Source organism: Sporosarcina ureae DSM 2281, from assembly GCF_000425545.1.
Classification (GTDB): Bacteria; Bacillota; Bacilli; order Bacillales_A; family Planococcaceae; genus Sporosarcina; species Sporosarcina ureae.
In genome coordinates, this window is record NZ_AUDQ01000001.1 from 346,029 (window position 1) to 461,371 (window position 115,343).

The 115,343-nt window shown below is 42.1% G+C and carries 99 protein-coding genes, 1 pseudogene and 3 riboswitches (2 of these 103 cut by a window edge); of the genes and pseudogenes, 32 read left to right on the forward strand and 68 right to left on the reverse strand.

Annotated elements, in window-relative coordinates; genetic code table 11:
• The 7 genes from leuC to ilvD form a co-directional block, all read right to left on the reverse strand.
• Positions 1-44, reverse strand: partial view of a 3-isopropylmalate dehydratase large subunit gene (gene leuC / locus H605_RS0101685; RefSeq protein ID WP_029052600.1) — the 5' end (the start) only. 1,369 nt of this gene lie to the left of the window's left edge; the window shows 44 of its 1,413 coding nt (coding positions 1-44); the start codon lies at positions 42-44; the stop codon falls past the left edge of the window.
• A gap of 140 nt (positions 45-184) precedes the next feature.
• A complete protein-coding gene (gene leuB, locus H605_RS0101690; RefSeq protein ID WP_029052601.1) occupies positions 185-1,285 on the reverse strand; it encodes a 3-isopropylmalate dehydrogenase in 1,101 nt (366 codons plus the stop codon).
• Between the two features lie 68 nt (positions 1,286-1,353).
• Complete coding sequence (locus H605_RS0101695; RefSeq protein ID WP_029052602.1) at positions 1,354-2,895, reverse strand: 2-isopropylmalate synthase; 1,542 nt, start codon at positions 2,893-2,895, stop codon at positions 1,354-1,356.
• The gene (gene ilvC, locus H605_RS0101700; protein ID WP_029052603.1) at positions 2,882-3,916 is read right to left on the reverse strand and encodes a ketol-acid reductoisomerase; all 1,035 of its coding nucleotides are present in this window, start codon (positions 3,914-3,916) and stop codon (positions 2,882-2,884) included. The genes H605_RS0101695 and ilvC overlap by 14 nt, the downstream gene beginning before the upstream one ends.
• Positions 3,917-3,943: 27 nt before the next feature.
• On the reverse strand, positions 3,944-4,462 hold the full coding sequence (gene ilvN, locus H605_RS0101705) for an acetolactate synthase small subunit (protein ID WP_029052604.1): 519 nt from the start codon (positions 4,460-4,462) through the stop codon (positions 3,944-3,946).
• Positions 4,459-6,204 carry a biosynthetic-type acetolactate synthase large subunit gene (ilvB, locus tag H605_RS0101710; protein WP_029052605.1) on the reverse strand — a complete coding sequence of 582 codons (1,746 nt, stop codon included), beginning with the start codon at positions 6,202-6,204 and terminating at the stop codon, positions 4,459-4,461. Before ilvB ends, ilvN begins: the two co-directional genes overlap by 4 nt.
• A gap of 356 nt (positions 6,205-6,560) precedes the next feature.
• Entirely contained in the window at positions 6,561-8,228 is a 1,668-nt protein-coding gene (gene ilvD, locus H605_RS0101715; RefSeq protein WP_029052606.1) for a dihydroxy-acid dehydratase, read from the reverse strand.
• 766 nt (positions 8,229-8,994) lie between these two features.
• On the opposite strand from ilvD, the gene sda reads away from it, so the two are divergent.
• Positions 8,995-9,132, forward strand: a complete 138-nt coding sequence (gene sda / locus H605_RS18555; RefSeq protein WP_029052607.1) for a sporulation histidine kinase inhibitor Sda — start codon at positions 8,995-8,997, stop codon at positions 9,130-9,132.
• Between the two features lie 96 nt (positions 9,133-9,228).
• Here the strand turns inward: sda and H605_RS0101725 are convergent, their stop codons facing one another.
• The 4 genes from H605_RS0101725 to H605_RS0101740 all read right to left on the reverse strand — a co-directional run bounded on the left by H605_RS0101725 (position 9,229) and on the right by H605_RS0101740 (position 11,344).
• Positions 9,229-9,543, reverse strand: coding sequence for a DMT family transporter (locus H605_RS0101725; protein WP_029052608.1), 315 nt, complete (start codon positions 9,541-9,543; stop codon positions 9,229-9,231).
• Positions 9,506-9,892 (reverse strand): DMT family transporter, encoded by a 387-nt coding sequence (locus tag H605_RS0101730; RefSeq protein WP_029052609.1) that lies wholly within the window; start codon positions 9,890-9,892, stop codon positions 9,506-9,508. Before H605_RS0101730 ends, H605_RS0101725 begins: the two co-directional genes overlap by 38 nt.
• An 84-nt stretch (positions 9,893-9,976) precedes the next feature.
• A complete protein-coding gene (locus H605_RS0101735; RefSeq protein ID WP_029052610.1) occupies positions 9,977-10,561 on the reverse strand; it encodes a TetR/AcrR family transcriptional regulator in 585 nt (194 codons plus the stop codon).
• Between the two features lie 369 nt (positions 10,562-10,930).
• On the reverse strand, positions 10,931-11,344 hold the full coding sequence (locus H605_RS0101740; protein WP_029052611.1) for a cation transporter dimerization domain-containing protein: 414 nt from the start codon (positions 11,342-11,344) through the stop codon (positions 10,931-10,933).
• Positions 11,345-11,620: 276 nt separating this feature from the next.
• On the opposite strand from H605_RS0101740, the gene H605_RS18300 reads away from it, so the two are divergent.
• On the forward strand, positions 11,621-12,250 hold the full coding sequence (locus H605_RS18300) for a YflT domain-containing protein (protein WP_051210427.1): 630 nt from the start codon (positions 11,621-11,623) through the stop codon (positions 12,248-12,250).
• A gap of 182 nt (positions 12,251-12,432) precedes the next feature.
• The gene (locus H605_RS0101750) at positions 12,433-13,116 is read left to right on the forward strand and encodes a C40 family peptidase (protein ID WP_037561364.1); all 684 of its coding nucleotides are present in this window, start codon (positions 12,433-12,435) and stop codon (positions 13,114-13,116) included.
• A 40-nt stretch (positions 13,117-13,156) separates the two neighbouring features.
• Here the strand turns inward: H605_RS0101750 and H605_RS0101755 are convergent, their stop codons facing one another.
• Together H605_RS0101755 and H605_RS0101760 are read right to left on the reverse strand one after the other, a co-directional pair.
• Positions 13,157-14,716, reverse strand: a complete 1,560-nt coding sequence (locus H605_RS0101755) for an FMN-binding glutamate synthase family protein (protein ID WP_081657808.1) — start codon at positions 14,714-14,716, stop codon at positions 13,157-13,159.
• A gap of 145 nt (positions 14,717-14,861) precedes the next feature.
• Positions 14,862-17,375, reverse strand: coding sequence for an S-layer homology domain-containing protein (locus H605_RS0101760; RefSeq protein ID WP_029052614.1), 2,514 nt, complete (start codon positions 17,373-17,375; stop codon positions 14,862-14,864).
• Between the two features lie 366 nt (positions 17,376-17,741).
• Between H605_RS0101760 and H605_RS0101765 the strand changes: the two genes are divergently transcribed.
• The 3 genes from H605_RS0101765 (at position 17,742) to H605_RS18305 (ending at position 20,269) form a co-directional block, all read left to right on the forward strand.
• Positions 17,742-18,218 (forward strand): VanZ family protein, encoded by a 477-nt coding sequence (locus H605_RS0101765; protein WP_029052615.1) that lies wholly within the window; start codon positions 17,742-17,744, stop codon positions 18,216-18,218.
• Between the two features lie 92 nt (positions 18,219-18,310).
• Entirely contained in the window at positions 18,311-18,610 is a 300-nt protein-coding gene (locus H605_RS0101770; RefSeq protein WP_029052616.1) for a hypothetical protein, read from the forward strand.
• A gap of 246 nt (positions 18,611-18,856) precedes the next feature.
• A complete protein-coding gene (locus tag H605_RS18305) occupies positions 18,857-20,269 on the forward strand; it encodes a GGDEF domain-containing protein (RefSeq protein ID WP_051210428.1) in 1,413 nt (470 codons plus the stop codon).
• A 130-nt stretch (positions 20,270-20,399) separates the two neighbouring features.
• On the opposite strand, the gene H605_RS0101780 is transcribed toward H605_RS18305, so the two are convergent.
• On the reverse strand, positions 20,400-20,981 hold the full coding sequence (locus H605_RS0101780; RefSeq protein ID WP_029052617.1) for a 3D domain-containing protein: 582 nt from the start codon (positions 20,979-20,981) through the stop codon (positions 20,400-20,402).
• Positions 20,982-21,253: 272 nt separating this feature from the next.
• On the opposite strand from H605_RS0101780, the gene H605_RS17205 reads away from it, so the two are divergent.
• Together H605_RS17205 and mgtE are read left to right on the forward strand one after the other, a co-directional pair.
• On the forward strand, positions 21,254-21,859 hold the full coding sequence (locus H605_RS17205) for a general stress protein (protein ID WP_081657809.1): 606 nt from the start codon (positions 21,254-21,256) through the stop codon (positions 21,857-21,859).
• Positions 21,860-21,993: 134 nt separating this feature from the next.
• On the forward strand, positions 21,994-23,352 hold the full coding sequence (mgtE, locus tag H605_RS0101790) for a magnesium transporter (protein ID WP_029052618.1): 1,359 nt from the start codon (positions 21,994-21,996) through the stop codon (positions 23,350-23,352).
• 168 nt (positions 23,353-23,520) lie between these two features.
• Here mgtE and H605_RS19180 read toward each other — a convergent pair whose 3' ends face one another.
• From H605_RS19180 to H605_RS0101800, 3 genes are read right to left on the reverse strand one after another with little or no spacing between them, the layout of a single operon-like run.
• Positions 23,521-23,664: a hypothetical protein gene (locus tag H605_RS19180; RefSeq protein ID WP_156875528.1), complete on the reverse strand. Its 144-nt coding sequence runs from the start codon at positions 23,662-23,664 to the stop codon at positions 23,521-23,523.
• Positions 23,665-23,691: 27 nt separating this feature from the next.
• Positions 23,692-25,110 carry an amidase gene (locus tag H605_RS0101795; RefSeq protein WP_029052619.1) on the reverse strand — a complete coding sequence of 473 codons (1,419 nt, stop codon included), beginning with the start codon at positions 25,108-25,110 and terminating at the stop codon, positions 23,692-23,694.
• Positions 25,103-25,291, reverse strand: a complete 189-nt coding sequence (locus H605_RS0101800) for a hypothetical protein (protein WP_232321206.1) — start codon at positions 25,289-25,291, stop codon at positions 25,103-25,105. The genes H605_RS0101795 and H605_RS0101800 overlap by 8 nt, the downstream gene beginning before the upstream one ends.
• Before the next feature lie 379 nt (positions 25,292-25,670).
• Here H605_RS0101800 and H605_RS0101805 point away from each other — a divergent pair, with 379 nt between their 5' ends.
• Positions 25,671-26,036 carry a DUF2188 domain-containing protein gene (locus H605_RS0101805; protein WP_029052621.1) on the forward strand — a complete coding sequence of 122 codons (366 nt, stop codon included), beginning with the start codon at positions 25,671-25,673 and terminating at the stop codon, positions 26,034-26,036.
• A gap of 33 nt (positions 26,037-26,069) precedes the next feature.
• Here H605_RS0101805 and H605_RS0101810 read toward each other — a convergent pair whose 3' ends face one another.
• Complete coding sequence (locus tag H605_RS0101810; RefSeq protein WP_029052622.1) at positions 26,070-26,624, reverse strand: DUF488 domain-containing protein; 555 nt, start codon at positions 26,622-26,624, stop codon at positions 26,070-26,072.
• A gap of 125 nt (positions 26,625-26,749) precedes the next feature.
• Here H605_RS0101810 and H605_RS0101815 point away from each other — a divergent pair, with 125 nt between their 5' ends.
• The 5 genes from H605_RS0101815 (at position 26,750) to H605_RS0101830 (ending at position 31,847) form a co-directional block, all read left to right on the forward strand.
• Positions 26,750-27,649 carry a diacylglycerol/lipid kinase family protein gene (locus H605_RS0101815; RefSeq protein WP_029052623.1) on the forward strand — a complete coding sequence of 300 codons (900 nt, stop codon included), beginning with the start codon at positions 26,750-26,752 and terminating at the stop codon, positions 27,647-27,649.
• 327 nt (positions 27,650-27,976) lie between these two features.
• Positions 27,977-29,617, forward strand: a complete 1,641-nt coding sequence (locus H605_RS0101820) for an ATP-binding protein (RefSeq protein ID WP_051210429.1) — start codon at positions 27,977-27,979, stop codon at positions 29,615-29,617.
• A 16-nt stretch (positions 29,618-29,633) separates the two neighbouring features.
• Positions 29,634-29,876: a response regulator gene (locus H605_RS19345; protein WP_232321203.1), complete on the forward strand. Its 243-nt coding sequence runs from the start codon at positions 29,634-29,636 to the stop codon at positions 29,874-29,876.
• Positions 29,852-30,334: a response regulator gene (locus tag H605_RS17210; protein ID WP_232321292.1), complete on the forward strand. Its 483-nt coding sequence runs from the start codon at positions 29,852-29,854 to the stop codon at positions 30,332-30,334. The genes H605_RS19345 and H605_RS17210 overlap by 25 nt, the downstream gene beginning before the upstream one ends.
• Positions 30,335-30,521: 187 nt before the next feature.
• Positions 30,522-31,847 (forward strand): CitMHS family transporter, encoded by a 1,326-nt coding sequence (locus tag H605_RS0101830; protein WP_029052625.1) that lies wholly within the window; start codon positions 30,522-30,524, stop codon positions 31,845-31,847.
• Between the two features lie 80 nt (positions 31,848-31,927).
• Here the strand turns inward: H605_RS0101830 and H605_RS0101835 are convergent, their stop codons facing one another.
• The 5 genes from H605_RS0101835 to H605_RS0101850 form a co-directional block, all read right to left on the reverse strand.
• A complete protein-coding gene (locus H605_RS0101835; RefSeq protein ID WP_232321202.1) occupies positions 31,928-33,127 on the reverse strand; it encodes an NAD(P)/FAD-dependent oxidoreductase in 1,200 nt (399 codons plus the stop codon).
• Positions 33,128-33,230: 103 nt separating this feature from the next.
• Positions 33,231-33,956, reverse strand: a complete 726-nt coding sequence (locus H605_RS19685; RefSeq protein WP_418346805.1) for an MMPL family transporter — start codon at positions 33,954-33,956, stop codon at positions 33,231-33,233.
• Positions 33,937-35,877: an MMPL family transporter gene (locus H605_RS17215; protein ID WP_418346804.1), complete on the reverse strand. Its 1,941-nt coding sequence runs from the start codon at positions 35,875-35,877 to the stop codon at positions 33,937-33,939. Before H605_RS17215 ends, H605_RS19685 begins: the two co-directional genes overlap by 20 nt.
• Positions 35,878-35,880: 3 nt before the next feature.
• Positions 35,881-36,327: a MarR family winged helix-turn-helix transcriptional regulator gene (locus tag H605_RS0101845; protein ID WP_029052627.1), complete on the reverse strand. Its 447-nt coding sequence runs from the start codon at positions 36,325-36,327 to the stop codon at positions 35,881-35,883.
• 113 nt (positions 36,328-36,440) lie between these two features.
• Positions 36,441-37,463, reverse strand: a complete 1,023-nt coding sequence (locus tag H605_RS0101850) for a YeiH family protein (protein ID WP_029052628.1) — start codon at positions 37,461-37,463, stop codon at positions 36,441-36,443.
• A gap of 126 nt (positions 37,464-37,589) precedes the next feature.
• On the opposite strand from H605_RS0101850, the gene H605_RS0101855 reads away from it, so the two are divergent.
• Complete coding sequence (locus H605_RS0101855) at positions 37,590-38,504, forward strand: LysR family transcriptional regulator (RefSeq protein ID WP_029052629.1); 915 nt, start codon at positions 37,590-37,592, stop codon at positions 38,502-38,504.
• A gap of 177 nt (positions 38,505-38,681) precedes the next feature.
• Here H605_RS0101855 and H605_RS18815 read toward each other — a convergent pair whose 3' ends face one another.
• The 15 genes from H605_RS18815 to rbsK (H605_RS0101930) form a co-directional block, all read right to left on the reverse strand.
• A complete protein-coding gene (locus H605_RS18815; protein ID WP_211225422.1) occupies positions 38,682-38,873 on the reverse strand; it encodes a hypothetical protein in 192 nt (63 codons plus the stop codon).
• A 684-nt stretch (positions 38,874-39,557) separates the two neighbouring features.
• Positions 39,558-41,375, reverse strand: coding sequence for a cation:proton antiporter (locus tag H605_RS0101865; protein WP_029052631.1), 1,818 nt, complete (start codon positions 41,373-41,375; stop codon positions 39,558-39,560).
• A gap of 231 nt (positions 41,376-41,606) precedes the next feature.
• Complete coding sequence (locus tag H605_RS0101870; RefSeq protein ID WP_029052632.1) at positions 41,607-43,709, reverse strand: methyl-accepting chemotaxis protein; 2,103 nt, start codon at positions 43,707-43,709, stop codon at positions 41,607-41,609.
• Between the two features lie 129 nt (positions 43,710-43,838).
• Positions 43,839-45,452, reverse strand: a complete 1,614-nt coding sequence (locus tag H605_RS17225; protein ID WP_081657811.1) for a BCCT family transporter — start codon at positions 45,450-45,452, stop codon at positions 43,839-43,841.
• Positions 45,453-45,527: 75 nt separating this feature from the next.
• Positions 45,528-45,971 carry a RidA family protein gene (locus tag H605_RS0101880; protein ID WP_029052633.1) on the reverse strand — a complete coding sequence of 148 codons (444 nt, stop codon included), beginning with the start codon at positions 45,969-45,971 and terminating at the stop codon, positions 45,528-45,530.
• 16 nt (positions 45,972-45,987) lie between these two features.
• Positions 45,988-46,722, reverse strand: a complete 735-nt coding sequence (locus tag H605_RS0101885; protein ID WP_232321201.1) for an IclR family transcriptional regulator — start codon at positions 46,720-46,722, stop codon at positions 45,988-45,990.
• A 78-nt stretch (positions 46,723-46,800) separates the two neighbouring features.
• On the reverse strand, positions 46,801-48,225 hold the full coding sequence (locus H605_RS0101890; RefSeq protein ID WP_248681192.1) for an aldehyde dehydrogenase family protein: 1,425 nt from the start codon (positions 48,223-48,225) through the stop codon (positions 46,801-46,803).
• 30 nt (positions 48,226-48,255) lie between these two features.
• Positions 48,256-49,056 carry a DUF3726 domain-containing protein gene (locus H605_RS0101895; protein WP_029052636.1) on the reverse strand — a complete coding sequence of 267 codons (801 nt, stop codon included), beginning with the start codon at positions 49,054-49,056 and terminating at the stop codon, positions 48,256-48,258.
• Positions 49,038-50,048 (reverse strand): membrane dipeptidase, encoded by a 1,011-nt coding sequence (locus tag H605_RS0101900; protein ID WP_232321199.1) that lies wholly within the window; start codon positions 50,046-50,048, stop codon positions 49,038-49,040. Before H605_RS0101900 ends, H605_RS0101895 begins: the two co-directional genes overlap by 19 nt.
• 8 nt (positions 50,049-50,056) lie before the next feature.
• A complete protein-coding gene (locus H605_RS0101905; protein ID WP_029052638.1) occupies positions 50,057-51,775 on the reverse strand; it encodes a hypothetical protein in 1,719 nt (572 codons plus the stop codon).
• A 165-nt stretch (positions 51,776-51,940) separates the two neighbouring features.
• Positions 51,941-53,062 (reverse strand): virulence factor, encoded by a 1,122-nt coding sequence (locus H605_RS0101910; RefSeq protein ID WP_029052639.1) that lies wholly within the window; start codon positions 53,060-53,062, stop codon positions 51,941-51,943.
• Positions 53,063-53,082: 20 nt separating this feature from the next.
• A complete protein-coding gene (locus H605_RS0101915) occupies positions 53,083-54,963 on the reverse strand; it encodes an ABC-F family ATP-binding cassette domain-containing protein (protein WP_029052640.1) in 1,881 nt (626 codons plus the stop codon).
• A 787-nt stretch (positions 54,964-55,750) separates the two neighbouring features.
• Complete coding sequence (locus H605_RS0101920; RefSeq protein ID WP_029052641.1) at positions 55,751-57,373, reverse strand: M20/M25/M40 family metallo-hydrolase; 1,623 nt, start codon at positions 57,371-57,373, stop codon at positions 55,751-55,753.
• A gap of 98 nt (positions 57,374-57,471) precedes the next feature.
• Positions 57,472-57,996, reverse strand: a complete 525-nt coding sequence (locus H605_RS17230) for a DinB family protein (RefSeq protein WP_051210430.1) — start codon at positions 57,994-57,996, stop codon at positions 57,472-57,474.
• 152 nt (positions 57,997-58,148) lie between these two features.
• The gene (gene rbsK, locus H605_RS0101930; RefSeq protein WP_029052642.1) at positions 58,149-59,039 is read right to left on the reverse strand and encodes a ribokinase; all 891 of its coding nucleotides are present in this window, start codon (positions 59,037-59,039) and stop codon (positions 58,149-58,151) included.
• A 177-nt stretch (positions 59,040-59,216) separates the two neighbouring features.
• On the opposite strand from rbsK (H605_RS0101930), the gene H605_RS0101935 reads away from it, so the two are divergent.
• Positions 59,217-60,569, forward strand: a complete 1,353-nt coding sequence (locus H605_RS0101935) for a YjiH family protein (RefSeq protein ID WP_029052643.1) — start codon at positions 59,217-59,219, stop codon at positions 60,567-60,569.
• Between the two features lie 124 nt (positions 60,570-60,693).
• Entirely contained in the window at positions 60,694-61,398 is a 705-nt protein-coding gene (locus H605_RS19185) for a hypothetical protein (RefSeq protein WP_155979452.1), read from the forward strand.
• A gap of 287 nt (positions 61,399-61,685) precedes the next feature.
• Here H605_RS19185 and H605_RS0101940 read toward each other — a convergent pair whose 3' ends face one another.
• Genes H605_RS0101940 through H605_RS0101960 form a run of 5 tightly spaced genes read right to left on the reverse strand, consistent with a single transcriptional unit; the run spans position 61,686 to position 65,221 of the window.
• Positions 61,686-62,024: an antibiotic biosynthesis monooxygenase gene (locus tag H605_RS0101940; RefSeq protein WP_248681193.1), complete on the reverse strand. Its 339-nt coding sequence runs from the start codon at positions 62,022-62,024 to the stop codon at positions 61,686-61,688.
• Positions 62,024-62,443: an ankyrin repeat domain-containing protein gene (locus H605_RS0101945; RefSeq protein WP_037561371.1), complete on the reverse strand. Its 420-nt coding sequence runs from the start codon at positions 62,441-62,443 to the stop codon at positions 62,024-62,026. The genes H605_RS0101940 and H605_RS0101945 overlap by 1 nt, the downstream gene beginning before the upstream one ends.
• Positions 62,433-63,224: an ABC transporter ATP-binding protein gene (locus tag H605_RS0101950; protein ID WP_029052646.1), complete on the reverse strand. Its 792-nt coding sequence runs from the start codon at positions 63,222-63,224 to the stop codon at positions 62,433-62,435. Before H605_RS0101950 ends, H605_RS0101945 begins: the two co-directional genes overlap by 11 nt.
• Positions 63,211-64,242, reverse strand: a complete 1,032-nt coding sequence (locus H605_RS0101955) for a FecCD family ABC transporter permease (protein ID WP_029052647.1) — start codon at positions 64,240-64,242, stop codon at positions 63,211-63,213. Before H605_RS0101955 ends, H605_RS0101950 begins: the two co-directional genes overlap by 14 nt.
• A 4-nt stretch (positions 64,243-64,246) precedes the next feature.
• Positions 64,247-65,221: an ABC transporter substrate-binding protein gene (locus H605_RS0101960; RefSeq protein ID WP_029052648.1), complete on the reverse strand. Its 975-nt coding sequence runs from the start codon at positions 65,219-65,221 to the stop codon at positions 64,247-64,249.
• A gap of 394 nt (positions 65,222-65,615) precedes the next feature.
• On the opposite strand from H605_RS0101960, the gene H605_RS0101970 reads away from it, so the two are divergent.
• A complete protein-coding gene (locus H605_RS0101970) occupies positions 65,616-66,803 on the forward strand; it encodes a cation:proton antiporter (protein ID WP_029052649.1) in 1,188 nt (395 codons plus the stop codon).
• Here H605_RS0101970 and H605_RS0101975 read toward each other — a convergent pair whose 3' ends face one another.
• The 3 genes and pseudogenes from H605_RS0101975 to H605_RS0101985 form a co-directional block, all read right to left on the reverse strand.
• The gene (locus tag H605_RS0101975; RefSeq protein ID WP_029052650.1) at positions 66,804-67,571 is read right to left on the reverse strand and encodes an ABC transporter permease; all 768 of its coding nucleotides are present in this window, start codon (positions 67,569-67,571) and stop codon (positions 66,804-66,806) included. It abuts the gene before it with no gap.
• Positions 67,568-68,249: pseudogene (locus tag H605_RS17235) on the reverse strand (ATP-binding cassette domain-containing protein). The gene H605_RS0101975 and the pseudogene H605_RS17235 overlap by 4 nt, the downstream one beginning before the upstream one ends.
• A gap of 24 nt (positions 68,250-68,273) precedes the next feature.
• On the reverse strand, positions 68,274-68,978 hold the full coding sequence (locus H605_RS0101985) for a CBS domain-containing protein (protein ID WP_029052651.1): 705 nt from the start codon (positions 68,976-68,978) through the stop codon (positions 68,274-68,276).
• Positions 68,979-69,348: 370 nt separating this feature from the next.
• Between H605_RS0101985 and H605_RS0101990 the strand changes: the two genes are divergently transcribed.
• Positions 69,349-69,633: a hypothetical protein gene (locus tag H605_RS0101990; RefSeq protein ID WP_029052652.1), complete on the forward strand. Its 285-nt coding sequence runs from the start codon at positions 69,349-69,351 to the stop codon at positions 69,631-69,633.
• A 326-nt stretch (positions 69,634-69,959) separates the two neighbouring features.
• Here H605_RS0101990 and H605_RS0101995 read toward each other — a convergent pair whose 3' ends face one another.
• Positions 69,960-70,895, reverse strand: coding sequence for a carbohydrate kinase family protein (locus H605_RS0101995; RefSeq protein WP_029052653.1), 936 nt, complete (start codon positions 70,893-70,895; stop codon positions 69,960-69,962).
• A gap of 177 nt (positions 70,896-71,072) precedes the next feature.
• Here H605_RS0101995 and H605_RS0102000 point away from each other — a divergent pair, with 177 nt between their 5' ends.
• Positions 71,073-71,996, forward strand: a complete 924-nt coding sequence (locus tag H605_RS0102000) for an NAD(P)/FAD-dependent oxidoreductase (RefSeq protein ID WP_051210431.1) — start codon at positions 71,073-71,075, stop codon at positions 71,994-71,996.
• A gap of 45 nt (positions 71,997-72,041) precedes the next feature.
• Here H605_RS0102000 and H605_RS17240 read toward each other — a convergent pair whose 3' ends face one another.
• From H605_RS17240 to H605_RS0102040, 7 genes are all read right to left on the reverse strand, one after another.
• Positions 72,042-73,709: an N-acetylglucosaminidase gene (locus tag H605_RS17240; RefSeq protein WP_198040317.1), complete on the reverse strand. Its 1,668-nt coding sequence runs from the start codon at positions 73,707-73,709 to the stop codon at positions 72,042-72,044.
• 776 nt (positions 73,710-74,485) lie between these two features.
• Positions 74,486-75,421, reverse strand: coding sequence for a ribose ABC transporter substrate-binding protein RbsB (gene rbsB / locus H605_RS0102015; protein WP_029052656.1), 936 nt, complete (start codon positions 75,419-75,421; stop codon positions 74,486-74,488).
• Between the two features lie 15 nt (positions 75,422-75,436).
• A complete protein-coding gene (gene rbsC / locus H605_RS0102020) occupies positions 75,437-76,378 on the reverse strand; it encodes a ribose ABC transporter permease (protein ID WP_029052657.1) in 942 nt (313 codons plus the stop codon).
• On the reverse strand, positions 76,365-77,861 hold the full coding sequence (locus tag H605_RS0102025) for a sugar ABC transporter ATP-binding protein (protein WP_029052658.1): 1,497 nt from the start codon (positions 77,859-77,861) through the stop codon (positions 76,365-76,367). Before H605_RS0102025 ends, rbsC begins: the two co-directional genes overlap by 14 nt.
• A gap of 16 nt (positions 77,862-77,877) precedes the next feature.
• Positions 77,878-78,267, reverse strand: coding sequence for a D-ribose pyranase (rbsD, locus tag H605_RS0102030; RefSeq protein ID WP_029052659.1), 390 nt, complete (start codon positions 78,265-78,267; stop codon positions 77,878-77,880).
• A complete protein-coding gene (rbsK, locus tag H605_RS0102035; protein WP_029052660.1) occupies positions 78,264-79,142 on the reverse strand; it encodes a ribokinase in 879 nt (292 codons plus the stop codon). The genes rbsD and rbsK (H605_RS0102035) overlap by 4 nt, the downstream gene beginning before the upstream one ends.
• On the reverse strand, positions 79,142-80,119 hold the full coding sequence (locus H605_RS0102040; protein ID WP_029052661.1) for a LacI family DNA-binding transcriptional regulator: 978 nt from the start codon (positions 80,117-80,119) through the stop codon (positions 79,142-79,144). Before H605_RS0102040 ends, rbsK (H605_RS0102035) begins: the two co-directional genes overlap by 1 nt.
• A gap of 690 nt (positions 80,120-80,809) precedes the next feature.
• Here H605_RS0102040 and H605_RS0102045 point away from each other — a divergent pair.
• Together H605_RS0102045 and H605_RS0102050 are read left to right on the forward strand one after the other, a co-directional pair.
• Positions 80,810-81,130 (forward strand): GRAM domain-containing protein, encoded by a 321-nt coding sequence (locus tag H605_RS0102045; protein WP_029052662.1) that lies wholly within the window; start codon positions 80,810-80,812, stop codon positions 81,128-81,130.
• A 140-nt stretch (positions 81,131-81,270) separates the two neighbouring features.
• Complete coding sequence (locus tag H605_RS0102050; protein WP_232321197.1) at positions 81,271-83,520, forward strand: DEAD/DEAH box helicase; 2,250 nt, start codon at positions 81,271-81,273, stop codon at positions 83,518-83,520.
• 107 nt (positions 83,521-83,627) lie between these two features.
• On the opposite strand, the gene H605_RS0102055 is transcribed toward H605_RS0102050, so the two are convergent.
• From H605_RS0102055 to H605_RS18310, 3 genes are all read right to left on the reverse strand, one after another.
• On the reverse strand, positions 83,628-86,609 hold the full coding sequence (locus H605_RS0102055; protein ID WP_029052664.1) for a YhgE/Pip domain-containing protein: 2,982 nt from the start codon (positions 86,607-86,609) through the stop codon (positions 83,628-83,630).
• 39 nt (positions 86,610-86,648) lie between these two features.
• Entirely contained in the window at positions 86,649-87,218 is a 570-nt protein-coding gene (locus H605_RS0102060) for a TetR/AcrR family transcriptional regulator (RefSeq protein ID WP_029052665.1), read from the reverse strand.
• Between the two features lie 145 nt (positions 87,219-87,363).
• Positions 87,364-90,789: a DUF4430 domain-containing protein gene (locus H605_RS18310; RefSeq protein WP_029052666.1), complete on the reverse strand. Its 3,426-nt coding sequence runs from the start codon at positions 90,787-90,789 to the stop codon at positions 87,364-87,366.
• Between the two features lie 122 nt (positions 90,790-90,911).
• Positions 90,912-91,099: riboswitch (cobalamin riboswitch) on the reverse strand.
• Between the two features lie 141 nt (positions 91,100-91,240).
• A riboswitch (TPP riboswitch) is annotated at positions 91,241-91,338 on the forward strand.
• A gap of 85 nt (positions 91,339-91,423) precedes the next feature.
• Here H605_RS18310 and H605_RS0102075 point away from each other — a divergent pair.
• From H605_RS0102075 to H605_RS17250, 3 genes are read left to right on the forward strand one after another with little or no spacing between them, the layout of a single operon-like run.
• Positions 91,424-92,194 carry an ABC transporter ATP-binding protein gene (locus H605_RS0102075; RefSeq protein WP_029052667.1) on the forward strand — a complete coding sequence of 257 codons (771 nt, stop codon included), beginning with the start codon at positions 91,424-91,426 and terminating at the stop codon, positions 92,192-92,194.
• Positions 92,191-92,943 carry an ABC transporter permease gene (locus H605_RS0102080; RefSeq protein WP_029052668.1) on the forward strand — a complete coding sequence of 251 codons (753 nt, stop codon included), beginning with the start codon at positions 92,191-92,193 and terminating at the stop codon, positions 92,941-92,943. The genes H605_RS0102075 and H605_RS0102080 overlap by 4 nt, the downstream gene beginning before the upstream one ends.
• Complete coding sequence (locus H605_RS17250) at positions 92,940-93,980, forward strand: ABC transporter substrate-binding protein (RefSeq protein ID WP_037561374.1); 1,041 nt, start codon at positions 92,940-92,942, stop codon at positions 93,978-93,980. The genes H605_RS0102080 and H605_RS17250 overlap by 4 nt, the downstream gene beginning before the upstream one ends.
• A 65-nt stretch (positions 93,981-94,045) precedes the next feature.
• Here H605_RS17250 and H605_RS18315 read toward each other — a convergent pair whose 3' ends face one another.
• A complete protein-coding gene (locus H605_RS18315) occupies positions 94,046-95,560 on the reverse strand; it encodes a S8 family peptidase (protein WP_051210433.1) in 1,515 nt (504 codons plus the stop codon).
• Positions 95,561-95,846: 286 nt separating this feature from the next.
• On the opposite strand from H605_RS18315, the gene H605_RS0102095 reads away from it, so the two are divergent.
• Entirely contained in the window at positions 95,847-96,920 is a 1,074-nt protein-coding gene (locus H605_RS0102095) for a YARHG domain-containing protein (RefSeq protein WP_029052669.1), read from the forward strand.
• 116 nt (positions 96,921-97,036) lie between these two features.
• Here H605_RS0102095 and H605_RS0102100 read toward each other — a convergent pair whose 3' ends face one another.
• The gene (locus tag H605_RS0102100) at positions 97,037-98,257 is read right to left on the reverse strand and encodes a tetratricopeptide repeat protein (protein ID WP_029052670.1); all 1,221 of its coding nucleotides are present in this window, start codon (positions 98,255-98,257) and stop codon (positions 97,037-97,039) included.
• An 85-nt stretch (positions 98,258-98,342) separates the two neighbouring features.
• Positions 98,343-98,933, reverse strand: coding sequence for a nucleotide exchange factor GrpE (grpE, locus tag H605_RS0102105; RefSeq protein ID WP_029052671.1), 591 nt, complete (start codon positions 98,931-98,933; stop codon positions 98,343-98,345).
• Between the two features lie 296 nt (positions 98,934-99,229).
• Positions 99,230-99,407: riboswitch (Lysine riboswitch) on the forward strand.
• 115 nt (positions 99,408-99,522) lie between these two features.
• Between grpE and dapA the strand changes: the two genes are divergently transcribed.
• Entirely contained in the window at positions 99,523-100,416 is an 894-nt protein-coding gene (gene dapA, locus H605_RS0102110; protein ID WP_029052672.1) for a 4-hydroxy-tetrahydrodipicolinate synthase, read from the forward strand.
• A 113-nt stretch (positions 100,417-100,529) separates the two neighbouring features.
• On the opposite strand, the gene H605_RS0102115 is transcribed toward dapA, so the two are convergent.
• The 5 genes from H605_RS0102115 to H605_RS0102135 form a co-directional block, all read right to left on the reverse strand.
• Positions 100,530-102,179 (reverse strand): long-chain-fatty-acid--CoA ligase, encoded by a 1,650-nt coding sequence (locus H605_RS0102115; RefSeq protein ID WP_029052673.1) that lies wholly within the window; start codon positions 102,177-102,179, stop codon positions 100,530-100,532.
• Positions 102,180-102,191: 12 nt separating this feature from the next.
• Positions 102,192-102,932 (reverse strand): 2-phosphosulfolactate phosphatase, encoded by a 741-nt coding sequence (locus tag H605_RS17260; protein WP_211225423.1) that lies wholly within the window; start codon positions 102,930-102,932, stop codon positions 102,192-102,194.
• A gap of 23 nt (positions 102,933-102,955) precedes the next feature.
• A complete protein-coding gene (locus H605_RS0102125) occupies positions 102,956-104,014 on the reverse strand; it encodes a phosphotransferase family protein (protein WP_029052674.1) in 1,059 nt (352 codons plus the stop codon).
• 58 nt (positions 104,015-104,072) lie between these two features.
• A complete protein-coding gene (locus tag H605_RS0102130; protein ID WP_369823702.1) occupies positions 104,073-104,645 on the reverse strand; it encodes a TetR/AcrR family transcriptional regulator in 573 nt (190 codons plus the stop codon).
• Positions 104,646-104,748: 103 nt separating this feature from the next.
• Complete coding sequence (locus H605_RS0102135) at positions 104,749-105,957, reverse strand: acyl-CoA dehydrogenase (RefSeq protein WP_029052676.1); 1,209 nt, start codon at positions 105,955-105,957, stop codon at positions 104,749-104,751.
• Between the two features lie 395 nt (positions 105,958-106,352).
• Between H605_RS0102135 and H605_RS17265 the strand changes: the two genes are divergently transcribed.
• Positions 106,353-106,958 carry a transposase gene (locus H605_RS17265; RefSeq protein ID WP_051210435.1) on the forward strand — a complete coding sequence of 202 codons (606 nt, stop codon included), beginning with the start codon at positions 106,353-106,355 and terminating at the stop codon, positions 106,956-106,958.
• 174 nt (positions 106,959-107,132) lie between these two features.
• On the opposite strand, the gene H605_RS0102145 is transcribed toward H605_RS17265, so the two are convergent.
• The 3 genes from H605_RS0102145 to H605_RS0102155 form a co-directional block, all read right to left on the reverse strand.
• Positions 107,133-108,416, reverse strand: a complete 1,284-nt coding sequence (locus tag H605_RS0102145; RefSeq protein WP_029052677.1) for a GntP family permease — start codon at positions 108,414-108,416, stop codon at positions 107,133-107,135.
• Positions 108,417-108,525: 109 nt separating this feature from the next.
• On the reverse strand, positions 108,526-110,040 hold the full coding sequence (locus H605_RS0102150) for a CoA-acylating methylmalonate-semialdehyde dehydrogenase (RefSeq protein WP_029052678.1): 1,515 nt from the start codon (positions 110,038-110,040) through the stop codon (positions 108,526-108,528).
• 33 nt (positions 110,041-110,073) lie between these two features.
• Positions 110,074-110,982, reverse strand: coding sequence for an NAD(P)-dependent oxidoreductase (locus H605_RS0102155; protein WP_029052679.1), 909 nt, complete (start codon positions 110,980-110,982; stop codon positions 110,074-110,076).
• A 237-nt stretch (positions 110,983-111,219) separates the two neighbouring features.
• Between H605_RS0102155 and H605_RS0102160 the strand changes: the two genes are divergently transcribed.
• The 4 genes from H605_RS0102160 to H605_RS0102175 form a co-directional block, all read left to right on the forward strand.
• A complete protein-coding gene (locus H605_RS0102160; protein ID WP_029052680.1) occupies positions 111,220-111,834 on the forward strand; it encodes a TetR/AcrR family transcriptional regulator in 615 nt (204 codons plus the stop codon).
• A gap of 257 nt (positions 111,835-112,091) precedes the next feature.
• Complete coding sequence (locus tag H605_RS0102165; protein ID WP_051210436.1) at positions 112,092-113,807, forward strand: sigma-54-dependent Fis family transcriptional regulator; 1,716 nt, start codon at positions 112,092-112,094, stop codon at positions 113,805-113,807.
• 127 nt (positions 113,808-113,934) lie between these two features.
• A complete protein-coding gene (locus H605_RS0102170; protein ID WP_029052682.1) occupies positions 113,935-115,110 on the forward strand; it encodes an iron-containing alcohol dehydrogenase in 1,176 nt (391 codons plus the stop codon).
• 33 nt (positions 115,111-115,143) lie between these two features.
• A protein-coding gene (locus tag H605_RS0102175) for a CoA-acylating methylmalonate-semialdehyde dehydrogenase (protein ID WP_029052683.1) crosses the window boundary here: on the forward strand, positions 115,144-115,343 show its beginning. 1,261 nt of this gene lie beyond the right edge of the window; the window shows 200 of its 1,461 coding nt (coding positions 1-200); its start codon is at positions 115,144-115,146; the stop codon falls past the right edge of the window.

The following is a 115,343-nucleotide window of genomic DNA, read 5'->3' on the forward strand; positions in this document are numbered from 1 at the left end:
ACAATATGCTCATCCCATATTTTCTCAATAATTGTTTTAGCCATAATTGTTTCCCCTTCCCAGCCCTTGCCTTTACGTTCGGCATATGATTCAGTTCATCTATTTCGGTCTAACTATACAGAAAGGGCGCACCAGTTTCGGTATGCCCTCATGTGCATGTCGAGACGTAGACAGCGGTATTTTTTTAAATGTACGAGTACATAATACTATTGGAAACGAACTGAAGATCCAATTCATCTACAATCTTATCTGTCCATTCTTTAGTCGTTAATGAACGTTGCTCTTTACCAGCTAAATCTGCTGTAAAGTGACCTTCTTCAAATACTGTATTGACTGCTTTTTCAATCGCTGTTGCTTCAGTTTCTAATCCAAATGAATACTTTAGCATCATTGCGACAGATAGAATAGTCGCCGCTGGATTTGCTACTCCTTGCCCTGCTACATCCGGCGCTGAACCGTGGACTGGCTCATATAGACCTAAACCATCTGAACGAACACTCGCTGATGGTAGTAATCCAAGTGATCCTGTAATGACCGAAGCTTCATCACTCAAAATATCTCCAAACATGTTCTCTGTAACGATTACATCAAAATATGCAGGATTTGTAATTAACTTCATAGCTGCGGAGTCCACTAGCTGATGCTCTACTTCTACATCTGGATACTGCGCTTTTTTCTCTTCTACAATCTTTCTCCACAGCTTACTGGATTCGAGCACATTCGCTTTGTCCACAGAAGTTACTTTGCCTTTACGTAGGCGAGCCAACTCGAAACCTTTGTCGACAATACGTTCGATTTCCTCACGTGTATATACAAGCGTGTCAACAGCCGATTGATCTGTGTGACGGCTCGGTTTACCGAAGTAAAGACCTCCAGTTAATTCCCGAACAATCATCATATCGACTTCTTTGACGATTTCTTCTTTTAAAGGAGAAGCTTGGATCAAAGAAGGTACAGCTGCAACAGGACGAAGGTTTGCAAATAGATCAAAGTGTTTACGTATCGCAAGCAACCCTTTTTCCGGTCGTAATTCAGATGGATTCTGATCCCATTTAGGACCCCCCACTGCTCCTAGAAGAATGGCATCGCTTGACTCACATAACTCAATTGTCTCTTTAGGAAGTGGGTTATTTTTTTCATCAATCGCCGCTCCACCGATTAGTCCATATTCTGTATGGAATGTATGGTTAAAACGTCTGCCGATCACTTCCAATACTCTGACTGCCTCTGCTACTACCTCGGGTCCTATGCCGTCACCGGGTAATACTGCTACTTTCTTTTCCATAGAACTTCTCCTCCTTGATCAATCTCGTATCACTCGATCGAATACTCTATCCCTTTGATATATGTTGCTTATTTCATTAACTCTTCTTTCCGCAATTGTTCGCGAACTAGTTGACGGTTGATCGCATTCAAATAAGCTTTTGCAGACGCTTCTAGTACGTCTTGCGCTACGTCTCGGCCTGTAAGCTCGAGTCCGTTATGTCTTAAGTTGACTACTGCCTCTCCCAGTGCATCGCGGCCCTTACCGATCGATGTTACACGATAATCCAGAATGAGTACTTCACCTTTAATGGCCAATTCCAGTGCGTTAAAGATGGATTCAACAGATCCTGCACCAGTCGTTGCCACAGTAACTGTTTCTCCGCTAGGCACTGTCGCTGTCACGGTAGCTGTCGGAATATTATTCGTTCCGTATTGTACTTGAACATTATGCAATTCGTAAATTGGTGTATCCGTATCGGCCAATTGTTGTCCTGTGAAAAGAACAAACAAATCGTCTTCCGTAATTTCCTTTTTACGATCTGCTAATTTTTTGAAGTCATCAAACGCTTCATTCAATTGTTGATCAGTCAGTTCAAACCCCATTGTCATTGCCCGATCTTTAAACGCAGCACGTCCGGAGTGTTTACCTAACGCTAGCGGAATATCCGTTTCACCAATTAATTCAGGTGTTATAATTTCGTAAGTTTCACGGTTTTTCAGCATGCCATCCTGGTGAATACCCGATTCATGGGCGAATGCATTCTTTCCGACAACTGCTTTGTTTGGCTGGATGACTACCCCTGTCAAACGACTAACAAGCTGACTTGCTTTTTTGATTTCTTTCAAGTTGATTCCAGTTTCCATGTTATAGAAGTCTTTACGGATGTGCATCGCGACAGCAATTTCTTCTAATGCTGCATTGCCTGCGCGCTCGCCAATCCCGTTAATCGTACATTCAACTTGATCTGCACCATTCTCAACTGCCGCAATGGAGTTGGCAACGGCCATTCCAAGATCATCATGACAATGAGCTGAAAGCTTAACTTTCTCTACTCCTCTTACGTTCTCTTTCAAATACTTGAATAGAGCGCCGTATTCTGCCGGTGTTGCATAGCCCACAGTATCTGGAACATTAATCGTTGTAGCCCCTGCCTCGATTACCTTATTAATAATACGTACCAGGTATTCCTTATCAGAACGGAAAGCATCTTCTGCTGACCACTGAACAAGCGGGAAATATTGTTTAGCGTATTTGACTGCATCCACTGCAATATCCACTACTTCGTCTGGAGATTTCTTTAACTTATACTCCATATGAATCGGTGATGTTGCTAAAAACACATGGATATGTGGCTGTTCTCCGCCACGTAAAGCTTCCCATGATATATCAATGTCATTCTTCATTGCTCTAGCAAGACCTGTAACAGTAGAATTTTTCACTGTGTTGGCAATGCGTTGAACGGCTTCAAAATCACCTGGGGAGGAAGCAGGAAATCCTGCTTCAATAACTGCTACCCCAAGTTTTTCTAGCTGACGAGCAATTTCTAATTTTTCTACTGTATTTAGATTAATACCTGCAGATTGCTCACCATCGCGAAGAGTTGTATCGAAGAGATCAATTTTTCTCACTCGCAACCACTTCTTCCTCTTTTGATTTAGCTCCTTCGTTGATGAATGGCATCATAGAACGAAGCTTCTGTCCTACCTCTTCGATTTGATGCTTAGCTTCTGCTTCTTCGATTGCATTAAAATTAGGACGTCCGTTTTCATTCTCTTCGATCCATTCTTTTGCAAACTTACCTGATTGGATGTCAGTAAGAATATCTTTCATACGTGCTTTTGTATCTGCATCGACTACGCGTGGTCCGGAAACGAAGTCGCCCCACTCTGCAGTGTCAGAGATTGAATAACGCATTCCAGCCATTCCGCCTTCATACATCAAGTCAACGATTAGTTTTGTTTCATGCAATGTTTCGAAATAAGCTAGCTCAGGCTGGTATCCAGCTTCTACTAGTGTTTCGAATCCAGCTTTAACTAGTGAAGTCAATCCACCACAAAGTACTGCTTGCTCTCCGAATAGATCCGTAACTGTCTCTTCTTCGAAAGTTGTTTCCAAAACGCCGCCACGAGCAGATCCGATACCTTTTGCATACGCAAGAGCTACGTCTTTTGCTTGGCCAGATACGTCTTGATACACCGCGAATAGTGCAGGAACACCGCCGCCAGCTTCGAATGTTCTACGTACAAGGTGTCCTGGTCCTTTTGGAGCTACTAGGAATACATCTACGTCAGCAGGTGGTTTAATTTCACCGAAGTGTACGTTGAAACCGTGAGCGAATACTAAAGATTTACCTTTAGCAAGAGCAGGTTCGATTTCTGCATCATAGATTGCTTTTTGGTTTTCATCCGGAAGTAGGATCATGATCAAATCTGCTTTTTCAGAAGCTTCTTTTACCGAAAGTGTTTCAAGACCGTCTGCTTTTGCTTGATCAAATGATTTACCTGCACGAACTCCTACAACTACGTTAAAGCCTGAATCTTTCAAGTTACGCGCGTGTGCGTGGCCTTGTGAACCGTATCCGATTACTGCGATTGTTTTACCTGCTAATAGTCCTTCATTGATATCCTGGTTATAATACATTTTTGTCATTTTTATTTCCCCCTAAGTGTGTGTGTATTACTGCTTTAAAATTGATAACTGTGGTGCTTGAACTTTTTGCATATCACGGGCAAAGCCGGTTGCGCCAGTTCGTGTTAATTCTTTGATGCCATATGGTTTCAGCAAATCGATAAACGCTTCGATTTTATCTGGGTCACCCGTTACTTGGTAAGTTACTACATTCTTCCCGGAATCAACTATAATTGGACGGAAAGGTTCCACAATACTATTCATTTCAGAGCGAATCTGTGGTGGTGAGATGACCTTTACTAGCGCTAACTCACGTAACACGATTGCTTTGTCTGTTATATCTTTCACTGTAATAACATCAATCTGCTTTTGCAGCTGTTTTACAAGTTGTTCAATTTTGTTTTCATCTTCAACGTGAACTTGGAATGTCATCTTGGATCTATTCGGCTGTTCCGTAGCACCAACGGTAATACTTTCAATATTGAATTGACGCTTCATCAGCAGTCCCGTTACACGGTTTAATACCCCGCTCTGATTAATTACTGTTACTGTAATAATTCGTTTCACTGAGGACTCACTCCAATCATGTCTTGTAATCCTTTACCTGGAGCAACCATCGGATAGACGTTTTCACGTTGTTTCACTCGGCAATCGATCAAGACCGGCTCGTCAGATAATAGCGCTTCTGTAAATACTTTTTCAGCTTCTTCTAATTTGTGGATACGATATCCTTTTAGGTCGTATGCTTCCGCCAATTTAATAAAGTCTGGCTGTACAGGAACTAGCGACTGTGAATAGCGTTCTTCATAGAATGTCTCTTGCCACTGACGTACCATACCTAGTGCTCCGTTATTTAAAATGATGACTTTCACGGGAATACGCATTTCTTGAAGAAGTGATAGCTCTTGTGCTGTCATTTGGAAACCTGCGTCTCCAACAACTGCAATTACACGCGCTTTCGGTCTTGCAAGCTGTGCACCGATTGCTGCTGGGAAGCCAAAGCCCATTGTTCCTAATCCGCCTGATGTTACCCAGTTGTCCGGATTATTGAAACGATAATATTGAGCCGTCCACATTTGGTGCTGGCCAACATCTGTCGTAACAATTGCATCGCCATTTGTAATCCGATGAATGATTTCGAGAGCTTGTTGAGGTAATAAAGCTTCCTCGTCCTTTTGATACCAAAGTGGATATTGGTCTGCTAAACCATTCAAATAGCCCACCCATTCTGTTGTATCCGGTGATTTGAAATCCGCTTTTAGCAATGCTGTTAACGCTTCTTTCGCATCAGATACAATCGGAATTTCAGTAACCACGTTTTTACCAATCTCTGCTGGATCAATATCAATATGGATAACACGTGCATTCGGCAAGAATGCATCCAAGTTACCTGTTAGACGGTCATCAAAACGGGCACCGACATTGAGAAGTAAATCACATTCGCTTAGTGCATAGTTGGCAGTTGCCGTACCGTGCATTCCAGCCATTCCGTAGAATAGTTCATGTTCTCCATGGATTGTACCCAAGCCAAGTAATGTATTGACGATTGGAATACGATGCGTTTCGACAAGCTCCTTCAGCTCGGTCGTTCCACCTGCATGAAGTACACCTGCACCGGCAAGGATCATAGGCTTTTTCGCTTCAGAGATCGCTTTTGAAGCTTTTTGAATTTGCAGATAATTTGGTGTAGTAGTTGGCTGATAACCAGGCAAATTCACTTCTTTACTTTCTTTTTCGACAGGAATAAAGAGATCTGTTGCGATATTTTTTGGTACGTCGACAACGACTGGTCCTGGTCTTCCGGTAGAAGCAATATGGAAAGCTTCACGCATAATACGTGGGATGTCCGCTACACTTTGCACTTGATAGTTATGTTTTGTAATAGGTTGAGTAATCCCTATAATATCCGCTTCCTGGAAAGCATCCGATCCAATCACTGTAGTCGCTACTTGGCCTGTAATAACTACTAATGGAAGCGAGTCCATCATGGCATCTGTAATTCCCGTTACTAAGTTCGTTGCGCCAGGACCTGATGTGGCAATGACTACCCCTGTCTTTCCGGACACTCTCGCATATCCTTCTGCTGCGTGGATTGCCCCTTGCTCGTGACGTGCTAATACGTGTGGTATTGGGTCGTTATATAGCGCATCATAGATTGGGAGAACTGCTCCTCCGGGATATCCAAAGATCATTTCTACATTCTGTTCTTTAAGAGATTGAATCAAGATTGCAGAACCATCTGCAAGTTTATTTATGGATTGTTCCTTTGGCATAGATGCAGTCTGTTTTTCTTGTACTTCAGCACTCATACTGAACTCCTCCTTACATTTTCAACTATATATATATTGACCAATGACGTTTTCCCCTAAAAAAAAACCTTTTCATCCCACGCAAAGAATACTACTCTCTTTACATAGGGATGAAAAAGCTTTCATGGTACCACCCTAGTTCGTGACGTTTGTCACCTTATGAGAAAGCAAGCCGAAGCTGTACTTTCTCATTGCTAACGAGCCCGAATTTCGAGCCCGGGACTGCCTAATCGGTATACCTTTTAGCAATCCACTCCGAGGGGATGTCGCAAATAGCTGTATTACCGGCTCGCAGCACCACCGGCTCTCTGTGAATACACTCTCTATCTACTTTAACCTCATCAACGTTTTGTATATTAAATTTTCATGACTCCGCCAGTACTCGCTGAAGTGACTAGTTGAGAATATCTAGCAAGATACCCTTTTTTAATTTTAGGTTCAAATGGTTTCAGTGCATGGCGACGTTCTGCAAGAACTTCATCAGATACCATCAGTTCGATCGTACGATTCGTTAGATCTATTTCGATAATATCTCCATCCTCTACAAGTGCAATCGGTCCACCGGATGCTGCTTCTGGTGAGATATGTCCAATGGATATACCTCGTGACGCCCCAGAGAAACGACCATCGGTAATTAAAGCAACTTCTTTACCTAGCCCTTTCCCCATAATTGCGGATGTCGGCGCTAACATTTCTGGCATTCCTGGTCCACCTTTAGGTCCTTCATATCGAATGACGACGACGTGGCCTGCTTTTACCGTGTCATTATCAATATTTTCTTGGGCCTCTTCTTGTGATTCAAAGACAATCGCTTCTCCTCTAAACTCTTTGATAGAAGGATCAACTGCGCCCACTTTAATGACAGATCCTTCAGGTGCGATATTACCAAATAGAATGGACAAGCCACCTACAGGACTATATGGATTATCTTTCGTTCGTATGACATCTGTATTTGTAATTTCATGACCTGCGACATCTTCTGCAATCGATTTGCCTGTGATTGTCATTCGATCATTGTGCATCGCACCATCGATTTTACACAATTCATTGATAATTGCGCTCACACCGCCGGATTTTTCAATGTCATCCATTGAATAATCAGACGCTGGCATGATTTTAGCTAAGTATGGTACTCGTTTTGCTACCTCGTTAACATCTTCAATATTGTAATCAATTTCTGCTTCGTGGGCGATCGCTAATGTGTGAAGTACTGTATTAGTCGATCCTCCCATTGCCATATCAAGTGCAAATGCATCATCAATTGTTTCTTTCGTAATGATGTCACGCGGTTTAATATCTTTTTCGATACAATTCATTAGATGTTTCGCTGCATCTTTAATGAGTCTATGACGATCATCGGATGTAGCAAGAATTGTCGCATTTCCTGGAAGAGCCATACCGAGCATTTCCATTAATGAGTTCATGGAGTTCGCTGTGAACATTCCCGAACAAGATCCGCATGAAGGACAAGCATTCTGTTCGATGTCGAGTAATGTTTCAGCTGACATCTTACCACTCTTGTAAGCTCCTACACCTTCAAACACGGATGTTAATGAAAGAACATCTCCTGTTGCGGAAACACCTGCTTCCATCGGCCCGCCAGAAACGAAGACGGAAGGGACGTTTGTTCGAACAGCTGCCATCAGCATACCTGGTGTGATTTTGTCACAGTTAGGTATATAGAAAACACCATCAAACCAGTGCGCATTAATGACTGTTTCAGCTGAATCTGCAATCAACTCACGACTTGGCAATGAATAACGCATACCGATATGCCCCATTGCAATTCCGTCATCAACACCGATTGTGTTAAATTCAAACGGTACGCCGCCCGCTTCCCAAATCGCTTCTTTCACTACTTCCGCGAATTTGTTTAAGTGCATATGTCCCGGAATGATATCTATATAAGAGTTACACACTCCGATAAATGGTTTGTTCATATCTTTCGTTTTAACACCAGCTGCATATAGTAAGCTACGATGTGGTGCACGATCGATTCCTTTTTTAATCATGTCACTTCTCATTTGCAATCTCTCCTAAACTAATTGAACGAATCAATTGCTAATTACATCAATTGCATTCAGTTGAATATTCTGAACAGCTAGTGAATTGTTCACCGCTATGAACTAGATTGCTGTAATCATATCTTGAATACGAATAAAGGTCAACCGTATTTTTAAAGTTTTTCGTTAATTGTGACTAATTTAAAACGTCTGAATACGCTTACACACGCGACATACAGCGATATATTGCATATCGAAATATTTGAAATTTATTTTGCATTTGAGCTTGTTTCTTTCATTAAATAAAAGGAAATCCAGACAATATCCTTATTATGCAAATAGAAGGTAGAGTTTGTACATTTATTCAACATTCTGTCTAGCCTCTTTTGCTTTGTATGCATCAATCAGATTTTTCGCTTTGTTTCATTGTAACTCTCTCATCTACTTACGAATCAATAAGTGTAGACTTCAACTAATGCTCTACCTCTTCTATTCAAGAAACCATATTTTTTCGTTAAGTATGTAGAATGCTAGTAAGTTTATGACAAGTTTCGCTCGACAGTATTCGACATTTATATTTTGTTCATAACTCTATACACATTATCCACCGCATATATTGGCAGTTTCTGTATACCATTCACATATTACCCACAACTTACCCACCAACATTGTGGATAATTCGAACGCTTGTTCTTTTTAGATTCCTTTGGTAAAGTAAGAGATAACATCTAGAGAGAAGCATGCAGACTGATTACAATCTATTCATCCTAAAGGAGGCGGTTCTACTGTGCCACATTTATCGGATCAATTGTTGATCTATTCCTATCAACAAGCTCAAAAATACCATCTAAATCTGGAATTCATCCAACTGTTGGAACGCGAGATACGTAAACGTGCCTTGGAATCGATAAAACTCAGTAGCTGATCTTTCGGATACAATAAAACGGACATGCCTTTTTATCATAGGCATGTCCGTTTTCCATTCTATAAGTACATCTCCTTCTATTTAAGGAGATATATTTTATGATAACGCTTTGAGTCCAACTACGCCGATAACGATCAGAATAAGACTCACTACTCTACCTGTACTCTTCGATTCACCAAAGAACACCATATTGATGAGTACGGCACCCGCTGTACCTATACCAATCCACACGGCATAAGCTGTACTAACTTGCAGGAACTTAAAGGAGTTATACAGAAAGAAGAACGCAATACCGAACCCTCCGTAATATAGCAAGCCGTTACCCAATGTCTTGTTCTCACTAAACTTTTTCAACCCGATTACACCCGCAAACTCACTTAGAGCTGCCAATAATACTAGAATCCAACCCATCGTCTTTCACTCCCTCCAGCGCTTTCTTTTCATCCTGCCCATCCGCTATCTTTAATCCTGCTACACCAACCACTAGGAGGAAGATGAAAAAGATCTTCCCTATACTAATATGCTCTCCAAAGAACATGACATCCATTAACGATGTACCCACTGTTCCGATTCCAGCAAATATTGCATAGACCGTTCCTGTCGGTAGCCCCTCGCAGGCTTTTGTAAGGAAATGAAAATCCACAAAGATAAACCCTACGATAAATATCCAGTGCCACCAGTGAGTCGCTGTGTTAAAACCAAAAATCCACACTAATTCAAAAAAACTAGTTAATGCGACATATAACCATGCTTTATTCATACCATTCACTCCAATTTTATTTCTTACTATATTTATATGACTGACTATCATTCATTTTATCATAAAAGCTAACATATTGCTATGTTAACCTTTCGCTGTTTGAAATTGCAGTGCATGAGATATAAAATCCAGGACTTCTTCTTTCTGTCTATCCGCTTCACTTTCATCATGTTGAGCGTAAAGGAATACTTGCTCAGCCGCTGATTCAATAAGACCAATAATGATCTTTGCTGTCCGTTCAGGTTTGATCGATTGGCGAACCGCGCCTGCTATTTTGGCAGCTTCAAGCTTTTGGCTAATCCATTCATAAAATGGTGCGTATACGGATTCCCACTCGCGAATATGTTCCGTTGAAGCTATTCCTGAATAGATGACGGCTAAAATTTCATAATACTCTTTGTTCACTTTAAATATTGCATCTACCATTTGTTCGAACTGTTTTGGATACGTTGCTTCATCATCAACCGTTAGTTTGACGATTTCAATCGTTTTCATGACCATCACTTCCGCAATTGCAGGCATAAGGGATAATTTTGACGGAAAGTATAAATAAAATGTTCCTTGCGCAATCCCTGCACGCTTGACGATATCGGAGATCTTCGTCTTCTCAATCCCTTGCTCTTGAAATACTTCTATAGCTGAATGTATAATCGCTGTCTTTTTCCCCAATGTATTCCCCACTCTCTATAGATTCTAATTAGTATATCGTACTATTCTTTTCTTACAGGCAATGACAATGATTACTTCCGGATTTACTTAATACTCTTTAAATCTACCATCATTTGATGCAAAGTACACATCAAAACTATAAGATGATTCGTCTTTATGTCAGTAAACGCGTTATTTGCTGTAGCTGACGGGCTATATACTGTAAATAGTAAAACAATACTTATATACGCCATCTAGAAAATTCGTTATTCTTAATTGTATTCAATACGTTCAATCTATTTGTTCGAGGAGTAGGAATAGCTGAAAAATAATCTATGAGTTGTAACGATAAAAATACCGTCCTTTGACAGGACGGTATTTTTACGTTCATTATTTGACTTCTTTTGTTTCTTGTACGAATGTTTCTCCACTTTTACGTGCTTGGATATCAATGCTATGTTCTGGGTACTCTTTTTCAAGACGTTCGTAGTATTTTTTACTAATTTTTTCAGCATCTTCTTTTTTCATGTCTTCGGTCACTTCAAAGTCCAGCAAGACGAAACCACCTGCATCTTCAGTAATGATTAAACTTACTTCCGATACCCCTTCTTCTTTCTCAAACTCTTCTTTTAACTCATCATTAGAAGCCGTTGTATCAGATTTATCTACAGGTTCTTTAACAACATTTTCAGTAGGTTCGGTTTGTTCCTTGTCCACTTCTTTTTCGTTGTCAGTATCCGCGTTACATGCTCCTAATAGTAGAAGTGATAGACTAAGCGGAGCTAATATCTGTCTTTTTTTCATGATAAACCGATCCTTTCTTTTTGTTCATTATATTGTGTATCCTATCATATTTGTAAAACCTTGGCAAAGAATTTTGTGCTATGCAATGTACTGTCAAACAGTTATGTGGCGAAAAGACTAGACTTGAACATGACTTTCTTGACTCTTCTCTTCCGTCTTTTAATTTACAATACAACAGTATTCTTCACTCCATTCTTTTACCAACGTTCGCAAGGTTTTTGTAGGACGTGAAATGGGTATGTTATATAAATCAACTATAAAAAGGGAGGCGATACAATGGATGAACTCATAAGCAAGACATTTATTGGCGTATATTACAAGGATGCTGATCTTCTAAGTAAGATAGAGGAATTAAAAGAAACGGGTTATATCGATGATAATATTTATGTAATCGCTAAAAATGAAAACGATGTATCCATGCTACGCAGTCGAACAGGCGTAGATGTGTACTCCGCATATGATACGTGGACAGATCGCTTTATAGGCTTCTTAACTGGCGAAAATCAGATCAAACAAATGATGTATGGCATCGGAATGGACACGATTCAAGTAGACCGCTATTACGAAGAAGTTCAACACGGTGGTATGATGCTATATGTAGATGAAGGGTTGGCTTACAGCGTGTATTCGAAAGATGGGCCTTTCTCTACAGACGGATTATCGCCTAGTGCATCTAAACCTGTCGTTGATCACAATAGAACTACAGATCCATTTATTGAGGATACAGTATCTGAACTGTCTTATGGAGGATATGAGCCTTTGCAAAACCCTCCACAACCAGAAGTTCTACAAGCAACCAATCGGGCCGATACAATTCAGACAAATGATCTTACTTCTAAAGAAGAGGATGCCGTAGTATCCGAACAAATTGAGGATGAAGATCCTTCTACTTTCCCTAAAAAATAATCATATTCTTTTTGAGCCTTTCATTTCTACGGAAGGCTCTTTACTTTGTTACAACTTGTTTACAAAACACGATTCTTGTAACCTCTTCTTAATGTGAACGTAATGTTTCACTCTTAAGCTGTCGTGTAAGATATTACTTGCAGCTAGAAAGTGATATCTATTATTTCGGAGGAGAGTCATTCATGAAAAAGTTTTTATGTTCAATTTTGATGGCATCAGCCATGTTCGTTGGGTTCACTGGCGGGACAGCCGATGCAGCAAGTAAAGCTACAGCTAAAAGTGGTACATACATAACAGTACATAATGCAAACGTTCGAGCAAATGCTGGAACACAACATAGAAGAGTCTTTACATTAAAAAAAGGTACACGCGTTCAACTGACACATCAAAAATATGCAGGTAAACAATTGTGGTATAAAGTAAAAATCAATGGTAAAAAAGGATATGTTTCAAGTTCTCTATTAAAGAGATCTACAGGCAAGGCAGTAGCAGCAGCTTCTCATACTAAAGGTGGAGGATCTGGTGTTGTGAAAACAGCAATGAACTTGCGCGGAATCCCATACCGTTTTGGCGGCACTACAACTAGAGGATTCGATTGCAGTGGATTCATCCAGTATTCATACAAGAAGAATGGTAAGTCTGTAGCTAGAACAACAACCGGGCAATTCAAACAATCATCAAAAATTAAATCACCAAGACCTGGAGATCTAGTATTCTTCCATAACACGTACCGCAAAGGAATTTCGCATGTAGGTATCTATGTTGGAAACAATAAATTTGTTCATGCTGGTGGCAAGAAGTCGGAAGTCGTCAGCCTGAATAATCCGTACTGGAAATCTAAATTCAACAGTTTCAGAAGAATATAATCAGTAAAACGACCCGATGAACGTTCATCAGGTCGTTTTTTTATTCAACGGAATGGACTTTCCCTTGCTCATCTTTATAGATTACATGATGCCTTTCAAACTTTGTTGGAGAATCTAAGCCCGCAGCCGCAGCCACACGGAATAATCCTTCTCTCATTGTCAATATATAATTTGTTACACGGAATTTCTTCTCTTCTACAACAAGTGCTCGCTGTAAGCTTTGATCTGTCGTGGCGACACCAGCTGGGCATGTATTCGTATGGCATCGCTCTGCCATGATACAGCCTACTGAAATCATGAAACCACGTGCAACTTGTGTCAAATCTGCACCTAAAGCCAATGCAATGGCTGCTTTATCAGGTGTGATAATTTTACCTGATGCAATAATTTTTACTTGATCACGCACTTCAAATTTACGCAATGCATCGTCTAGTAGAATAAGAGAAGAACGTAGTGGTAAGCCCACACTATCCGCTAAGTCTTGATAGGTAGCGCCCGATCCACCTTCCGCTCCATCGAGTGAGATAAAATCAGGACCCATGCCTGTTTCAGCCATATACGATGCCAGTTCTTCAGCATCTTGCTTTCCACCAATGACTATTTTGATGCCAACAGGAATTCCGCCAGCATGCCGAATATCTTCAATGAATGAAAACAGTGTCGGATAATCATGGAACTGTTTAAAACGGTTCGGACTATTAATAGAAGTATAAGGTTTTACATTTCGTATAGCCGCAATCTCTTCCGTGACCTTCTCCCCTTCTACGTGTCCTCCACGCATTTTTGCTCCTTGGGCTAACTTGATCTCAAACGCCTTAACCTGTGGTATATTTGCTTTCTCTTTTACTTTTTCAATATCGAACTGTCCATCTTCTGTTCGGAACCCGAATAACCCCGATCCAATCTGCGCAATAATGTCTGCGCCCCCTACCAAGTGATGGTCTGATACGCCACCCTCACCTGTGTTCATCCAGGCACCTTGCGCCATACCAATACCTTTAGATAGTGCAGTAATTGCATGGTCTCCGAGTGCACCATAACTCATACCGGACTGCCCCAATAAGCTACGCACGACAAATGGATGCTCACAATTTGGTCCTAATACAATCGCATCTTCCTCGGGTAACAACCAAGGCAATGTTGTCACTTCTTCACGATGTTCTTTGCGCGAGAATAAATTGTCAGTTTCTACTTCATAGCGCATAGTTTTCAATAGATTATCATTATCTACACGCATTTCCTCGTTTTGTTTCGTGAACATGGCATTACGAATATAGTGACCAGGTTCCTGGTAGTCTCGTTTAGACCCAAAACCAATGATACTGTTTAAGTACTTCCCGGGCATCACCATATGTAAGTATTCTTCGCGGCTGAATGGCTTGCCGCTATTATCATCATTGAATAAATACTGTCTAACCTCTGGACCCGCCTTTTCAAATATATAGCGAACTCTACCTAAGATTGGGTAGTTACGTAAAATTGCGTGCTGTTTCTGACTTCGATCAAAAAAGTATAGAAAAATCCCTATACTGATTGCAATGGCTAATATAATCAGCACAACCAATGAAGTTGTAAAATTGATGCCTTCTAACCAATTCATAGCCCCACTCCTTTCTGTTTGTCTGTACTTTACCTGTACCCCTGATAAGCGGCTGACTAAACGTAAAAAAGTCCTATTCCTTGAAAGTAATCAAGGAATAGGACTGGAGTGTTGCTATTTTGCTATTGTGTATGTCAAGCTTTGTTTATTTTGGAACGTTTACTTCGATTTGCTTAGTAGCAATCGCGCTAGATTGTCCAGCTTTTTTCACGCTTACTACAACAGTGCCTTGAGCACCTTTATTAGCTTTACCAGAAAGCTTACCGCCTTCTACTTTCAAATCAGTAACAGCCGCAGAATCTCCGGAATAGCTCGTTGCAATCGTACCTAAAGTAATTTCATTTCCTTCGTTTACCATATAAATAGTACCGTCATTTTTAATTAGAGGAGTAGCTTCTGATGAAGTCAATTTAATTCCATCTCCAGTTACTACCTGCATATTGAAATCTCCTGAAGTGATGACAGGTGTAGTCTCTTTAAACTCTACTGAAGATATTGACGGAGTTGAATTCACTACAGTAATCGTAGCAGTTGCTCTTGTAATATCTCCTTGTTTAATCAAGATATTCGTAGTTCCTGCTTCTTTAGCTTCAACAGTCAGTTCCCCTGTTTTAGCATCTTTTGTAACTGTTGCAACACTTGGATTAGACGAAGTTACTTCGTATCCAGCACCAATTTTGTCGTCGCCTACATAAAACCCTTGGCTATTGTACTGTTTCCAAGCTAATGTTACAGAGCCGTCTTTTGAACCATTAATAGCATCAATTGTCAAATCGTCTGAAGCAGATACTGTTTCTAGCTTTTTAGTAGCTACTGTTTTATCATCCGATACAGCAACCGCTATATTACCTAGAACTGTATCACCAGATTTAACTTGGACAGTTGTTGTTCCAGCTTTAATCCCATTTACATTTACAGTAGCCTTACCTTCTGTAACTTTTAAAGGTTTTGTAGATACAGTAGCAATCTCAGCGTCTTTTGACTCGACAGTTACATCGCCAGCATACAAGTCACCATATTGGTCTTTAACTACTACATTAGTGCCTTGAGTTGCACCTGTAATTAATTTAGTCTCTGTTGACGATAATGTAGCACTGCTTGCAACACGCTTACCAGCACCTACTGTAAGCTTTATGTCCTTCGTAACATCGCCAACTTTTGCGACAATCGTAACTTCTCCAGTACTGATTGGCGTTACTTTGCCAGCAGAAGTGACTGTTGCTACGCTTGGATTAGAGGAAGTGAACGTTGCAGTCGAATCAGTTTTTGTTGCTCCGCTAAGAGTAATAGTTTCTTCGACTTTTACATCTACTGCACCGTCTTCAAGTGAAATTTTTCCACTTTCTACCGTTACTCCACCTTGCTTAACTGAAACTTTACTAATCTCAGAAACTGTATTATCGAAGTCTACCACTTTAACATCTACTAACTCTGACTCAACAGTTTTTCCATCTTTATCCGTAACAATTACTTTGTAAGAGAATTTTGTATCCGCGTCAAGTGACTTCAACGTACCAGTCGCCTGCTCAGAGAACACATCAGTATTAGTAGACTGGAACGCCACCTTATAACCAGCATCCGTCAATTTCTTCATATCAGCAGGTTTGCCATCAACGTTAAACGCCAACTTCTGACCAGCTTGACCAGCATTCACTTGAGTAGTAGTAGCTGTAACTTTCTCTACTGTCAACTCGTACGTGAACTTGTAAGAAGTCACTACATCTTCTTCGCCTTCAGCTTCTGCTTTAGTCGTCAAGTGAAGAGTCATTTCTTTACCCGACGTTAGTTCGTTTTTTAGTTCGATTGTCGCTTTTGTACCGTCTTCGTTCGCTTTGAATGAAGCCAGTTCATTTCCTTCAATCTTTAATTGCTCCGCTTTCAACAGGTGCAAATTCTTACCTGTTAGCTCAAGTTGCTTTTCATCAGTTGCTGTAACTGAAGTGATTTCAGATACTTCTGGAGCTTCAGGTTCTTTTCCAGGTACTTCAACTTGAATTGTTTTGTAAAGGAATGAAGCGAATTGTGCGCGTGTTGTAGTTTCTTTTGGTCTGAAGTTTGGTGCAGCTGGGTTTGTAATGTCGAAGTAGTCTAATACATCGATGGCAGTACGTGCTTCAGCTTTCGCCTTATTCAAATCTACTACGTCTCTATCAAATTCTTGTTCTTGCACATATGTTAATAAGCTCGTTTTATTCACTGAATCGAACGCACGAACCAATACAACCGCCATGTTTTCACGGGTAATAGATCCAGCCGCGCCTAATGATCCATCTTCATATCCTCTAAATACATCGTTATCCTTTACGATTGCTGCTGATTGCAACAATTCGTCATTAGACTTAGATGTTAAATCAGTGAAGCGTGGATTTGTTTTATAGTCAGTCGGAATTGTATACCCTTTTGATACAAGCCATTTTCCCATTAACTTCACTACGTCGGAACGAGTTAAAGTTTTATTAGGCTTGAATGAACCATCCGGATAACCACTGATTACACCTGTTGCTGCTAGTGCATCAATTGCTTCCTTGTGTGAGTTAGTTTCCACAACGTCATTGAAGTCTGCTGCACTGACAACTGGTGCCACCGCTGATGCTACTAATGCCGCTGATGCTACGCCTGTTAGATACTTACTGTACTTCTTTTTTGATTGTGATTTCATTAAATAATTTCCTCCTCTAGTTTGTTTGCGTGATTGCTGGTTGGTTGCAGAGCAGCATAAAAACCACTCTTTTACTCTTTTACTCTTATACCCTCTTTCACATTAAATAATCCTTAAGACTATTAAATGAATAAAGTATAGGAAAGGAAAGAATGATTACTAGGCGCTCAACTAAAATAATAACATACATTTCCTTTGTTGGTAATGGAAAATGAAGGATGCATTTCATATATTGTGGAACTACCAGCACTACGAGAGTGTACACCTTGCATATTACATTCAGATTACAACCTTGTAACTGCGCAATAACAAATTAAAATATAGCTCGCCTACATCATATGTTACTTTTCATGATACAATCCCATTATGAAAAAATTACTGGCTCTTCTCTTACTAATCAGCATTTTAGTCGGACTGTCGATCTCATCCAGTCAGACATACGAACAGCAATCGCTTGTTTCCACACTACAACAATGGCTACCAGGCGAACCTGGCAAAACTGCTTTATCCACGTGGGAATTCTCCTATTGGGATAGAACTATCTCTATTGAAGAACGGGGATATTATCATTTTGTAGAATTCTTGATTCGAAAAGCTGCACATTTCTTTACATTTGGATTTTTAGCTTTAGTCATTTATTGGCTCTTGCCTAAAGGAAAGGCTCGTTTATTGTTAGCCGCTCTATTCACCTTCGCTTTAGCATGTGCTGATGAATTACATCAGTACTTTACAGGAGGCCGCACCTCGACGATGCAAGATGTTTATTTAGATACAGCAGGTGCTGTAACTTTTCTTTTACTGCTAGCGTTAGTTCGTTTAGCCAGTCACTTACGTAAAAATTAGTTCCATAGTATCGTTTAGGTCTATAGTATTCCTAACGTTTTTACGAGCATAGTACTCTGTGTTATGATAATGACGAAATGGGAGGTCGTCTAATGAATAACTCGAGTGATCAGCTAATCCTTTCACTAAGCTATATTTCCATCCACCGAGTCGTGGATCGCATAGAACAAACGCACCAAAAGTCTTACCACACAATGTGCTTATTCCAAGATCGCATTACAACGTCGGAGCGCAGTTTCCCTCTGAAGCATGTTTTTGATGTATCCTATCGCCCTTTCTCTGGTCACACAGGATTATTTTATCTTCATACAAATGAAGGTGTTTTTACATTTGAAATCGAGGAAGAACCTGAACAATTCATTTCATTATACAAACAAATACAATCAAAATAAGATATATATAAGGTATAATTCTACGTCCTACTTCATATTTTGAAGTAGGACGTTTATACTTTTTGTTTACAGGGTATATACAACTATAGTCTACAATGTATTCAATGGAATATTCGTAAAATGAGCATTTTTAAATGTGTTCATTTATTTATGACGTGATATGATAGCATTACACTTCACACAATATAATGCATACATTAGAACTATAAAAAATACTAAAACTTCCTATATCGGAGGAGAACAGCAATGGCAAAGGAAAATGAGATAACGGCTATTTATAGCAAAATTAGTGAAGCAAGAAGCGAAGGACGCTATGACTTAGTCATTACATGGGCAGAAGAATTATTAAATAAAGGTCTTTTATTTTCAAATAATGAAGCTGTTTTAACCGCACATTACATTTGTGCGATCTCCCATTATTACACAGGTGATTTTGAAAAAGTTCTCTTTCATATAGAAGAGCATTATACACAATGTATTTTGCATGGCAAAAAGTCCGATTATATGCGTTCATATTATTTGCAATACTTCGTCAGCTCTTTCGCATTAGACTATGACAGAGGACAAAAGTTATTGGAAGACATGCTCTCCATTGCGATCGAGAGTGAAGATTATTCTTATGCCAGCATGGCGTATAATAAACTAAGTCTTCTTCACAATAAAAAAGAGCAATATGATAAAGCTTTAGAATTTGCACAGTTAGCCGTTTCTTTTGCAAAGATGGAAGATGTAGACAGAGAAATTTTATTGATTCGAGCACATCTACACGTAATTGAATCTGCTATTAACCTACAAAATTCCCATCTTGCTCAGACTAGCCTTGATTTTTTGCGCCTGTTACCTACTATGCACGATCACCCGCGTGAAATGGCATTTCTAGAAATTTTAAAAGGTAGATTCTATGATTTAATAGGTGAGCCCGAAAAAGCTTTCCACTTTTACACGAAAGCAAAACAACGTGAGGAGAAATTGAGAGATTACTCTATACTGAAAGATATTCAGCAAAAACGAATTGTGTTGGCAGAAAACCTTTGTAGTTTTGATGAATTAGCAATCATTCAGAAGGAATATATTGATTTATTGCATGAAATCGAAGACAGCCGACTGGTAAAAGCAGCACTCGAATTGCAAATACGGTTACAAAGTTCTTCCAGCACGACGAGCGAAAACACGGATTATTTGACAGGTATATACAATCGAAAGTATTTAGAAGAAACGACTAATTTATGGTTGGATGAAGCCACAACGCCTAAAAAATCCGTTGTTTGTATTGTTTTTGATATTGATAATTTAAAATCAATTAATGACACATATGGTCATCTAGTCGGAGATGAAGCCATTAAATTTGTTGCGAACACTTCTATCCATGAAATAAGGAAAGAAGATGTGTTAGCCCGTTTCGGTGGAGATGAATTTGTTTTAGTTATGCAAGGCATTTCTATGGCAGACGCAAAAAGAAAAGCTACTTTACTCGCTGGAAAAATTGAGTCCTTGTCATCTACTTCAGATGTTTTACCTATTCCAATAACGATCAGTATAGGACTCAGTGACAATACGAGACGTAATATACAAAGCTTCAATGAATTATTTCATTTAGCGGATCTCGCTCTTTACAAAGCAAAAGAGAACGGCAAGAACCAAGTCATTTCCTTCATATAACCCAAACATGGATGCCTGTAAGATAGGGTTCATGTTTTTTTGTTATCCATACTAAAGCACAGTTAATCATACGCATGTATGCAATAAAAAAAGCTCACACCGCCACTATGCGATGTGAGCTTTCAATATATTAATTTAGAACTTTTACTTTTACGTTTTTACGTCCCCATTGGTAGGCACGTGATTTACTTGGAATGAATACGTCGATTTTATTACCTTTGATTGCTCCGCCAGTATCTCCAGCGATGGCATATCCGTACCCTTCAACGTGAACTTTTGTTCCTAATTCGATAACTCGTGGATCTACAGCAATTACTTTCAAGTTGGGATTTTTACGTAAGTTCAATCCTGTTCTTGTAATACCTGAGCAACCATTGCAATGTGCTGTATACGCTGTTGCACTTACCATAAGTTCTTTCGATACATTATCTCCATTTGAACGAGATGGTGTGCTTTGTTTCTTCGGAGCACTAGCAGCCACTTTAGAAGACTTCACTAAACGCAACTTTTGATTTGGATAAATCACCGTGGATTTTAAGTTATTCCATTTTTGAATATTAGAGACAGATACATTGTTTTGTAGAGAGATTTTATATAGTGTGTCACCTTTTTTAACTGTGTGAACTGATGATGCGGCCGATGTTTCGTTCATCCCGCTTGTGAATACTGTGATTAACATGGCTACTGTCAATGCAAATAATAACTTCTTCAATATGCCACCCCTAACGATTTGATAGCCTTATCTTACCAAGTCTATATTACAATTAGATTACAAACATGAAACAATGCAATGACAACACCTACATTTATGTTACAAATAGCTTGTTTTCATTTCGAATTGTATGAAAACTTAGGTATTAAATCCTGTATCAAACATTACATTTCGATATGTTCAAACATTGCCGGGTTTTATTTGGATAGTAAGGGGTAGTTTTATAAGTAATGTACAATTACACTCTAGTAGATTTATAGGAGGGCTATTTTATGAAGAAAAGACATGTAGTTGGAACCTATGACACAGATAGAGAAGCCATTGCCACTATTGAAAATTTAAAGCATCTCGGATTTACCGCAGATGAAATTTCAATCATTAGTAAAGATCGTGAAGAAGCAGCTCACGTAGTCGAACAAACAGGCACACATGCTACTGAAGGTGCCGCGACAGGAGCTACAACTGCTGGCTTGATCGGTGGTTTTGGAGGAATTCTTACAGGCATCGGTGCTTTGACTATTCCAGGGATAGGTCCTATTATAGCAGCTGGCCCAATAGTAGCCGGCATTACAGGAGCTGCAGCTGGAGCGGGTGTCGGTGGCCTTGCGGGTGCGCTGATCGGAATGGGAATCCCCAAAGATGAAGCCCATCGCTACCATGATCATTTCGAACACGGTAAAATTTTAGTGTTAATCGACTCAGATCTATATAATCCAGTAACACATACACATGCTTCCTATACGACAGGCTCAATTAATCAACCTACCGGTAGAGATATTGAATCAAGTCCGTTGATTGATCCGAATCCACTAGCTAAAAATCATAGCTACGATCCATTAACTGATCCAAAACCTGCTGACAAAGACACTCACAACTAAATTGAATTAAGTCTCTTCGGAGGCTTTTTTTATTGACTAAAGTTACTATATATTGCTTCACTTGGTTTCTTTTCTTCCACAAAAGGGAATGAATGAGTGAGTATAACTATGTACAGATAAGAGAGGTGCATTACATGCCGGTGACTCGTGATCAAGATGATGTTTCACGCGCGATTATACAATTGATTAAAGATGGTAATCTGGAATCTTTAAAAAAAGTAATTAAAGAACTAGAACCTAGAGAAGTAGCTGCTCAGTATAAGCGATTACCCCGAAAACGACATACTACATTTTTAGAAGTACTGGATAAAGATCATCTAGTGAAGATGATGGGCTTTTTATCGAAAAATGAACAGTTACGCGTACTGGATTTAGTAGGGTCGATTCGTTCCACAGAACTGCTGGAAGAAATGAAAAGTGATGACTTATCCCACCTTTTGTCCGAGCTGTCAGATAAACAAGTGGAAAAACTCATAGCTGAATTGCGCCAAGAACAAAAAAAGAATATTTTACAGCGCCGAAAGTATCCAAAAGATTCAGCTGGACGAATTATGACGACGCGTTATGTATGGGTTCATCAGTCATATACTGTTGAAAAAACGATTGAAAAGCTCAAGCATTATGAATCATTTGCTCATTACTTAAATTACGTATATATCATTAATGATGAAAAACAATTAGTAGGTGTGCTTTCTTACCGTGATTTATTGCTCGCTAAGGACGATTGTATAGTAACGGAAGTTATGGAGACCGGTCTTGCCAAAGTATATGATACGACTGACCAAGGCGAGGTAGCCAAAATGATTGGAAGATTTGATTTCGTATCACTTCCTGTTGTCAATAAAGAGAATATATTAGTGGGAATCATACGGACTGACGAAGTACTCGATTTAGTCGTTAGAGAAGCAAACAAGGATATTGAAATGCTTTTCGCTTCTGGTAAATCTATTGATTTCAAAACAAAGCCTCTAGTAGCGGCCTACCGTAGACTCCCTTGGCTCATTCTATTGTTATTTATCGGCCTCGTATCTGGTAGTATCATTTCCAAATTTGAAGAAACGTTGGAAGCTGTTGTCGCTCTTGCCTTCTTCATGCCGATGATTGCCGGTATGACCGGTAACACAGGCACCCAATCTTTGGCTGTCGTAGTGCGTGGTCTCGTATCTGAGGACTTGAATATGAAAACGGCACTGCAACTAGTTCTTCGCGAATTAATTGTTGGAATTATATTAGGTGTCGTGTGTGGTGCCGTGATCTCAGTGATCGCCTATGTATGGCAAGGTAGTTTCACACTAGGATTAGTGGTAGGTTCCTCTTTAGTTGCTACACTGATTATCGGAACGATTGCAGGAACGACTATTCCTTTGATCCTCAATAAATTTAAAGTAGATCCAGCTGTAGCTTCTGGTCCTTTAATTACGACGGTTAATGACATTCTATCGTTACTGATTTACTTCGGAATTGCTACAATGTTCATCTCAAAATTAATGTAATTGAATATTCAGATTTCTCTTGCATATAAACAGAACATTCAGCATAATATATAGTAATGAAAGGTTAGTGTAAGGTTGTTGTAATATATCTCAGTTTGATGCCAAACACTACAGAAACATGACATTCTTCACAGTTTGATGATTTGCGTTTATTGCGTTTTGTATAGGTTATACTACTAGTAACAGCAATTGCACAAACGGATTTGGGTTGAAGTTTGGTGCAGCTGGGTTTGTGATAGTGAAGAAGTAAAGTCGAATAATCTGTACCGCTTCGTCGAAGAGCGAGTACATAACGAAGAGCTCCGCGGCCATGGGTTGACCGCGGAGCTTTTTGTTTTATTATGCCTTTGAGAGTAAAGGCGGTTTCATATTCTTCATAGGATTTGTCTGCTCAATTGCATAACCAACATTAAGCAACAACGCTTCTGAGAATGCGGGTCCTATAATTTGCACTCCGACAGGAAGGTCTCCTTTGAAACCACCTGGCACTGATAATGCAGGAAGGCCTGTTAAATTACCTGGTCCCGTAAAGCGTATAATATTGTCGATTAGGTCCACTTTGTTACCGTTCAACTCTACAGTGTCTTCGCCGATTTTACTGGCCACTACCGGCAATGTCGGCGCAATAAGCACATCAACTTTTTGGAATACTTCCTCGAATTCCTGCTTAAGTTGACGACGTACTTGCTGTGCTTGAAGATAGTCAACAGCGGACGGTAGTTCACCAAGCTCAAACAGCATTCGGATATCATCACCGAAATCCTGTGGTCGCTTCAACATGTCTTCGTGATGAATTGTAGACGCTTCTGAAAGTGACGTGACAAGCTCCGCCCACTCTGCATATTTAAGAGTTGGAATCTTCACCACTTCAACTCTCGCACCCTGATCAGTCAGCGCCTTAATATTTCCACGCACTACTTGATCCACTTCATTGTCCACTTCATTAAAGAAATATTCTTCATTTACACCAATGACTAGACCCTTTACGTCGCCCTTAATCTTCTCCAAGTATTGATCGACAGGTGTATTTACGGAAGTTGGATCTTTTTCGTCATACCCTGAAATGATATCCATCATCCCAGCTGCATCTTTGATCGTCTTTGTCATCGGCCCGATATGATCAAGCGACCAAGCCAATGGATAACATCCGTATTTACTGACACGCCCATGTGTTGGCTTTAAACCGACAATACCACAGATGGATGATGGAATTCGGATAGATCCCGCTGTATCAGTTCCAAGAGAAGCGACACTTGAACCAACCGAAACAGCTGCACCTGAGCCGCCACTTGAACCACCTGGAATCATGTCCGTGTTCCAAGGATTTCTAACTGCTCCGTAGTGAGGATTATTATTTGTGATTCCCCAAGCATATTCATGCATACTCAGTTTACCAGTGAAAATGACTCCAGCATCTCTCAACTTGCTTACCACAGTCGCATCGTCTTCTGGAATGAAATCCTTGTGAATTTTAGAAGACATGGTGGTGACTTTACCTTTAAAATATAAATTATCTTTCAAAGCCATCGGAATCCCGTGATACATGCCTCGATAGTTTCCATTTTTAATTTCTTTCTCTGCTTCACGTGCTGACTGTTCCGCTTCTTCGCGGTAGATTGTCATATAAGCGTTTATTGTATCTTGTGTTTCTTCCGCATGATCTAGCACTGCATTGGTTAACTCAACTGGCGATAATGATCCATCTTTTAAAAGGGGTGCCAATTCCTCAACCGATTTCTGAATCAATTCTTTAGCCAATATGATCACCTCCGGGGATGTTTCGAAGTCCTATATCAGCGTCTTCAATTTTCACGCCTTCTAAAGTTCCTCTTAACTCTTGCATCCCCTTCCAGCGACTTTCTAAAATTTCTAGATGCTCGGGCTTGGCCTGAATCCCTTTGTTATCCAATAATTGCTTAACGGACAGAGACAACACCATCACTCCTCAAGTTAATATTTATCTTTATAGGGTTATCCTATTGAGATCACAATAAAATGGACGACTATCACAATAAAGCTAAGCTGCTAAGTACGTAGGAATACATATACTCTACCATTCAATAAATTAATAATCAAACTATTATAAATTGGTGGACAATTTAACCTTTTTTAATATTAATTATTTACATAGGAATCAGGTGATAGATATTGTAACGAATTCATTTAGCAAGATTCTGGTCAGCTATATTAAGAACTAGATTTAGTTCTTTTATCATTAACTTGAGCAAAACCTAACATATGAGACCGTTCGTATTTCTTCTATACAACAGTTTATGCTAGCTGAAAAAGGGAATAAGGGAAACAGGAGGTGATGTCAGATGCCATGGAGCAAACAGGATTATCCAGCTTCATTAAAGAATCTGAATCCTAAAGTACGTGATAAAGCGATTGAAATTGCCAATGCTTTGTTGCGTGAGAATTATGAAGAAGATCGCGCCATATCCATTGCTACGGCGCAAGCCCATGAATATGTAGAAGGTAAAAGTGAAGGTCGTCCACATTACGAAGTAAAACCTCGTGAAGATGAATGGATCTTCCGAAAGTCCGGTAGCGATCATGTCATGTTTAAAGAAGACACCAAATCAACTCTACTTGATAAGGCGAAAAAGTACGTTACGGAACACGAAGGTATATTGTCTGTTTATCATGCAGATGGATCGCATGATAAAACATTGTACGAATAACAGGAAAGCCCTTTGCTTCATAGGGCCTTCCTGTTATTTTTCTTCAGGGGGATATGTCACTTCATCATCTTTTGTCACTATAGGTTCTGCCCCCCACTTCCCCACTACATGATTTTCTATCAACGTCTGTTCTTTCGGTCCATCTATAATGTGTTTCACATTCCAACCATGTGTAGCGAGCCAATTACTAATCAACAAGCGATGGCATCTTGCCGGATGCCTTTCGGAACAGCAGATGGCAATTCGTTGTTCTGCAGCTACTTTCATTAGGTTGTCGACTCCTTCTTGAAATTCCTCTGTCAACGTATAATCCGCGTAGTTATGGAACGATTGATTGTTCCATCCATCGTTTATTTCATGATCAATCGTTTTGGATTTCCTTCTACGGCCACCCAACTTACTACAATGCGCATAGTCGATATCGTGTGCCGGTAGCCATTCTTTCATTCGATCCTCATGGAAATGTGGAAATTTGCGACTCCCCGGAAATGCTCGTACATCGACTAATTTCTCGATACCTGCATCATCCAATAACTTTAAAAACTCTTCCTTTGTATGCGTAGAATGTCCAATTGTGTAAATATCCATATCTACTCACTCCTCTACTAGTTACCATTCCCCGAGATTCATATAATTAACCAGTTGCTTGAGTTCAGCACATGGTTTCTACATCGTGAAATCGGGAATAATAAAGGAAAAAAGGAGTGGAGATTATGCTTCATTTCAACCGCGCTCTCTTTGTTTATAATCAGGCAGCTGGAGAAGAAGATACACAGCTAAAACTTTCCCAGACGCTTCATGTGTTTGCACAAGCTGTAGATGAACTCATTGTGTTGAACACTTCTTCAGAGAAACAACTCCAGCAAGCTTGCGTTACTTATAGCGACCAAGTCGATCTGCTCATCATACTCGGTGGTGACGGTACGGTACACACATGTATAAATAGTATCGCTCCTCTTGCTACACGTCCTATCATCGCGATCTTGCCTGGTGGCACATCAAACGACTTTAGTCGTGCGTTAGGAATTCCCCAACCATTGCATGATGCAGCTACTTCCATACTCAACGGATCCATCATAAAAACCGATATTGGAAAGGTCGGTGAGCATTACTTCATGAATTTTTGGGGAACCGGATTAGTCACCGACACATCGGAAAATATAAAATCAGATGAAAAGAAACGTTTTGGTTCTATTAGTTATATGCTTAGTACATTACGTACATTGAATCAGACCAAACCATTTCGATATAAACTCCAATCTGCAGATACGGAATTAGAAGGAGAGGCTATTTTACTTTTCGTTCTAAATGGAAGATTCATTGGTACAACCGAGCTTCCTATCGCTTCCTTGTCCCCTATTGACGGCAAATTAGATGTTTTAATTGTGCGCGATTCCAACTTAGCTGCTTTTCGCGAATTATTTGCTTTACAAAATCCTACTGTGAAAAATGAACAATTAATCGAACTCGAATATATTCAAGTCACGTCTCTTGAAATCATGCAACCCATTAGCAATAAAGTAGATATGGACGGAGAAATCTATGAAGAAACAGCACAGAAAATTACTGTGTTACCTGGTCATTTACGAATGATTCATGTAAATACAAGCTAAACAGACAGATTTTCAATTGACTATATTGCAATCGCTTGTGTAACCTTCACAATCTGTTGCAAAATTGTAAGATCCTACATGGTATAGTAAAGCCGATTCACTTTCCACCGAGTTTCCTTCCATACTACTAGCCAATTCTATGCTCAAGAAATTCTTTTAACCTCGTCTACTAATTAACATGACTCTATTTTTCTGTGCGTAGAATGGCTAACTGTATATACCTCCAACTATTATTACTCCCTTCCACTTTTTTAATGAACAATACCATTTAATATTTCACACAGCATGGTATTCTATATCTACTAACATGTTTACCGGGGGTTCGACATGATCCGCATCCGAAAAGAAGATTTATCCATTTATCGAACAAAAAACAAACCCTTTTTCAATCTTCACCTGAAAATGATTAGCTTGATTGGTGCGCTATCTATCACGATCATTCTGATAATCGGTGGATTCATGAGTTTCTTTGTCACGGATACGTTAGAAACTCAAATTGGTGAAAGGGCGCTCAGTGTTGCAAAGAGTGTGGCGGTGATACCTGAGATCTCTCAGGCTTTTGAGTCGAATAATCCTTCTGCAATCATCCAACCGATTGTACAGAAAATTCAAGCCCAGACAGACGCAGAGTTTATCGTTGTTGGTAACCAACAGGAAATCCGTTATGCCCACCCGGCTCCCGAACGGATTGGCGAAAAAATGATTGGTGAAGATAATGAACGTGCCTTACAATACGGAGAATCCTATACTTCCAGATCAACCGGATCTTTAGGTAACTCACTCCGTGCAAAAGCTCCAGTCTATTTAAATGGCGAAATCGTGGGCGTTGTCTCGGTAGGGTTCTTAGTAGATTCCATTGAATCAATCATTTGGGGGTATAGCAAGGAAATCTGGCTTGTTCTTCTAGGCGTTTGCACAGCCGCGATCATTGGCGCCGTGCTGATTGCGAACTATATAAAGAACGTGTTATTCGGATTAGAGCCGGAAGAGATTTCGCATTTACTCTTTCAAAAAGAAACTATTTTGTATTCAATTCATGAAGGCATTATTGCGATAAATAAGGATGGCCGAATTACGATGGTCAACTCCGCTGCGTTAAAGCTTTTGACAGGCGACGAACAGCGCGCTGACGAATGGATAGGTAAACCTATACAAGAAAGCTTCCCAAATTCCGATCTGCCTTATGTGCTGGAGCATGGTGAATCCGTCTTTGATCAGGAAAGAGTTTTTAGCAACCACATCGTGTATGTAAACAGTGTGCCGATCTTCTACGAACAGGAATTACTCGGTGCAGTCGCCACTTTCAGGAATAAAACAGAGATCGAGAAGTTAACGAAAAAACTGACGCACATCCAACAATATGCTAATGCCTTACGATCACAGACACATGAATTCGCTAATAAATTGTATACGATTATGGGACTGACGCAGCTAAACAAAAAAGATGAAGTACTTGATTTTATCCGACAAGAAACTAGCATTCAGCAACACTGGACAAACACACTACTTGATAATATAAATGATCCATATATTAGTGGTCTGCTTGTCGGAAAACTTAGTCAAGCGAACGAATTGCAAATCAATGTATCAATCCAACCAGACAGCCAATTCCATTCTCCAGTGTCCGACGTGAACCGCCAAGCTTTGTTGACGGCGATCGGAAATCTACTTGATAACGCATTTGATGCTGTATATGATGAACGCGCCATTTCCCGAGAAATATCGATTTCATTTACTGATATTGGACAAGATCTGCTGTTTGAAATCGATGACGCAGGTCCGGGTATCAATGATGCTTCACTTGATAAAGTTCTAACCCGTGGTTTCTCGACAAAAGTTGGAACGGAGAGAGGTTTCGGCCTAGCTCTAACAAAGAACGCTATTGAAGCAGCGAATGGCCAGCTGTCCATTGAACCGAGTGAATTAGGCGGTACATACTTTGTCGTTTCATTGCCTAAAGATAAATGAAGGAGGGATTCTTCTCGTGATCAGTACTATACGCGTAATAATAGTTGAAGATGATTTTCGAGTGGCAAAAATTAACCGCCAACTAATTGAACAGATTGCTGGCTATGAAGTTGTATCGGAACAAAGAACAGCTTCAGAGACCATTGCCTTTTTACGGCAGTCAGAAGTGCTACCTGACCTAATTTTATTGGATGTCACATACCCGACAGCCCGGGACTCGATTTATTTTGGTGTCTGCGGAGGGAATTTCCCAACATAGATATTATGTTGCTAACAGCTGCGAAAGAGACAAATACAGTAGAAGAAGCACTCCACGGAGGTGTGTTGGATTATTTAATCAAACCCGTTGAACCTAAGAGGTTTACAGACACTTTCAAACGGTACCGTTCTAGAAAAGTATTACTATCATCAAAAAGCGAACTATCTCAAGATGATCTTGACCGCATACTATTTGGTATCGAGATACAACAAGCCCCTGCCCTTACATCTGATGGATTGCCAAAAGGTATAGACCGCCTGACACTTGAACGCATTGAAAACGTATTACTACAATGCTCGAAAGAAGGAATAACTGCTGCTGATGCTGGCGAGGCAGCTGGTGTCAGTCGGTCTACCGCACGTCGATATTTGGAATACCTTGTATTTATTGAAAAAGTAAAAGCGAAATTGCACTACGGGGATGTCGGCAGACCAGAACGCACGTATATCAAACTCTAAGTGCTTTCACGTGAACAGAATGAACAAAATGCATAATAAAAACTATATTCGTCTTATGATCACAAGCTTTTTAGCGACTTTTCGACATGGTACATTATGGACAACTTAAGAGAGTCTATTCAGATACAAATGTTTGTATCCGCTTACATCACTCTTTCACCATTTTATCCATTGGAGGGAAATCACTATGTTAAGTATTATTGGATTACTGACTATCTTTATTATCGTGGCATTACTGATCAGTGGCCGGATTACACCTATTGTCGGTCTGGTCATTGTTCCTATTTTCGGTGCATTCTTTGCCGGCTTCAACTTCAAGGAGATCGGGGAATTCTTCAACAGTGGAATTGAATCTGTTATCAGCGTTGTCATTATGTTCATATTCGCTATTCTGTTCTTTGGTATTATGCAGGATGCAGGGGTATTCAACCCGCTAATTAATACGATGATTAAAATCTCACGGGGAAATGTAGTTGCTGTTGCAATGGCTACAGTGGTCATCGCAGCTATTGCACAGTTGGACGGTTCAGGTGCTTCCACATTTCTAATTACAATTCCTGCGCTATTACCGCTCTATAAAAGATTAAAAATGAGTCCTTATTTATTGCTACTGCTTGTCGGAATCTCAGCAAGTATCGTCAATATGGTTCCATGGGGCGGACCTCTTGGACGGGCTGCAGCTGTGCTTGGTGTCGATGTTACGGAACTGTGGCGTCCACTTATCAAAATCCAAATTGTCGGCCTACTACTATTAATCGCGTTTGCTTTCATTCTCGGATTACGCGAAAAGCGAATTATCGCTAGGAAGTTTGCTAGCGGATCTTTTGAGGACGAGCTGGATGAAATAAGTGAAGAGGGAGAGCAGAAAGCAGGATCTGAAGACGTTCTTCTTCTTCGTCCAAAAATGCTCTGGATCAACGTAATTATTGCCTTAAGCGTCATCGGATTGCTCGTTTGGGGAAAAGTACCGGCAGGCTTTATTTTCATGGTTGGATTCAGTATCGCTCTTCCATTAAATTATCGCACTGTGAATGAACAGATGGACCGTATTAAAGCGCATGCACCGAATGCTCTGCTTATGGCGGCAATCATTCTAGCGGCCGGTTCATTCCTGGGTATTCTTAACGGTGCTAATATGCTAGATTCTATAGCAACAGATTTAGTGAAAGTGCTACCGGCAATCATCGTACCGTATTTGCATATCATCATCGGCCTCTTTGGTGTTCCGTTCGATCTATTGCTAAGTACGGATGCCTATTACTTCGCATTACTGCCGATTGTAGAACAAGTCGTCTCTAGTTTCGGTGTTCCATCGATTTCCATCGCGTATGCATTAATTGTTGGGAACATTATCGGTACATTCGTCAGCCCCTTCTCCCCTGCGCTATGGCTGGCCTTAGGACTTGCAGGTTTGGAGATGGGCAAGCATATCCGCTACTCATTCCTCATCATGTGGGGCTTCAGTATCGTGTTATTTCTAATCACAATAGCTATGGGTGTTATTACATTCTAAGATAACTAATCTATAAAGATCATATTATTCTTATAAATATACGCTAAAAGCAACTAGAGAGACATTCTCTAGTTGCTTTTTTAACGTTCTATTTCTACTATTGGTTCATTAGGATTTGACTTCCCTGCCAATTCATCACGCAATAAATACGCACCTAACATACTGTAGACTGTTCCATTACCGCCAAGTCCAATTAGGTAGTAAATATTCGGCTCGACTGGATGACGTCCGATGACCGGTAATTCATCTGTTGACTCACCGAATAATGCCGTCCACTCATATTCAAAGTCGAGCTTCTGATTAGGAAACAGCACTTGCAACTCTTGCTTTAATTGAGCAAATTTCTTATCAATTTCTTCTTGTGAGCTCGGTAATGTATCCATATCCTGATCCAAACCACCCGCCACGATGCGATTTTCATCCGTCAATCGCATATACAAATAAGGTCGTTTCGTTTCCCAAATCATCATACGTTCATGCCAGAACGACAAATCGTCTATTGGCTGTGTAGCGATTGCATATGTAACTTTTAAGTCTTTTTGGGGAATCTTCGTATCAAGAGTTGGTTCATAACCCGTAGTGACAACGACTGACTTTGCCTGAAAGTCTCCATTCGTCGTTTTAATGAGAACGCGTTCTTCTGTATCTCGAATCCCAAGCACTTCCGTATGTTCAAATATATCCATGCCCTTTTCATATGCATAATGAATCGCCCCCATACACAAACGTAAAGGATTCACTTCTGCATCTCCTGCTGTCACGATTGCAGCAGGTTGTGAAAATGGGAAGTGTGCTTCAATATCTTCACGTTCCCAAAACTCTACTGGAAAACCATATTTTCGTAGCGCTTCAAACTCTTTGCGTAATCTGGCGACATCTTCTTCTGTACTAGCATAGTATAAACTTTCGCGTGTATGGAATTGGACATCGAACGGTGCATGTTCCGCAACATCTTTCAAATTCTCCATCGCTATTTTACAAGACCGATAAAATTCCACGGCTTTCTCTTCGCCAATTTGTTCCATCAATTCATGCAGCATAATATCATTGGAGAACTGCAATAGACCAGTATTTGCAGAAGTACTACCACCACCTACTTCTTCTTGTTCAATCAACGCGATCGAATAGCCTTCATTCGCTAATACGTAGGAAGTCAATGCACCCGACATCCCGCCACCTACTATGGCGACATCATATACATCTTGACGATTCACTTTCACAAAACCTTCTTTTGTAAAAGTCGACTCCCAATATAATGACCCCGTATGTAACTTCATCATGAGCAATCCCCTATCTATTCGTTTTTCCTTTCTTTACCCTATAAGCTTAGTCTTATAAACATAGATAAAAAAGGTGCCCAGTCTGTAGCTGAGCACCTTTTCCTTATCCTCTAAACGGCCACCAAACTCCACGTCCAAATGATACCGTAATGGCCGGAATTAACAGTGGCAAAATAATTAAGCCATAGAGCAGTAATCCCGAAATAACAATTGTTGCAATTTGCATAAGACTCAAGACGCCTGAAGGCATCATCGCACCGAATGTCCCTGCCAATATGACAGCTGCCGTAATAATAACCGTACCCATCTTCGCCATTGAATACATTAAGGCTTCCTTGACTTTCATACCCCCGATACTCTCTTCGCGGAAACGATCGAGTAAGAAGATGGAGTAATCTACGCCAAGCGCAATCAGCATAATAAATCCGAAGAACGGAACGGCCCAACTGATTCCGTCATAGCCAAGACCATTGACGAAGATCAATTCCGTAATAGAGATCGCTGTATAATATGTCAGCAATAATGAACCGATCATATACAATGGCATGATCGCCGAACGGAATAAGACGAAGAGAACGATGAATAACCCTATTAACATAATGGTGACTGTGCGTGTAAAGTCAGCGGATGAAATATCACTCAAGTCCAAGTTCATGCTCGAAATACCACTGAATGCTAAATCTGCATCTTCAAATGGCGTACCGATGACCGAGCGCTTCACCGTATCTTTAATATCATGCACCGTCGAAATGGCTTCACGTGAATACGGGTTTTCTTTCAAGATTACTTCCATCAAAATTCCCTTTTCATCATCGAATGTAGCGATCAATGACTGGTGTAAACTCTTCGTTATCGAGCGTCCCTTTTGGAATGAATAAACCCGTGTCGCGTACACTTTTCGTATCCGCCATATCATCGAGCATATCCGCAATTTCCTGAAGTCCTGTCGTTACTTCAGCTAAACCGTCCTTGGAGGCTTTAACACCACTACCTAGCTGTTTCAAACCACCTTTTAATTGGCCTATTTGCGAACCACTTTGGTTGATCTGCGACCCAGCTCCTGCAATTCCCTTACTGATTGTATCCAATTCATTTCCTAACGCATCCAAACCACCAGCTGCTTGTGCGGCAGGAAGACCTTGTTTTAGGCCACCGGAAATCTGTGCTAGCTGACCATTGATCTGCTCAATACCGTTTGCAGCTTGGATCAGGCCGCCACTGCCACCAGCTCCACCAGAGGGCAATTGATTAGCTGCGTCACGTAAATTATACTGCACTGTCGCTAACCCTAGACGTATTTCCTGTATCCCATCATTCGCTTGTTTCAAGCCGTCTGCCATCAAACCGATTTGATGATCCACATACAAGTCTTCCAACAACTCACCAGTCGGTCGTGTAACGGTACGAACACTTTTGACTCCCTCTACTTTCTCCAAGTCTCGGGAAATCGCTTCTAAATAGGTGATATCCCCTTCTTTAACAATTGGAGTATCTTTCTTTAACAACACTTGTACGGGTAGTGAATCCCCTTCACCAAAAGCATCTGAAATAAGATGTAATCCCTTTACAGACTCTTTACTTCCATCAATTTCATCTACCGTATTGAATGATAAATCATTGTCGTACGTCAATAATAGCGGAATCGTAATGATCGCTACGATTAACATGGAAAGTAGTGGACGCATTACGGATACTTTACTGAATGCAATCCATAATTTACTATCCTTATGGGAAGCCGCGCCTTTTGCAGGCCAGAATAATTTGTCTTTCAAAATAGACATCAACAGCGGTACGACAGTGAATAGAACGAGCATCAATACCGCAATCCCAACTGCGACAGCGACTGCCGATTTAAATATAGGGAAGTCTGCAAATCCGATTGCTGCGAAACCGATAAATACTGCAAGTGCACTGATGAAAAGTGTGCGTCCCGCTGTTTTATACGTATTGATAATCGCCTCTTCCACTTCATGTCCAGCTAGTAACTCTTCTTTATACCGACTTAATAACAGAATACAGTAATCTGTTCCAAGACCGAATAAGATCGCTACTAAAAATATTTGAGTATAATTCGAAACCGGGAACCCAAACCAGTCAATGAAGAATGCTACGAATGACTGACTTAATAAATAGGTGATCCCTACCGCCACTAACGGAACGAATGGTGTCACAATCGAGCGGAAAACAATGAGCAATAAGGCGAAAATCAATACAACCGTAATAATTTCTGTCTTTTTCAACCCTTCTTGCGCACTTTCATTTACGTCATTATTAATGATTGCCTCGCCTGTCATATATACTTTGTCTTCTTTAGATACGATATCTTTTTTTATTTTTTCAGCCAACTGAATGATTTCATCCTCTGTACCGTCAACCGTGATCGGAAGCAATACAGTTTTCTGATCTTCTGAAACGAGCTGATCTTCCATTTCTTCACTTTCAAACGGATCCAGAACATCCGTCACAATCTTGCTGGCACTCGTAATCTCTTTGGCAGTCGCGGAGATTTCTTGTTTCTTTGCTTGATCAGCCGGTTGATCTAGATCATAAACTAGCGAAATGGTTTCATCTGCTTCACCCGCATCTTCTAGCATTTGTGCAGCCTTTTGGGAATCTGCTGAGTCGAGCAGTTGGAAGGAACCTGCTTTTTCCGCCTGCTTTGCCAAGTCAGGTGCTAGTATAAATAAAACAGCAGTCAGTATCACAATTCCAATCGTAATAGGCCATTTGAATTTCACTATCGTTTTCACGCGTTATCTCTCCTTCGTTACTAAGATCGATTTAAGTTTACGAAATGTCTTGATGAATTGATCGAGCTCCTGTTCATCGATTTGATCTGTAAACAGGCCTTCGATGCTTTCATTTATTGCCGCATTTGAAACGGATAGTACTTCGTGGCCTTTTGAGGTCATTGATATCCGGTTAATTCGCTGATCGTTCAAGTCTTTTTCAGACTGTACAAGATCTTTTTCGACTAGTTTCTTAAGACGTGTCGAAATAGCGCTTTTATGTACACCTTGAATTTCTGCCAGTTGTCCGCTAGATAGTTTCCCGTAGGCTGCCAGGATTTTTAGTACTTGTATTTGCTCTGGTGAGTAGTCATTCCAGATAGGAACGTCCAAGTTTTTCACGACATGTTCCGTGCCGTAGATCATAACTTCTTCAAATAGTTCTACCGCTTCTTGAAGTTGATTTTTCAAAGTAGTCCACCCCCTAAACTAATAATTAATAGTTTAGGGGGTGGACTAAATAAAGTCAAATGAAAAAGCTAGCTTTAGAGATATTTCTCTGAAGCCAGCTCTGCTAAATGCTATCAAATAATAAAGTACGCGATGACCGATAATAGTATGGATGTGACTGTCATAGCCGCTAGCGGACGCATGGCACGTTCTTTCAAGTCTCGTAGGCTAACGTTGAGTCCAAGTCCGACCATGGCTGCTGTTAGTAACCAAGTAGTCAATGTGAAGATGCCTTGCATTACATTATCTGAAACAGGAATAGAGTGACCGAATACGTAGCTTCCGAGAATACTTAGGATGATAAATCCTAACAGGAACCACGGAAACTCAATTTTAGCCCCTGATTCGTCTGTGTCTTTATGTTTACGTTTCATGATAAATATTAAAATAAAGCAGAGCGGTACTAATAGGAATACACGACCGAGTTTGGCAAGTAAAGCAATCGCTAGACCATCTTCCCCTGCCGGTGCACCCGCCAATGCTACGTGCGCGACTTCATGTAAACTGATACCTGCCCACATTCCATACTCGATTGAATCAAGCGGTAGAATTGGCCGCAAAATCGTGTAACCGATTGCAAACACCGTACCCATTAATGCGATGATTCCTACACCTATTGCTGTGTCTTCATCCTTTGCTTTGATGATGGGTGCTACTGCCGCAATTGCCGCCGCACCACAGACGCCTGTTCCGACCCCTAAAAGCATAGATATATTTTTATCTGCCTTAAATACTTTTGCAAGCCAAATTGTCATGAAAATCGCGAAAAGGATGACCCCTACATCTCGTACAAGCAAGCCGAGACCATCACTTAAAACCGTGTTTATATTTAATTTCAAACCGTACAAAATGATTGCTGTGCGCAGTAAACGCTTGGATGAAAAAGCAATTCCACTTCGGATCACTTCAGGATAGCCGAAGAATTGACGATATGCCACTGCGATAATGATGGCACATGCTAATTGTCCGATATGATCGAATCCAGGTACTTTCGCTAATAAATACCCTAATAATGCAATTAAAAATGTAAATAGTACTCCACCGATCCAAGGTAACCATTTGGATGAACGCTGTGATGCTTGCTGTTCTGAAGTTATATTTGAAGAAATCACGATAACAACACCTCCTGCTAGTAGTATATAAAATAGCTGGCTATAAGAGAAATAACTATTTATAATAGGTATGATAAGTAAATCTATATAGATGGAAAGGGGTTATTTCCTATCGATCAGCAACTGCAAGTATTCATTGAAGTAGCCGAGCAAAAGAACTTCTCTAGGGCAGCGGAAGAACTTCATATGACACAACCCGCTGTCAGTCAATACATTCGTTCATTCGAGGAATCTATTGGTGTACGATTGCTTGAACGTACCAATAAATACGTACGACTTAATCAAGCTGGGGAAATTGTCTATCATCACGCAAAAGAAATTGCCGGACTATACTCCAAAATGCAAAACTTAGTTGATGACTTGGCCAATAAAGCGAGCGGCCCTCTAACCATTGGGGCTAGCTATACATTCGGTGAATACGTCTTACCCCATGTTCTGTCTAAACTTGTCGCAGACTATCCATCGATTGAACCACAAGTAACAATCGGCAATACAGCAGACATTGCGGAGTTAGTCATTACTCACCAGCTCGACGTCGGTTTGATCGAAGGACACTTCAAGGAAGCCGCCCCGCTTCAAAATGAAGATTTTGCAGAAGACGAAATGTACATCGTGACTTCCATCGATCATCCGCTTTCACAGAATAAAGATCGTCAATCGATTACTGAATTAGAAGATGATATTTGGCTATTACGCGAAGAAGGCTCAGGTACACGCGAAGCAGCAGATTTATTCTTCTCCCAGTCAGGGTTCTATCCAAAGCGCATTATGCAATTCAGTAGTACCCAGCCGATAAAAGAATCCGTCGAAGCTGGCCTCGGCGTCAGTCTGCTGTCACAGTGGGCGATCCAAAAGGAATTGCGCTATGGTAATTTAACTACCCTGTCGGTGAAAGGAACACCATTCAAGCGTCATTTCTCCATCGTTACGAATTCGCCGTTTCAAACAAAGGCGTTGCAAGTGTTTATTGAGTTGCTGAAGAATAGCGAGGAATTGACAGTTTTGAACATGGAGACGAAAACGTGATGTTCTTTTCTGGATGCTGACCTTCAGATGGCTTTCACCAGAGTGTCTGTAGGTCAGTTCCGAAAGTTGTTTTAGATGGTATGAGTGCGTAAGTGACTACAGATTACGGTTCTGTTAAGAGTGCGTAAGAAGCGGCAATGGGTTGTGGTTCTTGCACGTGCGTTTTCTGTTTCCTGTTCATTCAGGAGGTTGTGCTTTAGCCGGCAATCTAAGTGGCAAGTTCATTGTCCCCACTTCGGCGCTGGTGGATGGCTCTCGCGATGAGCCACAGACAGGAAAGTGCGCCTGTCTCTGTCTCATCGCTACGCCTACCACAGCAGGCGCCTTCGTTGCGTCGAGTGTAGGGCAGTTCGTAGACTTCTTTCGCAAGCAATACATACTAGATATCATGATGTAGCTGATATTTTTTACTATTAGAACCACAACCAAATTAAATACCACCCAGTAGCGCAGGCACAACTGCGGGGTAGGCCGTGGCCAGGAGACGCACCATCGCCAGCTGGCTCCTGGCTGGAGGCAATCCCCCACGTGCCTACGCGGGTCCAGAAAACGAACACTCGCTAACTTTAGTACCCAACAACCAATCGAGCAACGCCTCAACAAAAAGTAACAAAGACCCGCAGCCGCATAGTCTCTTCCGCCAAACTCGTTTGTTAGTCGGGTACTGTACGCTACCTCTTGTTTTGCTTTACCGCTTAAAACCACAACCAAAATAACTACCACATAGTAGCGCAGGCACAACTGCGGGGTAGGCCGTGGCCATGAGACAACTGGCAGCCCCACCGCCAGCTGGCTCCTGGCTGGAGGCAATCCCCCACGTGCCTGCGCGAGTCCAGAAAACGAACACTCACTAACTCCAATACCCAACAACCAATCGAGCAACACCCCAACAAAAAGTCACAAAGACCCGAAGCCGCATAGTCTCTCCTCCAAAAGCAATTGTTAGTCGGGTAATACGCAACCTCCCAGTTTGCTAAACACACTCTAACTTCAACCCCACTACGCAAAAAAAGACTGTCAAAGCCAGTAATGCACTTTGACAGCCTAATCCACTTATACATTAGCAGGAACACCAGACCTCAGCTTCAACACAACCAACCGATCACCCGCATCCAACGAAATCTTCTTCTGAAGCGTAGCGAATACCAACGTATCATTCTTCTTCTTCACAAACAACGCAGTCGCTGTCTCCGGAATAACCTCCTTGAACGCCAAATCCGTCTCTGTCCCTTCCCACTCATACAAACCAATTTCATAATTCGTATTGATCTTGCGGTTTAACTCAGGAAACGTAGCTTCTTCTCCGAACAATAAATGCGCTTTTAATGAAATCGGCAACGCAGACTTACTCATCGTATGGTTGGATACAGCCGTCAATGAGAACGTGTTGTTAAAACCGAATTCAGGCGCAAAGGATTGTGTGATCAATGCGTTATAAGACGCATCTCCAGTCATAGATAAAATCGTATCATACGGCGCCAAATCTATGGAAAATCGCGACCGTTCCGATAACATTTGCCCCGTAAACGTATCAATACCTGCTTCAATCGCTGGGCGCAAACGTCCTTGTGAAGGATCGACAATCAGTACCGGTATTTTCATTACTTTTAATTGAATAGCTAACGCAATCGAAAAACTGCTTGCTCCAACAATTAACACGCCCGGTGGTTCATTACTCGCTAAGTTCAGCTTTTTCGCTAACGGTCCGAGTGTAAATCCATGTGCAGTTACCGTAATAAAGACGAGAGCGAAGGTCAGTGCGGTCAGCAAAGTAGCTTCTTCGTAACCGTCTTCTGCAAGCGTCGCAGCAAAATAACCCGCGACGGTTAATGCAACAATCCCTCTTGGTGCAATCCAGCCGAGTAGTAACTTCTCTCTCCAGACCAATTCAGTGCCCACAGTCGAAATCCATATAGATAGTGGACGTACAACGAATAGCATAACCAATACAAACCCAATAATCGGTAGAGTGAAGATTTGTGAGAGGGTTTCTCTCCCAAGTGATGCTGTCAATAAAATAAAGACCGTTGATGTCAACATGACGGAGACATTTTCAACAAAATGTCCAACGTTTCCGATGGACGAAACATAGCGCTTCGTGCGCCCCAGTACTAGCCCCATAACAGTCACTGCAAGCATTCCCGTTTCATGCATGATGATTTCCGCCATCGTAAAGCACAACAGTACAAATGCCAAAATGACGGGTGATTTCAAGTACTCAGGAAACTGGCCTTTATTCGCCATCACACTGATCAACAATCCCATCGCTAATCCAAGAAGCGCAGCAAGTGCTGCACCGCCAAAGAAGTTCAATAAATAATTCATCGATAAGTGTTCATTTGTTAAGACTTTAATCACTTCATATGCAAATAAAGCAAGTAACGGACCGGCGGGATCTACGATAATTCCTTCCCACTTCAAGACGGCGGCGGTTCGTGCCTTTAATTTTGCATTACGCAGCAACGGAATAATTACCGTCGGCCCTGTCACCACGAAGAGACCTCCAATGATAAACGACACTTCCCACGTTAATCCGGCAATGAAGTGTGCCGTAATCGATCCTAAAACCCATGCTAAAAACGCACCCAATGTAACGACTCGGAAAACAGACTTCGAAATGCCTTTTATCTCCCGAAAGTCTAAGTTAGAACTTCCTTCAAATAAAATAATAGCTACCGCCAGTGATATTAGTGGACTATACAGCTCGTCCAATGCCACTTCCGGATTCACCCAACCAAAAATCGGACCAATCAACAAGCCGGCAATGGACATGATGAATATTGAAGGCCATTGGATTTTCCAGGCTAGCCACTGCGAGAAGATACCGAGCGCCAATATGGCTACGATGCTAATCAGTGCTGCTTCTTCCATCTACACACCCGCCTTCATACTAAACTTATTGATTTGCCTAGTGTAGCAAAAGAGAATTACAATGCATACTAGAAAGGCAATCTACCTTGTAAACCTTCTGCTAATTAACTATATCTAGTAAAAGTTAGTATAACCTTTTTCGACAATTGTTAACCATTTTCTTACTTCGATCGACGTGAATGAAATCTATAATAAGACAAAAAAAGAAGTGGACTAAGCCACTTCTCTACATTATGATAGCTTGAATCGTTCCACTACACTCCGCAATTCCCCTGCGATCTGATTCATTTGATTGGTGGAATCTGCTACTTGCTCCAATTCTCCTTGCTGAGCTGCAGCTGACGCACTCACTTGTTCAGAAGATGCGGCCGTTTGCTCGGAAATGGCAGATACATTTTGGATTGCTAAAATGGCTTCATCCTTATATTCCATCATTTCTGCAAGCTTTTCAGATAGCTCCGTAATCGATTCGCGTATTTGATCGACGATACCTGCATTTTGTACGAATGATTCCTCCGTATCGGAAACGGACTGGTTTTGACCATCCATTGACTTCATATTCAATTCTATGACATCAACTGTCTGTTGTGATTCTGATAAGATTTCCTTCACGGTCTCTTGAATTACTTCAGTTTCTCTTCGGGACTGTTCCGCTAGCTGACGTACTTCATTCGCAACTACCGCAAATCCTTTACCACTCTCACCAGCTCGTGCCGCTTCAATGCTCGCGTTGAGAGCCAGAAGATTCGTACTCGCTGTAATATCATGCAATGTTTGAATAACCTGATTGATAGATGTAATTTTATCGGTCAGTGTTTGTATTTGAAGTTGTACTTTTTTATTGACTTCATTGGCTGTCGTATTATGATCACGTAGTTTTTTCACTTCCGACATTCCATTTTCCGCAGAATTGGACGCGTCTGTAGATAACTCGTTCATCGTCATGAACATCGTGTGGATATGATCCATACGGTCTGCTAAATCAGAAATTCGTAGGCTGGTTATCTCAGTATCTTCGGATTGCTTCGAAGCCCCTTGAGCGATCTCATCCGTTGCTACAGATACCTCCTGATTGGCAGCTACTAACTCTTCAAAGGCATATGTGACTTGTGTCGATGAATCACTTAGTTGCCCCGAGGACTGCTGCACGGTTTGTAGAGCCGCATTTGTCCGACGCAACATATCGTTATAAGCAAGCGCCACTAAGCCTATCTCATCGTGGCGAATTTTCTGTTCATCTACCATCATAGTCAAATCGCCAGTTGCAGCGGTTTCCATAGATTGTTGTAATGTTTTCAACGGTCTCAATTGACGATAAATAAAGAGCGTTGATGCACTTGACATCAGTAACACGATAACAATTGCAGATATAATGGTTATCCACAATATAGTGGTAAACGTATCTAGAATCTCAGATCTTGGTGTAACAGTTTGCACTGACCACTTCTCATTGATTCCTTTTAAGTTAATAGGAGCGAACGCATTAAATGCTTGTTCATGCAGACTTTGAGAATCTACATACATACTCGCCAATTCACCTGTATCCAGTTTCACTTTTGCACTATTCCAATCAATCGCATCTGCCATATTGCTATTGTTCAATTCAGCCTTCAAACTATTCGCCGTGATATAACCAGCGTCTGTAATGACAGAAGCATAACCGCCTTTTGGTTGAATGGTCTTCACTACATCAGTCAAGAAATCTATAGATAAATCGGTTGTCAATAAACCAAAGTAATTTCCTGATGCATCGACCATCGGCACAGAAATAGTAGTCATAAGAATCGTTTGACCATTCGTTTCATACGAATAAGGTTCGGTCAAAACGGCACGTGCTTCATTTTTCGGAATGGTGTACCAGCTGTTCGCTGTAGGATCATCCATTCCACTTAACGGCTCTACTTTAGTCGTATTGTCCTCTTTAAAGACATAGGGTATGAATTGTTGATTTCCATCAAGCAAATTCTTTGGTATGGCTTCTCCTTTAGCAAATGCAGTCTGATCGATTACCGCAGCCATACCTGTCGCGTCATCATTTTTTTGCAAATTGCTTTTGATGATGCGAATGACTTCTTCCGGTTTCATATCGCCCGTCGTTTGTAATGTTTCCAATATGTGACTTGTTGTGCGCAACATTTCATTTGTTTCACTTAGTTTCGCACTCAGAACAAGCGAGTTTTTATTTGCACTTTCTAACGCATATTCCTCCGCATCTTTAATGCTTTGCCTATGTAACATGACGCTCGTTACGATTGAGTAAACCAAAAACAATAATAAGAATAATGCGATAATTAATCCTGAGAGTTTCATCGCAATACTTGCAGACTTCTTCACTTTATAGGCCCTCCTAGTAAAATATAAGTACACTAGTAGTATACCTTTAGTCCCTGTTAAAGTATACCTTTTAGCTAAATGTCACACAATAAAAAACCTTGTCGGATCGACAAGGTTACGAATGGATCATTATGAAGTTTTTATTTCATTTATTTTATTCTGTACTGTTTCATTCTCAGCCTTTATATCTGCTAAGTTGACTTCTACATTCTCCGCTGGTGCTTCTTCTCCGAATTGTTCAGCGTATAAGAGTTTAGCTGCTTTTGGAGCAGCCCAGAATGTAGGTAAAAGTAAAAGTGAGACCGGTATGGCCGTTACTACGATAAAGGATTGGATGGCTTCTACTCCGCCTTCACTAATCATCAATAAAACGCTTGCCACCGCTCCCATGATTACCGCCCAAAATACGCGCATGACTTTTGGTGGATGGCCGTCACCTGTAATCGCGACAGAAATCGTATACGCCATGGAGTCACCTGTCGTGACTACGAACAGGATTGTAACGAGAAGAAACAATGGTCCAACGATCACATTCAACGGTAGTTGCTCGGTAATGGCAATCATCGCTGCAGGCATACCCGATGTATTTAACGCTTCGGATATTACACCTGGCTGCGCCATTTCGTAAAATATACCTGCCCCACCGACAGTAGTGAACCAGAATGCCGTTACAATGGGTGCCGTAATGGATACAGCTAATACGAGCTCGCGAATCGTACGTCCGCGTGTAATCGTGGCGATAAAGATTGCCATCATCGGTCCATAACCGAGGAACCAACCCCAGAAAAAGATCGTCCATGACCCAAGCCAACTAGAATCACCGCGGAATGTCGCCATGCCGAAGAATTCTTGAAGATGCACACCCGATGATGAAATAAATGTATTGATGATAAATCCGCCGGGGCCGAGAATGAGGATTGCGACCATCAAAATCAACGTGATGATCACATTCAGATTACTCAAGAACTGAATCCCTTTACGTAAACCTGTTACCGCCGAAACAGTAGCGATCGCCACCACTCCAATAATAATGAGTATTTGAGTCATTAACGTATTCGGCACGCCATATAATGCTTCCATTCCATAAGCTGCCTGAAGACCGAGAAAGCCAATTGGTCCAATTGTGCCGGCAGCTACTGCAATGATGGAAAACGCATCAATAGTAGTACCGAGAGCGCTTTTACGCATGATCTTTTCACCAAGGATCGGGTAAAGCAATGTACGCGGTTTTAACGGCATCCCTTTGGAATAATGCGCATACATTAGCACAATCGTCCCTAACGTACCGAGAATTGACCAAGCAAGAAATCCCCAATGCAAATAGGACTGAGAAAATGCTGGAATAATAGCACTTTCCGTTGCCGATTCGACTCCTGTAAACAATGGAGGACGATCCAAAAAGTGATACATCGGTTCTGCAGCCGCCCAAAAAACTCCGCCTCCCGCAAGCAATGTCGTCATAATCATGGCTAGCCATTTGAAATAACCAATTTCCGGCTTATTCATTCCACCTAAGCGAATCTTTCCATACTTTGAGAATGCTAGGAATAGCGCAATGAAAAACGTACCCAATAATAATAGTTGCCAGAACGCGCCAAAGTATTTCACCGCAAATGCAAATGCCCAATCTACCATGTTTGCAACGAAATCCAAGTTAATAAATGATGCGACGACAAATGCTACAAGCAATCCACCGCTAATAAATAAAACGGGACGGTCCGTTTTTGATTCATACTTATTCAAAGTTCTACCTCCTCTAGGCTGCACATACTTGTAACCGCTTACTTAGAAAGCTGTGGAGAATTCATCTCCACTTCCTTATTTTACTTCTACAATGACATCAATTTCAACTGCTGCACCGCGTGGCAACATCATTCCAACTGCCGTACGTGCGTGTGTACCTACTTCTTCACCGAATACTTCAACCAATAAATCTGAAGCACCGTTCATTACTTTAGCCTGTCCAGTGAAATCAAAAGCCGTGTTGATCATGCCGAGAAGCTTCACAAACTTTGTGACGTTCGACAACTCGCCCACTTCTTCTTTAATAGTGGATAGTGCAAATAGTATTGCCTGTCTAGATGCAGCGTAACCTTCTTCTATCGTTAATGTATCGCCTACTTTACCTAGTACATCATATGACAGTGAGCCGGATAGAAATAAAAGATTGCCTGTGCGCACACAAGATATGTAGTTTCCGCCTTTTGCACGTTTTTCAGGTAGTTCCAATCCTAATTCTTGTAATTTATCTTCTGGTCTCATTTAAATCCCATCCTTTTTATAATGCGTCTGTTATTTCTTTGCTTGCAGCAATCACTGAAGCTACATGCTGTTCCATCGTTTTACGATTCCACCTGAATAATGGTCCGGAAACAGATAATGCACCAATGACGCTTTGTTGCTTATCAAACACAGGTACTGACAAAGCCGCAACATTTGAGCTAATTTCCTCTTCATTGGTAGCATACCCTTGATTTTGTACTTCTTGTAAATTATGTTCCATTTCATGTCGTTCTTCTACAGACAATGTACCTAATACTCTTTCCTGCTGTTCAGGTGATTGGAAGGCAAGAATCGCTCTTCCGCTTGCACCTAAATGTAATGGCAGACGCTTACCGATTCCGACTGAACGCCTGATTTCTTGCTGACTTTCGTACTCCAATACACAAATGCGCATCTGTCCTGTAGGCATATAGAATCCGACTGTTTCTCCTGTATCGTTGCGCAACGACATGAGCCATGGTTCTACAACAGGTGCTATCGGCATTTCAGTCAAGATTTTATTGGCATAATCTAAAAAGATGGTCCCTAACGTATATAGTTTTGAACGCGGATCTTGAAACACCATACCTTCCAGTTTCAATGTAGTCAGCAAACGGTGTACGATCGTTGTCGATAAACCGAGACCTTTACTAATATCACTGACTCCTTGAGGACCTGACACTTCATTCAAATAGTTGATGACGGATATGGCCTTCACCACTGTGGATGAAACTTCCTGTGTCTTTGTCATTTTCATAAACTCCTTTTGCGTGATGAATAGAAAAGAAGAGGAAAGACTGCTCTATTCCTCTTCTTCATCCACTCTAGCTTAGTTGCTGTTGATGTAACGAGTTTTATTTTGGCAATAGAAGTCAACCGCTTCGCTGCCGAGTTCCTTATATGTTCCAGTACTTGATTGCTTATAGCCGCCAAATGGTGCTTGGAAGAACGTACCGGTTGTCGTCATATTCACTTTAACAATCCCTGCTTGAATTTCATTCAATGCGCGGTTCATGTATGTTAGATTACGTGTACAGATGGCTGCGGACAGACCGAATGCTACATCGTTCGCTACTTCAATCGCTTCATCGATCGACTCGATTTCAATGATGCTGATTACTGGACCGAATACTTCTTCCTGTGCAATCGTCATTTCTGTCTTCACACCACCGATTACTGTCGGCTCCACGAAGTATCCTTTATCTGACCCATCGAATTCAGGAATACCGCCACCTGTTAGGATTTCTCCGCCTTCAGCTTTAGCTTTTTTAATAAGATCCAGTGTAGATTGACGCTCGCCATCACTAACTTGAGGTCCCATTGTGACACCTTCGTCCATACCATTACCAATTTTAATTTTCTTCGAAGCTTCTACTAATTTATCCGTGAACTCTTGACCTGTTTGACCGTATCCACCCGCTACAGCAAGTTGAACAGCTGCGTCTACGTCTGCGTCTTCCATTACGAGTAATGGATTCTTACCACCCATTTCAAGTAATACACGCTTCATATCTTTTGCTGCTTCTTTATAGATTAAGTTTCCTACACGATTCGATCCAGTGAATGTGATTGCTTTTACAGCTGGGTGATTGATCATATCTGTTACCAAACGACCTGGTCCCACTAATTGGTTAACGACACCTGCAGGAACGCCAGCTCTTTCAACAATTTCAATGAACTTCTGTGCTGTCAATGGTGTTTCAGATGAAGCTTTCAACACGACTGTGTTACCGCTTAGAATAGCCGGTGCAATTTTCCAAGCTGGGATAGACAGCGGGAAGTTCCAAGGCGTGACGACTAACACGACACCAAGTGCTTCTTTGTGTAATTCAATTTGTACACCTGGCATGTCCGACTCAACGATACGGCCTGTCATGCGACGACCTTCACCTGCGTAGAATTTAACGATACCCGCTGCATAATTTACTTCTTTGAATGCATCCGCGTACGTTTTTCCTTCTTCTTGTACAATGATGCGCGCGATTTCATCAGCTTCTGCTTCCATGATCGCAGCAATTTTGAATAAATACTCGCCTCTCGCAGGAGATGGTGTCTTACTCCATTCAGGGAATGCTTTTTCTGCTGCTTCAATAGCCGCTTGTGCATCTTCAGCATTGGATTGCTGAACCTTCACAACCAATTCATCTGTGTTCGCTGGGTTTCTGATTTCCAACATATCTGTACCCGAAGTTTCTACCCACTCACCGTTAATATAGTTCTTTAATACTTTAACTTCACTTGTAACTGTCATCATGTATAGTCTCCTCCAGTAAATAATGTAGTTTTATGCCATTTCTCCTGCACCGCGTTCACGCGATTGATCAGTAGATTCTACCAGCATACGCTTGCCTGTTTCGTTTAAATCAAGCCACAGTTCTCTGCTGACTTCTGTTCCAAATTGCCACGAAGATTCCCATCGTTGTTCGAAATCATCTGTGGTCGTTAAAATATACGATGTATCTATTGTGTTTTCAAAGCGTTCAATCACTTCATCAATTGCTTCAATTTTGGTTGTACCAAATATACAAAATCTTGTTGTAACAGTTGGTAATTTCAATTTCTGATCACCTGTTAAGCCTAGTTCTTTATTGATTCCTTCCATGATATCCTCATTATTACGTTTGTGGACCATGATCGGGTATGCGAAATTCGGTGATGAAATGATTAATGATGAGTGACTAGGCTTCTTGTACAAAATAATACTAGCCAATCCTTTTTTTGATATATACATCGCTTGTTGAGCAAGCACCCGGGACGGTCGTGCATCCCGGACGCAGACAGCTACTGACGGTTGAGCTTCCAAGCGCGCAATTAAATAATCGGCACATGCTTTTCCAAGTAGCATTCCACTTTGCTTCCCGCCATCTATTACAGTTACGCGGTCCGATTCATTCAATACTTCCAACTCTTCGAACTCACCTTGCAAATCCTGCAGTTCATCGTAAAGTTGTTGTAATCCATACAATCCAAGAAACTCAGCATTTGCTACCGTTTCTGCTCCTTCTTCCGCATAGCCATAAGGAACTCCAAGAGCTTGGAAGATTTTTTTACAATGAGTATATAATTCTAAGTGAGAGACACGCATTTCGCCAACTCCTTCTCAGACTTGAACCCTTCCGTAAAGAACCGGTGCCAGTTACCGCCCATAATTTTAGATATTTCCTCATATGTCATACCGCGAGCTTCTAATCCATTTGCGATATTTGGAAAATCGTCAGGCGTCTGGAACCATTCCGGCCAATCCGGCCATCCTGGACTCGCTTTCGAACCTGCACCATAATCGATTTCATGAGTCCAGCGACCCATCCGCATCCATGCAAGGAAGTCCGTAGACATATTATGTGTTAAATCCGTTCCAATCCCCACATGGTCAATTCCCATGAAATCAGCCGTACGAGCAATCATATCACAGAACTCTTCTAGTGTTGTATCCGCTCCATTAATCAAGTGAGGATATGCACAAACACCAAGTACTCCCTTGTTGTCACGTAAAGCAGAAAGTATTTCTTCTGACTTATTACGTTTAGATGGATAAATCCAATCCGGATTAGCATGGGTAATCGCGACAGGACGGCTTGAAAGTGCCAATGTATCCAGTGATGTTTTCGTTCCGACATGCGATAAATCAATAACCATTCCTACTCGGTTCATTTCTTTAATCACATTCTTACCGAATCGAGAAAGACCGGGATCCGTTTCTTCATAACAGCTACTACCGATCAAGTTTTGATTATTGTATGTCAATTGCATAATTTTAACGCCCATCTCATTGAATACAGAGACGAGACCTAATTCATCTTCTAAAGCTGAAGTGTTTTGTGCACCTAAAATGATTCCTAATTTACCGATACGCTTCGCTGTTTCGATATCTTCTCCTGTTTTTACAGGCATAACCAAATCACTGTTCTCATTAAAGAAGCGATGCCATTCCGCTACTTTAGTTAATGTTTCGCGGGCATTTTCCCACAGTCCAACGCAAGCATGAACAGCCGTAACGCCACCTTTTTGTAGCATGATGACAAAATCGCGGTCCCATTTACTTAATTCCAAAGCATCTATTACTATCATATCTTTCATATCTATAGTCATTTGATCTCCTCTGCTTTCGCTATTAATGGATAGAACCAATCATCCTCGAATGAAGTAGTTCCGATTTCTTCAACTAGCGGTGCTCCTTGGAATAGCGTAATTCGTACCCACCGATTGGATTTCGGATCATAACGTTCAGCGCCTAGTATTGCTAGTTTACAACGCAATAGATATACCGGAAGTAGATCTTTTCCTGTCAAGTTCGCTTGAATTTCACCATACTCCAAACCGTCCAACGATTGTATTCTTCTGACAATCCCTCTGAGCTCCGGCTTTTTCAATAAAAATGCCGCTACTTTCAGATCATTATCACAGACCTCTATTTCCGTAGCTAGTTGCTGTACTTGTTCTGCGATATTCATTGGCATATACAACTCATCGCCTGGGTCGATTCCACGTTCTCCGATACGCGGTTCTTCTTTTTCAGCAGAACGGTACCAGAAATAATGTCTCGACTCGTGTTTTGTGAAGTCGTATTGGAACGCCCACTGGTATTGTTTCTTAATAATTTCGCGTAATGAACCAATTGACATTTCAGGTATCAAATGGAGGCCGTCGTCTGCATTCGTCTGATGCTCTAAGTCGACGATTACTTCAGGATAGAGATCGATTAGTTCTGAGTTAATCAATTCCTGTGCTTCCATTGTGAAATTCGCTTGTACTTTATCAGCAAACTCCAACCACAGTCCTCCTACTTCACTATTGGAACGCTCTATAGAGTTACACACATCTTCTACTAACTTTGAAATCTCTCCGACTTCTTTTGCCAAGTCTCTCGGATTTCTAAATACTTCCATGTCCGGGATTGGAGCGTCTTCAAAGAATGTACGTATTTGTTGTAGTTTGGCAATGAAGCGCTGACAATCAACTGCCGTTGGTTCCATTTTCTTTGCACGTGCCAATGCTACTTCACGAATCCACATCCATTGATGAAGAAGTTTTGGATGAGATATCAAGTAAGGTACCATTCCAAGTCCCGTTGCATTACCTGTTCCAAGTAATTTCTTTAGTTCCGGCTTTAATGTAGCCGCTTTAGGATTATTCTTGCGCGCAATATGTTCAACCAGATCAAAGCTGAAGTGACGTAACATATAGACAGCAAACATTTGAGATTGATAGGCACCGCTGAACGTATGATTATCTTTCATATGTTCATAAGGCGCAATTCCAAATTTACCATTTCCATAGACTGCAGTTGTGCGGAATAGATAACCAATATCGTAAATCATTTCTGCATCTGGCTGCTTACCTTGAGATAGCGCTTCCACGACATGAGAAAAGACACGTTGGCTTTTATTCGCTCTCGACCATACGAGATCCGTGACATCTCCTCGGCCCACTTCCTGTTTCGGTAGTTCTTGTTTCATTCGTTTTAGTTTTTTATCGGAAATTGCTCCATCGCAAAGCGCAAATGTTACATCCCATCTTTCAGAAATGACCCGATCACTTCGAGTTTCTTCACTGATCTCACGGGATAATGCGACAAATGTATACGTACCTTGTGGGGTAGTAATACTATAAAGCGCTTCACCGTATCCTTCGTCATCTATATCAAAGGTCGTTTGCTCAATTTTCCAAGCTTCACGCATCATTTTTCGAATTAAAATGCGTAAAAAGCTAAGACTTGTTGAGCGCATTACGCCTAGTCGTTGGATGTCCATTACTTCAGATGCCGGTCTTAGCGCATCTGTATTTTCAATAGCTAATTTAAACATGTAAAACCCTCCATTCTTCTACTCCCACAAATATGTACTTTTACGATTATCGGAATGCCTTTCCGAATATCTATTTCCATCATAAACCCGTTTGAATTCTCTGTCAACAATTCTATTAAAAAAGTCTATAAAGATTCGACAAGAATCTCCATAGACTTACATCATTTATTTAGTTCTTTCAGTCATTTGACGCCAGATGGAACCTTTTGCCTCTTCACCTTCTTCAATTCGGGCGATCGCCATCCGGACTTGCAGTTTCACTTCAAATTCGTTATCGTTTTCTGCTTCGTGCAGTGCGGGTAATGCTTGTTCCGTTCCGGATTCATAGAGGAACATAGCTGCACGCCAACGTACTAATTTGTTTTTGTCTTGTAATAGACGGATAGCAGCCGATTCAAAACCAACATAACCAAGGTCACTCATGCAGTCTGCGGCTGTACGACGAACTGCCCAGCTTTTGTCCTTAAGTGCTTTTTCGATAAACGGAATGACCGTTTCATCTTCGATCATACCAAGGTATACAGTGGCCAATCTACGGATGGACATTTTCTCATCTTCAAGTGCCATCGTTAATACTGGATAATCCGATACGTCCGGATCCGGCATTTGGTCCAGTAAGCGGAAGCGCGTTTCCCATTCGGGAACAGCAAATTCGGCCACACTTACTTTCTGCCCACGAGTTTTTGTTTCCTCGTCTGCCTTTTCCGCTTTTTCCACAAGCTCATGCAAGCGTGTTTCAGGATACGCGGCTTCAAGTTCTTGTACAACTTGCTCGCCTACTTCCTGCAATTCTCCGTAACGGATTCCGTAATCTGCCCACTTCCGAAGTAAAATATAGTTTTCTACTTCAGAATGGTGAACGGTTTCCATTGCCTGAACGAAACGTTCACTTAATCCAAACCTAGATTCCTCATCACTATTGAACACTTTCACTTGTAACGGAATTTCTTTATACGTCTGTACATGAACGTAAACTTCCCCGTAGTGCTCATCTATCTTTTGCTCCTCCGCTTGTTCTAGCGATTCGCCGCCTTCACTTAAGACAGAACGCACTTCGGCAAGAATGGATTCCCACGCAACGTTTCCGATTCGCTCTACTGCCATGAAGTCTAATACATGATAGATTCCTTTAATCCCTTGTATAGCCAAAAGAGAACGAATCGGCTCAGGTGCCTGTGCCTCATCTTTCTTCTTATAGTTATGGCTAGTTCCATCAGGTAAAGGGGTATCTAAAACAATTTTCATAGAATTTGGACTCGGTGTTGGTTCAATCGATTTGATTTTCAAGAAAATCTCCTCCTATATAATTAATCAGCTAATTCCTGCAAATAAGACCAGCGCTCGACCAGTTCTTCGTATTGTTGATTCAGCGTTACTAGCTCTTCATCCAATTGGCGAAGCTGATCATAGTCTGAACCTGTAGTCGTCATTTGTTGTTCTATCGCTGCTATTTTTTCTTCCATTACTTCTATATCTGTTTCAATCGTTTCCCACTGACTTTTTTCAGCGTATGTCATTTTCTTTTTAGGTTCTTTAACTTCTGAAGCCGGAGCAACAACCGCAACTTTCGCTTGTGGCTTCACGTCTTTTGTATTCTTTTCATCAAGGTAGTCTGAATACAGGCCAAGACGTACATCGATTTCACCTGAGCCGTCTAGAATCCACAGCTTACGTGAGATTCGATCCAAGAAGAAACGGTCGTGGGAAATCGTCACGACGACTCCAGAGAACGTGTCAATGAATGACTCCAAAACGGAAAGTGTTTCGAGATCCAAGTCATTCGTAGGCTCATCTAGCAGCAAAACGTTCGGCTGTTCCATTAATAACTTCAATAGATAGAGACGTTTACGTTCCCCACCTGATAATTTACCGATTGGCGTTCCGTGTGCAGAAGAAGGGAATAAGAATCTCTCCAACATTTGCGTCGCAGATAATCGCTCACCGTCTCCTGATTCAATATCATTGGACGTCTCACGAATATACTCAATAATGCGCTGATTTTCCTTCATTGGTGGCAAATGTTGATGGAAATGAGCAATCTTTACAGTGGAACCTTTATCGACTTCACCGGTGTCCGGCATAGTCGTTCCATCCAGCATTTGAAGAAGTGTCGTCTTCCCTACACCATTCGGTCCGATAATCGCAATACGTTCTTTCGCTTGTAGAATAGCAGAAAAACCGTTCAATATAACTTTATCGTCAAATCTTTTCGTAATATTATTGATTTCCAACACTTTTTTACCAAGACGTGTCGTTTGTAAATCCATTTCAAAATCCAATGACTCATCGGTCTGCTTCACTTTCGCTTGAAGGTCATCAAAGCGGTCAATTCTCGCTTTCTGTTTTGTCGAACGCGCTTTAGCACCGCGGCGTATCCATTTCAACTCACTACGGTAGCGATTACGGTCTTTCTGATCCGAAGCAGCTGACATCTCTTCACGTAGTGCTTTTGACTCCAAATAATCTGCATAATTTCCAGTATGCGAATAAAGTGTTTTATCGGCTAACTCGTAAATATGCGTAGCGACTTGATCCAAGAAGTATCGATCGTGTGTAACGAATAATACTGCCCCTTGAACATTTTGCAAGAAGTCTTGCAACCACTGAATCGATGCAACGTCCAGATGGTTCGTTGGCTCGTCCAGTAATAATAAATCTGCTGGTTCGATTAATACTTTAGCGAGAGCCACACGCTTCAGTTGACCACCTGATAATTCGCCCAATTTCTTATCGAATGTCTCGATACCCAGCTTCATTAATATAGTACGTGCCAATGCATTCAAATCCCAGCCACCCGTTGAATCCATTTCATTTTGATAGAATGAGTAACGCTCCTGATACTCTTCATTTGAAGAATCTTCGGTAAGTAGTTGCAATGCATGCTCGTAATTAAGATTTGTACGAATAACAGGTGCATCACTTTCGAATACTGCTTCCATCACGGTTAAGTCCGGATTGACAATCGGTTCTTGAGGCAAATATGCCACACGGAACTTATTCGGATGATCCATCGTCAACGTATCCGCACTTCCCTGCCCCGAAATTATGGATAGTAACGTAGATTTCCCAGTACCATTAATCCCAATCAAACCTATCTTGTCTCCACTTTTCAAGTTAAATCCTACATCTTTAAAAAGTGTTTTTTCTCCAACTGTTTTGGTTAATTTCTCTACTACTAAATGACTCATCCTGGCACATCCTATTCTTAAATTGCTTCTAGTCCTAGTATAGCCGAAATTCGGGTAAGTTGAAAACATGCACGTTTGTGTACGGTGTCTTGGTAAGTTTGGAGAGGTCTGAGGAAGTTGTTTTTCGGGAGTTAGGGATGAAGTGCTTGTTGGATCATGAATTTCTTGTTTCGCTGACAATGTAAGTGGAAAGCCCATTGACCCCACTATGGCGCTAGTGGGGTCAATGGGCTTTCGCGATGTTACTAATCTTCTTCTTATTAGAACCACAACCAAAATAACTACCACTCAGTAGCGCAGGCACAACTGCGGGGTAGGCCGTGGCCAGGAGACAACTGGCAGCACCACCGCCAGCTGGCTCCTGGCTGGAGGCAATCCCCCACGTGCCTGCGCGGGTCCAGAAAGCAGACACTCACTAATTTCAATACCTAAACGCCAGTCGAGCGACGTACCCAACAAAAAGTAACAAAGACCCGCAGCCGCGTAGTCTTTCCGTCAACCGAGTTTCTAGGTTGGGTACTGATCGCATAGAACCACAACCAAAATAACTACCACTCAGTAGCGCAGGCACAACTGCGGGGTAAGCCGTGGCCAGGAGACAACTGGCAGCACCATCGCCAGCTGGCTCCTGGCTGGAGGCAATCCCCCACGTGCCTGCGCGGGTCCAGAAAACGAACACTCACTAACTCCAATACCCAACAACCAGTCGAGCAACGCCCCCCAACAAAAAGTAACAAAGACCCGCAGCCGCATAGTTATTCCGCTAACATGTAAACGTTAAGAAACATCATCTAGACTTCGGCTGATTCATGCCCGCAAGCTTCTTCACCAACTGCTCCAACAACACCGGCATCTCCCTGAACGCACTATCAATATGCAACCGCTCCGTCTTCTGATGCGCATCCTTACCAAACGGCCCTACATTCAACACAGGCGCAGTTAGCTTACGCATATCTTCAAACGGAATCGAATACGTCGCACCATAGACCGGCGTATTCTCCGCAAACGCCTTCCAATGATCTTCTTCATCCTTATAATGTACATAACTTAAATCGCAAATCCCATTAAAATAATGCACTTGCTCAATGGTTAGATCAAACACTTGTGCACGCTCCTGCAAAAACTCGATCGATTCCTGTACAAGCGGATCTTCAGACGAGTTGACAGCTGGATAATATGGCGGCGCATAGAAAAGCACAGTTGCTGGGCCTAGTTCCTGACACTCCATCATTAGCGTATCGACAATACGTATGCATTGCTCGCGGTCATCCCATTCTTCTTGCAACAGCACTTCTTGTTTCAATCGACTCACTTCGTTTTTCCCTAACTGTTCTTCAGCGTACTTTAATAACTCTTCAAAACGCAGTACTCGAATATCTCCTAGCGGCACTGCTGATTCACGATCACATACTGCTTTATAATGTTCATTACACTCTGCCATCGCCTCATTCGCCACTTGTTCGAATAAACTCATGATTTCAGCCGCTGTCCGCTTGAATAGAAAGACATTATATAACGCAGCTGCTCGCTGTGGTGTTTGTGTAGAGTACTGGATTTTCAAATCTTTTTGGTGCAGTGTGACCGGAAGAGGTGTTGATTCGTCCTGATGTATTTCACGGAATAGAGGATTCCACTCCATCTTATGTGTCAAAAATGATGCCATATAATCTGCAGTAATTCCTTTTAAAGGTTCACCGACATGCGTTTCTTTGCCATAGAATAAAGCGGACGGCATAATCTTTCCGATTGTCCCAGAATAAACATATTCTTTCGTATCCGAAGGCCCTTGTGAAAATGAGGGCTCTCCGTTTAGGAATAATTTAAAGCGATGACCTTCCTGCTCTTGCAGACGGACAAGTTCTTTAACAGCGGCGCGCATCCCCGCTGAGTTTACCTCTTCATCCGGTACTGTGCACAATAATAGATTAATAGGCCACTTCTCTATACTTGCTCGTTCGATCAACTGAATATGTAACGCCAAACCCATCTTCATATCCATCGTACCTCGGCCAAATAGGTATTTTCCAGATTCTAAATCAATGCGTGCCGCTTCAGGCAACATCTCTTTGTTTTCTAGCAACTTCTTCGTCAGTTCTTCTGGATGGAAAGCGAGCGGTTCAAGCGCTCCGTATTCATCTGTCTGCACAGTATCGAAATGACTGATCAAGACAATGGTATCTATAGCATCCGGATGTTCATACAGAGCGTGCACGACTTGCCGCCCGAGACCCGCATCATGAAGCGTAATATTGTCAGGATTCTCAGTGAAATATTCCAGTTCGCTCAACTTATTTTGCAACTTCCAGGAAAAGAAACGCTCTCCTTCCGTCAACGTACGACTATCCCAACTTACTAGTTCACATAATAATGCACGCAGCTTTTCGGGGGTATCAAAACGGTATCGATTCATTCCATCTCCTCCTTCACGGTTAGGTAAAGTATAGCTGATTTGGAGTAAAATGAGAAAAGAACTTGTATGCCATAGTAAGGCAAACAAGTTCTTATTTATTATTCAGACGTGGAAACTAGCTGTACGCGAGCCGACTTCACTTGCTCCACTGCTCGTTTCAATTGTCGTAGATGACGTTTTTCGTGGAATCCTACGAAACGGAACCATTGAATTAACGGCACATTGCCAAAAACCGGATGCTTGAGCGATTTACAGCGAAGTTCTGTAATAGTGGCAGATTCATAGATATCCAGCAAATAATTTCTAGATGCATGCAACTTCTCTTTAACTTCTGGAATAGAAAGATGCATATCTGTTGGTTGTGTATATTCCATGAAATACGCCTTTACTAAAGGACTTGCCGATACACTGATTGGTTTTTTGAATACACGCAAACTCTCAGGATTTTTCAATTCTTGGGCGATGTTTGTAGCAACTCGACATTCCATTAATGCTAAATGTTCTACAATCTGTTTGGGTGACCAGCCGCCATGTGATGGTGTTCCGTTAAATTCCTCATCTGTTAAGCCATCAATCAACTGCAAGATGCGTTTACGGACCTTGATGTTTTCTCCAAAAACCATCAACATCTACCTCCATTTCTTCCTCGTAATCCATTCTATTGCCATAGCATACGCCTTTTGTTCAGAGATTTAAAGGGGGAACGGTTATATTTTTTGTAAAGCTTGTCAATGGTGACAGAAGGGTGCCAACTAGCCTTGATATAAAAGGATTTCTAGTTGTTTTTATCCGCCATATTTTCTGCTATTTTCATTACTTCATGCGCTGTTGGCACACCGCCTTGCGCACCGAATCTGCCTACCGATAATGAAGCCGCCACATTGGCGAAATGAACGGCAGACTGTAAATCGCTCCCTTGAACTAACCGGCTAGCAAGCGCTCCGTTAAATGTATCTCCCGCGCCTGTTGTATCCACAACCTTTGCAGGCACACCCGGCACGTAGATTACTTGCTCTTTATCATGATAACAAACACCGTCTTTTCCTAGTGTCACGAGCAGTTGATTCGGATAATTTGTCACAGTTTCTTCTATTGAAGTACCGAAGAGTTGCGCGCACTCCGTTTCATTAGGCGTCAAATAGTGAACATACGGCATATATTCCATTTGAAAACTACTCGAAGGCGCCGGATCCATCATGACAGGCACTTCAAATTGTTTACATAGCTTAAGCACAGACCACACAGTATCTATAGGAAGTTCCAATTGCATCAACACCAGTTGACTGGCCCCAATAACGGATTTCAATTCCCCAATCCGCTCTGGAGTCAACGCGTGGTTCGCTCCCGGTATGGAAATGATTCGGTTGTCCCCTTCCGTCAATAAAATAATAGCTACACCGGAAGGACCTTCTTCTTGTGTGATATAAGTAGTATCCACTTGTTGATCCCGCAAATTAGCTACAATCATTTCTCCAAATGAATCCGTACCCGTCGTGCCGATTAGCTGCACTTTCTGCCCGAGCCTTGCACAGGCAACGGCCTGGTTCGCCCCCTTGCCGCCAGGTGCCGTCTGAAAGTCCTTTCCTCTAACCGTCTCGCCTTGTAACGGAAACTTGTCCGCTTGTGCAATGATATCCATATTCGCACTGCCAATTACTGTAATCATGCATACGCCTCGCTTCCCATTCTTTTATCGATCATATGCTTTTGTATATCCTGTTTCAATATAGACTGCTCGCTGACTGAAAAGTTACACTTTGTGCTAAAGTATTTACAACGACTCGTTAAACAGTATAATGAATAAATATACATCAACTAGATTATTCACAAGGAGAGAAATACCTTGAAAAAATATACAGCTAGCACTTGGTTAGTATTCTTACTTCCATCAATACTCGGTGTGCTATTATTCATGATTCCACTGCCATTTGCAGCAGGCTGGAAAGTACCAATTGCCAAATTGGCGGATTTATTGTCAGGCTCATTGGAACCAATTATTCCACAACTTATGATGTACTTGATCATTGCATCTGCACTCGGATCGGTGTTCTATTTATTCGTTAAAAAAGATCCAAACAGACCTTCATTCTTTACAAACTTATTCAAAGTGACACCGTTTTGGACGATTACCCGCATTGTAGGAGCGATCTTCGCGATCATGGTCGTCTATAAATTAGGACCCGAAGCGATTTGGAGCGATAATACAGGCGGATTGCTACTTGCAGGTGATGGACTCGTTTCCTTCCTGTTCAGTATCTTCTTCTTCGCTGGTCTATTGCTTCCTTTATTACTGAACTTCGGATTGCTCGAATTCTTCGGTACGTTAATGGTGAAGATTATGCGACCTTTATTTAAATTGCCTGGACGTTCTTCCATTGATGCACTCGCTTCATGGATTGGAGACGGCACAATAGGTGTCTTGCTAACAAGCAAACAGTATGAAGAGGGTCACTATACACAACGTGAAGCGGCGATTATTTCAACTACGTTCTCTGTTGTGTCGATTACATTCACACTCGTCATCATTGATAAAGTCGGTCTTGGAAACTACTTTCTACCATTTTATGCGACGGTTCTGTTCACAGGGTTGATCCTCGCCCTCATTATGCCAAGAATTTATCCATTACGTTCTATTAAGAATACGTATATTGACGATCGGGAATATTCCACTGAAAATGAAAAACTGCCTGCCGGGACAAGCGTATTTAAACTAGGTCTCAATAGCGCACTTGATACGGCTTCAAAACAACGCTCTGTTGTGAAGACGGTACGTGCAGGTATGCAGAACGTGCTCGACATGTGGTTCGGCGTGGCACCAGTGGTTATGGCTTTCGGTACGGTCGCTTTAGTGATGGCCGAGTATACGAGCGTATTCCGTATTTTAGGAAAGCCGTTCGAATACATTCTGAATTTCTTGCAGATTCCTGAAGCTGCCGAAGCTGCACAGACAATGGTCGTTGGATTCGCGGATATGTTCTTGCCTGTTATTTTAGCAGAAGGCGTCATTACATCGCCTATCACGCTATTTACAATTGCGGCAGTATCCGTAATCCAGCTGATCTACATGTCTGAAGTCGGTGGCTTGATCTTAGGTACTAAAATCCCATTGAATATTTTTGACTTACTCATCATTTTCTTATTGCGTACGATCATCGCCCTGCCCATCATTGCAGGTATTGCGCATTTATTATTTTAAGTAGAGTGAGAACCCGTTACTTCTTTTTGAAGTGGCGGGTTTTTTGTTTGGGATTGAGCGGGTAAGGCTTGGGATTGAGCGGATAAGGCTTGGAATTGAGCGGTTAACCTGACTGATTGAGCGCTTGAAGCTTGATATAGAGCGGTTCACACGATTGATAGAGCGCTCTACGCCTGACTTTGAGCGGATTACTCGATTGATTGAGCGCTCCATGCCCAGCATTGAGCGCATAGCACAACCTATTGAGCGCTCCCTCAACATTGAGCGGATAGCTAGACCAATAGAGCGCTCCACTCCCAACATTGAGCGGATAGCACAACCGATAGAGCACTCTGCCCCCAACATTGAGCGGATAGCAGGATCAATAGAGCGCTTCACGCCTGACATTGAGCGCAAAGCACAACCGATTGAGCGCTCCCCCAGCATTGAGCGGGTAGCTCGATTGATAGAGCACTTTACCCCCAACATTGAGCGGATAGCTAGACTGATAGAGCGCTCCACTCCCAACATTGAGCGGATAGCACAACCGATAGAGCGCTTTACCCCCAACATTGAGCGGATAGCTAGACCAATAGAGCGCTCCACGCCCAGCATTGAGCGGATAGCACAACCGATAGAGCGCTTCACACCTGACATTGAGCGGATAGCACAACCGATAGAGCACTCCACCCCCAGCATTGAGCGGATAGCACAACCGATAGAGCACTCCACCCCCAACATTGAGCGGATAGCACAACCGATAGAGCGCCCCACGACCAACATAGAGCACTCCCCCAACAACACCATCCACCTTTATCAAATTCCAACACAAAAAAACTGCTCTCAATAAAGAGAGCAGCCAAATGAAACAACTTGAAAGCAACCCTGCTGGAATGTCGTGAATGTCCGCAAGTAAAGGGAGGGTTGCGTTTGGAAATTAGCGTGGCAAAGCAATGGTGGGCTTTTGTACGCTAATTACCAATGAATAGACGTGTACAGTTTGCTTTCAAGTGTTTACGCGATATACGTGTATGCTGACGGGGTAACCGAAAGCCATCTATACAGTGGAGGCCTATTCCACTGCATAGATCACCTTCGAAATGTCAGCGACAAGTTTTGTCTTGCCGCTGTGATGAATTACTTGGTTTCTACTGCCTCTGCCGGTAAGTGCTGAACTTTCACATCGAATGTCTTCAATTCATTTCCTAGGATTGGACTCGATACAGTCGGTGCTTTGACGTCATGTGTTTTTGCATTTTCACGACTATGTAGCCAGCTATCGAAAAACTGACGGTCTTCCCACGTCGTACATACTTTTATTTCGTCATGTTCTTCGTTGTCTCCATTCAACAATACTTCCATGCGAATGAAGCCTTCAAATGTGTGAACAGATTTTGCTTTTGCAAAACGTGCGGTTACTTGCTCGCCTTTCCCTTTTTCAACATATATCGTATTAATTGCGATCATTTTCTGCATCATACTACCTCCAATTTAATTGACTGTAAATATTCGAGGACGGGCGCTGATTGTGCCCCACCCACTGCTGCATGGCGAAGTAACAGAATGCCGTGTGGACCTTTCAGTTCGTCCCAGCTCGGATACCATTTCAACAACGCTTTCACGATTTCGAGTTCACCGAGCATAGCAGCTGTGAATATATCCATACGTGCACCTTTTTCCAATAAATATTCCGCAATATCGCGATTGCCGGTATGCGCCGCAGCCCCGAGACCGCTTTCCCAGTCGTCACCACCCCAGTTCATGACAGCATGTACCAAATCAGGCTCCTGTTCAATCAGCTTTTGTACTTCTTCAAAATTCCCATGTGCTGCAATCAAGTAGTCACGTACCAGCGCTTGATCAATGGGTTGCTTCTTTTCTACATCAGCCCTCATAGCACTCACCCTTTTCTAATGTACTTGGTGTGAAAAAGTATTTCCCATTATTCATGAAAATCTCTGCGTCGATTTCGAAAATGGAATGGAACATTTCTTTGCATAGCACGCATTGTGGAATTCCGTCAAAACGCACACTGCCGTCTTTCAACACAATGAGACGATCGCTGTAACTTGCCGCTTGGTTAATATCATGAAGAACCATGATGACAGTCATTCCGTACGTTTCATTTAATTGTGTGACCAATTCCATGACTTCCAATTGATGCGAAATGTCTAAATACGTAGTAGGTTCATCTAGCAATAACACTTTCGGTCGTTGAGCAATTGCCATTGCAATCCACGCACGTTGACGTTCGCCACCGGATAATGACTGCAACATGCGATTCTTGTACTTCTCTAACTTCGTTACGCCGATTGCCCAGTCAATAATCTCCTGATCTTCACGACTTAACTTGCCGTAGCCTGACCGATGAGGATGTCGTCCGAATTCTACCAACTCGCCTACAGTGACGTCGAGCTGATGATCTTGCATTTGCGGGAGCATAGCTAAATTACGAGCCACTTCTTGAGATTTCATTCGGTTCAATCGTTCGCCGTTTAGCAGAACTTCGCCGCTTCCAGGTGTGATCAATCTAGAAATTAAGCGCAGAAATGTCGACTTACCCGAACCATTAGGGCCTAGCAAACTAACGATCTCCCCCTGCTTAATATGCAAATCAATGGACGTTAATTCGAATGAATCCGAATGACGATAGGTAAGTTCCTCAGTTATCAGCAAATGAATCCCTCCGTTTTTGAATGAGATACAAGAAGAATGGCCCGCCGAGGAATGAGAGTAAAATTCCGACCGGCAGTTCGATTGGATTAAATACTGTACGGGCAATCGTGTCGGCAACTACGACTAGCAATCCTCCGCCGAGCGCAGATGCCGGTAATAAAAACCGGTAATCTCCTCCTACTATGGAGCGCATAATATGTGGAACGACAAGACCAACGAAACCGATCAAACCCGAAACACTGACTGCCATTCCCGCAAGTAGCGTACTCAACACAATGAGGAAAAATCGACTTCGCTCCACATGATGTCCGAGCAACTTCGCCACTTCGTCGCCAAGACGCAGTATACGGATATGCTTGACCGAGAAGATAGCCAGCACGAATGCAGCAATCGCATAATAGATGATCATTTCAAACTGTACCCATCCGACACCTGCGATTCCTCCTGCAAGCCAAGGTAACACCGCTTGCACACGGTCGCTGTATAGTAGCATCAATGCACTCATACACGCACCGATTACCGCGTTAATTGCGACACCGACTAAGATGATTCGTAAAGGCGATGCCCCGCCTCTCCATGACAATGCATAGATGACAACGGCAGTTGCAAGCGCTCCAAGAAATGCGGCAAGCGGTAAGAACATGATGTAGGCTGGATAAATAATCATAATGACTGTCGCGGCGAGTCCTGCTCCCGATGAGACGCCAATAATTCCTGGGTCAGCTAACGGGTTCCGCATAACTCCTTGTAATATGGCACCGGCGACTGCAAGGCTGATCCCGACAATCATGCCAACCAACACACGTGGAAAGCGAAGTTCCCATACAATTCGCCGTTCCATCGTGTCATTGGCTATAAAGATTCCGTTCCAAATTTCCTGCATAGAGAACGAAACCGGGCCAATCATCAAGCTTAAGACAGCTGCGATGATGAGTAAGCTGCCACTCGTTACGAGGACGATGATCCGCTTTCTGGCAAGTGGATGACGTTCTTTCTGCGTCTGTTCTCCTGTTGCAATCACCTTATTTAACCTGTCCTAAACTTTCTTTCATCACGTCTAGTGCTTCCACTACTTTTGTTCCAGGGTTCGTACCGAATAAGTGGGAAGGTAAGACAATGACGTTTCCTGCTTTCACTGCATCTAAGTTTTTCCACGCTGGATTCTTTAACATTTCGCTTTCAAATGCCGCTTTGACAGCTTCCGGCTCACCGTGTGTAATCAACATCACCATTTCAGGATTACGTTCGATGATTTTCTCGACGCTTAAGCTTGCATACTGTGGATATTTTTCTTCATTCGGGAAATCACTAGCAATATTTTCCCCACCAGCCAGTTCTAGTAGATTACCTGATAATGAATTCGGAAGCGCCACCATGTATGTACCCGGTGCTCCGTATACTAATAAAGTTTTCACAGCATCTGCTTTGTCCGCTGTGCTTTTTTCAATTTGTTCTGCGATAGTGTTTTGTATGGTTTTTGCTTCTTTCTCTTTATCAAACAGCTGACCGAATAGTCCAATCGTGTGTTGAATGTCTTCCACAGAGTTAGCTGCTGTGTAGACAGTCTTCGTTCCTTGGCGCTCCATATTCGCTTCATGTTGCTTGAAGCTTGGTGCAGCGATCAGGACTTCAGGATGTACTTCCGCAATCTTCTCAAAATTCGGCTGATGCGGATTCCCTATTTCAGCGATGCCTTCTAAATCTTTATTCGGAGGTCCTTGCACTGTCGGTCGTCCATCTACTTCTATTCCAAGCGCTAGAAGCATGTCGAGATCACCTGAACTTAGCGTGGCGACAGATTTTGGTGTTTCGTCGAATGTTACGGTTTGGCCTGTCATGTCTGTCACTTCGATGCTTGTATCAGTTGTTTTCTCCATCTCTTCTGCTTTTACTGCGGATGCGTCTGTTTTATCTTCCGCTTTTTCTTCCTCTGCACCGCACGCACTGAGTACAAACAGTAACATCAGTACGCTAAACACGCCTGCTAACCTTTTCATCTCTCTTCATTCCCCCTCGAATATAATGAGAATGTTTCTCATTGAGGAATATCATAGTCGATAATGAGAATCATTGTCAAATAGATTTGTGAGAATGATTACTTTGTACTAGATTTGAGGTGTTGTAACTGGTGAGTAATTTGTACGTTACCTAACAAGGAAACTCTTATTGTAGGGGGTCGTTGCTCGACTGGTTGTTGGGTACTGAAGTTAGTGAGTGTCTGCTTTCTAGACCCGCACAGGAAAGCACGTACAAGAACCAAAACCCAAAGCCGCTTCTTCCCCACCTATCACCATGCCTAAATCTTGAATGTAACCGCTAAAACCTGTTTCCTCCTCCATCATCAAGGGAATGCTAGCTATAACACAACCCCCTAAGAAAGGAGTGAATGGGATGAGTACTGTACAAATCCTCATTTTATTAACCATAGGCTACGTCGCGATGACGATCGATAAAAAGCAGAAGAACTTTCCACTTCCTGTCTTTCTAGTCGCGATCGGTTTTGGGCTGTCATTCATCCCCTACTTCGATAGCATCAATATATCTAAAGAAATCATCTATACTATTTTCTTACCAGGACTGCTATTCACATCTGCGTACCACTACTCGGCCAGATCATTACGAAAGCATGCCAAAGTTATCGGAACGCTTAGTACTGCTGGTTTACTCGTGACCGCTCTCCTCTTAGGACTCGCTACATATTGGATGGGAGCGAGTATAGAGATTTCATTAGTAGGGGCATTATTGGTCGCTTCTATTTTGACGCCGACTGATCCTGTTTCTGTTGTGTCCATATTAAAAAAGTCGTTGGATGATCCTTCGGTTGCGGATATTGTCGACGGGGAATCTATGATTAACGACGGGACTAGTGTCGTGTTATTCACTGTACTGTTGACGATGTTCACGACGCAGCAAAAGTTTGAATTTTGGTCATTTGTAGGAGAGTTTCTTTCCGTATCGATTGGTGGTGTGGCTACAGGATTAGTCGCAGGTTGGATAGTCAGTAAAGCGATTCACCTTTCAAAGCATCGGGAAAATCAAGTAGTACTCAGTATCATCATTGCGTACGGAGCGTTTCATTTAGCCGAAGCATTCGGGTTTTCAGGTGTATTGGCAACAGTTGCGGCGGGTATTATGTTATCTGCTGAACTAGGACGTGCTGATGAGGAGGAAATGCACCGAGAGTCATTGGATGGGTTTTGGGATGTGGCGGAACCTGCGTTGCTTTCGATATTGTTTTTAGCTATCGGAATTGTGGCAGCTGACTACTTGTTCCCTTTGCATAATGGGTGGCTAGCAATCGGAATATTTATCGTTTCGATTATCATACGATTTATCGTAATTACCGGGACGATGCAATTATTCTCAGGTTATCGAAAGTTATTAAACATCAAAAAAGCCTTGCTCCTATCATGGGCAGGCATTCGTGGAACGATGTCGATTTTCTTATTGCTAAGCTTGGCTGATGCCGCAGACAGTTCAGCGGATGCTCTCGTTTCGTTAGGATTCGCCGTAGTCTTGTTGTCCCTCGTCGTGCAAAGTATTGGTATTTATCCACTTTCAAAAGCACTCGAAAAGTAATTACTTCGAGTGCTTTTGTTGTCGTTGATTCATTTGCATGCGTTCATTGAACAGAGTCGGATAGGAAAGTAACCCTAAACAAACACTCGTCAATGCAGCCGTTGTCAATAATAGAAATATGACTAAGATTTGAAATTGGACAGCCTCTAACGGGTCCGCCCCTGCAATGATTTGACCGCTCATCATACCTGGCAATTGCACGAGTCCTATCGTCTTTTGGCTTTCAATTGTCGGGATCATACTTGCTTGAATAGAGCGCATCAATTGCTTATGTATCGCCTGTTTTGGTGTGCCGCCAAGTGACAAGATTAGTTCACTTTCCGAGCGATGCGCTTCAACTTCCGACACGAAACGATTGAGGAATAAAATTGCTAGGACCATCGAATTTCCGATTACCATACCGGTCAATGAAATAATATATTGTGCAGTAGCTGGGACAATTTTGAAGCCTAGTAAGATACTTTGCGTCAACACTTCCAGTAATACAAACGTCACGATCAACTTCCATGTGATCCCTTTAATACCTTGGCCTTTTTTACGCGCATTTTGCACGGCTGCTCCAATCATCAGGATGACCATCAAGAAGATGAACATATAACTTTCCGAATCGAAGACAAACTTCAGTACGAAGCCTACCGCCACTAATTGCACAGTCGAACGGATCGTCGCGACAATCGTATCTTTCTCCAACTGCAATCCGAGTGTTTTGGACAGGACTAGCGGGATCAGCACAAAGATCAGTGTCAGGAATAAAGCAGTCGTACTCATGAAAAGTCCCCTTTCAAAAAGCGATGGACTGACGGGATATCTGAATGATCAAGTACAGATATTTCGCCGGCATCCACTAACTTCCCATCCACCATAATCCATGCATACTGCCCCATTCGCTTCGCCTGCTCCAAGTTGTGCGTAATCCAGATGACCGTAATAGCATGCTGAACATGCAGTTTACGAATCAAATCCTCTACTTCATTCAACGAAGATGGATCTAGCGCAGACGTAATTTCATCCATCAACAAAATCTTCGACTGATTCAATAACGTTCTGGCAATCGATACTTTCTGCTGCTGACCACCCGACAAGTTCTGGCTGTCACGTTCAAGATACTCTCCTTCAAGACCGACCTGATCTAAAATATCCAACGCTTTTTCTTTACTCAACGTCTTGCCTTGTAAACGCAATGGCAGTGCCAAATTATCATAGACACTTCCAGCGATCATTGGTGAATTTTGTAACACCATCCCCACTAGTAGGACTCAGCAGACCGTTACACATTTTTAATAAAGTTGTTTTCCCTGCACCCGAAGGCCCGACCAACACCGTAATCTCATTTGTAGGAAAAGATCCGGTTATCGTATCGAGAATCTTCGTGCCCTCCGCTTCAAACGATACATTTTGAAAATGAATCGCAGGCTCATACAAGGTTGTATTCTGTTCACTATCCATTTATTTCACCTTTTCCACACTTCTTCATTCATCTATTTTCAATAAATCCAATGGAGTAATGATGCCGATCAGTTTCTCATCTTTACCACCTTGCTCGGTGATGAGCAAGGCCTGGAGACGTTTTCCCGACACAATGGACTTTCTAAAAAATCCTTCTGCTTCATAAACCGACATCGAACTTTTGACAAAACGATAGGTTTTCTTTCTTTTCTCGTGATTATATACGTCTAATAATGTCGGTATTTCCCGGGAAATGCAATCTGTTTCCTGATCCGCTAACCAATTCATGATGCCATCTGCGGTAATTAATCCGATAAATTGACCTTTTTTGTAAATAGGTAATTGATTGATTTTCCATTTTCTAACTAAACGCAGACCTGTGGCGAGTGATTCATCTGCTTGCACGATATGTACTTTTCCAGAGAATAAATCTTTGACCGTGACCGGGTTGGATAATCGTTCATCTATATTCTCAATCAGTTTTACCACGTCATCATGAGGCTCCGCTATAGCATAGTCAAAGCCTGTCCGATTATGCACAATCGCGTTCCGTAAACTGCCAAACTCTCGCAAATCATCTTCATAATGAGCAACTAACGCATGTTGCGATTTAGCTCGATCGATTTTTTTTGAGAATGAAAAATGATTCGGCAAACCTGTAATCTTCATTAACGATTTATCGATTCGGTTAAACGCAATGAGAAAACGCTCTGAATTTTTATGCTCCATGACACATCGCCCCTATTCTAGGCAAAGTATAGCATATTTCAATTCCATTTCGCGCCTTTAGACTTCATGGAAAGCTCTACTTTTATAGATTCAAAAAAGCCGTTGCAGTGACTGGTTATGGACACTGCAGCGACTAATTATTGATTGGCAATCTGATTAATTTGATAATCCCCATACTCATCATGAACCACCGTGTACAACTTGTTCTTTTCTAAAAACTGCACCGTTCCATCTCTAAATACAACTTCCAGTAAATTTTTTATTCACAATGCATACACCAATTCATTCTAATTGAATATATCCAATGAAGTGACACAGTTCTCTAGCAAATTTCCACATACGCTAAAGAGAGAAGGAGGTGCATAAAATCATGTCATCTAGAAAGTTCAGACCTCACCATGATTACGACGTGCCGTATATTCCGAAACGAAAAGCGCGATGTTATGATGAAAAGAAAATTATTCATATACTAGCCGATCTGACTATGGGCGCGCCTGTAGAAATTACATTGAAGGATTCCAAAGAGGTACAATATAACGGTTACTACTTACAGTTTGATCGGAAAGGTCGTACCATCCACTTTCAACCATTTGGAGATTCTGACGTCCAGGAGATTGATGTAGAAGATATTTGTACTATTAGATATGGCTCTTAAAGCCATTATAAAAAAATGTACACAGCGCACTGTGTACATTTTTTTATTCTATTTGGTAAGTGATTGAGCGGATGAACGGATTGATAGAGCGCTTGTGGGCTGGGTTTGAGCGGATGAATGATCGCATTGAGCGCTCGAGGGCCGCGATTGAGCGGATGAATGATCACATTGAGCGCTCGCGGGCTGCGATTGAGCGGATTGACGTTCGCATAGAGCGCTTGCAGGCCACGATTGAGCGGTTAAACGGTCACATTGAGAGCTCACAAGCCGCAATAGAGCGAATAACCGTATACATAGAGCGCTCATTCAAAATCCAAGTTGCGACATCACTCCAATTCATCCGCACGAGGCATCGCGGAAAGCGCACCGACTTTCATTGCACATAACGCACCCATTTGATTGCCGAACTCAATATGTGCAAGCATTTCTTCGAGCGATTTGGGCTTGCCATTCAAATGAAGACCGCGAAGTACGCCCGCCAAGAAAGCATCTCCTGCTCCTGTGGTATCTACGGGATCGATTGGCTCTACTGCTACATGATGTTGTGCTCCTTCAATGACGGCCAGAGTTCCCTCCTCACCCATCGTCATCATAATAACAGGGATATTATAGGTGGCCAGTTGATCTAGTGCTTTTTCTATACTCGATTCTTGCATGAGAAAAGTGAGTTCTTCTTCCGTAAGTTTTAGCAAGTCCGTCTGATCTAAAAATGAAAGAATGGTGTTACGACATTTCTCTTCACTTTCCCAACGTAACGGACGAATATTAGGATCTACTGAGATGAATAATCCATTTTCTTTTGCTAATTCAACAGCTCTTTTAGTTGTCTCCAAAGCAGTAGGCTGGAACATCGTACCGGAACATATATGTAAAATCGAAGCATTTTGGAAAGTTTCCTCTTGTAAATTACTCGGTTGGACTTGAAGATCAGGCGTGTCGTCTATATATTTTACAAATATCCGATCGTATTCCGGAGTCAAATGTACATAAACACGGTTTACTTTCTTCTCCGGTGAACGGACAGCAAACGTTACATCGACACCTTCTTGTCGCAGCTGATTTTCTGCAAAGATCGAATCCTCGTCTTCCCCGATTACGGTGATTAATGAAGACTTTGCACCCAGGCGCGAGACACCCGCCGCTACATTGACTGTTGCACCACCAAGGAATGTTGAGAATTCGGTGTTCGTCTCGTCTGTTGCGATGTAGTCTACGAAAATGTCTCCGTATATTAGGACATGTTTTTCTTGTTGATTCTTCATGTATTCGAACTCCTCAGAAGTTTTCTTACTATCGTATCACGGAATTAGCTTAACTGTGATAATGTCCAAGTAAAATATTGTTCAGTACGTTCTGTACGAATTAAATTAAACTACACACTACAGTTTAATTCATGCACTTCATGGGAAGTCATATAACTAAAATGGAATGTAAAAGGGATGAAACTAGGTATGATCTATGAATGTGCAATCGTTGGTGGCGGACCCGCTGGATTAAGTGCCGCTTTAGTACTCGGACGGGCAAGACGGAATATTATTATATTCGATGATGATCATGCAAGAAATCGCGTCTCCCGTGCATCACACGGATTTTTAACACGTGACGGTATACAGCCTTCAGAGTTACGGCAGATCGGACGGCAGGAACTGACACAGTATCCGTCTGTGATATTTCATCATCAAAAAGTTGTTGCAGTGGACCGTTTGGACAAATCGCATTATGAATTAATGACAGCAGACGGTAGAACGTTCCGCACACAAAAAGTACTTCTTGCTGTCGGTTTGCGTGATGAACAGCCTAACGTGCCAGGTATTGAGCGCTTTTACGGCACGTCTATCTTCAGTTGTCCCTATTGCGATGGCTGGGAATTGAGAGATCGCTCATTGGCTGTATTTGCGGATAAAAATGTGTTTAAATTAGCAGCAGAAGTGTATACATGGAGCCGAGATCTAATTGTATTTACGGGTGGAGAAGGTCAGCTGACGGCAGAGGAACAAAAGAAGTTGAATGCGAAAGGGATACAAATTGTCGATGATATTATTTCGGGGCTTGAAGGAGAGGATGGGCACCTGCACAAGGTACGGCTTGAAGATGGTACATTGATAGACCGCGCAGGAGGATTCGCCTCTCCTCTCTGGAGTCATCCCAATCATTTCGCTCAAGACTTAGGGTGTGAACGCAATAAAAATGGTGGAATTCTAACAGACGAATATGGCCGCACGAACGTTTGGAATGTTTATGCAGCGGGTGATGTTTCACATATCGTCCCTTCGCAACTACTGGTTGCAGCGGGAACCGGAAGCGCTGCCGCTATAGGGATTAATGGCGACTTGACGAATGAGTTTTTCAATCGAATAGATTAAGAACACCCCCTTACCAACAATTAAGGTAAGGGGGTGTTTCAGTGTTCATTGCCATTCAAGTCGATCTACATAACCACCATGTACATATAGCGATCCATACGGTGTTTTATCTGAACGGATTTTAATCCATGGATTTTCTGGTAACTGATCATTCTGGATAATGAGCGGCATGCCCACTTTTGGATAGAAATAAATCTGAAGCGACTCTTTTATTGGTTCAATTCGTGCTTTTAAATCAACGTAATTTGTTAAGCCAATCTTCAACTGATTCGCCATTTCTTTCCCACCCATCGAACGATCCATTCGATATAGATGTCCGCCGATCTTAGAACCCCAGTACGGATCGGAAGCGTATTTAACGTTCATGCCAACCGCTTTATTTCCAAAATTCGTACCGTTTGCATATGCAGCGTTCGGTGGTAAATAGTTTCTGTTCAAGAACGAATCGACTAGCTCTTGGATGTTTTCACTCACCGATGCAAAGACTTGATTGGATGGATCATCATCTGTCACATACAAACCGAATAAGTTATTATTGTCCAACGCGCGCTTACTTAGACCGTACTGACTTTCATGTTGTGCCAATGCTAAAATATGCATCGCATTCACATGACTTTCTCGTTCGATACGTTTTAGCTCGGTTCCTAATCCAATCAACTTACTTCTTGTCGTAGCGTCTTTATAAATTGTGTAGTTAGGATAATATTCTTCTAGACTTCGTAACTGCTTCATAATATACGCATCCAACTCTTCAGCCGTATAGCGCGTCATGCTACGCATCGGTAAGTATTGGAAGTATTGATGCGCCGTGCCAATCAAAGCACCCGTTTCATTATGGAAATGACTGCCATCCGTGCTGTAATACCTAATTCCTTCTTGCATGAAGTTTGGGGCAGCACCCATTTCATATGAAGCAAACGTCTTTGTCTTATGAGAGTAAATCGAGTGATGGAGTGAACCATTCACCACTTTATAGTGTGTGCGATCCGTTACAGTCTGGCTCGGTAGCATCGTCGCATTTTGTGGTTTGATGTAAAAGTTTCTTCCTGCCAATTCGACTTTTACAGAGGTCTCAGTTGAGTCAACGTACACAAGTTCCGTGTCTGCTGGGACATAGGTTTCTTCTCGTGTCAAATTTTCATTAGCATACAAAATCGTCAATGAGCTGCCACCGTATGCCACGGTCGAGATGAGCCCGCTCGGCATGTGGATGATGTTGTTTTGGAACAGCACGACTTGATTGCTATTCATACGACTTGCCGCTGCTTCAAAGCTTGGAAACTTTTCCACTATAGTTGTCGTGCCATTGGCTTGTACATTCGCCAAGTCATATGTCATTCCCGCTTTAATGGAAAATGTTTTAGTAACCGATGCTTTTAATGGTTTGCCATCGGTATTATGCACGGCTTGCGTAATATGTAATGTGTAAGTTTCACCACTACGATAATTTCCTGCTGGCGGTGCAATATGTACTTTCTGGTCGGAGTCTGAGTAGGTTATTTCATTGTTCTGCGTAACTCCTTTAGAATCCGTAATATAAATCGATTTTTTGTTGACCGTATTTTTATTTACTGGTTTATTGAACGTGACAGTCCACGGCTTGTCCGGATTCTGGTCAGGCGAATGGTCCTCCCAAGTAGCTGCTTTAGTGGATAGCGTCATCGCGAAAGTGAGCAGAAAGACGATGACAGTAGTTGTAAGTAGTTTCGTCATAGATTTCAAATCTAGCAACCTCCTTTTAGTGTCAATTATACAGGTTATTGCTAGATTTGACAGGAAGTTTGGAAAAATTGGTACATAGTTTTGAATTCGGTGTTGTAGCGGAGTAATTGACATTTTTTACACGGGGATATGGGTAGAATGTGCTTTTAGTTTGGATGTTTATTTTTGGAATGCTCAATAAAATATTTATGCGCTCTATCTAACTAGTGATTCGCTCTATGATATGTGGTGAGCGCTCTATGGCGTGAGATATCCGCTCTATTGCGGGCCCTAAGCGCTCTATCACACCGACTATACGCTCTATAATGGCCCGCAATCGCTCTATAGCACAGGCTATACGCTCTATGACACGCGATTCCGGCTCTATAGTGTCACCCGCTCTATCACACACGGCTTCCGCTCTACTGCGGGCCCTAAGCGCTCTATCACACCGGCTATACGCTCTATAATGGCCGGCAATCGCTCTATAGCACGGGCTATCCGCTCTATGACAAGCAATTCCGGCTCTATAGTGTCCACCCGCTCTATCTAACTGGTGATTCGCTCTATGATATGTGGTGAGCGCTCTATGGCGTGAGTTATCCGCTCTATTGCGGGCCCTAAGCGCTCTATCACACCGACTATACGCTCTATAATGGCCCGCAACCGCTCAATCACACGCCATATCCGCTCAATCCCCCCCCCCGCCCCACTCCCTCCATAAAACAAAAAAGCCCCCCAGCCAAAAAAAACTGGCCAGAGAGCTCCCCTCAAACTAAAACTCACACTTACTCTTTAATTAACTCCAAATCAACTGGAATATCCGCCTCTACATCTTCACCGTTCAACAGAGCAACCGCTGCTTCCATTGCCTTGACCCCGATTTCCTCGGGCTTCTGAGCAATCGTTGCGGACAACTTACCATCTTTGACAGATGCTACAGCGTCGTCTGTTGCGTCAAATCCAATGACCGGAATATCCTTGCCCGCTGACTGAATGGCTTCTAACGCACCTAACGCCATCTCATCATTATGCGCGAATACGCCTTGGATGTCTGGGTTAGCTTGCAAAATATTCTCCATTACTGTCAAACCTTCTGCACGGTTAAAGTTTGCTGTTTGTTTCGCCACGATATTCACCTTGCCGTCAACCGCTTCGTTAAAGCCGGCTCCACGGTCACGCGCTGCGGATGAACCTGAGATTCCTTCAAGTTCTGCTACTTGCGGTTGATCTTCGCCAAGTAACTCGAGCAGGTATTCTCCAGCTAACACACCGCCTGCTTTATTATCCGAGGCAATATGAGAAACGACTTCTCCACCTTCTGCTCTGCGGTCTACTGTGATGACTGGAACGTTCGAGCCGTTTGCTGATTCCACTGCAGATACAACCGCTTCAGAATCCGTAGGGTTAATGATTAACAAATCTACACCTTGTTGGATTAAATCTTCTACGTCACTCGCTTGTTTAGACGCATCATCTTGTGCATCGACAACGATCACTTCAGATCCAGACTCTTTCGCCTGTTCCTTCACACCTTCACTCAATGTCACGAAGAATGGATTGTTAAGCGTCGATACGGAAAGACCGACTTTATACACTTTGTCGCCATCATTTCCAGCCTCGCCTTGATCATCTGATGAAGAATTTGAACCGGGTTGCTCTAATGAACAAGCAGCCAAAACAAGCACGATGGCCATAAGTAGTAACCATTTGATATTTTTCATACAATTCACATCTCCTTATGCGGTTTTTTTGCGATCTAAGAGTACTGCAATTAATATAACTGCACCCTTAACTACCTGTTGGAAGAAAGAGGATACGCCTATCAAATTCAAACCATTATTCAAGACACCTATAATCAATGCACCGATTAATGTACCGACAATCCAACCGCGACCGCCAGTCAAGCTTGTCCCGCCAAGTACAACGGCCGCAATCGCATCGAGTTCAAACATATTACCCGCTGTTGGCTGTGCGGAGTTTAGACGTGACGTCAAAATAAGTGACGCGATTGCCGTTAGACCACCTGCCAATGAATAGACATAAATCTTCACTCGATCGACATTAATTCCAGAAAGACGTGACGCTTCTTCATTGCCACCGACCGCATACACACGGCGTCCAAATGTCGTTTTCTTCAATATAAAGTACAGCACTGCAAAGGAGATCGCCATCGTGATGACCGGAACCGGAATACCGAAAATATATCCTTTTCCGAGCATTTGGAATGTGAATGAATCGCCAAGTCCTGAAATCGGGCGTCCTTTAGTATAGACTAAAGTCAATCCGCGGAAAATCGTCATCGTCGCGAGTGTTGCGATAAATGGTGCGACCTTCCCTTTCGCAATAATCAATCCGTTGATTGCACCGAGCAGCACACCTAGTAATACGCCGAGTAGCATAGCTAAAATCGGATCCATACCGCCTGACATCATACCTGCTGTCACGGCACCGGTTAACGCGAGAATCGATCCAACTGATAAATCAATTCCACCTGTCAAAATAACAAACGTCATCCCGAACGCAATCAATGCGTTAATTGACACTTGACGCAATACGTTGAACAAGTTGTTCAGCGTTAAAAAACTTGGACTCATAATGGAAATAATGACCACGATCAATAATAAACCAATGAACGGTCCTAATTTCTGTAATGACGATTTCATATTAGTCTTGGACAACTTTGTCACCTCCTGTTGCAAAATGCATAATTCGTTCTTGTGTCATTTCCTCTTTCGGTATATCTGCCATCAATTGACCTTCATGCATGACGAGCACGCGGTCTGCCATCCCGATCACTTCCGGTAGTTCGGATGAAATCATCACAATCGCGACTCCACGCTCAGCCAATTCATTGATGATGCTGTAAATTTCTTTCTTCGCACCCACGTCGACACCTCTTGTAGGTTCATCCAAAAACAGAATATCTGGCTCAATACCAAGCCATTTTGCGATGACGACCTTTTGCTGATTACCACCACTCAATGACTTGACGATTTGTTCTGGTCCAGACGTGCGAACACCGAGACGTTTAGACATCATGTCATACAACTGACTTTCTTTCGTTCGTTGAATGACACCTGAATTTGAAATTCGGTTGAAGTTTGTCAGGCACATATTTTCCCGAACCGAAAAATCGAGAATCAACCCTTCAGTTTTCCGGTCTTCTGTGACATATCCGATCCCAAGCTTTTTCGCTTGCAACGGATTTGAAATAATCACTTGCTCCCCATCAATGAAAATCTTGCCCGCAGTCGGTTTCTTAAAGCCGAAAATCGATTGAATCACTTCCGTACGCCCCGCACCCATCAATCCGGCAATACCGACGATTTCACCTTTTCGCACTTCAAACGATACATCTTCAAAATAGTCATTGCGCGAGAGACTTTCTACTTTTAGTTTCACATCGCCAATTTCACACGCTCGTGCTGGGAATCGTTCACCCAATTCACGTCCAACCATCATCTGCACAATTTCTTCAAACGTCGTGTCCTTTATATTCCGCACACCGACGTATTGACCGTCCCGTAATATAGTAATACGATCGCACATCGCGAAAATCTCTTCCATCCGATGTGATATATAAACGAATGAAACGCCTTCCGCTTGCAATGCTCGAACAGTTTTAAATAACGTTTTGATTTCACGATCCGTCAATGCTGCAGTCGGCTCATCCATAATAATTAATTCTGCATTAGAAGAAACCGCCTTCGCAATCTCAATAATCTGCTGTTTACCAACAGATAAATCACGCGTGATGGTCCGCGCATCAACATGCAAGCCTAACTTCGACAGAATTTCTTCTGCTTGACGATTCATCTCTTTCGTCTTCAAAATCCCGCTTTTCCCGAATGTCTTTTCATTACCTAAAAAGAAGTTCTCTGCAACGGTCAAGTCAGGTAAAATATTGAGCTCTTGGTGAATGACCGCAATTCCCGCTGCTTCAGCTTCCTTGGCGTTCTTAAACTCCACTTTCTTACCTTTGACCGAGATCTCTCCTGAATCACGCGTATAGATCCCTGTCAAAATCTTCATCATCGTAGATTTCCCTGCACCGTTCTCTCCCATGAGCGCATGGATTTCACCTTTGACTACATTAAATTCCACATTGTCGAGTACTTTATTTCCATTGAAACTTTTCGATATCCCGCTCATCGCAATCATCTCTGCACACCCACTTTCAGAATATGACGCCTGACTGGACGATAATATTGGCATAAGGTGTCGCCTCTCCTGTACGAATAATCACTTTCGATTGTCTTGATCGTTCTTTTAATTGATCATGTGTCAGCTCATCTATCGGACATTCTAGTTGTGTAATTTCACTATAGACTGTAGGATTCTCTTCTTTTATTTCACTTGCAATATATACTTTTTCTGCTTGAAAGTCTTTCAGTAATTCCAATAATATCTCCGTGAATTCAGGTTTTCCAATCGTATACGAAAGATCGATACACGGAACACCTTCAGGAATCGGCAGACCGCAATCTGCAATCGTCAATTGATCAGTGTGACCCATTTTAGCCAGCACAGCCGCAATATCGCGATTGATTATGCCGTGCTTTTTCATCGACTCTCCTCCAAACGTGCTGCCACTTCTTCAAATGAAGGCATGCCGCCTTGTGCGCCGAACTTCTCTACGGAAAGTGAAGCGGCCGCATTCGCGAAACGAACTGCTCGTTCCAGTTCCATCCCCGCTACTATTCCATGTGCAAGCGCTCCGTTAAACGTATCACCCGCACCTGTCGTATCCACGGCATGTGTCTTAAAGCCTTCTACTATGACATGCTTTTCTCCATCAAAGAATCGTGCGCCGTCATTACCTAGCGTAATAATTAAACGGTTCGGGTACTTCTCTAACGCACTCACCATGTCCATGCCGAAGATTTGTTCACATTCCGTTTCATTCGGCGTTAAATACGTAATCGAGGGCATCATGTCAAGTTCGAATCCACGCGCTGGAGCAGGATTCAACATCACCGGAACGCCAATGGCTTGGCACTTCGCTAATGTATAAACGACAGTAGGAATTGGTATTTCCAATTGAAGCATTACCAAGTCGCTACGTTTGATGAGATCTTCTATTTCGTCAATATGTGCTGGCATCAACAAAGAGTTAGCACCCGGTACGACGATAATCCGATTATCGCCTTCGGACAGCAAAATATTCGCAATGCCGGAAGCCCCGTCCACAGTAGCTACACCGGTGACGCCGACTGTATTCTGTTGCAGATTATTCACAATACTCGTACCGAATAAATCATTTCCCACACACGCAACCATATGTGTTTCACTACCCAGTCGTGCTGCAGCAATTGCCTGATTCGCACCTTTTCCACCTGGCACTGTGTCGAACACATTTCCAAGAACCGTCTCTCCCTGGTTCGGGAAGTTTTCCGCGCCAACTACCAAATCCATATTGGCACTGCCAATTACCGTTATCATCATGCTTCACTCCTCGTTGTTTGGCGAATGAGCAACTCTGCCGGAATCAGTACTTCACGTTCCGTCAGCTCTTGCCCTTTAATTAATTCAATGAGCATCCTCGCTGCCATGGCACCCATTCTATATAAGTCCTGCGCTACCGTCGTTAAGCCTGGTGTTAATTGGCTCGCAAGCATCGTTCCATCATATCCAACGATTTGAAGCTGATTCGGTACATGAATACCCGCTGAATACGCGGCTTTCATTGCACCTGCTGCGGTCACGTCGCTGCTCGCAAAAATCCCATCAATTGACACTTCTTGCAAAATCTTTTTCACCATCGTTTCCGCTATATCAAAATGGAAGGGACATTCAATAATATGTGTTTCTATATTCTTCCCCTTTACCGCATCCATGAATCCAGCAAATCGATCATCAGCAGGACCTAATCCTGAAGGCCCGCGCATACAAAGAATGTTTCGGCAACCGCTATCCAATAAATGCTCAGTTCCTATACGAGCGCCTTCGCGGTTATCCGTCGCAATATACGGTATCGACGAATGAATTCTTCGATCGATTGCTACAATGGGGATATCCAGCCCCATATAATGCTCCGCTTCTACATGATTCGACGCAACAATAAACCCCGCCACATATTTCTGTTGCAGAGTCTTTACATAATTAATTTCCTTTTCAAGATCCTCATCCGAGTTACACAAAATCAACGTGTATCCGTACGCCAGCGCAACATCTTCAATCGCACGCGCCAGTTCCGGAAAAAACGGATTGACGATATCCGGAACAATCAAGCCAATAAAAGTAGATTGCTTCGTACTAAGAGAACGCGCAATCATACTAGGCTGATAGTTCAACTCCTCCACCGCCTTAGCAATCACCCGTTTCGCCTCTTCACTTATGTATCCTTTATTATTTAAATAGCGTGAAACAGTCGCAACTGAAACTCCAGCAGCTTTAGCCACATCCCGTATATTCGCCAACTATTTCACCTACATTCTGTTCTATGTGGTACCGGTTACACATAATGATAACAGACGGAGTTTTTTAGTGTCAATAGCGAAGTGGATTTAGGTGGGAGTAGGGTTTATTGAGTGAATATTGGGTTAGATTGTGGGGTTGTTGTGAGGATTTACTAGGCGGGATTGAGCGGTTATACAGCTGTTTAGAGCGGATAGCGTGATACATTGAGCGGGTATGACTGCTGCATAGAGCGCTCGTGGACTTGGATTGAGCGGATAGCGCGGGCGATAGAGCGCTTAGGCCGACACTTTGAGCGCTCGCGGACAGGCTTTGAGCGGATGGCGCGAGCGATAGAGCGCTTCGACCAACACATAGAGCGCTCGTGGACTTGGATTGAGCGGATAGCGCGGGCGATAGAGCGCTTGAGACGACACATTGAGTGCTCGCGGATATGGTTTGAGCGGATGGCGTGAGCGATAGAGCGCTTGAGACGACACATTGAGCGCTCGCGGACAGGCTTTGAGCGGATAGCACGGGCTATTGAGCGCTTTAGCCGAAACAAAGAGCGCTCGCGGACATCCTTTGAGCGGATACACAACTAAATCCTAACGGAAACAATAGAGCATAAATCAAGATGTCTTGTTTATACATATCTATAGAGGTAAAATAAAAATAGAGTCGTAGATATAATCCATAGAGGAGAGATCTGCATGATGAATTCTCGAGAAAACGAAAAAGTCCAATATGAATTACCTGTGGACTTGCGAAAGAGTATTGATTACGTCAGTGGCAACTTATTTATTACAAATCAGCGCTTCATCTTCCAGCCATACAATATGCATTTTCAACGAGATATTTTGGAGTTCGATATTGCCGACATCAATAATATCGATTCTTCCTACGTGTTAGGTATTGTGCCGAATGGAATTACGGTCGAGTTAAAAGATGGAAGTCTGCATACATTTGTTTTAGAAAGTTCACTATTTGTGAAATGTGATGATATTATCAAGACCGTTTGGGATTTGATGTGAGAAGTGAGTTTCTAAATGTTTTGTAAATCAAATACAATTTCACAAAATTGAATATTGGGAATCCTCTTGTGTTTGCTCTATCTTTATTAGTACACTAAGTATAGCGAATCACTGAATTGAATTATAAGAGGTGCATGTTTATGAAGATACCTGAACAGGAAATGAATCTAGAACTAGAAAAACTTCAGACTGAGAATAAGTACTTAAAAATGATAGTACAAAATTATTTGCCAGAATTTCAAATCAAAGAATCTGCTAGTTTAGTTACCTATACTTCAACAGCACAACAGAAAGTTCAATTATTTCAAAGTGTATTTCGGGGTAGAACCGATGTATATGCAACTAGATGGAAGTTGGAGGATGGTAAGAGCGGATATTCACCAGTTCGTCGGAATAAGGTCAATACCCCTCTTACAGATCAAACAATTTATGATCATTTAAGTGGTAAGCACATTGTTGGTCTATATCCCTTGTTAATAGATAACTCTTGTTGGTTTCTTGTTTTAGACTTTGACAAAAAGAATTGGCAGGATGATGTACTTGCATTCGTAAATGTTTGTAGAAGTATTCAGCTTCCTTTTAGTATTGAAAGATCCCGCTCTGGTAATGGAACACATGTATGGTTCTTCTTTTCAGAAGCCTTACCTTCCTCTTTAGCTCGCACTCTCGGCAAAGCACTGATTGCACATGCGGATAAGAAAACATCTGCTGAGTTAGATTCTTTTGATCGTTTATTTCCAAGTCAGGATTCTCTTGCAAATACTAGAAGCCTAGGAAACCTAATCGCCCTACCACTACAACGTTATGCCCGAGATCTTGGCAATAGCGTTTTTGTTAATGAAGCCTTTCAACCATTTGAAGATCAGTGGCTTTATTTATCTTGTTTAAATAAAGTGGATAAGAATATGATTTACAAATACCTTCAGTTACTTAATGTGCAAGTTCCCGCTAATAATGCCACTGATTATCCAACTACTCTACAAGCTATTAAAAAGAACGGCATTCATTTCAGATTGGAAGAACTTCCTGATTCACTTACATCACAACTCGAAAGTTTAGCTTCTTTTGGAAACCCTGAGTATTTTAAAGCAAGAGCAAAGAGATTGTCTACATATACCATACCTTCAACGATTGAAGGTTTTGATAAAACTACTTCTCATTTAATCCTTCCAAGAGGATGTGAGCAGGCTATCCAGGACTTAATGTCTTCTAAGGGAATTGAATTAGATTGGATAGATGAACGTTTTTCAGGAAGCCCAATTGAGACAAACTTCAACGGAACCCTATCTTCACAACAAGTAGACGCACTTCGACAGTTGCAAGCCCATGATGGCGGTGTATTAGCAGCCGCCACTGGATTCGGAAAAACCGTGACAGCAGCTGCTCTTATCGCTGAGCAAAAAGTAAATACCCTTATCATAGTGAACCGTAAACAATTAATGAATCAATGGATTGATCAGCTCTCATTGTTTCTAGACTCAACCCGTAAGGAAATAGGCCAATTTGGCGGTGGAAAACGGAAGCCTACAGGAAAAATTGATGTAGCCACCATACAAACATTGACCTCTAACGGAATTGATCCTATTATCACCCAATACGGTCAAGTTATTATAGATGAATGCCATCATCTATCTGCTTATACTTCTGAACAATTAATGAAGATGGTTCGAGCGAAACATGTATATGGTCTTACAGCTACGCCGGCTCGTAAAGATGGACTTCACCCAATAATTACGATGCAATGTGGTCCAATTTTATATAAAACAGATGCTAAAGAACAGGCCCTAGTTCGCCCTTTTCATCATCTTATCTTTGAAAGAAAAACCTCTTATAAAAATACATCTGATAACATTCAACAAATGTACAATGAAATGGCTGAGGATAATAAGAGAAATGGACTTATTTTCGAAGACGCGCTTTTAGCATTAGAGGAAGGTATGACACCATTAATTCTGACCGAACGAATAAATCATGTACATATACTTCATAGTTTGTTTAAGGGATTCGCAAAAAATATTATCGTTCTTTCCGGAGAACTCTCAAAAAAAGAACAAGAGAAGGCATTAAACTTCATCCGGGATCTACCGAGCGAAGAAGAACTCTTAATTATAGCGACAGGAAAATATATAGGTGAAGGATTTGATTTTCCACGATTAAATGCGCTGTTTCTAACTATGCCAATCTCTTGGAAGGGTTTATTAACTCAATACGTAGGACGGTTACACCGTAATCACTCTGAAAAACAGGAAGTACGCGTATATGATTATATTGACCAAAAGGTTCCTGCCCTTATAAATATGTCTAAAAAGCGCTCCAAGGGCTTTAGGGATTTAGGCTATGTTAATGGGACAAGTGAGAATAGTAATTCGGAGCAAATGAAGTTATTTTAATGTAGTAGCTTCAAAAAAATCATATAATTGAGTGCTCTAAATCTAATTACATATAAAAAGACTGTACAATAAGTTAGTAAAACCACTTTCTGTACAGTCTTTTTCCATCACATCACAATATTACTTTCCTTCGCCTTCTCAATAAACTTATCACTCGATTTATTAAAGAACTTCTTCAATCCAAGCCCTGCTACGAGCGCTAACGCGAAGTAGATGGACAGGTAGAGTATTTGTTTTAACGCTACTGCCCAGATAATTCCGCCAATGGATTCACGCAATAACGTGATCGCATGTGTGAAGGGCATAAATGCAGAAATCTTTTGGAAGAATTCTGGTGCCATTTGGATAGGGAATGTACCTCCTGATGCACCGAGCTGCATGACCATCAAAACGATCGCGATAACTTTACCAGTGTTACCGAATACGGACACGAGTGTGTACACGATGGAAACGAATACGACACTGATCAGTACACCGAATAATACAAACGGTAGTTTATTCACGACGTAGACATTCATGATGAATAATTCACCTAGCGTAACGATCAATGATTGAACCGTGCCAATCCCCGCGAAGATAATCAACCGTCCAAGATACGTTTGATAACTCTTGAATCGTGTCTTTTCTCGGATATCGACTTTCAGCGTGGATACCATGAGCAATGCGCCCACCCACAATGAAAGTGTCGTATAGAATGGGCTCATGGCTGAACCGTAGTTTGGAATCGGATATAACGCATGTTCATTCAAGACAACCGGTTCAGCGAGAAACTTACTGACGCCTATTGGATCCGTTGAGAGAACATCCAATAATTTATCCAAGTCTCCTTCGTCTTCTAACTTGCGGATTTTCTCTGCCATCGTTTCAATCGTTTCACGAGCTTCTGGGAAGAGTTCCTGAGCTTTCGCCAAATCTTTTTTGCCAAGTGCCACGCCTTCTTCCGCTTTTTCAAGTGCAGAACGCAGACGTGGAATCCGTCCATTTACTTCATCCAGTACATCGGACACATCATACAACGCATTGGTTGCATCACGCATCGCGGATTTATACTTTCTCGTCAAATCACTATTGACGAAATCGATAGCTTCCCCAACCGAACGATCCAATTCTCCGGATACACGATCGACTTCAGCTAAATGCTTTTTACCGTTCGCTTTTGATTCATTGATTCGACCAACTAAGCCGTCAACGGATGAATGGGCAGATGACAAGCTGTCTTGAACCGTTTTGATTCGCTCAATTTCAGCAGACAGTTTATCCGAATTAATGAATTTCTCAAGATCTGTTAATCCATTGTTAATGGAGCTAATTGCCGTTAGTCCATTATCAATCCGGCCAACCATTTTTTGAAGAGCACCGATCGTAACCTCAGGATTTTCCGCTGTCTCTAGCAACCCTGCAAGCTTCTCATCAATTTCTGTCTTCGATGCTTGGAGTTCATTGAACCGATCGCGCAGTCCTTCATCGAAAGTTTGTAGTTGTTCAATCGCATCTCCAATCGCTTGTTGGCTATTTGCATCAAATTGATTCCGTGCATCCGCAATCTTTTGCTGACTCGCCTGTAGCTGTCCTTGAAGTTGATTCAACAACTCGAGGCTCGGTTTCTCCCCTTTATTGACGGCAGCTTGCACTTTATCGATGGCTTGTTTAGTCGACGATAACTGATCACGTAACGCGACGAATCGCTGTTGCAGACCGACAATTTGGTCACTGCCCGTCACATTACCTGCAGCTTCTAAAACGGAAATCACCGAATCCACTTTACCAATTTGACTTTCTATCGCAGTGGACATACTGTCGAGTTGTTCTTGGTATTTGCTGAAATCAATGGATTCACGCTTATTGATCAAGCCTTGAACAACTTCCTGCGCATTGCCATTCACTTTGGTCCCACGATCCAATAAGCCCGTGATATTAGCGGAAAGCTCATTCAACTGCTTCATAAGCTTTTCAGTTTGCGGTGATAATACATTTTCGTAATTGCCTTTGATTTTTTCCATATCTTCAGCGAGTTTATCGGACAACGCTTGTGTTTGCGTTATCAAATCAGTTGCTGGGTTCTTACCGCTCTGCAAATCTTTAATATTCGTTGAGTCTTTTAGATTCTGATCCTGTTTTTTCAAATAATCGTAAATATCATCTAATCGGGCATTCGTATCTTCTAATTTGTCTTGCTTATCCCGTAGCGAGTCGACAATACGATCGACATCTTCTCCTTTACCTGACAGCTCACTCGTCAAATCGGGTACTTTGCGGAATGCTGTTTGTGCACTCTCCAAGTTAGACGTAATGACACGCAATGTGTGATCCACGGTCTTTTCATTCTCTTGCAACTTACTAATCAGCCGTGCGTTTAACTTTTTCGCATTGGCATGCACTACATTGACGTCGTCAAGCACGACATCTACGCGATCAATAGAAGTATCTGCAAAATCCAAGCCTTTATCTACCATCTGTAATTTCGAATAAATATCTGGAATGTCATATTCTAATTGATAAATTAAATCACGTAGCTTTTCGATATTCCCACGATTGTCTTCAAGTTCTACTCCCAGATTATTGAATACTTTGATGACTGCTTCATTCGCTTGTTCAACGAATGTTTTATCAATATTTTCTACTATTGCAGATGCACCTTTACCCGCTACTTTAGGGGAAATCGCATTAATTTTTTCATTGATATAATAATCTAATGTCGGCTTCTTCATATCGTCGGTGACGACACTGCTTAAATTCTCCGAAAAGTCTTTTGGAATGATGATCGCAGCATAATAATCCCCGTGCTTCACGCCTTTTAACGCTTCGTCTTTCGTTACGAACTGCCAGCCGAGATCATCGTTATTGGTCAGCGAGACAATCACTTCATCTCCGACATTGAATTCTTTGTCCTCAATCTTCGCCCCTACGTCTTCACTGACGATTGCGACTTCCACACCTTCCGTATTGGAATACGGATCCCACGAAGCGAGGATGTTCATCCAAGCATAAAGGGAAGGCAGAAAAGCAATCGCCGCAATGACAATGAGTGCTGCTTTATTCTTGAAGATATTCCGGAGATCCCGTCTGACTATAAACCATATTTTATTCATTTCGTATAAACCCTCACTCTATATTCCGTCATGCGCACGTCAAACTAACAAACTGGAGAAGATCGTACCGTTCAAAATGTCTGTTATTTGCTTCTCCGTCAGCTGTTCATCATGCGTTTTTGACCAATCATTAACTAGTGCTAAATATGATCTGAATAAAAGGAAAGCAATCAGTTCGCTGTCACATGGCTTCAATTCACCTTTTGCGACACCGCGCTCAATCTTTCCTGCAATGAACTTCAATATTTCCTTCTCTATAGAAGTTAACGCATCTCCTACAGCAGGTGTACGCAACTCTTTCTCTTCTTCAATCAATTTAATGAATAGCTGATGCGTCTCGCGAAACTTCAGCAACTGCATAATACGTGCATGGGCATTTTCCTGAAAAGATGCTCCTTCTTTAGCAGTTCGTTCGGAGACGTTTTTCATTTCTTCAACCATTTTCCAAACAATCGAATGAAATAACTCTTCCTTATTTGAGAAAAATGTATAGATTGTGCCCTTCCCCACATTCGCAATCTTAGCGACCCGGTCCATCGTTGTCGCTTTATATCCGAACATCGAAAATGATTTTTCAGCTGCCAACATAATTTCTTCTCTGCGATCCATTATGACACTTCCTTTAAAAGTGACCGAAATACCATTTCGGTCTGCTAGTCATTATACTACATAGATTGATGAATGAATGCAAGATATTGCACAAAAAAACTATCATACAAGTCATATTTTATGACTTGTATGATAGTCTACAATTTTATTTGATTACAAATACTTTTCGAATAGGTTCTTTAATCACTTTCCCATTTGCTGACTTTACTTCGGTAATCGTCAAATAGTATAGCTCGCCTTTAGTATAGCTAGTAATCGGCTTGATCTTTAACGACTTTCCATCTTCTCCAAGCGTTGTAGAAACCTGAACGATTTCGCCCGCTGCATTTTGAACGACTACTTTATCTAAGTTCGCACGATCATTCTGTAATGTACCTGAAAATTTGATATTCCATTCTTTCGTTGCTTCAATTTTACTTACCGTTTCGAAATAATTATACAGTTGATCATTATTGAGCACTACCGCTTGTACTATTCCTGCAGGCAGTTCAAGACCTTTTAGCGCATCCAGTACTTCGCCCGTCTCCCCAATTTGAACGATCATAATTCCGTCTACCACTTCTATTTTCTCTACTTTGGCAGGTTGGAATTCTCCTGTCTTTTCATCTTTCAGTTGAATTTGAAGCTTTCCATCCGTAATGGTTGCTTTTACGTTTTCAGGTGCTTCGACTGAGTGTTCAGGTGTAGGATTCCAATCATCCCCTAAATCTGCACCCAAGTTCGTTGTATACTGCCAGCGTAAAATATCATCCTTCTGTAATTCATAAATTCCTGCACCATACTGCGGGAACTCCCCATTGACTGAATACATCCAGCCGCTAAGCGGTCCGCCATCAAATTCACCTAAATTATTTATACTCTTCACGTAAATAGTTGGACCTACACCAGTAAATTTGATTGGTATGGAGAGATTTTCTACTTCACGTTTTAATGCCGTGAATGCCGTATCTCCAGATTCAATTTTCAACTGTTTCGGGCTGATAATATCCCCAGTCCCCATTGTCCGTGTTTCTACAGAAAATGTTATATACTCCGGTTCAACTGGCGGCTCTACATTTCCCACTTCAGAAAATTGTTGCCATACGGATTTACCCGTTTTAACTTCTTGTAGGGCAATTAAGGATTGTTCTACTGCTTTCATATTGACCCATTGATCGGCCGGTAAAGTATAAGCAAATGCTCCATTTTTCGTTTGGAATTTGCTTAAAGCATCTAAGGGTAATTCCTCACCTTTTTGCCACTTATCCGATGTAACGTCTTCTCCTACCGCTACCAGACCTGAAATGACTGTCGCAATACTATTGGAGTTTTCTGTTCCCCAAGAGCCCCAGCCAGCTGTATCAAGTTGTTGTTTGCGCAAGGCTTGTTTTGCACGTTCAATTGCTGCATTCGCTGCACTATCATCTTGATAATTTGCTAGTGCCAGCAAGACCATTCCCGTTATATCGGGATCTGCTATGTCTGCCGCCTTTAATGAAAGTGAAAAGCCACCCTTATCTTTTTCTTGATTTAATATATGTTGTAACGCTTTCTCTTTTGTTGTGTTATCCCATGTTCCTACATCTTGTCCACGCTTCTCACCTGTATCTAAAGCGAGCACCGCCCAGACGTGTTTATTTATAGCACCGATCGATCCGTCTGTTTTTTGTTGTGCTGCTAGCTCTGCATAAAGATTTCGTTTAGTTTCCCATGCAGTAGATGGATCTTTTCCTACTGCTAGCAAACCGAAGATATAGCGAATATGATGCGTATCTGCTTCATCTTTCTGTAATCCTGGATCTTTAGTGAGCCAATCTGGGAATTGTGCTGTACCATCGCTTAATTGTAAACTAGACGCACCCAATGCAACCAATTCTGTCCAACTAATTCCAGGCATACCCCATCTAAAATTATCTTTATTATATCTCTCCACTTCATAGAAACGTAACGTATCCGCAAGCATATCGTCTACCGTACGAATAACTTCTGGTATAGCCGGAGTATTATTTGCAGTAGTGTTTACATTCGACTGCACTGCTTTAGCAAGTCCAGTTATTGATAACGTTACATTTGGTACTTCGCCTTGCACATGTAGAAGTACTTTCTGGTTACTATCAACTGTAACGGAGCCAACTGTTAGGTCACTGTTACCTACAGTCCAATTACTAGCATCTGAAGCCGCTTCCGTAAACGTATCCCCACTTAATTTGATTTCAATAGTCGGATCCTTGTCGCCGACTTTCAATTTTGTCATGGATTTGAGAACTGCATTACGTTTATAGAAAATATGAATCTTATCATTGTCGTTTACTGCTTTATCGATAAATGAAGTAGATGATTCTTCATTTAAATCAACAACCCACTGATCAGTGCCATGTAAGCTTCCATTTTGAACGTTGTTAATCGATACAAAATTTTCTCTCAGTTGATCCAGCTCGTAAGGAATATTTTGTTCTTTTAACAACTGTTCAACAACTTGTACAATCGTATCGCCTGTTTCGAATGCCACTGCAGTATCTGCAAGAATCGGTGCATCTACCCCATCGACTTTCACGTTGGCTGTAGGTTGTTCTGCTTTTAAAGCAATTCGATTCCAAACAGAACTTCCTGCTTTAATATCCGCCAGCGCAAGTAAAACTTGTTCTGTTGCCATTAAATTAGCACTCTTATCAGTCACTTTCCACTTATAAGACCCGTCTTCAAACTGAAAACCTTTTATTGCATCTACTACTGTCTGATCGCCTACATGCCACTTTTCTGCTAGTATATCTTCATTTACTGCAGCTAGACCCCAAATCGCTGTCGCTGTGGAGTTGGCATTATCGCCCATTCCAAAATTACCTGGAGAATTAAACCCACCCGTCGTTAAGTCTAGTTGTCTAGCTCGTAATAAATCCTTCGTTCTTTCAATAACTGCATCTGCCGCTTCTTCCCCTTGATAAGTAGACAACGCGATCATGCCCATACCTGTCATATCTGGATCGGAAACTGGACCAAAGAATGAATATCCACCATCTTCATTTTGGTTATCGATTAAGAATTGTAGCGCTTTTTGTTTCTTATCTGTATTCCACTCACCTAAGTCGGCTCCTAGACGTTCGCCTGTATCCATCGCAAGCAAGGCCCACATATGTTTATTAATGCCGCCAAATGAGCCTGTCTCTTCGTTTTGTTGCGATGCTAATTCCGCATAAAGATTACGATTCGTTTCCCATGCATCGGCTGGATCTTCGTTCATTGCAAGCAATCCGAAGATAAAGCGAATATGATCTGTACCATAATGTATAGGTTCTAGATAATCTGGATCTTCTTTTTGCCATTCCGGTAATATCCACTCGCCATCATTCAGGTCTTCACCTGCTGCGTAAAGTCCTACTAATGTTTGCCACGAATCCAATTTCTTTTCTTTATTTTTATAAAATTGAACGGTTTTAGCTAATAATTCTTCCACATCTGCCTGCTCGGCAACCTTTGCTTTGGTTTTCTCTACTCCTGTATCAACTGCTTGTACTGTCGGAGTTACAAACGACAACACCAACATCAAACTTAGCAATACAGATAATGTCTTGCTTACTCGACTACCTTTCCTCAACGACTCCTACCCCCTATTTTTCTCAATAAAAAAATCCCGCCTCCGGAAAGAGACAAGGATGGATGGATGCGTGTTTAGAAATACATAATACAACACAACATACACACCTTTTCCCGGAAGGCTGTAAGCATTGTATTATGGTAAGTCTCCTGACTTTTGGATACGAACGCAACTTCAACCTTCCCAGTATGAATACCAGTGGTTGTCTGAAGTCACTTTCCAATTACAGTGGCCGGACCGTTCAGGATTTTCACCTGATTCCTTTTTACGTCTTGCAAATTAGCAAGACACCAAAATACGCTATAAACTACCCTTAATCATAATGAGTCGACAAAACAATTGCAATAGCGAGATTTTTGACGTGTAGGATATTTTCCAACCCCCTATAAATGACCAATTTATTCCTGTCCTATCTTGACTATCTATTCAGACTATGTAACGATAAGATATGGATAAACACTAGGGGTGCTGTTGCTGAGAGAGGCGTTCGCCTTAACCCTCGAACCTGCTCTAGATAATACTAGCGGAGGGAAGTGGACGTATGACGGATTTCGACCGTACTATGCAACCGCTTCGCACAGAGAAGTGGTTTTTTTGTGTGTATTTTTTGAAGAAATGAGAAGTGGTACGAATGATGACGAATAAGGTTTTAGAGTTTACGAATGTATCTTTTCATTATCAAGCAACCAATGCTTCGAAACCAACTGCAATTTTTGACCAAGTCGATTGGCATGTACATGAAGGCGAATTTGTCAGCATCATTGGACCAAGTGGTTACGGGAAAAGCACTTTATTCCGACTGGTCACCGGTCTAGAGAATCCTGACAGTGGTGAGATTTCATTGAACGGAGAAGTGACAACGAAGCGATTGGGCAAAGTCGGCTATATGCCGCAGCAAGACTTACTCATGCCGTGGCGAACGATTCTTGAAAATGTCCAATTACCAGTGGAACTTCAAGGTGGTAAACCTACTGCCGATCAGATCATCCAGCTACTCGCTGATTTCGGACTGGCAGGCGAAGAAAACGCCTATCCTGGAAATTTATCAGGCGGGATGCGACAACGGGTTTCCTTTTTACGAACGATCCTGACCGGCTCCAATGTTTTATTGCTGGACGAGCCATTCAGCGCACTCGATGCAATCACACGGCTGACGATGCAAGAGTGGCTGATCGATCAATGGCAAAAGCTCGATAAAACGATCGTCTTCATCACACATGATATCGACGAAGCTTTATTTCTATCCGATCGCATCTTTGTACTCGCTGAAAGACCAGTACAGACGATTCGTGAAGTCATCGTGCCTCTCAGCCGACCACGTACTATGCGAGACTTGGCACGGCCTGAACTGATGGAACTGAAGGAGCAACTTATTAGCGAGCTTCGTTCGGAGGCGCGGCTATGAAGAAAATCACTTCGTATAGTTGGTCTATACTTTTCGTTACGATCTTACTGGGCCTATGGGAAATTAGCGCACGTCTTTACGACAAAAGCTTTCTCTTCCCATCCCCTTCAGCGATTCTGATCAGATTATGGGAGTTAAAAACGGAGCTGTTTATCCACCACTTACCTCCGACTGCTTTAACTATCTTAATCGGCTTATCGATTTCAATCATGCTCGGATCCACACTGGCAATTGCGATGTATAGTAAGAAACCGATCGAGCAGGCGTTTTACCCTATCCTGATCGCATCGCAAACGATTCCGGTCATCGCGCTCGCACCGATTTTCGTCTTATGGTTCGGCTACAGCATTTGGAGTAAAGTCGCGGTTACGGTACTGATTACTTTTTTCCCGATTACCGTCAGCGTTTTCGACGGCTTGCGCTCTTCTGATAGAAATTTACGTGAATTAATGCTAACAATGGGTGCGTCCGCAAAAGATATCTTCTATAAACTAGACCTACCTTCCGCTTTGCCATCTTTTTTCTCTGGACTCAAAGTGGCGGTCACACTGAGTGTAATCGGTGCGGCCATTGGGGAATGGCTAGGTGCTCAGGCAGGACTTGGATACTTCAGCAGAAGAATGATGACGCAATTTGACAGTGCCGCCGTATTCGCACCGATCGTCTTGCTTTCTGCAGTAGGCATTATCTTCTTTCTACTCGTCGTCGTATTGGAAAAACACTTTTTACAATGGAGGAATCACCAATGAGAAAACGTCTGTTCCTTAGCATCATTTTTCTTCTTGTACTGCTAGCTGGGTGCAATAATGATAAAACTCCCGCAGAAAACGAAGAGACACCGAACAATGAAAAGAAAAAAGTCAGCATCATGCTCGACTGGTATCCAAATGCAGTACATAGCTATATTTATGTAGCCCAGGAAAAAGGGTATTTTAATGAAGAGAACGTGGAAGTGGATATACAATTCCCTGCCAATCCGACCGATCCAATGAACTTGACCGCAGCAGGAAAAGTAACTCTTGGCCTGTATTACCAACCAGATGTCATTTTAGCGCAAGCCAATGAAGACATTCCAGTTAAAGCAATCGCTTCGATTGTGCGAGAGCCACTAAATTATACTGTCATGCTAGAGGAAAGTTCGATTCAATCACCTAAAGATCTCGAAGGTAAAACAATTGGTTATCCAGGGATTCCACTAAACGAATCTTTGATTAAAACGATGGTAACGAATGACGGTGGCGATTATGACAAAGTGAATATGATCGACGTTGGATTCGAATTGGAATCTTCACTCGTTTCAAAACGTGTTGATGCCGTGACAGGAACATTTATTAACCACGAAGTGCCTGTCATGAACTCAAAAGGCTTCAAAACGCGCTACTTTAATCCAGTAGACTATGGCGTGCCAAATTATAGTGAAATTGTGTTGTTGACGAGTGATGATACATGGGACAAAGAACAAGACGCAATCCAGGCTTTCTGGCGGGCAGCACAAAAAGGGTATGAATTTATGGTAGAACAACCCGAAGAAGCACTCGACCTCTTGCTAAGCAACCAAGATCAAGCGAACTTCCCGTTAGACAAAGCAATTGAAACGGAAAGTTTAAATGTGTTATTACCGAAGATGGATACAGACGGTGAAGCATTTGGTACGCTTGATGAAACATCTTGGGAAGAAGTGCGTGACTGGCTACATGAGATGGAATTGATCAAGACGAAACCTGAAGTGGACGATATGATTTTAGACGTCAGCACAGGTGAAATGTTTTCTAAAATAACGAAGTAACACACAAAAGGCTATTGCGGAAGTCTCTATGACTGGCTGCAATAGCCTTTTTCTATTCTATAGAATTAGCGAGGAAGTACCGTAAACTTCACAGCAAATGACTTTTTCATTGCGACACCTTTTTTATTCTGCAACCCTTTCTCCACGCGTAAATAATGAACTCCTAGTTGCCACTCTTTAGTTGGTGTAATTAATAATTGCTTGCTATTTGTAGGATCCACTTTCGCTGTAAAGCTTTCGATACGTTCTGCGCTATTTGGCGAACGGGTAATGTAAATATGTTTTGAGTAGTCTTTTCCAAGTAGTAATTCATTAGTAAATTTGATTCTAAATACTTTATTCGTTTGTACTTTCAGTTCTGGAAAATCGCCTGTAAATTCTTTTGGCGGAATAGGTGTAGAACTAGCTGGTAACGCATGGCTCAGCTTCTCTAAATTTACAACCCCTGCACCAAAATGAATATCTTTACCTGGCGCACCTAGGTCTGTCGCGGTCATTTCTAGTAACTGTCTGATTTCAGCTGGGGTTGCTTCAGGCTTCAATGATTTTACCAAAGTCGCTGCACCTGCTACCATTGGTCCCGAAAAAGATGTTCCACTGACTGACTTGTAGCTATTAGCAAGGGTTGTCGTATAGATTGCCGCACCTGGAGCGACTAAGCTCACGTGAGAGTTATAGTTTGAAAAGGAAGCGCGCTGATTATCTCTTTCCGTTGCGCCAACTGAAATGACGGAAGGATAAGATGCAGGAAACATAATCGAATTCCCTTTCGTTGCATCATTCCCTGCAGACGATACGACCGTGATACCCGATTCGACTGCACGCTGAATCGCTTTTTCTTCCATTTGAGAAGACATGCTGCTTCCGTAACTCATATTGATCACATCGACTTGTTTCTGGATGGCGTAATCAATCGCCTTAATACTATCCGACACTTTACTGAGACCGTTCAGATGCGAGATTTTCAACGGCAATATTTTGGTTTCATATGTTCCTGCAATACCCACTATGCCTAGATCATTCCCAGCCTTAGCCGCGACTACGCCTGCGACAGCTGTTCCATGGCCATTGACATCCTGAACATTCGAATTATCGGCGTAAAAGTTATAACCACCTGGCTGAATTCGCCCCTGTAAATCTTCATGTTGTAGATCAATGCCGGAATCAATGACTGCCACGACGGTCATTTTCTTTTGTTCTTGCACCCTAGACCACATCCACTGCGGCTTCATTTGTGGTATCCACCACTGCTTCACTAGAATAGGATCATTGAATACAACATGTGAATAGCGCTCATAATTCGGTTCAACATGTAAGACGTTTGGATCTTCGAGTAGTTGTTCCTTCATTAATAGCATCTCAGCTGAATCTGTAAAACTCCATAACTCCACTTTGTCTGTGATAGGTTCGCGACTTTCTACACTGGGTAAGCTTTCGTCTACAGAAAATGTATGACGATTTTCTTCGTACTCTATCAATAACTCATTTGAAACTTCTTCCGCACTGACTACCCCTTTAAATCCAAGTACCGCCAGCAATCCAATGCAGGCAATCAAAACTATATGAAGCTGTCTCTTCATTCGCCCCTCTTTTCCTCCCTGCCACACTTTAGTAATATGGGATTCTTTTAAACCATTATAACTCACTATTTACCATCTTCATACATCCTAGGCGTATGATAGAACTACTTTAAATGGCGAATTTTGAAAAATCCCTTGTAATGAATATCCTGCGCCCTATTTCCTTTACACAACAACCGTCCTTACATCTAGAATAATCCCGTCAGTCATAGTATAATCTTGACTACATTGGTATCTATACTCGCTTTCAAAAGATAGAGCCATAGCATGAAGTAGGAGAATTCATATGAAAAAATGTCCGATATGTAATGAAATGAATACAAATCAGCAAGAGTACTGTACACACTGTAAAGCGCTTCTTGCATCCCGCTATTCCAATAAAAAACGTTCGTTATTGAAAACACCACTGTATCCCATTTTATTGATAACTGTTGTGCTTGTCGCGATTATAGGTTATTACACTATTGAAAATAAATATGGTCGGAAGGCAATAACAGAGCAATTCATTTCAGCGCTGATCGAGCAGGATCAAGACGAGTTGCACGAATTGATTGTACCGAAAGATAGTCGTATTTCGACCAACGGGGATAGCATACAAGCCTTACTTACATTGGTCGAGAAAAACCCTTCCATCGTACAAGTAATAGAAAACAATTTACGAGAAACGACCGACGACGGCATGTTCTCCATACGTGCGGATGGTAAGCGATTCGGCCTCTTTCCCCGCTATACGATTAATCCAGCGGGCTATATCCTCAAAGTGAAATCGATCGGAGACGAAACGGTACTATCCATTCACGATACCGAGATGGGCTATATTAAAAAGAGTAAAGAACAAGCAGAATTCGGCCCGTATATGGCAGGAATTTATCCCATTAAAATGACCACGACTTTGAATGACGAAAGCGTGCGTGAAGAGATTCAGGCGAACGTATTTGGAGCGAAGCAATCAGTTCACCTCGCTTTTGATTCCATCAAAGAATTGGCCATTGCAACGAACGTGGAAACCGACAATGATTTGCCAGTCGTGCAAAACGACGTCGTGGAAGAAGAACCCGTCGAAACCGTTATTGTCAAAGAGGTGATTAAAGAAGTTCCAGCTGACGCTTCAAACGACCACTTCATCATCTCATACAGCGGTGACGTGTTCCTCGACGAATCCGATTTAAAAGGACTATCAAAGGATGACTTACGTTTAGCGCGCAATGAAATCTATGCACGACATGGCTATGTATTCCAATCAAAAGAAATGCAAAACTACTTTGGCTCACAGTCTTGGTACAGCCCCGATCCATCCTTCGATGGCAAGATGACCGAGTGGGAGAAACATAATGTTGAATTGATTAAATCACTGGAATAAAAGAAGGAGCAATCCGTTAAGTCATGTTGACTTCCCGGATTGCTCCTTCTTTGTGTGGTTTGGGCGCACTGGTGAAGGGCGCGATGTCGACAAAAAAATCGCAAACCCATGCTAACTCAACCAGTCTCTTCCTCGTCCTCACTACCACTCTCACCATCCACTACGAACTTCTTCATAGCTCTCGCCTCATACGTCACCCAATCTTCATCGGACTTGTTAATCAACTCATCCAAAATCGAAATAGCTTGAGTTTCCTTACCAAGCTGCCACAAAGCGCGGCTTTCTTGAAGACGAATTCCTTCTCGATAAGGTGACTCCTTATAATTCACATCTTTTTCTTTACGGAATGTTTTCGCGATTTTCACCACGTCTTCATACTTCTGCTCACGCAAATAACTCGAAGCTAGGAAGTACGAGGCATCGTCCGTGAAGTAATCACTTTCCTCCGTACGCATAGCATATTCCAAGTACACCACAGCCGCTGAGAAGTCTTCTTTCATAAATTGCTTATAGCCTTCATTATAATACGTTTTCGCTGCTTCATCGGAAACGAATTCAAGCTTAGTTTCTTCTTTAGGTGTTGCGACCACTTCTTTAACCGGCTCGTCTTTCTTAGACGCAGTCTCCGTTATAGCCGGCTTTTTCACGGGTGCTGTAGTTGGCGACTCCGTAGCGATTTCAGGCTGTGCCATTAGATTGGCAACTAACCAGACGACGAATACTAATAGGACGGTTGCTATACTAGCAAGTAGTACTGCCGCTTCTTTTTTTAGCTTGCGCTTAACTTTCGGCTTCGGAACCGGCCGTGCGATATCTGGACGTGGAGGTTCTGCCGCCACGACACGTTTGATTGTCGGATCATCAAGCGCATACATAGGTAACCCCGCCGTATAGCGAGATAAAGGGTCACTTTCATAACGTGCCAACAACACCGTTTTCATGCGATATAATTCAATCGGAATAGGCAGTTTTCCTGCAAGTTCCATCGCGTGATCGATAATATGTAGTGCTTTTTCGCCAAATCCTAACTGAATTTCCGATACGGCATCGTTATATTTAGCGATGATCTGCGTATACGTGTCCCAATTGTCGACGATCGTTTGCTGTAACTTGATAGCATGTAGCTCGTCGCTATCTAATTCCTTCAAGTAGGCTAAGGCCACATGCAAATTCCCGACCTTACTTTCAAGCAATGCTTTATGCCACAGAATTTGCTTACGGCTAACATTCAGCTTTTCCAGTTCGCGTATCGTATCAAGCGCCAGCGTGTAACGCTTCTGTCGTATTGCTTGTTGCATTTGCTGAATCAGCATAGGAACGTTAGTGAATGAACTCATCGAATCACCTCCACCTACTAAACGGGCGTACGTAGCGACTCACCCGTTGATCATTTGTTATGCTCGTCATAAACGTCCCCCTCTTTTACGAAACCGTTTTCACTAATGCATCTTGAATGACTAGACCTTCTATTGAAAAGGCTCTACGGAATACAGCCGCTACTTTAAAACGCTCGATTCCTTGCGCTTCTTCAACGGGTATAGTTCCAACCGCTTCCATATAACTTTCATCGAAATACTCATCATACACCGATAACTCTTGTATACCAATTTCTTCAAGCAAAAGATGTGCTTGATCCATCGCTGCATCTAACTGTGCAAGTAAATCGACAGATTCAGGGTCAACCGTCTGACGTACATCTTCAAATAAAGTAAAGATCTGCACTGCACGTTTCGCCATTTGTACACGGTCTTGCAATGCTTCATCTTGCAAACGTGTAATGGCCTCATCAACGGGCAAAACAGCTTGATTGCTTTCGAGCAACTCTTCTAGAGAGCGGAAACTGGTCGATGTAAACTGCTGAAACTGCTTCAAGTCCTCTTGCGTGACGGGTTTCTCAATAGGATCTACTTCGAAATCTTCAATCGTAATTTTCTCCAGTTGTAATAATTCTTTATCCAATAAACGCTGTAACTCTTCCGGCCTGTTATTCGCGGACTCATGTATAGTACTCATCGAATTCCCCTTTTCAGAAAACATATAATGCATAAATCAAGCAAGAAAAGCCCAGTCTAAGCTTAGGCTATTATACTGATAAGATAGCACTTTTTGGTGGCTAACACAATACTGGGCCACGAATTGTCGAAGGAATGAGGCGACTACGATACACGGGTTGACGTATAATTGCACAATGTGTCATAGATAGACAGAAGGTACACCTATAAAACATCTAAAAAAATTAGGGTTGCTATTTCTTCAGATACCAAGTACAGTAAGGTTAATTAAACTTTCACTTATTTCGATAATTCGGAAATAAGGATAGAGGCGCAAAAACCATTAGTACACAATCGGAGAATCATGAGGTTCTGTGAAGATTGTGGAAAGGGGAATTTGCCGAAGCGGCGAGACTCTCATGACCTCCAAGCTGATTCTGGACTGAACAAGTGCAGGATTGTCATATGGGAAACTGTATGGTGGGCTATCTCGTGCAAAGAAATAATTCATTATTTCAACGCAACAGCGAGCCCTCGTTGTTGCTTTTTGCGTTCAATTATATCGCCCCCACCTCTATGTTTTTTAATAAAATGATAGGATGTGGAGAATAATGAATTTCGGATCAATTATGACAGCGATGGTAACTCCGTTTGATGAAAGAGGAGACATCGATTACCCAGCAACAAAAACCTTAATCAATCACTTACTAGCCAATGGAACAGACGCACTAGTTGTCGCAGGTACGACAGGAGAATCCCCTACTCTTACTGCGCAAGAGAAAGTGGAACTATTCAAGTTCACTGTGCAAACAGTTGCAGGTCGTGCACCGGTTATTGCAGGTACAGGAACGAACAGTACAAGAGAGTCCATTGACTTGACGATCCAAGCAGAAGAAGCTGGCGTCGACGGAATCATGCTTGTCGTGCCGTACTATAATAAGCCGTGTCAAGAAGGGTTGTACCAGCACTTCCATACGATTGCACAAACGACTACATTACCGATCATGCTCTATAATATCCCGGGACGTAGCGCTGTAAATATGCTCCCAGATACGATTATCCGATTAGCTAACAACGTTTCGAATATTACGTCTGTCAAAGAAGCAAGCGGTGATCTAGATGCTGTTGCAGCGATTATCGAGCATACGGGAGACGACTTCTTTGTTTATACAGGTGATGACTCGTCTACACTTCCTGTACTAGCTATTGGCGGCACAGGCGTCGTATCAGTTTCCGCTCATATTATAGGCAATGAAATGCAAGAAATGGTACGTCACTTCAAAACAGGCAATACAAAGCAAGCGGCTACCATCTACCGAGGTCTATTGCCGATCATGAAAGCGATGTTCGCTGCTCCGAACCCTTCACCTACAAAGGCTGCATTGAACTTGACAGGTGTACCGGTGGGTGGCGTTCGTTTACCAATGATTGCGTTGCCTGACGAACAAGTAGAGTCGTTGAAAGACCTTCTAGCTCTTCGTAATCAATCCGCAGTCGGACTTTGATCGATAGGAAACAACTATAAGCTGCACCGAGATGACCGCAAGATTCGGTCTATTCGGTGCAGCTTTTTTATTCACTTCTATATAATAGTCATGGTGTTTCATCTAGTTATCTCTTACGCATCCTGCAACTGACGCCATAAGATTTTCCCACTACTCGTAGTCGGGAAACTATCCCGGAACTCGACAATTCGCGGATATTTATAGCTAGCCATCTGCCCCTTCGACCACTCGATAATCTCTTCGCTCGTTACACTTCCTTTATATTCTGGATCCAAAATAATGAGTGCTTTTACCGTTTCACCACGCACTTCATCAGGAGACCGAACGACACATGCTTGCTGAACCGCCGGATGTTTATAAAGGATTGACTCCACTTCCGTCGGCCACACTTTAAATCCGGCCGCATTAATCATCCGCTTGACGCGGTCTACGATAAAGAAATAGCCTTCGTTATCCATTCGCACGATATCGCCAGTGCGGAAGAATTGTATACCGTCTAGCATCATATGACTCGATTTCGTTTCTTCTTCCTGATTATAGTAGCCCTTAAACATCTGCGGCGCATGGACCACCAGCTCGCCTTCCTCTTCTACTCCGAGCTCTTCTCCTGTCATCGGATCAATAATGCGGGCATCTACACCGAATGCCGGAATACCAAGACATTGCAACTTAGGACGGTTTGGCGGATTGAAATGAGTATGCGACATCGTTTCGGATAGACCGTACCCTTCTACATAATCAAGTCCCGTTCGTTGACGCAGTTTTTCACCCACTGCGATAGGAAGCGTAGCTCCTCCGCCACCGACAAGCTCAAGAGATGAAATATCATAATCCGCGAGTTGAGGATTCGCGAGGAAATCGATCAGCATCGTACTAATGTTGATCCAGTGACTAACTTGGAACTGCTCGATCGCCTTCATCGCATAGTCGCGATCCCACCTCGTCATGATGACCATATTACTCCCTGCCAAAATTGGATTCAGCGCACTATGCGTGAGTCCCGTCACATGGAATAAAGGTAAACTTGTCAAGACGACCGTGTCCGGACTCATCGTCATCCAGTGATAGGAACCTGTCGTATTGGCCTGCACCGTACAATTCGTATGAATACATCCTTTAGGGGCTCCTGTCGTTCCTGACGTATACGGAATCATCGCCATATCGTCACTCTCACCTGCGTAGTCTGACGGAGTTTGAGCCGCATCCAACGCAGATTTCCACGAAACAGTCTTCGCTAATTCCTTTGCAGGCGCCTTTACTTCTCCAGGAATTGCAGCCAATGCTTTCCCTACATCAATATAATCCGAATAAGCGGCAGAAATCACCGTTTGAAGTGTCGTCGTACCAAGTAACGGCTCTAGTTTCGGATATAATTCCTGTCCAATAAACGCCAGTCGAATGTCGCCGTCTTCTAGGAAAAACTGCAAATCTTTAGTCGTACTCATCGGATTGATCGCGACCACTACTGCCCGCACGCGCAATATCGCAAATAAACTCACAAGAAATTGTGGCGAGTTCTGCATAAGCAACATGACACGATCACCTTGCTTCACCTGGCACTCCTGTTCCAGATAGCCAGCCATCTTCTCTGTTTCGTCCAGTAATTGACTGTATGTTGCGGATCCGCCATAAAATTCATACGCAGTTTTATTCGGATATTTCTTCGCGGTGATCGCCAAATTATCATAAATCGTCGTTTCAGGTAATGTAAGGGATTTTGCAATGCGTGGCGGCCAAAATTCAAAATGGGCTGTATGTTTCATTCGATTCACTCCTCAATTATTGTATACGCTTATACACGTATCACAGACGACTTCCTGTCCAGACAAATAAGGTGCGACCTCCAGCTGCCCTTTTTGACTGACGAAATGTAAATCTTCACCTACATCCATCTCCAGCATCGCTCTGCCTACTTGCGTTTGTGCGAGTAACGTTTCATTCTGATCTTTTCGACTGTCGTAAAACAACTTGGCTCCGAGCGCACTGTCCGTTAATTGAACAGCATTCTCCCCTGCTAGCTGAATCAGCTCGGACAAAAAGTACCCTGCACCGTAGAAGTCTTCTAAGCAAAATTGATTGGCAGATCCTGCACAAGTGAGCAAAATCGTTTCATCTTCATATTCGTCAAATACTTTTTTAGCAACTGCCGGGCTATTTAGTAATGAAGCAATCCATACTTTACGCGCAGCCGCAGCTTTTCGAATGGCTACTGTACCGTTAGTCGTTCGCAATATTAACGTTTTACCCGCGACTTTCCCTTGAAGGGCTAGCGGCAATGGATAGGTAAACCCTTCGATAGGTAAACCGTTCCATTCACCGGCCATACAATACTCTTCAGTCGGTAAATTTTCCGCAACCTCACGCGCTTCCTCTTCATCAGCTACTGGAATCACTGTCCGTGCGCCAAACGACAGGCAGGCAGAAATCGTAGAAGTCGCTAATAACACATCAAAGACTACAACTGTTTTGGTCGCATCGAGCTTCGCCTCATTCAACTCTTCTTTCTTAAAAAGCAAATGAATTCTCACCCTGTCACCCCTTACTTCCTAGCGCTAATTAACGCGTACTGAATCAGATTTTCAACAAACACATTGAAGTGAGCAAAACGTCGATCTTGCGTTTGTCCCTTTTTATAGCGGTAATAAATCTGCTGGCAAATAACCGCCAACTTAAAATACGCAAACGTCAAATAATAATCAATTGAACTCACATCACGTCCGCTCTTCTCTGCATAGCGTTCGATAAATTCATCTCTCGTAAAAAACCCTGCCAGTACTGTGACCGGTGGTTTGCCAAGTCCTTTTTTAAGCATTTCAGGATCGTCTGCTTGAATCCAATAGCTCATCGCAGCGCCTACATCAGCGAGCGGATCACCTACTGTCGTCATTTCCCAGTCAAATAACCCTGTCATTACAGAATAGTCTTCCGATAACATCGCATTGTTTAATTTATAATCATAATGAATAATCGTAGGCTCTGCGGACTCCGGCACATTACGCTTCAAGTACTCGATCAATTTGTCCAAATCTTTCACGTCATCCGTTTTCGCACGTTCATAACGCCCGATCCACCCCGCAACTTGTCGCTCCATAAAGCCTTCAGGTTTCACCATATCCACTAACTTCGTTTTCTTATAATCTACTTGATGCAAACTAACCAGTTGCTCCACTAGTAATTCGGAAATCTTCCGGCCGAGTTCAGGCGTATACACCGTGTCAGCAGGGAATTCGGTGTCTAGCACGATGCCATTCCGACGTTCCATAATGAAAAACGGACTTCCAACAATCTCTTCATCTGTAGAAAAGACATATGGTTTTGGTGCCGGTTTAAAATACGGATGCAAACTCGATAAAATTTGATATTCTCTCTCCATATCATGCGCTTTCGGTGCAACCGGCCCTAGCGGCGGTCTGCGTAATACCGCTTCCCATTCATTAATTTGCAAAAGATACGTCAAATTGGAATGCCCTGCACTGAACTGACGAATGCGCAATTCTCCTTCTGGTGCTTCTGGAATATGTTCTCGAATAAAGTGTTGTAGCTTCTCTTTATTCAGTTCTTCCCCAGACCGTACGTCAATTGTTGTAGCATTCTCCATAGTTAATCCCCCTTCATACTAACCAGTAGGTATGTTATGCGTAAGCTGATTTCTCAGCTTAGCGTGGAATGATTCCTTCAAGCAATAGACTCGAAAATAGTTCAACCAATTCATCAGCGGACATATTCCCTTTTGGATTAAACCAGTTGTAGCTGTAATTCGTAATGCCTAATACGCCAAAAGCCACAATATCTGCACGCAAGTCTTGGCGGAATTCACCCGCTTCGATGCTATCCGTGATCAGCTGCTCGATATTTAGACGAAATAGATCTCGTTGTTTTTCAATGGTATCGACATTCTGTTCAACTAAATGGCGCATTTCACGGAAAAACACACGACCACTCGGCCCGTTATACTGAATATCATGGATGAGCAACGCGATAATGGCTTCAAGCTTTTCACGACCTGATAAATGATCCGATTCTAAAATCGTCTGTTGGCGTTTTAGCAAATCCGAAATATATTCGAGATGAATTTCCATCAATAATTGCTCTTTACTATTGAAATAATAATAAAATGTCCCTTTTGTCACACCGATTGCTTCGACTATATCTTGAATCGATGTATCGCTAAATCCTTTTTCTTCAAACAACAACACACTTGCTTGTGTAATTTTAGCTTTCATACTCATTCCTCGACCCTCTTCATGTTATTTACCTCATACTATATCACATTTCAGCGGATCGAATCCTCATGCAAAACGAACGAAATAGAAGACCTATTGTATCCAATATTTATCTGTACTTTTTCAATTCCAATCTAGCAATCTGTCTCGAATGCACTTCATCCGGACCGTCTGCAATACGCAACGTCCGCGCTGCTGCATACATATATGCAATCGGGAAGTCTTCACTAACACCCGCTCCGCCAAATGCTTGAATCGCCCGATCAATCACACGCAACGCCATATTCGGTGCTACGACTTTAATCATAGCAATTTCTGATTTCGCAACTTTATTACCGACTGTATCCATCATGTATGCGGCTTTTAATGTCAGCAGACGCGCCTGTTCAATATCCATACGTGATTCCGCAATCCATTGCTGCACGACACCGTGATTGGAAATTTTCTGACCAAACGTCTCTCTTTCACTCGTTCTTTTACACATCAATTCAAGCGAACGTTCGGCCGCTCCGATTAAACGCATGCAATGGTGAATACGGCCAGGCCCTAATCTACCTTGCGCAATCGCAAACCCTTTCCCTTCACCCCACAATATATTTTCTGCTGGCACACGTACATCGGTAAAGAGAATTTCCGCGTGTCCATGCGGCGCATCATCATAGCCGAAAACAGGTAGCATGCGCTCCACTGTTACGCCTTCCGCATCCATCGGCAGAAGGATCATCGATTGCTGTTCATGTTTCGCAGCGTTCGGATCACTCTTGCCCATAAAGATCATCACTTTACAACGAGGATCCCCAGCACCCGAAGTCCACCATTTCCTACCGTTTATCACATACTCATCGCCATCGCGTACAATACTTGATTCAATATTCGTCGCATCACTCGACGCCACGTCTTTTTCCGTCATCGCAAACGCAGAACGGATTTCCCCTTCAAGTAAAGGCTCGAGCCATTGCTTCTTCTGCTCCTCCGTACCATAACGCGCCAACACTTCCATGTTGCCAGTATCTGGCGCATTACAATTGAATACTTCCGGCGCCAAGAATGAACGCCCCATTATTTCACAAAGTGGCGCGTACTCTAGATTCGTCAATCCTGCTCCATAGCTATCATCAGGAAGAAATAGATTCCAAAGCCCCTTCTCTTTCGCCTTTGCTTTCAATTCATCTATAATTGGCGGGATCTTATTCCAACGATCCCCCTGCTCATCCTGCTGCTGGCGAAACACAGTTTCATTCGGATAAATATACTCCTCCATAAATTGCGTCACTTGCTCTTGCAACTTCACTACTTTCTCGGAATAGGAAAAATTCATAGTTTTTGACTTCCTTTCGTTTATACTAACCAGTTGGTATGTTCTGAATATTACACTTACTATACGGGATATGGGGTGGGGTTGCAAGGGGTTTTTGGTGTGGGGGTGGGGTGGGTGGCACGGTTTTGACACGGTGCCAGGTCCCCACACAATTTGCACACAATTCTGCTTTGCGGCACGGTCCGACACGGTACCAGGTCCCCGTGCAATTCAGACACAATTCACTCAGAAATTCAAATCTTCTACCCGAATAGCACCAAAAACTCAATTCTTCAAAACCACAACATGATCTATATGCACTTCCCACTTTCCAAAATTCAATTTCGCCCTTTTGACCAAAATAAAACTTTTCCTCTATACTCAATATATTCACAAAATAATTGGAGGAGAGGTCAATGGCAAGACGTAAACGGAATTGGAGGCCGGGTGCAAACTACCATGTCGTCATGCGTGGGAATAACCGACAAAACATCTATTCCACCGATGAAGACATGCTGCATTTGATGCGATGCATGGGTCATGCTTCAATCGATTATCAGTTTACAGTTTTTGCGTACTGTATCATGACAAATCACTACCATATTCTACTACAATCTGAAGACAATCTATCCAACATCATGCGGCATATTAATAGGAAATATAGTGATTATTACTCTAAACGTTACGGATATGTCGGACAGCTTTACCAGGGCCGATATTATTGCAAGGAAGTGAAATCTCCTTACGCTATGCTTGCCGTAAGCCGCTATATTCATCGAAATCCAATTGCAACAAAAACACCTATGGTCAAACATTTGGCTGATTATCCATTTAGTACATTCCCCTACTACCACTCATCTGCTTCGTCACCTTATCCTTATCTTGATACATCAAAACTCCCACAATTCTTACCTCAACCATTCGAGAAAACTACAGAAGCCTACGTGAACTATTGTTTGATGGAAATAGAGGATATTTTGAACATCAATAAAAGTGCTGACATTTTAGAAGTCCTTACTTAACTGCAACAAAATGAAACTCAAAAAGGCTTCTACCCCACTGGAATAGAAACCTTTTTTTGCATTGCGCGCTAAATTGTCAGAATAGTTTCGAATTGTGTGGGGACCTGGCACCGCCACCTGGCACCGCCACCTGGCACCGCCACCGCGCCCCACCACCGACAACCCCGAGCACAATCAATAAACCCCAATAATCCCAAGCGCAATCGCAGGAATCAACGAAAGCATAGGGAATACAATCGCAATCACACCCATCTCTCTATACGATTCCTTATGCGTCATCCCTGTCACAATTAAAATCGTCAAGATCGCTCCGTTATGAGGTAGGGAATCCAATCCACCCGAAGCAATCGATGCAATTCGGTGAAAAGCTTCAGGCGCAGGACCAGTAGTTGTCGCAATTTCATAGTAGTGCGAGCCTAGTGCTTCTAATGTGATACCAAGACCACCCGAAGCCGACCCTGTTGCTCCTGCTAAAACGTTTACCGCAATGGCTTCAGAGATTAAGGGATTTGCATTGATCCCTAAAATCGCATCGCTTAACTTCTCGAAGCCTGGAACCGATCGTACAATCGTTCCGAATCCTACTGCAGCACTAGTGTTAATCATCGCCATGACGGAATCGCTCGCTCCACTGTTTACCGCTTTTGTGAAACCTTTAAATTCTCTGATCGAAATGATTAATATAAGAACAATTCCCGTTGCAAGAGATATGACAATATCCCATTTCAAAAAGTTCAATGTTATGATTACAGCCAGTAAAGGTAGTAATGAAAGAATGATATGTGGATACTTCGTACGTGGTTCTGCATTCAAATCCTCTTTACGTTCTTCGAAGACTTCCCCTGCTTCTCTTAACACGCGCACTCTACGATTCAAATACAATATGGAAGAGACAATCATGAACGCCGATGAAACAAGTCCTATAATCGGAGCCGCTGCCGCTGTCGTATGAAAGTACTGTGTCGGGATTAGATTCTGGATTTGCGGTGTGCCCGGTAATGCCGTCATGGCGAATGTCATCATTCCCGCAACAATCGTTCCCGGTAGAAGACGTCTGCTTATATTCGCTTCACGGAACATATTAAGTGCCAATGGATAGACTGCGAATACTACAACGAACACACTCACGCCACCGTAAGCCAATACACTTGCTGCCACAATGACACCAATGATCGCACGCTCTTTACCAAAAACACGTGAAATTCCAATAGCTACTGAATGGGCCATTCCGCTGTACTCCATCAACTTTCCGAAAATCGCCCCCAACATAAATACCGGAAACCATTGCTTAGCAAAGTTAACAAAACCCGTCATATATGTATCCGTATACGCATCCAATAAGTTTAATCCACCAAATAACGCAACAATTCCTGCACAAATCGGTGCAATCCAGATAATCGACCAACCTCTATAAGCCAATACCATAAGCAACACTAAGCCTATAAATATCCCTAACATCCTATCCCTCCTCCATCAGGCTGTATACTTTTCAATCGTCAAACTACTTTATGTTAGAAATAAAGCAGGATCGAAGTTATGTATTCACTACGATCCTGCTTATGGTCAATCAACTACTTGGGAAGTCGAAATCTGTTTTGCTTTCATCATTATAAGAAGTATCAAACCATCTCTCAGAAACGGTTTTAGTTTTTGTAAAGAAACGAACAGTATCCGGACCGAACATTTGCCCTTCACCAAATCTGGAGCGTTTCCATCCACCGAAGTTATGGTAACCAACCGGAATTGGAATCGGAACATTCACTCCTACCATTCCTACTTCAATTTGATCCGTGAACGTTCTTGCAGCGCTTCCACTATTGGTATAGAGCGTAACGCCATTACCATATTCATGCTCATTAATCAGATCAATCGCCTGTTCCAACGTATTTACCCTAACAACGATTCGTGCAGGACCGAAGACTTCTTCCTTATACACATTCATATCGGTTGTTACATGATCGAGCAATGTTGGCGCTAAGTAATAGCCATTTTCATCCGCTACTTTAGGGTTTCGTCCGTCCGCTGCCAGAACGGCACCCTCTTCTATAGCCAAATCTATGGATTTTATTACACTCGCTTTTGCCTCAGCACTGATCACAGGTCCAAAATCCGCCTCTTGGTCATCGAACTTGCCGACTTTGAGCTCGTTCACTTTCTCTGTTAGCTTCGCAACAAATGCGTCAGCTGTTTTCTCACCTACGGGAATCGCAGTAGAAATCGCCATACATCTTTGTGATGCGGCACCATAAGCTGCACCGAGGAATGAATTGACCGCTGTATCGATATCCGCATCCGGCATGATGACCATATTATTCTTTCCACCACCGAATGCCTGTACACGCTTATGATTTTTCGTTCCTTTTTCATAAACTGCTTCAGCTACTTTCGTCGAGCCTACAAAGCTAACAGCCATAACGTCTTTATTCGTAAGCAGTGCATCCACTGCCTCTTTATCGCCATTGACAACATTCCAAACGCCGGCTGGCAGTCCTGCTTCAGACCATAGCTCCGCAAGAATTAATGCAGAATGAGGCACCTTTTCTGAAGGTTTCAGAATCATTGCATTACCCACTGCTACTGCCATCGTACTCATCGCGACTGGTACCATTACCGGGAAGTTAAATGGTGCAATACATGTTACAACACCTAGTGGCTTATGCATGGAATACGAATTGATCTCTCCCCCTACATTCACCGAGTGCTCTCCTTTTAGCAAGTGTGGAGCGCCAATTGCAAAGTCCACTGACTCGATACCACGTGTAATCTCACCTGTTGCATCAGAGATGGTTTTTCCATTTTCCTCACCTATCGCATAGGCCAACCGATCCGTGTTTTCTACAAGTAAGGCACGAAACTTGTGAAGGACTTCCACTCGCTTGCCTACTGAAACCTTAGACCAGTGAGTAAATCCTTCTTTCGCTAGCTTCACGACCTCATTCACTTCTTCTGTTGAAGCCAATGGTACTTTCGCAATCTTCTCTCCAGTGGATGGATTAAAGACATCTCCAAATCGTCCACTCTTGCCTTCTACCTCTACACCATTAATAAAATGAGTCAATGTCTTTACTTCTGTTTTTTGCATATGTCCATTCCTCCTAATATATAGTAGATTTTCTTATACGTTTTGCTTTTGTTTATTTAACTTGTCTTGGATCATCAAGTAGGAAGAAGACATATCTTCATGTGCGTGACCCTTTTCTACTTCCGCTTCATAGTATTCAATAAGTTGCGACGCAATCGGCAGCTCTCCGTCAAGAGAATCCGATACGTGCTTTGCGAGCTTCAAATCTTTTAATAGTAATGAAGTCGTGAATGCACCTTTAGTGTACTCATCTTGTGAAATATACGTCTTATAATTACGCGTAAGAATTGTACTTGCACCCGAGCTGACGTTGACAATGTCATACACGATATCCTGATCAACACCTGCGAGCTTTGCTAATGAAAGTGCTTCAGCGACGGCTTGATTGTGTATACCTGCCATCATATTATTAATGAGCTTAACGATAGTACCAACACCTGGATCTTTTCCTACATGGAATACATTCGATCCAATAGCCTGTAGATAAAGCAGTACCGATTCAAACGTTTCTTTTTTGCCACCTACCATGATGGATAACGTAGCGTTCACCGCACCACTGACACTTCCGCTGACTGGAGCTCCCAAATATTCAAGGTTTTTCTCCAAAGCTTCTTTTTCAATCTTTCTGTTCAACTCTGGTGAGATCGTGCTTAAATCCACTAACACTAATGGCTTCGTAGCGCTATTCACGATACCCTCTTCGCCTAAATACACATTTTCCGCAATAGCAGGAGTAGGTAGACTAGTGAAAACGAGATCCACTTCCTTTAGTAATGAAGCAGTTGTCAGACCGACATGCCCCCCCAATTCACCGAAGCTCTGCTCAGACTCTTTATTGATGTCCAAAGCATAAACCGAGTAACCTTTTTTCAATAAATTACGCGCCATCGGGAAGCCCATATTCCCAAGCCCAATAAATCCAATCTTCTTTTCATTAGCCATACATATTCCTCCTTTTTAATTCGCTTAATGTATGTAAGCGTTATCATTAATAATAAAAAAATATAGATACCTAACAGTTTGTAAACGTTAAATTACTTTTCAATTAAGTAATAATTTCTCTGACATATCGTAGTCACATACTACAGTCACTCAATAATATCTATAATTATCCAAATAGTCAACCCGTTTTCTAAAAATTTTAAATTAATTCGTGAACATGGTATCCTGTTAACAAACATGACAGAACTTACACCTAGACAGTTAAAAGCGCAAGAAACCAAGAAAAACCTCCTAGAAAAAGGCTTAGAGCTTTTCCATGAAAGAGGTTTCGATAATGTAACGGTAGAAAGTATTGCAAAAGCTTGTAATGTTTCCAAAGGAGCATTCTACGTCCATTTCACTTCGAAATATGATGTCTTCTTGGAAAAGTTTAAAGATATCGATGAATTTTACCTATCATTCATTCCTAGCATTCCCGATGATCTCAAGGCTTCAGAAAAAATTCTTCTTTTTTATAAAGGCCAAATGACGTATTTGAGGGATGTCTTAGGAAAAGATTTTATTCATACGATTTACACAAGTGCGCTAGCATTAACGATAGATGACGATCACTATTTAACTGACCAAAATCGCCAACTGTATCAAATCATTCGCTCTTATGTTGAAGAAGGAGTAGAACGAAAAGAGTTTAAACGAGAGCTTTCAGTTGACGAGATTTCAATGCTCGTCACACGTTGCATGCGCGGAACGATCTACGATTGGATCATTTTTAGAGAACGTTTAGATCCTGTAGTAGAAATCCACAGTATGACTTCTGTAGTGTTGGATGGATTGAAATGTGATAGTGAATGAATGTAAATCTATTTAGAGAATGTGATAACATATCGGACTCCCTAGCACTCGGTTTCAACTATAGTAAACACCAAACACCTTCTACCTGTTTTTTTAGGAAGGTGTTTTTACTGCAGGAACGAAATACACCCAACCAAAAACCGCACCTCCCGCCAAATATCCGGAACCTAACACCTTATTCAGTCTCGTGCACATGTATGATTTTCACGCTATAATCGAATAACACTTAGTAAAATAGATATCCTATGGAGGCTTTTATGTTTAAAGATTCATTTATTAATACACTCATACAGTTTGAAAATGATAAAAAGTGGATGTCTGTAGCGAATTGGATGAATGAAAACTTTTCGGTCATCCAATCAGATAGAACATTGCTTGAAGCAGCTAAGATTTTGAAGGAATGGAACATCGAGCATCTTCCTATTGTCGATCAACAACAGAGACCGATTGGCATGATGACTCCCCATCATATACTCGAAGCATTCGTCAATGGTCGTGATCAGCACACATTGCTCGAGACTATGTTGCCCATGCAAGTAGCTGAAATAGATGAACGGACATTATTGAGTGGACTTCCTTTGGGTTCCAATAATACGACTGTCTTTATGGTGAAAAATCAACAAGGCGTGCTCACTGGCCTACTAACGCAAAGAGAAATCTTCAAAGGGCTAACCGCATTGATGGAAAGTTATATACAAAATGAAAAAGTTACTGATATTTTATCTGTCATTCTTGAAAAAGCATATGAAGGAATTGCTGTAGTTGATGAAGATGGTATGATCATCGAATTCAATGATGCCTATAGTAAATTCACAGGCGTACCTCGATCCGAGGCAATGGGAAGGCATGTAACAGACGTAATTGAAAACACGAATTTACATGAAACGGTCCAAAAAGGCATTCCGGAAAGAGGTGTTCTACAAAATATACAAGGACAAGATATGGTTGTTCATCGAATTCCTATCTGGAAAAATGGTAAAGTTGTCGCCGCAATTGGAATGCTCATTTTTGAAGGGGTTTCAGAGATTTATCGAATTTATGAACGACTACAGTTGCAGAAAGGCTTGGCCGATACAGAACTCCCTCCCCTATCATCCGAAGGCTTTTCAAGTCTCAATCAAATGATCGGAACGAGTGAAGCGATATCCGACTTAAAAAGAATAGCGCGGACTGCTGCACGGACACAAGCTGTCGTTCTACTATCAGGCGAAAGAGGCACGGGGAAAAATGCATTCGCAGAAAGTATTCACTTATTGAGCCCGATCGCATCAAAATCATTCACGATTATACACTGTACGGTAGAGGGCTCGAAAAACGTGGAAGAACAACTTTTCGGTCAGCACGGAATTCTCACTTCCGGAAACGAATGCACACTTTACTTACAGGATATAGAAGCTTTATCCATGACTATACAAATGAAACTACTGGACTTTTTAAGACATGCTCCAGAAGGCTTCCCTATCCAACTAATTATTTCTTCTACACAGGATTTATTTGAATTAGCCGAGAGTGATGCATTCAGCTCCGAGTTATATGCGCAATTAAATCCGTTGCAACTGAACATTCCGGCACTTCGTAACAGGAAGGAAGACATTCCCTATTTACTGTCACATTATATGCAGGAAATATGCTACACACATAAAATACCCGAGAAGTCTTTCACCACTTCGGCAGTTACGTACTTGATGAATTACGAATGGAGAGGCAATATCGAGGAGTTGATTGATGTGCTAGAACACTTAGTAAGCACAGTTAATTCCGATCATATTGACGTAACAGACTTACCTAAACTGATCGTAGATGGACAAAGTATCCATACGTTAGAGAATATACGAGAAAAACAAGACGCGGAAGAAAAAAAGATGATTATCGATTTACTAGATAAGACAGACGGGAATAAATCAAAGACTGCCGAGCTACTCGGAATTCATAGAACTACATTATACAAAAAAATGAGAAAATTTAATATTTGACTTGAATGTAGCCGTAATGCTACACTCGCTTTATAAATAAAAGTGTAGCCTAGACGCTACACTTTTTTCACTCCTGCTTTAAACGTACTACTCTATTACAAGTATTATAATTTAAGGAGCTGACCGAATGGAAACTTGCAAAACGTTTCAAATGCCGCCGACGATACTGTATCAGCAAAATTCTTTTGCTCAGATCGGTGAAAAAGCCAAACTTCTCGGTAAAAAAGCACTGATCATCAGCGACCAAATTATGCAGAAGCACGGTTACGTAGAAAATTGCCAGCATAAATTATCGGATTATTCTGTCGACAGCGTAGTATTCCTCGGTGTAGCTTCAGAACCTAATGATCAATATGTAGAGGATGCACTTCAATTATTTCAAGATGAAACATGCGACCTAATTATTTCATTAGGTGGCGGAAGCTGTATCGATACTGCGAAAGCGGTTGCAGTAGTTGCGACTAATGGCGGAAACATTGAAGATTATGTTGGCATGAAGAAAATTGCGCAAATAGCATCTGTACCTCATATCGCCATTCCAACTACTGCAGGAACCGGTTCAGAAGCAACAGACGTAACCGTCATCACGAACTCAGCAACTAAAGTAAAAATGATGATTAAACAGCCCGCTTTCATGCCGAATGTAGCGATCGTCGATCCATTGCTGACGCTCTCTTCTCCTCAAAAAGTAACAGCTGCGACCGGCGTAGATGCACTGAGTCACGCGATTGAAGCATACATATCTAAAAAATCTCATCCGATGACAGATATGATGGCCTTATCCGCAATCAAGTTAATCTCTAAGAATTTGCATAAAGCATACACGGACGGTCAAAACATTGAAGCTAGAGAAGGCATGTCACTCGCTGCCCTTCAAGCTGGAAGTGCGTTCTCCAATGCGTCTGTTTGTTTAATCCATGGTATGTCCCGACCAATCGGTGCCCTATTTGATGTGCCGCACGGTTTCTCGAATGCGATGCTTTTACCTGCTATACTGGAATATAGCAAAGACGCATGTATTAATAGACTGGCAGACATCGGTCGAATTTTTTCTTCCCAAGCAGAACAATTATCAGAAGAAGACGCCGCAGAAGTTGCTGTACAATCAGTGAAGGACTTATGTAAATCATTAGATATCCCGAATCTTGAACAATGGGGAATCCAACGCAAAGAATTTGTAAGCGCTCTCAGCAAGATGTCTACAGACGCGATTGATAGCGGAAGTCCAAGCAATAATCCTAAAACGCCTTCAAAAGAGGAAATCGCAGAGCTATATCAAATATGCTATGAATACCAATTTTAATAGGATATGTAATTACAATAGGAGGTCATCTATATGACAACAAATTCTACATTGACAGTACAAAACTATATTAACGGTGAATGGGTATCCGCTACGACAGACCAAACAGAGCCTGTATATAATCCCGCCACTGGAGAAGTCGTTGCACACGTTCCGATCTCAACTACTGAAGATTTGGATCGGGCAGTACAAGCTGCAAGCGAAGCATTCATTACTTGGAAAGAAGTACCCGT

Excerpts from the sequence above, each read along its gene's own strand:
- leuB (WP_029052601.1), bottom strand. The coding sequence starts at position 1,285 with ATGGAAAAGAAAGTAGCAGTATTACCCGGTGACGGCATAGGACCCGAG.
- ilvC (WP_029052603.1), bottom strand. The coding sequence starts at position 3,916 with ATGACAAAAATGTATTATAACCAGGATATCAATGAAGGACTATTAGCA.
- ilvB (WP_029052605.1), bottom strand. The coding sequence starts at position 6,204 with ATGAGTGCTGAAGTACAAGAAAAACAGACTGCATCTATGCCAAAGGAA.
- ilvD (WP_029052606.1), bottom strand. The coding sequence starts at position 8,228 with ATGAGAAGTGACATGATTAAAAAAGGAATCGATCGTGCACCACATCGT.
- H605_RS0101725 (WP_029052608.1), bottom strand. The coding sequence starts at position 9,543 with ATGGGTTGGATTCTAGTATTATTGGCAGCTCTAAGTGAGTTTGCGGGT.
- H605_RS0101730 (WP_029052609.1), bottom strand. The coding sequence starts at position 9,892 with ATGAATAAAGCATGGTTATATGTCGCATTAACTAGTTTTTTTGAATTA.
- H605_RS0101740 (WP_029052611.1), bottom strand. The coding sequence starts at position 11,344 with ATGAAAAAAAGACAGATATTAGCTCCGCTTAGTCTATCACTTCTACTA.
- H605_RS18300 (WP_051210427.1), top strand. The coding sequence starts at position 11,621 with ATGGATGAACTCATAAGCAAGACATTTATTGGCGTATATTACAAGGAT.
- H605_RS0101750 (WP_037561364.1), top strand. The coding sequence starts at position 12,433 with ATGAAAAAGTTTTTATGTTCAATTTTGATGGCATCAGCCATGTTCGTT.
- H605_RS0101755 (WP_081657808.1), bottom strand. The coding sequence starts at position 14,716 with ATGAATTGGTTAGAAGGCATCAATTTTACAACTTCATTGGTTGTGCTG.
- H605_RS0101760 (WP_029052614.1), bottom strand. The coding sequence starts at position 17,375 with ATGAAATCACAATCAAAAAAGAAGTACAGTAAGTATCTAACAGGCGTA.
- H605_RS0101765 (WP_029052615.1), top strand. The coding sequence starts at position 17,742 with ATGAAAAAATTACTGGCTCTTCTCTTACTAATCAGCATTTTAGTCGGA.
- H605_RS0101770 (WP_029052616.1), top strand. The coding sequence starts at position 18,311 with ATGAATAACTCGAGTGATCAGCTAATCCTTTCACTAAGCTATATTTCC.
- H605_RS18305 (WP_051210428.1), top strand. The coding sequence starts at position 18,857 with ATGGCAAAGGAAAATGAGATAACGGCTATTTATAGCAAAATTAGTGAA.
- H605_RS17205 (WP_081657809.1), top strand. The coding sequence starts at position 21,254 with ATGAAGAAAAGACATGTAGTTGGAACCTATGACACAGATAGAGAAGCC.
- mgtE (WP_029052618.1), top strand. The coding sequence starts at position 21,994 with ATGCCGGTGACTCGTGATCAAGATGATGTTTCACGCGCGATTATACAA.
- H605_RS19180 (WP_156875528.1), bottom strand. The coding sequence starts at position 23,664 with ATGGCCGCGGAGCTCTTCGTTATGTACTCGCTCTTCGACGAAGCGGTA.
- H605_RS0101800 (WP_232321206.1), bottom strand. The coding sequence starts at position 25,291 with ATGGTGTTGTCTCTGTCCGTTAAGCAATTATTGGATAACAAAGGGATT.
- H605_RS0101805 (WP_029052621.1), top strand. The coding sequence starts at position 25,671 with ATGCCATGGAGCAAACAGGATTATCCAGCTTCATTAAAGAATCTGAAT.
- H605_RS0101810 (WP_029052622.1), bottom strand. The coding sequence starts at position 26,624 with ATGGATATTTACACAATTGGACATTCTACGCATACAAAGGAAGAGTTT.
- H605_RS0101815 (WP_029052623.1), top strand. The coding sequence starts at position 26,750 with ATGCTTCATTTCAACCGCGCTCTCTTTGTTTATAATCAGGCAGCTGGA.
- H605_RS0101820 (WP_051210429.1), top strand. The coding sequence starts at position 27,977 with ATGATCCGCATCCGAAAAGAAGATTTATCCATTTATCGAACAAAAAAC.
- H605_RS0101830 (WP_029052625.1), top strand. The coding sequence starts at position 30,522 with ATGTTAAGTATTATTGGATTACTGACTATCTTTATTATCGTGGCATTA.
- H605_RS0101835 (WP_232321202.1), bottom strand. The coding sequence starts at position 33,127 with ATGATGAAGTTACATACGGGGTCATTATATTGGGAGTCGACTTTTACA.
- H605_RS0101865 (WP_029052631.1), bottom strand. The coding sequence starts at position 41,375 with ATGGAAGAAGCAGCACTGATTAGCATCGTAGCCATATTGGCGCTCGGT.
- H605_RS0101880 (WP_029052633.1), bottom strand. The coding sequence starts at position 45,971 with ATGAGACCAGAAGATAAATTACAAGAATTAGGATTGGAACTACCTGAA.
- H605_RS0101885 (WP_232321201.1), bottom strand. The coding sequence starts at position 46,722 with ATGACAAAGACACAGGAAGTTTCATCCACAGTGGTGAAGGCCATATCC.
- H605_RS0101890 (WP_248681192.1), bottom strand. The coding sequence starts at position 48,225 with ATGATGACAGTTACAAGTGAAGTTAAAGTATTAAAGAACTATATTAAC.
- H605_RS0101895 (WP_029052636.1), bottom strand. The coding sequence starts at position 49,056 with ATGCGTGTCTCTCACTTAGAATTATATACTCATTGTAAAAAAATCTTC.
- H605_RS0101900 (WP_232321199.1), bottom strand. The coding sequence starts at position 50,048 with ATGAAAGATATGATAGTAATAGATGCTTTGGAATTAAGTAAATGGGAC.
- H605_RS0101905 (WP_029052638.1), bottom strand. The coding sequence starts at position 51,775 with ATGTTTAAATTAGCTATTGAAAATACAGATGCGCTAAGACCGGCATCT.
- H605_RS0101915 (WP_029052640.1), bottom strand. The coding sequence starts at position 54,963 with ATGAGTCATTTAGTAGTAGAGAAATTAACCAAAACAGTTGGAGAAAAA.
- H605_RS0101920 (WP_029052641.1), bottom strand. The coding sequence starts at position 57,373 with ATGAATCGATACCGTTTTGATACCCCCGAAAAGCTGCGTGCATTATTA.
- H605_RS17230 (WP_051210430.1), bottom strand. The coding sequence starts at position 57,996 with ATGGTTTTTGGAGAAAACATCAAGGTCCGTAAACGCATCTTGCAGTTG.
- rbsK (WP_029052642.1), bottom strand. The coding sequence starts at position 59,039 with ATGATTACAGTAATTGGCAGTGCGAATATGGATATCATTGCACAAGCG.
- H605_RS0101940 (WP_248681193.1), bottom strand. The coding sequence starts at position 62,024 with ATGCAGAAAATGATCGCAATTAATACGATATATGTTGAAAAAGGGAAA.
- H605_RS0101945 (WP_037561371.1), bottom strand. The coding sequence starts at position 62,443 with ATGAGGGCTGATGTAGAAAAGAAGCAACCCATTGATCAAGCGCTGGTA.
- H605_RS0101960 (WP_029052648.1), bottom strand. The coding sequence starts at position 65,221 with ATGAAAAGGTTAGCAGGCGTGTTTAGCGTACTGATGTTACTGTTTGTA.
- H605_RS0101970 (WP_029052649.1), top strand. The coding sequence starts at position 65,616 with ATGAGTACTGTACAAATCCTCATTTTATTAACCATAGGCTACGTCGCG.
- H605_RS0101975 (WP_029052650.1), bottom strand. The coding sequence starts at position 67,571 with ATGAGTACGACTGCTTTATTCCTGACACTGATCTTTGTGCTGATCCCG.
- H605_RS0101985 (WP_029052651.1), bottom strand. The coding sequence starts at position 68,978 with ATGGAGCATAAAAATTCAGAGCGTTTTCTCATTGCGTTTAACCGAATC.
- H605_RS0101990 (WP_029052652.1), top strand. The coding sequence starts at position 69,349 with ATGTCATCTAGAAAGTTCAGACCTCACCATGATTACGACGTGCCGTAT.
- H605_RS0101995 (WP_029052653.1), bottom strand. The coding sequence starts at position 70,895 with ATGAAGAATCAACAAGAAAAACATGTCCTAATATACGGAGACATTTTC.
- H605_RS0102000 (WP_051210431.1), top strand. The coding sequence starts at position 71,073 with ATGAAACTAGGTATGATCTATGAATGTGCAATCGTTGGTGGCGGACCC.
- H605_RS17240 (WP_198040317.1), bottom strand. The coding sequence starts at position 73,709 with ATGACGAAACTACTTACAACTACTGTCATCGTCTTTCTGCTCACTTTC.
- rbsB (WP_029052656.1), bottom strand. The coding sequence starts at position 75,421 with ATGAAAAATATCAAATGGTTACTACTTATGGCCATCGTGCTTGTTTTG.
- H605_RS0102025 (WP_029052658.1), bottom strand. The coding sequence starts at position 77,861 with ATGATTGCGATGAGCGGGATATCGAAAAGTTTCAATGGAAATAAAGTA.
- rbsD (WP_029052659.1), bottom strand. The coding sequence starts at position 78,267 with ATGAAAAAGCACGGCATAATCAATCGCGATATTGCGGCTGTGCTGGCT.
- rbsK (WP_029052660.1), bottom strand. The coding sequence starts at position 79,142 with ATGATAACGGTAATTGGCAGTGCCAATATGGATTTGGTAGTTGGCGCG.
- H605_RS0102045 (WP_029052662.1), top strand. The coding sequence starts at position 80,810 with ATGATGAATTCTCGAGAAAACGAAAAAGTCCAATATGAATTACCTGTG.
- H605_RS0102050 (WP_232321197.1), top strand. The coding sequence starts at position 81,271 with ATGAAGATACCTGAACAGGAAATGAATCTAGAACTAGAAAAACTTCAG.
- H605_RS0102055 (WP_029052664.1), bottom strand. The coding sequence starts at position 86,609 with ATGAATAAAATATGGTTTATAGTCAGACGGGATCTCCGGAATATCTTC.
- H605_RS0102060 (WP_029052665.1), bottom strand. The coding sequence starts at position 87,218 with ATGGATCGCAGAGAAGAAATTATGTTGGCAGCTGAAAAATCATTTTCG.
- H605_RS0102075 (WP_029052667.1), top strand. The coding sequence starts at position 91,424 with ATGACGAATAAGGTTTTAGAGTTTACGAATGTATCTTTTCATTATCAA.
- H605_RS0102080 (WP_029052668.1), top strand. The coding sequence starts at position 92,191 with ATGAAGAAAATCACTTCGTATAGTTGGTCTATACTTTTCGTTACGATC.
- H605_RS17250 (WP_037561374.1), top strand. The coding sequence starts at position 92,940 with ATGAGAAAACGTCTGTTCCTTAGCATCATTTTTCTTCTTGTACTGCTA.
- H605_RS18315 (WP_051210433.1), bottom strand. The coding sequence starts at position 95,560 with ATGAAGAGACAGCTTCATATAGTTTTGATTGCCTGCATTGGATTGCTG.
- H605_RS0102095 (WP_029052669.1), top strand. The coding sequence starts at position 95,847 with ATGAAAAAATGTCCGATATGTAATGAAATGAATACAAATCAGCAAGAG.
- H605_RS0102100 (WP_029052670.1), bottom strand. The coding sequence starts at position 98,257 with ATGAGTTCATTCACTAACGTTCCTATGCTGATTCAGCAAATGCAACAA.
- grpE (WP_029052671.1), bottom strand. The coding sequence starts at position 98,933 with ATGAGTACTATACATGAGTCCGCGAATAACAGGCCGGAAGAGTTACAG.
- dapA (WP_029052672.1), top strand. The coding sequence starts at position 99,523 with ATGAATTTCGGATCAATTATGACAGCGATGGTAACTCCGTTTGATGAA.
- H605_RS0102115 (WP_029052673.1), bottom strand. The coding sequence starts at position 102,179 with ATGAAACATACAGCCCATTTTGAATTTTGGCCGCCACGCATTGCAAAA.
- H605_RS0102125 (WP_029052674.1), bottom strand. The coding sequence starts at position 104,014 with ATGGAGAATGCTACAACAATTGACGTACGGTCTGGGGAAGAACTGAAT.
- H605_RS0102130 (WP_369823702.1), bottom strand. The coding sequence starts at position 104,645 with ATGAGTATGAAAGCTAAAATTACACAAGCAAGTGTGTTGTTGTTTGAA.
- H605_RS0102135 (WP_029052676.1), bottom strand. The coding sequence starts at position 105,957 with ATGAATTTTTCCTATTCCGAGAAAGTAGTGAAGTTGCAAGAGCAAGTG.
- H605_RS17265 (WP_051210435.1), top strand. The coding sequence starts at position 106,353 with ATGGCAAGACGTAAACGGAATTGGAGGCCGGGTGCAAACTACCATGTC.
- H605_RS0102145 (WP_029052677.1), bottom strand. The coding sequence starts at position 108,416 with ATGTTAGGGATATTTATAGGCTTAGTGTTGCTTATGGTATTGGCTTAT.
- H605_RS0102150 (WP_029052678.1), bottom strand. The coding sequence starts at position 110,040 with ATGCAAAAAACAGAAGTAAAGACATTGACTCATTTTATTAATGGTGTA.
- H605_RS0102155 (WP_029052679.1), bottom strand. The coding sequence starts at position 110,982 with ATGGCTAATGAAAAGAAGATTGGATTTATTGGGCTTGGGAATATGGGC.
- H605_RS0102160 (WP_029052680.1), top strand. The coding sequence starts at position 111,220 with ATGACAGAACTTACACCTAGACAGTTAAAAGCGCAAGAAACCAAGAAA.
- H605_RS0102165 (WP_051210436.1), top strand. The coding sequence starts at position 112,092 with ATGTTTAAAGATTCATTTATTAATACACTCATACAGTTTGAAAATGAT.
- H605_RS0102170 (WP_029052682.1), top strand. The coding sequence starts at position 113,935 with ATGGAAACTTGCAAAACGTTTCAAATGCCGCCGACGATACTGTATCAG.